At 59.8% G+C, this 103,975-nt stretch carries 106 protein-coding genes, 1 tRNA gene, 4 pseudogenes and 1 riboswitch; of the genes and pseudogenes, 74 read left to right on the plus strand and 37 right to left on the minus strand.

Annotated elements, in window-relative coordinates:
* The 31 genes from AC07XM_RS12060 to bfr all read left to right on the plus strand — a co-directional run.
* On the plus strand, positions 1-93 hold a 93-nt coding region (locus AC07XM_RS12060), incomplete at its 5' end, for an EF-Tu C-terminal domain-related protein (protein ID WP_449118062.1).
* A gap of 142 nt (positions 94-235) precedes the next feature.
* Positions 236-547 carry a 30S ribosomal protein S10 gene (gene rpsJ / locus AC07XM_RS12065; RefSeq protein ID WP_003186070.1) on the plus strand — a complete coding sequence of 104 codons (312 nt, stop codon included), beginning with the start codon at positions 236-238 and terminating at the stop codon, positions 545-547.
* Positions 548-627: 80 nt separating this feature from the next.
* Complete coding sequence (gene rplC / locus AC07XM_RS12070; protein ID WP_003257089.1) at positions 628-1,263, plus strand: 50S ribosomal protein L3; 636 nt, start codon at positions 628-630, stop codon at positions 1,261-1,263.
* 12 nt (positions 1,264-1,275) lie between these two features.
* The gene (gene rplD / locus AC07XM_RS12075) at positions 1,276-1,878 is read left to right on the plus strand and encodes a 50S ribosomal protein L4 (protein ID WP_003255485.1); all 603 of its coding nucleotides are present in this window, start codon (positions 1,276-1,278) and stop codon (positions 1,876-1,878) included.
* On the plus strand, positions 1,875-2,174 hold the full coding sequence (gene rplW, locus AC07XM_RS12080; protein WP_003255484.1) for a 50S ribosomal protein L23: 300 nt from the start codon (positions 1,875-1,877) through the stop codon (positions 2,172-2,174). The genes rplD and rplW overlap by 4 nt, the downstream gene beginning before the upstream one ends.
* 14 nt (positions 2,175-2,188) lie before the next feature.
* Positions 2,189-3,013 carry a 50S ribosomal protein L2 gene (rplB, locus tag AC07XM_RS12085; RefSeq protein WP_008089816.1) on the plus strand — a complete coding sequence of 275 codons (825 nt, stop codon included), beginning with the start codon at positions 2,189-2,191 and terminating at the stop codon, positions 3,011-3,013.
* 16 nt (positions 3,014-3,029) lie between these two features.
* Positions 3,030-3,305 carry a 30S ribosomal protein S19 gene (gene rpsS, locus AC07XM_RS12090; RefSeq protein ID WP_003255482.1) on the plus strand — a complete coding sequence of 92 codons (276 nt, stop codon included), beginning with the start codon at positions 3,030-3,032 and terminating at the stop codon, positions 3,303-3,305.
* 11 nt (positions 3,306-3,316) lie between these two features.
* On the plus strand, positions 3,317-3,649 hold the full coding sequence (rplV, locus tag AC07XM_RS12095) for a 50S ribosomal protein L22 (protein WP_003103908.1): 333 nt from the start codon (positions 3,317-3,319) through the stop codon (positions 3,647-3,649).
* Between the two features lie 13 nt (positions 3,650-3,662).
* On the plus strand, positions 3,663-4,349 hold the full coding sequence (gene rpsC, locus AC07XM_RS12100) for a 30S ribosomal protein S3 (RefSeq protein WP_003255481.1): 687 nt from the start codon (positions 3,663-3,665) through the stop codon (positions 4,347-4,349).
* A 12-nt stretch (positions 4,350-4,361) separates the two neighbouring features.
* Positions 4,362-4,775, plus strand: a complete 414-nt coding sequence (gene rplP, locus AC07XM_RS12105) for a 50S ribosomal protein L16 (protein ID WP_003255479.1) — start codon at positions 4,362-4,364, stop codon at positions 4,773-4,775.
* A complete protein-coding gene (gene rpmC, locus AC07XM_RS12110) occupies positions 4,775-4,966 on the plus strand; it encodes a 50S ribosomal protein L29 (RefSeq protein WP_002555481.1) in 192 nt (63 codons plus the stop codon). The genes rplP and rpmC overlap by 1 nt, the downstream gene beginning before the upstream one ends.
* Before the next feature lie 2 nt (positions 4,967-4,968).
* Complete coding sequence (rpsQ, locus tag AC07XM_RS12115) at positions 4,969-5,235, plus strand: 30S ribosomal protein S17 (RefSeq protein WP_023534981.1); 267 nt, start codon at positions 4,969-4,971, stop codon at positions 5,233-5,235.
* A 23-nt stretch (positions 5,236-5,258) separates the two neighbouring features.
* A complete protein-coding gene (gene rplN, locus AC07XM_RS12120) occupies positions 5,259-5,627 on the plus strand; it encodes a 50S ribosomal protein L14 (RefSeq protein ID WP_002555479.1) in 369 nt (122 codons plus the stop codon).
* Between the two features lie 11 nt (positions 5,628-5,638).
* Positions 5,639-5,953, plus strand: coding sequence for a 50S ribosomal protein L24 (rplX, locus tag AC07XM_RS12125; protein ID WP_003255476.1), 315 nt, complete (start codon positions 5,639-5,641; stop codon positions 5,951-5,953).
* Positions 5,954-5,973: 20 nt separating this feature from the next.
* On the plus strand, positions 5,974-6,513 hold the full coding sequence (rplE, locus tag AC07XM_RS12130) for a 50S ribosomal protein L5 (protein ID WP_003255474.1): 540 nt from the start codon (positions 5,974-5,976) through the stop codon (positions 6,511-6,513).
* Between the two features lie 13 nt (positions 6,514-6,526).
* On the plus strand, positions 6,527-6,832 hold the full coding sequence (gene rpsN / locus AC07XM_RS12135; RefSeq protein ID WP_009681970.1) for a 30S ribosomal protein S14: 306 nt from the start codon (positions 6,527-6,529) through the stop codon (positions 6,830-6,832).
* 209 nt (positions 6,833-7,041) lie between these two features.
* Positions 7,042-7,434, plus strand: a complete 393-nt coding sequence (gene rpsH, locus AC07XM_RS12140) for a 30S ribosomal protein S8 (protein ID WP_003255471.1) — start codon at positions 7,042-7,044, stop codon at positions 7,432-7,434.
* A 12-nt stretch (positions 7,435-7,446) separates the two neighbouring features.
* Positions 7,447-7,980, plus strand: a complete 534-nt coding sequence (gene rplF / locus AC07XM_RS12145; RefSeq protein WP_003255469.1) for a 50S ribosomal protein L6 — start codon at positions 7,447-7,449, stop codon at positions 7,978-7,980.
* Between the two features lie 10 nt (positions 7,981-7,990).
* Entirely contained in the window at positions 7,991-8,341 is a 351-nt protein-coding gene (gene rplR / locus AC07XM_RS12150) for a 50S ribosomal protein L18 (RefSeq protein ID WP_003255467.1), read from the plus strand.
* Positions 8,342-8,344: 3 nt separating this feature from the next.
* Complete coding sequence (rpsE, locus tag AC07XM_RS12155; protein ID WP_003255465.1) at positions 8,345-8,845, plus strand: 30S ribosomal protein S5; 501 nt, start codon at positions 8,345-8,347, stop codon at positions 8,843-8,845.
* Between the two features lie 2 nt (positions 8,846-8,847).
* Positions 8,848-9,024 (plus strand): 50S ribosomal protein L30, encoded by a 177-nt coding sequence (gene rpmD / locus AC07XM_RS12160; protein ID WP_016393393.1) that lies wholly within the window; start codon positions 8,848-8,850, stop codon positions 9,022-9,024.
* 3 nt (positions 9,025-9,027) lie between these two features.
* A complete protein-coding gene (gene rplO / locus AC07XM_RS12165) occupies positions 9,028-9,462 on the plus strand; it encodes a 50S ribosomal protein L15 (RefSeq protein WP_003255461.1) in 435 nt (144 codons plus the stop codon).
* On the plus strand, positions 9,463-10,794 hold the full coding sequence (gene secY / locus AC07XM_RS12170) for a preprotein translocase subunit SecY (protein ID WP_003257108.1): 1,332 nt from the start codon (positions 9,463-9,465) through the stop codon (positions 10,792-10,794). It begins immediately after the preceding gene.
* Between the two features lie 28 nt (positions 10,795-10,822).
* Positions 10,823-10,939: a 50S ribosomal protein L36 gene (rpmJ, locus tag AC07XM_RS12175; RefSeq protein WP_002555468.1), complete on the plus strand. Its 117-nt coding sequence runs from the start codon at positions 10,823-10,825 to the stop codon at positions 10,937-10,939.
* Between the two features lie 131 nt (positions 10,940-11,070).
* Positions 11,071-11,427, plus strand: coding sequence for a 30S ribosomal protein S13 (gene rpsM, locus AC07XM_RS12180; protein WP_003255457.1), 357 nt, complete (start codon positions 11,071-11,073; stop codon positions 11,425-11,427).
* Positions 11,428-11,445: 18 nt separating this feature from the next.
* Positions 11,446-11,835 carry a 30S ribosomal protein S11 gene (gene rpsK, locus AC07XM_RS12185; protein WP_003255454.1) on the plus strand — a complete coding sequence of 130 codons (390 nt, stop codon included), beginning with the start codon at positions 11,446-11,448 and terminating at the stop codon, positions 11,833-11,835.
* Between the two features lie 15 nt (positions 11,836-11,850).
* Positions 11,851-12,471, plus strand: coding sequence for a 30S ribosomal protein S4 (rpsD, locus tag AC07XM_RS12190; protein WP_012270238.1), 621 nt, complete (start codon positions 11,851-11,853; stop codon positions 12,469-12,471).
* 22 nt (positions 12,472-12,493) lie between these two features.
* Complete coding sequence (locus AC07XM_RS12195) at positions 12,494-13,495, plus strand: DNA-directed RNA polymerase subunit alpha (protein WP_003255452.1); 1,002 nt, start codon at positions 12,494-12,496, stop codon at positions 13,493-13,495.
* A gap of 42 nt (positions 13,496-13,537) precedes the next feature.
* Positions 13,538-13,924, plus strand: a complete 387-nt coding sequence (rplQ, locus tag AC07XM_RS12200; protein ID WP_003255451.1) for a 50S ribosomal protein L17 — start codon at positions 13,538-13,540, stop codon at positions 13,922-13,924.
* Between the two features lie 171 nt (positions 13,925-14,095).
* Positions 14,096-15,535, plus strand: a complete 1,440-nt coding sequence (locus tag AC07XM_RS12205; RefSeq protein WP_102689015.1) for a catalase — start codon at positions 14,096-14,098, stop codon at positions 15,533-15,535.
* Between the two features lie 163 nt (positions 15,536-15,698).
* Positions 15,699-16,163, plus strand: coding sequence for a bacterioferritin (bfr, locus tag AC07XM_RS12210; RefSeq protein WP_003255449.1), 465 nt, complete (start codon positions 15,699-15,701; stop codon positions 16,161-16,163).
* Positions 16,164-16,236: 73 nt separating this feature from the next.
* Here the strand turns inward: bfr and uvrA are convergent, their stop codons facing one another.
* Positions 16,237-19,071 carry an excinuclease ABC subunit UvrA gene (gene uvrA, locus AC07XM_RS12215; RefSeq protein ID WP_060519295.1) on the minus strand — a complete coding sequence of 945 codons (2,835 nt, stop codon included), beginning with the start codon at positions 19,069-19,071 and terminating at the stop codon, positions 16,237-16,239.
* A gap of 129 nt (positions 19,072-19,200) precedes the next feature.
* On the opposite strand from uvrA, the gene AC07XM_RS12220 reads away from it, so the two are divergent.
* Both AC07XM_RS12220 and AC07XM_RS12225 read left to right on the plus strand, forming a co-directional pair.
* Positions 19,201-20,595 carry an MFS transporter gene (locus tag AC07XM_RS12220; RefSeq protein WP_016484655.1) on the plus strand — a complete coding sequence of 465 codons (1,395 nt, stop codon included), beginning with the start codon at positions 19,201-19,203 and terminating at the stop codon, positions 20,593-20,595.
* A gap of 9 nt (positions 20,596-20,604) precedes the next feature.
* Positions 20,605-21,153 carry a single-stranded DNA-binding protein gene (locus AC07XM_RS12225; protein WP_016484656.1) on the plus strand — a complete coding sequence of 183 codons (549 nt, stop codon included), beginning with the start codon at positions 20,605-20,607 and terminating at the stop codon, positions 21,151-21,153.
* Positions 21,154-21,354: 201 nt separating this feature from the next.
* On the opposite strand, the gene AC07XM_RS12230 is transcribed toward AC07XM_RS12225, so the two are convergent.
* Positions 21,355-22,749 (minus strand): aminotransferase-like domain-containing protein, encoded by a 1,395-nt coding sequence (locus AC07XM_RS12230; RefSeq protein ID WP_023048325.1) that lies wholly within the window; start codon positions 22,747-22,749, stop codon positions 21,355-21,357.
* Between the two features lie 410 nt (positions 22,750-23,159).
* On the opposite strand from AC07XM_RS12230, the gene AC07XM_RS12235 reads away from it, so the two are divergent.
* From AC07XM_RS12235 to AC07XM_RS12280, 10 genes are all read left to right on the plus strand, one after another.
* Entirely contained in the window at positions 23,160-24,185 is a 1,026-nt protein-coding gene (locus AC07XM_RS12235) for a TauD/TfdA family dioxygenase (protein WP_060519291.1), read from the plus strand.
* A 31-nt stretch (positions 24,186-24,216) separates the two neighbouring features.
* Positions 24,217-25,002 carry a sulfite exporter TauE/SafE family protein gene (locus AC07XM_RS12240; RefSeq protein WP_016484669.1) on the plus strand — a complete coding sequence of 262 codons (786 nt, stop codon included), beginning with the start codon at positions 24,217-24,219 and terminating at the stop codon, positions 25,000-25,002.
* A gap of 24 nt (positions 25,003-25,026) precedes the next feature.
* Entirely contained in the window at positions 25,027-25,788 is a 762-nt protein-coding gene (locus AC07XM_RS12245) for an SDR family NAD(P)-dependent oxidoreductase (protein ID WP_016484670.1), read from the plus strand.
* Between the two features lie 128 nt (positions 25,789-25,916).
* On the plus strand, positions 25,917-28,985 hold the full coding sequence (gene fdnG, locus AC07XM_RS12250; protein WP_139138803.1) for a formate dehydrogenase-N subunit alpha: 3,069 nt from the start codon (positions 25,917-25,919) through the stop codon (positions 28,983-28,985).
* On the plus strand, positions 28,985-29,935 hold the full coding sequence (fdxH, locus tag AC07XM_RS12255) for a formate dehydrogenase subunit beta (protein WP_016484673.1): 951 nt from the start codon (positions 28,985-28,987) through the stop codon (positions 29,933-29,935). The genes fdnG and fdxH overlap by 1 nt, the downstream gene beginning before the upstream one ends.
* On the plus strand, positions 29,932-30,588 hold the full coding sequence (locus AC07XM_RS12260) for a formate dehydrogenase subunit gamma (protein WP_016484674.1): 657 nt from the start codon (positions 29,932-29,934) through the stop codon (positions 30,586-30,588). Before fdxH ends, AC07XM_RS12260 begins: the two co-directional genes overlap by 4 nt.
* A 4-nt stretch (positions 30,589-30,592) precedes the next feature.
* Positions 30,593-31,519, plus strand: a complete 927-nt coding sequence (fdhE, locus tag AC07XM_RS12265) for a formate dehydrogenase accessory protein FdhE (RefSeq protein WP_023048323.1) — start codon at positions 30,593-30,595, stop codon at positions 31,517-31,519.
* 154 nt (positions 31,520-31,673) lie between these two features.
* The gene (gene selA / locus AC07XM_RS12270) at positions 31,674-33,101 is read left to right on the plus strand and encodes an L-seryl-tRNA(Sec) selenium transferase (protein WP_060519289.1); all 1,428 of its coding nucleotides are present in this window, start codon (positions 31,674-31,676) and stop codon (positions 33,099-33,101) included.
* Positions 33,098-35,020: a selenocysteine-specific translation elongation factor gene (gene selB / locus AC07XM_RS12275; RefSeq protein ID WP_102689014.1), complete on the plus strand. Its 1,923-nt coding sequence runs from the start codon at positions 33,098-33,100 to the stop codon at positions 35,018-35,020. Before selA ends, selB begins: the two co-directional genes overlap by 4 nt.
* 6 nt (positions 35,021-35,026) lie before the next feature.
* Positions 35,027-35,122, plus strand: a tRNA-Sec gene (locus AC07XM_RS12280).
* 106 nt (positions 35,123-35,228) lie between these two features.
* On the opposite strand, the gene AC07XM_RS12285 is transcribed toward AC07XM_RS12280, so the two are convergent.
* The gene (locus tag AC07XM_RS12285; RefSeq protein WP_102689013.1) at positions 35,229-36,218 is read right to left on the minus strand and encodes an asparaginase; all 990 of its coding nucleotides are present in this window, start codon (positions 36,216-36,218) and stop codon (positions 35,229-35,231) included.
* A 72-nt stretch (positions 36,219-36,290) separates the two neighbouring features.
* Positions 36,291-37,733 (minus strand): alanine/glycine:cation symporter family protein, encoded by a 1,443-nt coding sequence (locus AC07XM_RS12290; protein ID WP_060519285.1) that lies wholly within the window; start codon positions 37,731-37,733, stop codon positions 36,291-36,293.
* A 178-nt stretch (positions 37,734-37,911) separates the two neighbouring features.
* Here AC07XM_RS12290 and AC07XM_RS12295 point away from each other — a divergent pair, with 178 nt between their 5' ends.
* Complete coding sequence (locus tag AC07XM_RS12295; RefSeq protein WP_016484680.1) at positions 37,912-38,721, plus strand: helix-turn-helix domain-containing protein; 810 nt, start codon at positions 37,912-37,914, stop codon at positions 38,719-38,721.
* A 76-nt stretch (positions 38,722-38,797) separates the two neighbouring features.
* On the opposite strand, the gene AC07XM_RS12300 is transcribed toward AC07XM_RS12295, so the two are convergent.
* Together AC07XM_RS12300 and AC07XM_RS12305 are read right to left on the minus strand one after the other, a co-directional pair.
* On the minus strand, positions 38,798-39,592 hold the full coding sequence (locus AC07XM_RS12300; protein WP_024717609.1) for a TSUP family transporter: 795 nt from the start codon (positions 39,590-39,592) through the stop codon (positions 38,798-38,800).
* Between the two features lie 16 nt (positions 39,593-39,608).
* Positions 39,609-40,670: a hypothetical protein gene (locus AC07XM_RS12305; RefSeq protein ID WP_102689012.1), complete on the minus strand. Its 1,062-nt coding sequence runs from the start codon at positions 40,668-40,670 to the stop codon at positions 39,609-39,611.
* Positions 40,671-40,908: 238 nt separating this feature from the next.
* On the opposite strand from AC07XM_RS12305, the gene AC07XM_RS12310 reads away from it, so the two are divergent.
* Both AC07XM_RS12310 and AC07XM_RS12315 read left to right on the plus strand, forming a co-directional pair.
* Positions 40,909-41,793 carry a sugar nucleotide-binding protein gene (locus AC07XM_RS12310; RefSeq protein ID WP_024717608.1) on the plus strand — a complete coding sequence of 295 codons (885 nt, stop codon included), beginning with the start codon at positions 40,909-40,911 and terminating at the stop codon, positions 41,791-41,793.
* Complete coding sequence (locus AC07XM_RS12315; RefSeq protein WP_060519281.1) at positions 41,786-42,718, plus strand: NAD-dependent epimerase/dehydratase family protein; 933 nt, start codon at positions 41,786-41,788, stop codon at positions 42,716-42,718. The genes AC07XM_RS12310 and AC07XM_RS12315 overlap by 8 nt, the downstream gene beginning before the upstream one ends.
* 131 nt (positions 42,719-42,849) lie before the next feature.
* Here AC07XM_RS12315 and AC07XM_RS12320 read toward each other — a convergent pair whose 3' ends face one another.
* Positions 42,850-43,293 carry a winged helix-turn-helix transcriptional regulator gene (locus tag AC07XM_RS12320; protein WP_102689011.1) on the minus strand — a complete coding sequence of 148 codons (444 nt, stop codon included), beginning with the start codon at positions 43,291-43,293 and terminating at the stop codon, positions 42,850-42,852.
* A 102-nt stretch (positions 43,294-43,395) separates the two neighbouring features.
* Between AC07XM_RS12320 and AC07XM_RS12325 the strand changes: the two genes are divergently transcribed.
* Positions 43,396-44,601, plus strand: a complete 1,206-nt coding sequence (locus tag AC07XM_RS12325; RefSeq protein ID WP_102689016.1) for an MFS transporter — start codon at positions 43,396-43,398, stop codon at positions 44,599-44,601.
* Here AC07XM_RS12325 and AC07XM_RS12330 read toward each other — a convergent pair.
* From AC07XM_RS12330 to AC07XM_RS12350, 5 genes are all read right to left on the minus strand, one after another.
* Complete coding sequence (locus AC07XM_RS12330) at positions 44,589-45,272, minus strand: OmpW/AlkL family protein (protein WP_014589498.1); 684 nt, start codon at positions 45,270-45,272, stop codon at positions 44,589-44,591. The genes AC07XM_RS12325 and AC07XM_RS12330 overlap by 13 nt on opposite strands.
* A gap of 109 nt (positions 45,273-45,381) precedes the next feature.
* On the minus strand, positions 45,382-45,894 hold the full coding sequence (locus tag AC07XM_RS12335; protein WP_095116981.1) for a DUF3299 domain-containing protein: 513 nt from the start codon (positions 45,892-45,894) through the stop codon (positions 45,382-45,384).
* A 126-nt stretch (positions 45,895-46,020) separates the two neighbouring features.
* Positions 46,021-47,286 carry an ABC transporter permease gene (locus AC07XM_RS12340; RefSeq protein WP_023047570.1) on the minus strand — a complete coding sequence of 422 codons (1,266 nt, stop codon included), beginning with the start codon at positions 47,284-47,286 and terminating at the stop codon, positions 46,021-46,023.
* Positions 47,286-47,996, minus strand: a complete 711-nt coding sequence (locus tag AC07XM_RS12345) for an ABC transporter ATP-binding protein (RefSeq protein ID WP_102689010.1) — start codon at positions 47,994-47,996, stop codon at positions 47,286-47,288. The genes AC07XM_RS12340 and AC07XM_RS12345 overlap by 1 nt, the downstream gene beginning before the upstream one ends.
* On the minus strand, positions 47,997-48,578 hold the full coding sequence (locus tag AC07XM_RS12350) for a DUF2796 domain-containing protein (RefSeq protein ID WP_016484690.1): 582 nt from the start codon (positions 48,576-48,578) through the stop codon (positions 47,997-47,999).
* A gap of 130 nt (positions 48,579-48,708) precedes the next feature.
* Here AC07XM_RS12350 and AC07XM_RS12355 point away from each other — a divergent pair, with 130 nt between their 5' ends.
* Complete coding sequence (locus AC07XM_RS12355; RefSeq protein ID WP_016484691.1) at positions 48,709-49,053, plus strand: hypothetical protein; 345 nt, start codon at positions 48,709-48,711, stop codon at positions 49,051-49,053.
* A gap of 135 nt (positions 49,054-49,188) precedes the next feature.
* Here the strand turns inward: AC07XM_RS12355 and trxA are convergent, their stop codons facing one another.
* The 3 genes from trxA to AC07XM_RS12370 are packed head-to-tail and all read right to left on the minus strand — an operon-like array spanning position 49,189 to position 51,205.
* Positions 49,189-50,061, minus strand: coding sequence for a thioredoxin (trxA, locus tag AC07XM_RS12360; RefSeq protein ID WP_016484692.1), 873 nt, complete (start codon positions 50,059-50,061; stop codon positions 49,189-49,191).
* A 31-nt stretch (positions 50,062-50,092) separates the two neighbouring features.
* Positions 50,093-50,752: a class I SAM-dependent methyltransferase gene (locus AC07XM_RS12365; protein ID WP_016484693.1), complete on the minus strand. Its 660-nt coding sequence runs from the start codon at positions 50,750-50,752 to the stop codon at positions 50,093-50,095.
* Positions 50,753-51,205 (minus strand): YbaY family lipoprotein, encoded by a 453-nt coding sequence (locus AC07XM_RS12370; protein WP_016484694.1) that lies wholly within the window; start codon positions 51,203-51,205, stop codon positions 50,753-50,755.
* A 106-nt stretch (positions 51,206-51,311) separates the two neighbouring features.
* Here AC07XM_RS12370 and nrdR point away from each other — a divergent pair, with 106 nt between their 5' ends.
* From nrdR to AC07XM_RS12430, 12 genes are all read left to right on the plus strand, one after another.
* Entirely contained in the window at positions 51,312-51,776 is a 465-nt protein-coding gene (gene nrdR / locus AC07XM_RS12375; RefSeq protein ID WP_003255402.1) for a transcriptional regulator NrdR, read from the plus strand.
* Positions 51,777-51,778: 2 nt separating this feature from the next.
* Positions 51,779-52,909: a bifunctional diaminohydroxyphosphoribosylaminopyrimidine deaminase/5-amino-6-(5-phosphoribosylamino)uracil reductase RibD gene (gene ribD, locus AC07XM_RS12380; protein ID WP_102689009.1), complete on the plus strand. Its 1,131-nt coding sequence runs from the start codon at positions 51,779-51,781 to the stop codon at positions 52,907-52,909.
* Between the two features lie 42 nt (positions 52,910-52,951).
* Positions 52,952-53,617 carry a riboflavin synthase gene (locus tag AC07XM_RS12385; protein ID WP_016484696.1) on the plus strand — a complete coding sequence of 222 codons (666 nt, stop codon included), beginning with the start codon at positions 52,952-52,954 and terminating at the stop codon, positions 53,615-53,617.
* Positions 53,618-53,635: 18 nt separating this feature from the next.
* Positions 53,636-54,727 (plus strand): bifunctional 3,4-dihydroxy-2-butanone-4-phosphate synthase/GTP cyclohydrolase II, encoded by a 1,092-nt coding sequence (gene ribBA / locus AC07XM_RS12390; protein ID WP_016484697.1) that lies wholly within the window; start codon positions 53,636-53,638, stop codon positions 54,725-54,727.
* A 91-nt stretch (positions 54,728-54,818) separates the two neighbouring features.
* The gene (ribH, locus tag AC07XM_RS12395) at positions 54,819-55,295 is read left to right on the plus strand and encodes a 6,7-dimethyl-8-ribityllumazine synthase (protein WP_003255395.1); all 477 of its coding nucleotides are present in this window, start codon (positions 54,819-54,821) and stop codon (positions 55,293-55,295) included.
* Positions 55,292-55,792 carry a transcription antitermination factor NusB gene (gene nusB, locus AC07XM_RS12400; RefSeq protein WP_023049296.1) on the plus strand — a complete coding sequence of 167 codons (501 nt, stop codon included), beginning with the start codon at positions 55,292-55,294 and terminating at the stop codon, positions 55,790-55,792. Before ribH ends, nusB begins: the two co-directional genes overlap by 4 nt.
* Before the next feature lie 18 nt (positions 55,793-55,810).
* Positions 55,811-56,779, plus strand: coding sequence for a thiamine-phosphate kinase (gene thiL / locus AC07XM_RS12405; protein ID WP_016484699.1), 969 nt, complete (start codon positions 55,811-55,813; stop codon positions 56,777-56,779).
* Positions 56,776-57,279: a phosphatidylglycerophosphatase A family protein gene (locus AC07XM_RS12410; RefSeq protein WP_003255391.1), complete on the plus strand. Its 504-nt coding sequence runs from the start codon at positions 56,776-56,778 to the stop codon at positions 57,277-57,279. Before thiL ends, AC07XM_RS12410 begins: the two co-directional genes overlap by 4 nt.
* A gap of 15 nt (positions 57,280-57,294) precedes the next feature.
* Positions 57,295-58,038: a substrate-binding periplasmic protein gene (locus tag AC07XM_RS12415; RefSeq protein ID WP_016484700.1), complete on the plus strand. Its 744-nt coding sequence runs from the start codon at positions 57,295-57,297 to the stop codon at positions 58,036-58,038.
* Between the two features lie 233 nt (positions 58,039-58,271).
* On the plus strand, positions 58,272-58,889 hold the full coding sequence (gene ribA / locus AC07XM_RS12420) for a GTP cyclohydrolase II (protein WP_016484701.1): 618 nt from the start codon (positions 58,272-58,274) through the stop codon (positions 58,887-58,889).
* The gene (locus AC07XM_RS12425) at positions 58,886-59,305 is read left to right on the plus strand and encodes a hypothetical protein (RefSeq protein WP_016484702.1); all 420 of its coding nucleotides are present in this window, start codon (positions 58,886-58,888) and stop codon (positions 59,303-59,305) included. Before ribA ends, AC07XM_RS12425 begins: the two co-directional genes overlap by 4 nt.
* Complete coding sequence (locus tag AC07XM_RS12430; protein ID WP_102689008.1) at positions 59,305-60,117, plus strand: cobalamin-binding protein; 813 nt, start codon at positions 59,305-59,307, stop codon at positions 60,115-60,117. The genes AC07XM_RS12425 and AC07XM_RS12430 overlap by 1 nt, the downstream gene beginning before the upstream one ends.
* On the opposite strand, the gene AC07XM_RS12435 is transcribed toward AC07XM_RS12430, so the two are convergent.
* From AC07XM_RS12435 to ribB, 5 genes are all read right to left on the minus strand, one after another.
* Positions 60,095-61,966 carry a TonB-dependent receptor domain-containing protein gene (locus AC07XM_RS12435; protein WP_102689007.1) on the minus strand — a complete coding sequence of 624 codons (1,872 nt, stop codon included), beginning with the start codon at positions 61,964-61,966 and terminating at the stop codon, positions 60,095-60,097. The two genes, AC07XM_RS12430 and AC07XM_RS12435, sit on opposite strands and share 23 nt — an antisense overlap.
* A 124-nt stretch (positions 61,967-62,090) precedes the next feature.
* Positions 62,091-63,986 (minus strand): 1-deoxy-D-xylulose-5-phosphate synthase, encoded by a 1,896-nt coding sequence (gene dxs, locus AC07XM_RS12440; RefSeq protein WP_016484705.1) that lies wholly within the window; start codon positions 63,984-63,986, stop codon positions 62,091-62,093.
* Positions 63,987-64,191: 205 nt separating this feature from the next.
* On the minus strand, positions 64,192-65,079 hold the full coding sequence (gene ispA, locus AC07XM_RS12445) for a (2E,6E)-farnesyl diphosphate synthase (RefSeq protein ID WP_016484706.1): 888 nt from the start codon (positions 65,077-65,079) through the stop codon (positions 64,192-64,194).
* The gene (locus AC07XM_RS12450) at positions 65,076-65,318 is read right to left on the minus strand and encodes an exodeoxyribonuclease VII small subunit (protein ID WP_003255380.1); all 243 of its coding nucleotides are present in this window, start codon (positions 65,316-65,318) and stop codon (positions 65,076-65,078) included. The genes ispA and AC07XM_RS12450 overlap by 4 nt, the downstream gene beginning before the upstream one ends.
* 193 nt (positions 65,319-65,511) lie before the next feature.
* Positions 65,512-66,162 (minus strand): 3,4-dihydroxy-2-butanone-4-phosphate synthase, encoded by a 651-nt coding sequence (ribB, locus tag AC07XM_RS12455; RefSeq protein ID WP_016484707.1) that lies wholly within the window; start codon positions 66,160-66,162, stop codon positions 65,512-65,514.
* 80 nt (positions 66,163-66,242) lie between these two features.
* A riboswitch (FMN riboswitch) is annotated at positions 66,243-66,384 on the minus strand.
* 139 nt (positions 66,385-66,523) lie between these two features.
* Between ribB and AC07XM_RS12460 the strand changes: the two genes are divergently transcribed.
* On the plus strand, positions 66,524-67,510 hold the full coding sequence (locus AC07XM_RS12460) for a zeta toxin family protein (RefSeq protein ID WP_102667880.1): 987 nt from the start codon (positions 66,524-66,526) through the stop codon (positions 67,508-67,510).
* A gap of 7 nt (positions 67,511-67,517) precedes the next feature.
* Here AC07XM_RS12460 and AC07XM_RS12465 read toward each other — a convergent pair whose 3' ends face one another.
* The 3 genes from AC07XM_RS12465 to AC07XM_RS12475 form a co-directional block, all read right to left on the minus strand.
* Positions 67,518-68,408 (minus strand): alpha/beta hydrolase, encoded by an 891-nt coding sequence (locus AC07XM_RS12465; protein ID WP_070086742.1) that lies wholly within the window; start codon positions 68,406-68,408, stop codon positions 67,518-67,520.
* 82 nt (positions 68,409-68,490) lie between these two features.
* A complete protein-coding gene (locus tag AC07XM_RS12470; RefSeq protein WP_095116987.1) occupies positions 68,491-69,837 on the minus strand; it encodes a HAMP domain-containing sensor histidine kinase in 1,347 nt (448 codons plus the stop codon).
* Positions 69,837-70,529 (minus strand): response regulator transcription factor, encoded by a 693-nt coding sequence (locus tag AC07XM_RS12475; RefSeq protein ID WP_060519257.1) that lies wholly within the window; start codon positions 70,527-70,529, stop codon positions 69,837-69,839. The genes AC07XM_RS12470 and AC07XM_RS12475 overlap by 1 nt, the downstream gene beginning before the upstream one ends.
* A 181-nt stretch (positions 70,530-70,710) precedes the next feature.
* On the opposite strand from AC07XM_RS12475, the gene AC07XM_RS12480 reads away from it, so the two are divergent.
* Both AC07XM_RS12480 and AC07XM_RS12485 read left to right on the plus strand, forming a co-directional pair.
* Positions 70,711-72,888 carry a TonB-dependent siderophore receptor gene (locus AC07XM_RS12480; protein ID WP_102667883.1) on the plus strand — a complete coding sequence of 726 codons (2,178 nt, stop codon included), beginning with the start codon at positions 70,711-70,713 and terminating at the stop codon, positions 72,886-72,888.
* Between the two features lie 263 nt (positions 72,889-73,151).
* Positions 73,152-74,363 (plus strand): glycosyltransferase family 4 protein, encoded by a 1,212-nt coding sequence (locus AC07XM_RS12485; RefSeq protein ID WP_102689006.1) that lies wholly within the window; start codon positions 73,152-73,154, stop codon positions 74,361-74,363.
* Between the two features lie 564 nt (positions 74,364-74,927).
* On the opposite strand, the pseudogene AC07XM_RS12490 reads toward AC07XM_RS12485, so the two are convergent.
* Positions 74,928-75,128: pseudogene (locus tag AC07XM_RS12490) on the minus strand (hypothetical protein); the annotation flags it as partial.
* A gap of 263 nt (positions 75,129-75,391) precedes the next feature.
* Here AC07XM_RS12490 and AC07XM_RS12495 point away from each other — a divergent pair.
* The 5 genes from AC07XM_RS12495 to AC07XM_RS12515 all read left to right on the plus strand — a co-directional run bounded on the left by AC07XM_RS12495 (position 75,392) and on the right by AC07XM_RS12515 (position 84,318).
* Positions 75,392-76,339 (plus strand): YagK/YfjJ domain-containing protein, encoded by a 948-nt coding sequence (locus AC07XM_RS12495; RefSeq protein WP_102667885.1) that lies wholly within the window; start codon positions 75,392-75,394, stop codon positions 76,337-76,339.
* A 161-nt stretch (positions 76,340-76,500) separates the two neighbouring features.
* On the plus strand, positions 76,501-78,426 hold the full coding sequence (locus AC07XM_RS12500) for a type I restriction-modification system subunit M (protein WP_102667886.1): 1,926 nt from the start codon (positions 76,501-76,503) through the stop codon (positions 78,424-78,426).
* Positions 78,423-79,739 carry a restriction endonuclease subunit S gene (locus AC07XM_RS12505; protein ID WP_172455923.1) on the plus strand — a complete coding sequence of 439 codons (1,317 nt, stop codon included), beginning with the start codon at positions 78,423-78,425 and terminating at the stop codon, positions 79,737-79,739. Before AC07XM_RS12500 ends, AC07XM_RS12505 begins: the two co-directional genes overlap by 4 nt.
* On the plus strand, positions 79,736-80,683 hold the full coding sequence (locus tag AC07XM_RS12510; RefSeq protein ID WP_102667887.1) for a GIY-YIG nuclease family protein: 948 nt from the start codon (positions 79,736-79,738) through the stop codon (positions 80,681-80,683). Before AC07XM_RS12505 ends, AC07XM_RS12510 begins: the two co-directional genes overlap by 4 nt.
* A gap of 452 nt (positions 80,684-81,135) precedes the next feature.
* The gene (locus AC07XM_RS12515) at positions 81,136-84,318 is read left to right on the plus strand and encodes a type I restriction endonuclease subunit R (protein WP_102667888.1); all 3,183 of its coding nucleotides are present in this window, start codon (positions 81,136-81,138) and stop codon (positions 84,316-84,318) included.
* Between the two features lie 196 nt (positions 84,319-84,514).
* Here the strand turns inward: AC07XM_RS12515 and AC07XM_RS12520 are convergent, their stop codons facing one another.
* On the minus strand, positions 84,515-85,432 hold the full coding sequence (locus AC07XM_RS12520) for a LysR family transcriptional regulator (protein WP_102667889.1): 918 nt from the start codon (positions 85,430-85,432) through the stop codon (positions 84,515-84,517).
* A gap of 143 nt (positions 85,433-85,575) precedes the next feature.
* Between AC07XM_RS12520 and AC07XM_RS12525 the strand changes: the two genes are divergently transcribed.
* From AC07XM_RS12525 to AC07XM_RS12550, 6 genes and pseudogenes are all read left to right on the plus strand, one after another.
* Positions 85,576-87,000 (plus strand): purine-cytosine permease family protein, encoded by a 1,425-nt coding sequence (locus tag AC07XM_RS12525; protein WP_102667890.1) that lies wholly within the window; start codon positions 85,576-85,578, stop codon positions 86,998-87,000.
* A 50-nt stretch (positions 87,001-87,050) separates the two neighbouring features.
* On the plus strand, positions 87,051-88,664 hold the full coding sequence (locus AC07XM_RS12530) for a class I adenylate-forming enzyme family protein (protein ID WP_102667891.1): 1,614 nt from the start codon (positions 87,051-87,053) through the stop codon (positions 88,662-88,664).
* Positions 88,661-89,653, plus strand: coding sequence for a thioesterase, FlK family (locus AC07XM_RS12535; protein WP_102667892.1), 993 nt, complete (start codon positions 88,661-88,663; stop codon positions 89,651-89,653). Before AC07XM_RS12530 ends, AC07XM_RS12535 begins: the two co-directional genes overlap by 4 nt.
* 181 nt (positions 89,654-89,834) lie before the next feature.
* Positions 89,835-90,934: pseudogene (locus tag AC07XM_RS12540) on the plus strand (transposase); the annotation flags it as partial.
* A gap of 63 nt (positions 90,935-90,997) precedes the next feature.
* Positions 90,998-92,160 (plus strand): IS3 family transposase gene (locus AC07XM_RS12545; protein WP_102668075.1). Its coding sequence is split into 2 segments (ribosomal slippage): positions 90,998-91,253 and positions 91,253-92,160, totalling 1,164 coding nucleotides; the frame shifts between segments, so codons are not numbered across the junction.
* A 6-nt stretch (positions 92,161-92,166) separates the two neighbouring features.
* Positions 92,167-92,451, plus strand: a pseudogene (locus AC07XM_RS12550) (transposase); the annotation flags it as partial.
* Positions 92,452-92,889: 438 nt separating this feature from the next.
* On the opposite strand, the pseudogene AC07XM_RS12555 reads toward AC07XM_RS12550, so the two are convergent.
* From AC07XM_RS12555 to AC07XM_RS12610, 12 genes and pseudogenes are all read right to left on the minus strand, one after another.
* Positions 92,890-93,039 (minus strand): annotated as a pseudogene (locus AC07XM_RS12555) (transcriptional regulator); the annotation flags it as partial.
* Between the two features lie 266 nt (positions 93,040-93,305).
* Positions 93,306-94,352 carry an ornithine cyclodeaminase gene (gene ocd, locus AC07XM_RS12560; protein WP_102689005.1) on the minus strand — a complete coding sequence of 349 codons (1,047 nt, stop codon included), beginning with the start codon at positions 94,350-94,352 and terminating at the stop codon, positions 93,306-93,308.
* A 143-nt stretch (positions 94,353-94,495) separates the two neighbouring features.
* Entirely contained in the window at positions 94,496-95,839 is a 1,344-nt protein-coding gene (locus AC07XM_RS12565) for an APC family permease (RefSeq protein ID WP_102668009.1), read from the minus strand.
* Positions 95,840-95,992: 153 nt separating this feature from the next.
* Positions 95,993-96,745: an N-formylglutamate amidohydrolase gene (locus AC07XM_RS12570; protein WP_102668010.1), complete on the minus strand. Its 753-nt coding sequence runs from the start codon at positions 96,743-96,745 to the stop codon at positions 95,993-95,995.
* Entirely contained in the window at positions 96,729-98,084 is a 1,356-nt protein-coding gene (locus AC07XM_RS12575; RefSeq protein WP_102668011.1) for a type I glutamate--ammonia ligase, read from the minus strand. The genes AC07XM_RS12570 and AC07XM_RS12575 overlap by 17 nt, the downstream gene beginning before the upstream one ends.
* The gene (locus AC07XM_RS12580; RefSeq protein ID WP_102668012.1) at positions 98,081-98,725 is read right to left on the minus strand and encodes a cysteine hydrolase family protein; all 645 of its coding nucleotides are present in this window, start codon (positions 98,723-98,725) and stop codon (positions 98,081-98,083) included. The genes AC07XM_RS12575 and AC07XM_RS12580 overlap by 4 nt, the downstream gene beginning before the upstream one ends.
* A gap of 2 nt (positions 98,726-98,727) precedes the next feature.
* On the minus strand, positions 98,728-99,582 hold the full coding sequence (locus AC07XM_RS12585; RefSeq protein WP_102668013.1) for a MurR/RpiR family transcriptional regulator: 855 nt from the start codon (positions 99,580-99,582) through the stop codon (positions 98,728-98,730).
* Positions 99,583-100,249: 667 nt separating this feature from the next.
* Complete coding sequence (locus AC07XM_RS12590; RefSeq protein WP_102668014.1) at positions 100,250-100,438, minus strand: hypothetical protein; 189 nt, start codon at positions 100,436-100,438, stop codon at positions 100,250-100,252.
* A 56-nt stretch (positions 100,439-100,494) separates the two neighbouring features.
* Positions 100,495-101,388, minus strand: coding sequence for a recombination directionality factor (locus AC07XM_RS12595; RefSeq protein ID WP_102668015.1), 894 nt, complete (start codon positions 101,386-101,388; stop codon positions 100,495-100,497).
* An 89-nt stretch (positions 101,389-101,477) separates the two neighbouring features.
* Positions 101,478-102,479, minus strand: coding sequence for a YqaJ viral recombinase family nuclease (locus AC07XM_RS12600; protein ID WP_102668016.1), 1,002 nt, complete (start codon positions 102,477-102,479; stop codon positions 101,478-101,480).
* An 81-nt stretch (positions 102,480-102,560) separates the two neighbouring features.
* The gene (locus AC07XM_RS12605; protein ID WP_102668017.1) at positions 102,561-103,529 is read right to left on the minus strand and encodes a DUF932 domain-containing protein; all 969 of its coding nucleotides are present in this window, start codon (positions 103,527-103,529) and stop codon (positions 102,561-102,563) included.
* A gap of 96 nt (positions 103,530-103,625) precedes the next feature.
* Positions 103,626-103,898, minus strand: coding sequence for a hypothetical protein (locus tag AC07XM_RS12610; RefSeq protein ID WP_225739969.1), 273 nt, complete (start codon positions 103,896-103,898; stop codon positions 103,626-103,628).
* Positions 103,899-103,975: the final 77 nt, after the last annotated feature.

The following is a 103,975-nucleotide window of genomic DNA, read 5'->3' on the forward strand; positions in this document are numbered from 1 at the left end:
AAGACCATCGCAATGGAAGACGGTCTGCGCTTCGCTATCCGTGAAGGCGGTCGTACCGTCGGCGCCGGCGTCGTAGCCAAAATCATCGAGTAATCACTCGACCGATTGAAAAAGGCCTCCGCTCAGCGGGGGCTTTTTTTATTGGGTTGACACTAAATTGGGGCGTCTATAGAATCACGCCTCCTTTTAGCGGGCGTAGTGCGTCCGTTGGGAACAGCCTGGAGTCTGAAATCCAATGCAAAATCAGCAAATCCGTATCAGGTTGAAGGCTTTCGACCATCGCCTGATCGACCAATCCACCCAGGAAATCGTGGAAACCGCGAAACGTACTGGTGCACAAGTGCGTGGTCCGATTCCACTGCCTACCCGCAAAGAGCGTTTCACCGTTCTGGTCTCCCCGCACGTCAACAAAGACGCGCGTGACCAGTACGAGATTCGCACTCATAAGCGTGTTCTGGACATCGTCCAGCCAACGGATAAAACCGTTGACGCGCTGATGAAGCTTGATCTGGCGGCAGGTGTGGAAGTTCAGATCAGCCTCGGCTAAGACTTCGGTCTAGTCGTGTAACGCTCTGAAATGGGCGGCCATAGCGGGTGAAAGCCCCGTACACTCATGAGGTTTACAACATGACTATTGGTGTAATCGGTCGCAAATGCGGTATGACCCGCATTTTCACCGAAGAAGGTGTCTCCATTCCGGTCACGGTCATTGAGATCGAGCCGAATCGCGTCACCCAGTTCAAAACTGAGGAAACCGATGGCTACCGTGCAGTGCAAGTCACTGTCGGCGAGCGTCGTGCTTCGCGTGTGACTGCCGCTCAGGCAGGCCACTTCGCCAAAGCTAACGTTGCCGCTGGTCGCGGTGTTTGGGAGTTCCGTCTTGAAGAAGGCGATTTCCAGGCTGGCGATCTGATCAAAGCTGAACTCTTCACTGCAGGCCAGCTGGTAGACGTTACTGGTCAGTCCAAAGGTAAAGGCTTCGCCGGTACCATCAAGCGCTGGAACTTCCGTGGTCAGGACAACACCCACGGTAACTCCGTGTCGCACCGTGTGCCTGGTTCCATCGGCCAGTGCCAGACTCCTGGTCGTGTGTTCAAGGGCAAGAAAATGTCCGGTCACATGGGCGCCGAGCGCGTGACTGTTCAGTCCCTGGAAGTAGTTCGCGTAGACGCTGAACGCAACCTGCTGCTCGTCAAGGGTGCCGTTCCTGGCGCTACTGGCGGCGACGTGGTTGTACGTCCAGCTGTCAAGGCTCGCGGTTAAGGGGAAACTGACATGCAACTCAATGTAAATGACGCTCAGGCGATCGAAGTTTCCGAACTGACTTTCGGTGGCGAATTCAACGAGACGCTGGTACACCAAGCAGTCGTGGCCTACATGGCCGGCGGCCGTCAGGGCACCAAGCAGCAAAAGACCCGTTCCGACGTGGCTGGTGGCGGTAAGCGCCCATGGCGTCAGAAGGGTACTGGCCGTGCTCGTGCTGGTACCACTCGTGGTCCGATCTGGCGTGGCGGTGGTGTAACCTTCGCAGCTCGCCCTCAAGATCACTCGCAAAAGCTCAACAAGAAGATGTATCGCGCAGCTCTGCGCTCCATCCTCGCTGAGCTGGTGCGTAGCGACCGTCTGGTCGTGGTTCAGGACTTCGCTGTTGAAGCACCGAAAACCAAAGATCTGCTGAACAAGCTGAACGGCATGGGTCTGAGCGACGTACTGATCGTTTCCGACGCTGTTGATCAGAACCTGTACCTGGCTGCTCGCAACCTGCCGCACGTCGACGTACGTGACGTACAAGGTTCCGACCCGGTCAGTCTGATCGCATACGAGAAAGTGTTGATCACTGTCTCGGCCGTGAAGAAATTCGAGGAGCTGCTGGGATGAACCAGGAACGCGTATTTAAAGTCCTCCTTGGCCCGCACGTTTCCGAGAAGGCTACCGTTCTGGCTGAGAAAAAAGGCCAGTTCGTATTCAAGGTTGCTACCGATGCAACCAAGCTGGAAATCAAGAAAGCTGTCGAAGGCCTGTTCAACGTAAAAGTTGAAAACGTGTCGACTGTTAACGTTCTGGGTAAAACCAAGCGTACCGCACGTGGTCTGGGCAAGCGTAATGACTGGAAGAAGGCGATCGTCTCCCTTCAGCCAGGCCAAGATCTCGATTTCAGCAGCAGTGCTGAGTAAGGAAGGGGTGCATCATGGCAATCGTTAAATGCAAACCGACTTCCCCTGGCCGCCGTTTCGTGGTCAAGGTGGTCAACAAGGAGCTGCACAAAGGCGCTCCTCACGCACCGCTGCTCGAGAAGAAATCGAAGTCTGGTGGTCGTAACAACAATGGCCGCATTACCACTCGTCACGTTGGTGGTGGTCATAAGCAGCATTACCGTCTGGTTGACTTCCGTCGCAACGACAAAGATGGCATTCCAGCCACTGTCGAGCGTATCGAATACGACCCGAACCGTACTGCTCACATCGCCCTGCTGTGCTACGCAGACGGTGAGCGTCGCTACATCATCGCCCCTAAAGGCGTGAGCGCTGGCGACCAGCTGATCGCAGGTGCCCTGGCCCCAATCAAGGCCGGTAACTCCCTGCAGCTGCGCAACATCCCAGTAGGTAGCACCATTCACGGCGTCGAACTGAAGCCGGGTAAAGGTGCTCAGATCGCTCGTTCCGCTGGTGCTTCGGCTCAGCTGATCGCTCGTGACGGCGTATACGTGACTCTGCGTCTGCGTTCCGGTGAAATGCGTAAAGTACTGGCTGAGTGCCGTGCGACCCTGGGCGAAGTCTCGAACTCCGAGCACAGCCTGCGTTCGCTGGGTAAAGCGGGTGCCAAACGCTGGCGCGGCGTTCGCCCAACCGTTCGTGGTGTTGCCATGAACCCGGTTGACCACCCACATGGTGGTGGTGAAGGTCGTACCTCCGGTGGTCGTCATCCGGTATCGCCATGGGGCTTCCCAACCAAGGGTGCTAAAACCCGTGGTAATAAGCGTACCGACAACATGATCGTCCGTCGTCGCAAGTAACTAGAGGGATACGACAGTGCCACGTTCTCTGAAAAAAGGTCCTTTTATCGATCTTCACCTGTTGAAGAAGGTCGAAGTGGCGGTGGAGAAGAACGATCGCAAGCCAGTTAAAACCTGGTCGCGTCGCTCGATGATCCTGCCACAAATGGTCGGTCTGACCATCGCGGTTCACAACGGTCGCCAGCATGTTCCAGTTCTCGTGAACGAAGACATGGTCGGCCACAAACTGGGCGAGTTCGCCGGTACCCGCACCTATCGCGGGCACGTGGCTGACAAGAAAGCCAAGCGTTAAGGGGTAAGGAAATGGAAGTAGCCGCTAAGTTGTCGGGCGCTCGCATCTCCGCCCAGAAAGCCCGCTTGGTCGCCGACCAGATCCGCGGGAAGAAGGTGGGCGAAGCGCTCAACCTGTTGGCCTTCAGCAGCAAAAAAGCCGCTGAAATCATGAAGAAAGTCCTCGAGTCGGCCGTAGCCAACGCCGAACACAACGAAGGCGCAGACGTTGATGACCTGAAGGTCTCCACCGTCTTCGTCAACGAAGGGCGTTCGCTGAAGCGTATCATGCCACGTGCCAAAGGCCGTGCTGATCGCATCGTCAAGCGGTCTTGCCATATCACTGTCAAGGTTGCGGACAAGTAACGGAGTCGATCAGATGGGTCAGAAAGTACATCCCACTGGCATTCGCCTGGGAATCGTCAAGGAGCACACCTCCGTCTGGTACGCAGACGGTGCTACTTACGCAGATTACCTGTTGAAGGATCTGAAAACGCGTGAGTACCTCCAAGACAAACTAAAAAGCGCGTCCGTAAGCCGTATCGATATTCATCGTCCGGCTCAAACTGCACGCATCACCATCCACACCGCTCGTCCCGGTATCGTTATCGGTAAGAAAGGTGAAGATGTTGAGAAGCTGCGTCAGGACCTGACCAAGCAGATGGGTGTGCCTGTGCACATCAACATCGAAGAGATCCGCAAGCCGGAACTCGACGCTATGCTGGTTGCGCAGAGCGTAGCTCAGCAGCTGGAACGCCGCGTAATGTTCCGTCGCGCCATGAAGCGCGCCGTACAGAACGCCATGCGTATTGGTGCCAAGGGCATCAAGATCCAGGTGAGCGGTCGTCTCGGCGGTGCCGAGATTGCTCGTACCGAGTGGTATCGCGAAGGTCGTGTGCCTCTGCACACCCTGCGTGCCGATATCGACTACAACACCTACGAAGCTCACACCACTTACGGTGTGATCGGTGTGAAGGTTTGGATCTTCAAAGGCGAAGTTATTGGTGGTCGCCAAGAAGAACTGAAACCACAAGCACCAGCGCCTCGTAAAAAAGCTGCTAAGTAAGGGGTACGCCAAATGTTGCAACCAAAGCGTACAAAATTCCGCAAGCAGATGACCGGCCACAACCGTGGTCTGGCACTGCGCGGTAGCAAGGTCAGCTTCGGCGAATTCGCCCTGAAAGCTGTTGCTCGCGGTCGCCTCACCGCTCGCCAGATCGAGTCCGCACGTCGTGCGCTGACCCGTCACGTTAAACGTGGCGGCAAGATCTGGATCCGTGTGTTCCCGGACAAGCCGATCTCCAAGAAGCCTCTCGAGGTTCGTATGGGTAAAGGTAAGGGCTCCGTGGAATACTGGGTTGCCCAGATCCAGCCAGGCAAAGTCCTGTACGAGATCGAGGGTGTTTCTGAAGAGCTGGCGCGCGAAGCTTTCGCCCTGGCTGCTGCAAAGCTGCCTCTCGCCACCTCCTTTGTTAAGCGGACGGTGATGTGATGAAAGCGAATGAACTTCGTGAAAAATCGGCACAGCAGCTGAACGAGCAACTGCTCGGCTTGCTGCGTGACCAGTTCAATCTGCGTATGCAGAAAGCAACTGGCCAGTTGGGGCAGTCGCACCTGCTCTCGCAAGTTAAGCGTGACATCGCTCGCGTGAAAACTGTGCTCAACCAGCAGGCAGGTAAGTGATCATGGCTGAAGCTGAAAAAACCGTCCGTACGCTGACTGGCCGTGTCGTCAGCGACAAAATGGACAAGACCATCACCGTTCTGATCGAGCGTCGCGTAAAGCACCCGATCTACGGTAAATACGTTAAGCGTTCGACTAAGCTGCACGCGCACGACGAAACCAACCAGTGCAAGATCGGCGACAAGGTTTCGATTACCGAAACCCGTCCGCTGGCCAAGACCAAGTCCTGGGCACTGGTTGAAGTCCTCGAACGCGCTGTTGAAGTCTAAGGGCTAGGGGTCGGAGAAATTTTATGATTCAGACTCAATCCATGCTCGATGTGGCCGATAACAGCGGCGCTCGTCGCGTCATGTGCATCAAGGTGCTCGGCGGCTCGCACCGTCGTTACGCCGGCATCGGTGACATCATCAAGGTTACTGTCAAGGAAGCAATTCCGCGCGGTAAGGTCAAAAAAGGCCAAGTGATGACCGCTGTTGTCGTGCGCACCCGTCACGGTGTTCGTCGCGCTGACGGTTCCATCATTCGTTTCGACGGCAACGCTGCTGTTCTGCTGAACAACAAGCAAGAGCCGATCGGCACTCGCATCTTCGGGCCAGTGACCCGTGAACTTCGTACTGAGAAGTTCATGAAGATCGTCTCGCTCGCCCCTGAAGTGCTGTAAGGAGATCCGACATGCAAAAGATTCGTCGTGACGACGAGATCATCGTGATCGCCGGCAAAGACAAAGGTAAGCGCGGTAAGGTGCTGAAGGTTCTGGCTGATGACCGTCTGGTCATCGGTGGCGTGAACCTGGTCAAGCGTCATACCAAGCCTAACCCGATGGCGGGCGTTCAGGGCGGTATCGTCGAGAAAGAAGCGCCTCTGCACGCTTCCAACGTTGCCATCTTCAACGGCGAAACCAACAAGGCTGACCGCGTTGGTTTCAAAGTAGAAGACGGTAAGAAAATTCGTGTCTTCAAGTCGACCCAAAAAGCGGTTGATGCTTGAACACTGCTAGGTAGAAGACCATGGCACGACTGAAAGAGATTTACCGGAACGAAATCGCTCCTAAGCTTAAGGAAGAACTTAAGCTGTCGAACGTGATGGAAGTTCCGCGCGTTACCAAAATCACCCTGAACATGGGTCTGGGCGAAGCGATCGGCGACAAGAAAGTCATCGAGCACGCAGTAGCTGACCTGGAAAAGATCACCGGTCAAAAGCCGGTCGTGACTTTCGCTCGTAAATCCATCGCTGGCTTCAAAGTCCGCGAAGGATGGCCGATCGGTGTCAAGGTGACCCTGCGTAGCGACAAGATGTACGAATTCCTGGACCGCCTGCTGGCGATCTCCCTGCCTCGGGTTCGCGACTTCCGCGGCCTGAATGCCAAGTCCTTCGATGGCCGTGGCAACTACAGCATGGGCGTGAAAGAGCAGATCATCTTCCCGGAAATCGATTACGACAAGATCGATGCTCTGCGCGGTTTGGACATCACCCTGACCACCACTGCTCGTTCGGACGACGAAGGCCGCGCTCTGCTGCGTGCTTTCAAGTTCCCGTTCCGCAACTGATTGGAGTAGGAAAATGGCCAAGAAGAGCATGAAAAACCGTGAGCTGAAGCGTCAGCTGACGGTAGCCAAGTTCGCTAAGAAGCGTGCTGAGCTGAAAGCGACCATCGTCAACGTTAACGCCTCTCCAGAAGAGCGTTTCGCTGCCGTTGTCGCTCTGCAGAAGCAGCCACGCGACGCTAGCGCCTCGCGCCTGCGCAACCGTTGCCGCCTGACCGGTCGTCCTCACGGTGTATACCGTAAGTTCGGCCTGGGCCGTAACATGCTGCGTCAAGCTGCAATGCGCGGCGACGTACCAGGTCTGGTCAAGGCCTCCTGGTAATCGCTGTCGGTGTGATGCCGGCGCAAGGGGAGCAATCTTCCGACCGCCGGTGATCTCGCCAAGAAACAAGCCCCTATATGGGGCTTGTTTCGTTTCTGCCTTGTGTCTAGAATGACCGGCTCACCCGAGCCTGGGTTTTTTACCCAATCCGCTCAGGTGGTTGTCATAGCCGCAAGGCTAATAATTCTTGTATCAGGAGCATCTAGCCCATGAGTATGCAGGACCCGTTAGCGGACATGCTAACTCGCATCCGTAATGCCCAGATGGCTGAAAAGTCCGTCGTAAGCATGCCTTCTTCTACCCTGAAGGTCGCGGTTGCCAAAGTTCTGAAGGACGAAGGTTACATCGCTGGCTACCAGGTAACTGGTGAAGCCAAGCCTTCCCTGTCGATCGAACTGAAGTACTTCGAAGGCCGTCCGGTCATCGAGGAACTGAAGCGCTCCAGCCGTCCAGGCCTGCGCCAGTACAAGGCCGTCACCGATCTGCCGAAAGTACGTGGCGGTCTGGGCGTGTCTATTGTCTCCACCAACAAAGGTGTGATGACTGATCGCGCTGCGCGCGCTGCCGGTGTCGGCGGCGAAGTTCTGTGCACAGTGTTCTAAGGGGGGATAGACATGTCTCGCGTCGCTAAGAACCCCGTTAAGCTGCCGTCCGGTGTCGAAGTCAAATTCGCAGGTCAGCAGCTTTCGGTGAAGGGTGCCAAGGGCACTCTCGAACTGAACGTTCACTCGTCTGTTGAAGTTACCGAAGAGTCTGGTGAGCTGCGTTTCGTTGCTCGCAATGGTGACCAGCAAGCTCGTGCCATGGCCGGTACCACCCGCGCTCTGGTGAACAACATGGTCCAGGGCGTAAGCCAAGGCTTCGAGCGTAAGCTCCAGCTGGTCGGTGTTGGTTACAAGGCACAGGCTAAAGGCACCGTCCTGAACCTGGCCCTGGGCTTCTCGCACCCAGTGGACTACGAACTGCCAGCCGGTATCACCGCTGAAACGCCTAGCCAGACCGACATCCTGATCAAGGGTATCGACAAGCAGCTGGTAGGTCAGGTGGCCGCTGAAATCCGCGACTTCCGTCCGCCAGAGCCTTACAAAGGCAAAGGTGTGCGTTACGCGGACGAAGTAGTCCGTCGTAAAGAAGCCAAGAAGAAGTAGGGCCTAGTAAATGACCGACAAAAAAGTTATTCGACTGCGTCGCGCTCGCAAAGCACGTCTCAAGATGCACGAACTCGAAGTCGTGCGCCTGTGCGTGTTCCGCTCCTCGCAGCACATCTACGCCCAGGTCATTTCGGCCGACGGCAGCAAGGTTCTGGCAAGCGCCTCGACCTTGGACAAAGACCTGCGTGATGGCGCCACTGGCAACATCGACGCGGCCACTAAGGTTGGCAAGCTGGTAGCTGAGCGTGCGAAAGCCGCCGGTGTATCTCAAGTTGCCTTTGACCGTTCCGGCTTCAAGTACCATGGCCGCGTCAAAGCGCTGGCTGATGCTGCTCGTGAAGGCGGGCTGGAGTTCTAAGTTATGGCAAATAACGATCAAAAGCGCGACGAAGGCTACATCGAGAAGCTGGTTCAGGTTAACCGCGTTGCCAAGACCGTAAAAGGCGGCCGTATCTTCACCTTCACCGCGTTGACCGTGGTAGGTGATGGTAAAGGTCGTGTCGGCTTCGGCCGTGGCAAATCGCGCGAAGTACCTGCTGCGATTCAGAAAGCCATGGAAGCTGCTCGCCGCAACATGATCCAGGTTGACCTGAAGGGCACCACCCTGCAGTACGCCACCAAGGCTGCCCACGGCGCCTCGAAGGTTTACATGCAGCCTGCCTCGGAAGGTACCGGTATCATCGCCGGTGGCGCAATGCGTGCTGTCCTGGAAGTTGCTGGCGTTCAGAACGTTCTGGCCAAGTGCTACGGTTCGACCAACCCAGTGAACGTGGTTTACGCCACTTTCAAGGGTCTGAAAGCCATGCAATCTCCTGAATCCATTGCTGCCAAGCGCGGCAAGAGCGTCGAGGAGATCTTCTAATCATGGCAACCGTAAAAGTAACGCTGATCAAGAGCGTCTCGGGCCGTCTGCCTAACCACAAACTGTGTGTTAAGGGCCTGGGTCTGCGTCGCATCGGTCACACTGTAGAAGTCCAGGATACTCCCGAGAATCGCGGGATGATCAACAAGGCTTACTACATGCTGCGCGTCGAGGGTTAATCGATGAAACTCAATGATCTGAGTCCAGCGCCGGGTTCCCGTCGCGAGAAGCATCGTCCGGGTCGTGGTATCGGTAGCGGTCTGGGTAAAACCGGCGGCCGTGGCCACAAAGGTCAGACCTCCCGTTCGGGTGGTTCGATCGCTCCGGGCTTCGAAGGCGGTCAACAGCCGCTGCACCGTCGTCTGCCGAAATTCGGCTTCGTTTCCCTGAAAGCCATGGATCGCGCCGAAGTGCGTCTGTCCGAGCTGGCCAAAGTGGAAGGCGACGTGATCTCCGTGCAATCCTTGAAGGATGCCAACGTGATCAACCAGCACATTCAGCGTGTGAAAATCATGCTGTCTGGCGAAGTTACTCGCGCAGTCACCATCAAGGGCATCGCAGCCACCAAGGGTGCGCGTGCGGCTATCGAAGCAGCTGGCGGCAAATTCGAGGAATAAATGGCTAAGCAAGGTGCTCTCTCTTCGCTCGGTAAGGGCGGGATGTCGGAACTCTGGGCTCGTCTGCGCTTTCTGTTCATGGCGATTATCGTCTATCGGATAGGTGCACATATCCCGGTTCCAGGCATCAATCCGGACCGTCTGGCGGATCTGTTTCGGCAGAATGAGGGGACCATTCTTAGCTTGTTCAACATGTTTTCCGGTGGCGCGCTTGAGCGCATGAGCATCTTTGCACTGGGGATCATGCCGTACATTTCGGCATCGATCATCATGCAGCTGATGACGGCGGTCAGCCCGCAACTGGAGCAGTTGAAGAAGGAAGGTGAAGCTGGCCGTCGCAAGATCAGCCAGTACACCCGCTACGGCACCGTTATCCTGGCACTGGTTCAAGCCATTGGCATGTCCATTGGCCTGGCCAACCAGGGCGTGGCGTTTTCTGTGGGCCTGGGCTTCCATGTCGTTGCCGTCTCCACGTTCGTGGCAGGCGCGATGTTCATGATGTGGCTGGGCGAGCAGATCACCGAGCGCGGTGTGGGCAACGGTATCTCGATGTTGATCTTCGCAGGTATCGTTGCCGGTCTTCCGAGAGCAATCGGGCAGTCTTTCGAGTCTGCACGCACAGGCGATATCAACATTTTCGCCCTGGTCGCTATCGGTTTGCTGGCAGTAGCGATTATCGGTTTTGTGGTGTTCATTGAGCGTGGTCAGCGTCGTATCGCTGTTCACTACGCCAAGCGTCAGCAGGGCCGCAAGGTCTTTGCTGCGCAGACCAGCCACTTGCCGTTGAAGGTGAACATGGCGGGGGTTATCCCGGCCATTTTCGCCAGCAGCATTTTGCTGTTCCCGGCTTCGCTGGGTGCCTGGTTCGGTCAGTCCGAAGGTATGGGCTGGCTGCAGGACATCTCGCAGTCGATCGCTCCTGGTCAGCCGTTGAACATTTTGCTGTTTAGTGCAGGGATCATTTTCTTCTGCTTCTTCTACACAGCGTTGATGTTCAACCCGAAAGACGTAGCGGAAAACCTGAAGAAGTCCGGTGCCTTTATTCCGGGTATCCGTCCTGGTGAGCAGTCTGCGCGCTACATTGATGGCGTTCTGACCCGTTTGACCATGTTCGGTGCTCTTTACATGATGGCCGTCTGCCTTCTGCCCCAGTTCCTGGTGGTGGCAGCAAATGTGCCGTTCTACCTTGGCGGGACCTCGTTGCTGATTGTGGTAGTGGTTGTGATGGACTTCATGTCCCAAGTACAATCGCACCTCGTTTCGCACCAGTACGAATCCCTGATGAAGAAAGCCAACCTGAAAGGCTACGGTGGCAGCGGTCTGCTGCGCTGATACGCCCCTAAGGTTCGAGGAGTCGGTAATGAAAGTTCGTGCATCGGTGAAAAAGCTGTGCCGCAACTGCAAGATCATCCGTCGCGAAGGCGTCGTTCGAGTGATCTGCAGCGCGGAACCGCGTCACAAACAGCGCCAAGGCTGAGTGTGATCTGCGCTTCAAACCCAGCAGCTAGTGTGCTGCTGGGTTGATTATTCGTTTCTACAGCGATATTATCTCGCGCCCTATTTCTTGGCTTCCGGGGCGTAGGTAGCTGTCAATTGGAGTCCCACTGAATGGCCCGTATTGCAGGCGTCAACATTCCAGATAACAAGCATACTGTTATCTCGCTGACCTACATCTATGGTGTCGGTCGCACAACTGCACAGAAGATCTGTGCAGACGCTGGTGTAAACCCAGCCGCTAAGATCAAGGATCTGAGCGACGAGCAAATCGAAACCCTGCGTGGCGAAGTTGCGAAGTTCACCACCGAAGGTGACCTGCGTCGTGACATCAACATGAAGATCAAGCGCTTGATGGACCTGGGTTGCTACCGCGGCCTGCGTCATCGTAAAGGTCTGCCGGTTCGCGGTCAGCGCACCAAGACCAACGCACGCACCCGTAAGGGCCCGCGTAAGCCGATCCGCAAGTAATCGCCCAGGAATATAGACATGGCAAAACCTGCTGCTCGTCCTCGTAAGAAAGTCAAAAAGACAGTGGTTGATGGCATCGCCCACATCCACGCTTCTTTCAACAACACCATCGTGACCATCACCGACCGTCAGGGCAATGCTTTGTCCTGGGCGACCTCCGGTGGTTCGGGTTTCCGTGGTTCGCGCAAATCCACCCCGTTCGCAGCCCAGATTGCTGCTGAACGTGCTGGTCAAGCTGCGCTGGAATACGGCCTGAAGAACCTCGACGTAAACGTCAAGGGTCCAGGTCCGGGTCGTGAATCCGCCGTTCGTGCACTGAACAGCTGCGGCTACAAGATCGCCAGCATCACCGACGTGACGCCAATCCCGCATAACGGGTGCCGTCCGCCGAAGAAGCGTCGCGTGTAATCAGGAGACAGAAGAATGGCACGTTACATTGGTCCAAAATGCAAACTGTCTCGTCGTGAAGGCACCGATCTGTTCCTGAAGAGCGGCGTTCGCGCTCTGGAATCGAAGTGCAACATCGAAGCAGCCCCAGGTATCCACGGCCAGCGCCGTGGCCGTCAGTCCGACTACGGTACCCAGCTGCGCGAGAAACAAAAAGTTCGTCGTATCTACGGTGTTCTGGAGCGTCAGTTCCGCGGTTACTACCAAGCTGCTGCCTCGAAAAAAGGCGCAACCGGTGAGAACCTGCTGCAACTGCTCGAGTGCCGTCTGGATAACGTCGTCTACCGTATGGGCTTCGGTTCGACTCGTTCCGAATCCCGTCAGCTGGTTTCGCACAAAGCGATCAGCGTCAACGGTAAGACTGTAAACATTCCATCCTACCAAGTTCGTCCGGGTGACGTGGTCGCGGTCCGCGAGAAGTCGCTGGCCCAGCTGCGCATTGTTCAAGCCCTTGAACTCTGCGCCCAGCGTGGCCGCGTTGAGTGGGTTGACGTGGATGCTGCTAAAAAGTCGGGCGTTTTCAAGAACGTTCCTGCTCGCAGCGACCTGTCTGCCGACATCAACGAAAACCTGATTGTCGAGCTCTACTCCAAGTAAGGGCTAGAAAATAGGTGCATCCATGCAGATTTCGGTAAATGAGTTCCTGACTCCCCGCCACATTGATGTGCAGGTAGTCAGTCCGACCCGCGCCAAGATTACGCTCGAGCCTCTCGAGCGTGGTTTCGGCCATACCCTGGGCAACGCGCTGCGCCGCATCCTGTTGTCCTCCATGCCTGGCTGTGCAGTAGTCGAGGCCGAGATCGATGGCGTACTCCACGAGTACTCCGCGATCGAAGGTGTACAGGAAGACGTAATTGAAATCCTGTTGAACCTGAAAGGCCTGGCTATCAAACTGCACGGTCGTGACGAAGTTACGCTGACCTTGTCGAAAAAGGGTTCGGGGGTGGTTACCGCTGCCGATATTCAGCTGGATCACGATGTCGAGATCGTCAACCCCGATCACGTAATCGCGAACCTGGCGTCGAACGGCGCCCTGAACATGAAGCTCACTGTAGCTCGTGGTCGCGGTTACGAGCCGGCCGACTCCCGTCAAACCGACGAAGACGAAAGCCGTAGCATTGGCCGTCTGCAGTTGGACGCTTCGTTCAGCCCGGTGCGTCGTATCGCCTATGTGGTCGAAAACGCCCGTGTTGAACAGCGTACCAACCTGGACAAGCTGGTCATTGATCTGGAAACCAACGGCACCCTGGATCCTGAAGAGGCTATCCGCCGCGCTGCGACCATCCTGCAACAGCAGCTGGCCGCGTTCGTCGACCTCAAAGGTGACAGTGAGCCTGTCGTAGTCGAGCAGGAAGACGAGATCGATCCGATCCTGCTGCGTCCGGTTGACGACCTGGAACTGACTGTACGTTCGGCCAACTGCCTCAAGGCGGAGAACATCTACTACATCGGCGACCTGATTCAGCGTACCGAAGTAGAGCTGTTGAAGACTCCTAACCTGGGCAAGAAGTCCCTGACTGAAATCAAGGACGTCCTGGCCTCTCGTGGTCTGTCTCTCGGCATGCGCCTCGACAACTGGCCGCCTGCAAGTCTTAAGAAAGACGACAAGGCGACCGCCTGATCGTCGTAATCACCGAACGTTGTGTTTGGTAAGGAATGAATCATGCGTCATCGTAAAAGTGGACGTCACCTGAGCCGTACCAGCTCTCACCGCAAGGCTATGTTCCAGAACATGGCAGTGTCGTTGATCGAGCACGAGCTGATCAAAACCACCCTGCCGAAAGCCAAGGAACTGCGCCGCGTTGCCGAGCCGCTGATCACCCTGGCCAAGGAAGACAGCGTTGCTAACCGCCGTCTGGCCTTCGACCGTACCCGTTCGAAGTCCGCTGTTGGCAAACTGTTCAACGACCTGGGCAAGCGTTACGCCACCCGTCAGGGCGGCTACCTGCGCATCCTGAAGTGCGGTTTCCGCGCTGGCGACAACGCGCCTATGGCGTACGTCGAGCTGGTTGATCGTCCGGTCGGCGGTGCTGTAGAAGCTGCTGAGTAAGACGTTCTGTCTGCTACAAAGAACCGGGCCTAGTGCCCGGTTTTTTGTGTCTGTTTGTATTGTTAATTTCTATTGATACAAGTCATGTAATGAATTTGTCCCTGTAACCTTGCTCGTCGATACTCTCTCCAAGCCGATTAGCCGGCGCTTGAAGACCGATAAGGAGAGCCCATGAGCAAGATTCTTACCACCGCCAGCGGTGCACCCGTAGCCGACAACCAGAACTCCCGTTCCGCCGGCCCGCGTGGCCCGTTGTTGCTCGACGACTTTCACCTGATCGAGAAGCTCGCCCATTTCAACCGCGAGAACATTCCTGAGCGCCGTGTGCACGCCAAAGGCTCGGGCGCCTACGGCACCTTTACCGTCAATCGCGACATCACCCGCTACACCTGCGCCAAGCTGTTTGAGCAGGTCGGCAAGCAAACAGAAACCTTTCTGCGCTTCTCCACTGTCGGTGGCGAACGTGGCTCTGCAGACACCGAACGCGACCCTCGTGGCTTTGCCGTCAAGTTCTACACCGAAGAAGGCAACTGGGACATTGTGGGTAATAACACGCCAGTGTTCTTTATTCGCGATCCGCTGAAATTCCCCGACTTTATCCACACCCAGAAGCGCCATCCGCAGTCCAACCTGAAGAACGCCCAGATGATGTGGGATTTTTGGTCGCACTCGCCCGAGGCGCTGCACCAGGTCACCATCCTGTTCTCGGACCGTGGTATTCCGGACGGCTATCGGCATATGCACGGCTTCGGCAGCCACACGTACAGTTTGATCAACGCCAATGGCGAGCGTACCTGGGTCAAATGGCATTTCAAGACCCAGCAAGGCATCAAGAACCTCGCGCCGGCAGATGCTGCACGCCTGGCGGGTACTGACCCGGACTACGCCCAGCGCGACCTGTTCGAAGCCATTGAACGTGGCGACTACCCGCGTTGGACCGTATGCATTCAGGTGATGAGCGAAGCCGAGGCTGCCAGCCGAGACGAGAACCCCTTCGACGTCACCAAGACCTGGTCGCAGAAGGATTATCCGTTGATAGAGGTGGGCGTGCTGGAGCTCAACCGTAACCCGCTCAACTACTTCGCCGAAGTCGAGCAGGCGGCGTTCGGGCCGAGCAACATGGTGCCAGGGGTTGGCCTGTCGCCGGACCGCATGCTGCAGGGCCGTGTATTCGCCTACGCAGACGCGCACCGCTACCGTGTGGGCACCAACCACCAGCACTTGCCTGTGAATGCGCCACGCTGCGCAGTCAACAGCTACCAGCGCGATGGCTCCATGGCCACGGGCAGCTATGGGAGTGCCCCTAACTACGAGCCCAACAGCTACGCTGAGGCGCCGAAGCAGTCACCACGCCATGCCGAGCCACCCCTGGCTCTGAACGGTTCGGCAGCCCGTTTCGATCACCGTGAGGACACCGACTACTTCAGCCATGCCGGCGCGCTGTTCCGCCTGATGAGCGAAGGGCAGAAGGCGTTGCTGATCAGCAATATCGCCGGGACCATGGCAGGTGTCAGCGAAGACGTGATCCAGCGCCAGTTGCAGTACTTCTTCAAGGCTGACCCGGCCTATGGCGAAGGCATTGCCAAGGCGTTGGGCATCAACCTGGCCTGACTCTAAGTGATAAGCAGAACCGCCCTCATTTGGGCGGTTTTTCAATGAATATCACTACTGTTTAACCGATTTTTTGCGTCGGATTGCGCCTTTTTCAGTGACCGCAGGCAAAAGCTGGTTCACACTATGTGGCATAGACGTTTTCACATGGAGAACCATGGCGATGCAAGGCCACCCAGACGTAATCAACTACCTCGTCACGCTGCTGAAGGGCGAACTGGCGGCACGCGACCAGTATTTCATCCATTCGCGCATGTACGAAGACTGGGGCCTTTCCAAGCTCTACGAGCGCATCAATCACGAGATGGAAGAAGAGACGCAGCACGCCGATGCCCTGATGCGTCGCATCCTCATGCTCGAAGGCACCCCTGACATGCGCGCGGACGACCTGGAAGTCGGCAGCACCGTGCCGGAAATGATCGAGGCTGACCTCAAACTTGAATACAAGGTGCGTGGCGCCCTGTGCAAAGGCATTGAGCTGTGCGAGCTGCACAAGGACTACGTCAGCCGTGACATTCTTCGAGCGCAGTTGGCTGACACCGAGGAAGATCACACCTATTGGCTGGAAAAGCAGCAAGGGCTGATCAAGGCCATTGGTCTGGAGAACTACCTGCAATCGCAGATGTAATTAATCCACAGTTTCAACAAAAAAAGCCCCTGGCACCGACGGTACCAGGGGCTTTTCATTGCATCGGAAACATTCAGCCCCGATCACGTGCCAGCAGCGGCTTCAGGTAATGCCCGGTATACGACTGTTTCATCTCACACAGCTCTTCGGGTGTACCGCAGGCAATGATCTGGCCTCCTTTGGAACCACCCTCAGGCCCCAGGTCCACCAGCCAGTCGGCGGTCTTGATCACATCCAGGTTGTGCTCGATCACCACCACGGTGTTGCCGTGGTCGCGCAGGCGATGCAGTACGTCCAGCAACTGCTGGATATCAGCAAAGTGCAGGCCTGTGGTAGGTTCGTCGAGGATGTACAGGGTCTTGCCGGTATCGCGCTTGGACAGCTCGCGTGACAACTTCACCCGCTGCGCTTCACCGCCAGACAGCGTGGTGGCCGACTGGCCCAGTTTGATGTACGACAGGCCCACATCCATCAACGTTTGCAGCTTGCGCGCCAGCGCGGGTACTGCGTCGAAGAACTCGCGGGCATCCTCGATGGTCATTTCCAGCACCTCGTGGATGTTCTTGCCCTTGTACTTGATCTCCAGGGTTTCGCGGTTGTAGCGCTTGCTCTTGCACACGTCGCATGGCACGTAGATGTCCGGCAGGAAGTGCATCTCTACCTTGATCAGGCCGTCGCCCTGGCAAGCCTCGCAGCGGCCGCCCTTGACGTTGAACGAGAAGCGCCCCGGCCCGTAGCCGCGTGAGCGCGATTCCGGCACGCCGGAGAAAAGCTCGCGGATCGGCGTGAAGATGCCGGTGTAGGTCGCCGGGTTCGAGCGCGGGGTGCGGCCGATCGGGCTCTGGTCGATATCCACCACCTTGTCCAGGTGCTGCAAGCCGTCCATGCTGCCGTGCGGGGCCGCTTCCAGGGTGCTTGCACCATTGAGGGCAGTGGCTGCCAGCGGGAACAGGGTGTTGTTGATCAGCGTCGACTTGCCCGAGCCGGATACCCCGGTCACACAGGTCAGCAGGCCGATCGGGATTTCCAGATCGACGTTCTGCAGATTGTTGCCGCGCGCGCCCTTGAGCTTGAGCTGCAGTTTTTTGTTGCGGGGCGTGCGCTTGCCGGGTACGACGATCTTCTTGCGGCCGGACAGGTATTTACCGGTCAATGAGTCGGGGTGGTCCATGACCTGCTGCGGCGTGCCTTCGGCGACGATCTGCCCACCGTGCACACCGGCTCCAGGGCCAATGTCGACCACGTAGTCGGCCAGGCGAATGGCGTCCTCGTCATGCTCCACCACGATCACTGTATTACCCAGGTCTCGCAGATGGTTTAGGGTAGCCAACAGGCGGTCGTTATCGCGCTGATGGAGGCCGATAGACGGTTCATCGAGGATGTACATCACCCCGACCAGGCCGGCGCCGATCTGGCTGGCCAGGCGGATACGCTGCGCTTCGCCCCCGGAGAGGGTATCGGCGCTGCGGTCGAGGGTCAGGTAGTCGAGGCCGACGTTGACCAGGAACTGCAGGCGTTCGCAGATTTCCTTGAGAATCTTCGAAGCAATCTCACCGCGGCGCCCGGTCAGGGTCAGTTCGCCAAAGTAGCTACTGGCCTCACCGATGGGCAGGTTGGTCACTGCCGGCAGGGTTTTTTCGCCTACCCAGACATGGCGTGCCTCACGGCGCAGGCGGGTGCCCCGGCAATCCGGGCAAGGCTGGGTGCCGAGGAATTTGGCCAGTTCCTCGCGCACGGTGGCCGACTCGGTCTCGCGGTAGCGGCGCTCCAGGTTCGGCACGATGCCTTCGAACGGGTGCGAGCGCTTGACGATATCGCCACGGTCGTTGAGGTACTTGAAGTCGACAGTCTGTTTCCCACTGCCTTGCAGGATGACCTTCTGGTGCTCGGCCGACAGCTCGCCGAACGGTTCCTCCAGGCTGAAGCCGTAGTGCGCGGCCAGCGAACCCAGCATCTGGAAGTAGTACACGTTGCGCCGGTCCCAGCCGCGTATGGCGCCTTCGGCCAAGGTGAGTTCGGCATTGACCAGGCGCTTGGTGTCGAAGAACTGCTTGACCCCCAGGCCATCACACGTCGGGCAGGCGCCAGCCGGGTTGTTGAAGGAGAACAGTTTCGGTTCCAGCTCACTGATGGCATGTCCGCAGACCGGGCAGGCGAAGCGGGCGGAGAAAATCATCTCTTCACCTTGCTCGTCGTCCATTGGCGCCACCAGGGCGATGCCGTCGGCCAGTTTGAGTGCGGTCTCGAACGATTCGGCCAGGCGCTGCTGCAGGTCGGCACGGACTTTGAAGCGGTCCACTACCACATCGATGCTGTGCTTCTTCTGCTTGTCCAGCTTGGGCAGTTCATCAAGTTCGTAGAGCTTGCCGTTTACCCGGGCCCGCACAAAGCCCTGGGCGCGCAGTTCGTCGAACACCGCCAGATGCTCACCTTTGCGCTCGCGCACGACCGGTGCCAGCAGCATCAGCTTGGTGCCTTCCGGGCGCTCCAGCACCAGGTCGACCATCTGGCTGATCGTTTGCGCCTCCAGCGGAATATCGTGATCTGGGCAACGTGGCGTGCCGACGCGGGCATATAGCAGGCGCAGGTAGTCGTAGATTTCGGTGATGGTGCCAACCGTGGAGCGAGGGTTGTGCGAGGTCGACTTCTGCTCGATGGAAATGGCCGGCGACAGGCCTTCGATGGTGTCGACGTCTGGCTTTTCCATCATCGACAGGAACTGCCGGGCATAGGCCGACAACGATTCCACGTAGCGGCGCTGGCCTTCGGCGTACAAGGTGTCGAACGCCAGGGACGACTTGCCGGAACCGGACAGGCCGGTGATCACGATCAGCTTGTCCCGGGGCAGGGTCAGGTCGATGTTCTTCAGGTTGTGGGTACGTGCCCCACGAATCAGGATCTTGTCCACTGCGGCCTCGCTCGGCGGGCATAAACAAAGAAGTATACGGCGCCCTGCCAGTACGCGGCAAAGCGTCGCGTAGATGCCGTCAAGCTGTCGGACTGATAGAATCGCCGCCGGTTCACATGAGGTTAATCCATGCACGACACCCACAACGAGCGCATGAGTGGCGGCGAAACCCGCGCCGCTGGCGGCCTTGCCCTGGTCTTTGCCTTTCGTATGCTGGGCATGTTCATGGTCTTGCCGGTACTGGCCACCTACGGCATGGACCTGGCCGGCGCCACGCCAGCGCTGATCGGCCTGGCCATCGGTGCCTATGGCTTGACCCAGGCGGTACTGCAGATCCCGTTCGGCATGATTTCCGACCGCATCGGCCGGCGGCCGGTGATTTACCTGGGGCTGGTGATCTTTGCCCTGGGCAGCGTGCTGGCGGCACAGGCCGACTCCATCTGGGGGGTGATCGCCGGGCGTATCCTGCAGGGCGCCGGGGCGATTTCTGCCGCAGTCATGGCGCTGCTGTCCGACCTCACCCGCGAGCAACACCGGACCAAGGCCATGGCCATGATCGGCATGAGCATCGGCCTGTCGTTCGCTGTCGCCATGGTCGTCGGCCCATTGCTGACAAGTGCCTTCGGTTTGTCAGGATTGTTCCTGGCCACGGCCGGGCTTGCCCTGGTCGGCATCCTGCTGGTCGCTTTTGTCGTGCCCAACACGCACAGCATTTTGCAGCACCGTGAGTCGGGTGTGGCACGCCAGGCCATCGGCCCGACCCTGCGCCATCCGGACCTTCTGCGCCTGGACCTGGGCATCTTCGTGCTGCACGCCATCCTCATGGCCAGCTTCGTCGCATTGCCCCTGGCCTTCGTCGAGCGCGGGGGGCTGCCCAAGGAGGAGCACTGGTGGGTATACCTGACCGCGCTGTTCATCTCATTTTTTGCAATGGTCCCGTTCATCATCTACGGCGAAAAAAAGCGCAAGATGAAACGCGTGTTGGCTGGCGCGGTCAGTGTCCTGCTGCTGACAGAGATATACTTCTGGGAGTGGGCTGACGGTTTGCGCGGACTGGTGATTGGCACCGTGGTATTCTTTACCGCATTCAACCTGCTGGAGGCTTCGCTGCCTTCGCTGGTCAGCAAGGTGTCGCCTGCCGGTGGCAAGGGGACGGCAATGGGGGTTTATTCCACCAGCCAGTTCCTCGGCGCTGCCTTGGGAGGAATCCTCGGTGGCTGGTTATTCCAGCACGGCGGGCTGAACATGGTGTTCCTCGGTTGCGCGGTACTGTGTGCCATCTGGCTGGTCGTCGCGTTGCGCATGAACGAGCCGCCCTATGTGACCAGCCTGCGCATGCCGCTGACGCCAGAGGCAGTCCGGGAAGCCGGCCTGACCGAGCGCCTGATGGCCGTGCCGGGTGTAACCGACGCCGTTGTGGTGGAAGACGAAGCCGCCATCTATATCAAACTGGATACGAAAATTTTGGACCGTACGACCCTCGAGCGCCTGGTTAACCCGGCCTCTTCGGCGTGCGAAGCCTAGGAGAACGTTATGGCCCGTGGGGTTAACAAAGTCATTCTGGTCGGCACCTGTGGCCAGGATCCCGAAGTCCGCTACCTGCCCAACGGTAACGCCGTGACCAACCTGAGCCTGGCCACCAGCGAGCAGTGGACCGACAAGCAGTCGGGCCAGAAGGTCGAGCGTACCGAATGGCACCGTGTGTCGCTGTTCGGCAAGGTTGCCGAAATCGCCGGCGAGTACCTGCGCAAAGGTTCGCAGTGCTACATCGAAGGCAAGCTGCAGACCCGCGAGTGGGAAAAAGACGGCATCAAGCGCTACACCACCGAGATCATCGTCGACATCAACGGCACCATGCAGCTGCTTGGCGGCCGTCCACAGGGTCAGCAGCAGGGCGGCGACCCGTACAACCAGGGTGGCGGCAACTACAACCAGGGTGGCCAGCCCCAGCAATACAACCAGGCACCGCCTCGCCAACAGGCTCAGCGCCCGCAACAGGCCCCTCAGCGCCCGGCGCCGCAACAGCCCGCGCCTCAGCCGGCTGCGGACTTTGACAGCTTTGATGACGATATTCCGTTCTGACACGACCGGTAACGCGTCCGCTACATCGAAAACCCAGGGCATTTCCCTGGGTTTTTTTATGCGCGCCCCCTCCGATACTGAGGGAGCGCCGCGCCCCGCCGCGTAGCCAAGCTGCATGTTGAGGACTCGGCGTTGCGCCACTGATGCCAATGCCGCCGGCGTGTCAGCGGATTCGTGAGCACCCTTCACCCTCGCTCATTGCTAGTAGAAAAGCCGTGGTTCGGATGAATCCAGCAAGCTGGCGAGTTTGGTCAAGGCAAAGCTGAGTTCGGCACGGCTTGGCGTCATCAGGGCGATACGCACGCCACAGCTGGCGGGTGTGCGCTCAGGCAGAAACTGGCTGCCGCTGACCACGGTGACGCCATTGTTGCGCGCCAGGTTGGCGAATTCATCGCTGGTCCATGGTTCAGGGAGTTCCAGCCAGATATGGAAACTGTTGGGCTGGCTGCGAATCTTGTACCTGCCCAGGATTTCCTGTGCCATGAGCTGCCGTGCGGCGGCTTCTTCCTGCTGCTCCCGCACCAGCTGATCGGCCATACCGCTGTTGATCAGGTTGCTGGCCAACTGGGCCATCAGCGGGGAGGGCATCCAGACGCTGCTGCGCACCATGGACGACAACCGTGAAAGCGTTTGTGGCGGCGCGTAGAGGTAGCCGATACGCAGGGCCGGCAGCACGCTTTTGGACAGGCTGGTCAGGTACACCGAGCGCTCAGGTGCATAGGCGGCCAAGGGTTTGTAGTCAGGCGCCGGTTCGAGGAAACCGTAGATATCGTCATCCACGATGAACAGGTCGAACTCGCGGGCAATCTGCGCGATAGCCTCGCGGCGCGCGTGCGGCATTACCGAATTGGTCGGGTTCTGGTGAGTGGTCACACATACCAGCAGCGACGGCCGGTGCTCCTGGCAGGCGGCCCGCAAGGCCTCCGGAATAAGGCCGTGCTCGTCCATGGCTACCCCGCGCAAACGGCGGCCCATGCTGTGGGCAAGGGAGATGATGCCGGGGTAGCAGAGCGACTCGCAGAGGATCACATCATCGCTTTTCGACAAGCTGCTGATGGCCACCAGCAGCCCATGTTGAGCGCCGGAGGTCAGCACCACCTGTTGCGCGCGAGCGTCGGGCAGCCAGCGCTGAATCCAGCTGGCGCCAGCCTGCTTGTGCGTCGCATGGCCACCGTCAGTAACGTAGTCGAGCACTTGGTCAAGGTCGGGGGATGAGGCCAGCTCGGTAATTGCTCTGCGCAGCCAGTCGGCCATGTGCGCGTCGTTGGGCTTGATGATCGAAAGGTCAATCTGGCCGCTTTCATGTTTGGGCGGTGCTGGCCGCAAAGATGCGGTGGGGGCAGGGGCACGCGCCGGCCGTTGCTGCAGGACGAAAGTCCCCCGACCAACCTCGCCAACCACCAAACCCCTTTTGGCGGCCTCGTCATAGGCGCGTCCGATAGTGCCAGGCGTCACCTGTAATGACTCGGCGAGATCCTTGAGTGTTGGCAGGCGGTCGCCTGGCGCCAGACGGCCATTGCCAATGTCCTGTTCAAGAGCATCGGCAATCATCAGGTAGACCGGCTGCGCCAGGTCGCTGTAGTGAGGAACCCACATGGAAATGGCACCAGAATCTGCAAGAACGCGGAAGCCTAGCACGAAAGCTCTTATCGGGGTAATCGCGTTTCCGATGTGTGAATTAACTCTATTGGTGCGAATCGGCGCGCATCACTGCGGGCTCGCCTTGGCCCGGTGTGCACGCGCGTGATCACGCGTTAAAAGCGCTGCTAAAAGAAATCTTTTGAAATCAATAAGTTGATTGAGTCGATTCAATGATGGTGGCAATCGGCCAATCAAAGTAATTGAATCGAGTTTATTTTTGTAATTACAATGATTGAGTCGATGCAATGTGGTGGTGCCTGGAGCGGCACCTCTCGCTCGTATCGCTCAAGTGTGAACGGTTTCAAAAACTGCCGCGTCTGCCCGGCATAGCAAGACACCGAATGGCCAATGGAATAGCACCTGAAATGGAAAGCGCACACCTGCAACAAGCAGCCGAGCCTCAAACCTCACTGGAAATCCGCCTGCCCTGGGTAGTCTCCAGCGCCTGGCAAACCTTGCTGAGCAATACGCCGCTCGATTTCGAAACCAGCAAAGAGCTTTACCCGCAACTCAAGGAGCAGGCGCAAGAGGTCCTGGGCAAAGCACTGTGCCAGCAAATCCGGGGTTTCGTTGAGGATCCGCAACTGACCAGCATGATTGTGCGTAATTGCCCACGCGATCGCGATGTGCCTCCGACCCCTTACTCTGGTGTGCTCAGCCCGCGCAGCACGCCGATTGCCTGTCTTGTCAGCCTGACCATGCAGCATCTGATGGGCATCAACCCGGTTGTCTACGAGGGTGAAAATGACGGGCGTCTGTTTCGCCATGTAATCCCTGCCCGTACTTCATCCAGCCAAAAGAGTTCACATGGCTCGCGGCTGCGCTTCTCCTATCACGTCGACAATCCGGACCTGCCATTGTCCTCCGAGCCGCTGGGTAGTGTTTCCTGCTGCCCGGAATACCTGTCGTTCTTCGGTATGCGCTGTGACCCGCGTATCAGTACCACCTTGGTCAACCTTGACGCAGTGATCGCGTCGCTGCCCTTGGCCACCGTGCGTGAACTGTGCGAAGCGCAGTTCGAAATCCGCCGCCCTGATTCGTTCACCGGTAACCGCCGTTGCACCGCTGAGTTGCCGGTACTGGTGCGCGGCCATTCAGGCGAGTGGCTGTGCCGCTTCGACAGCGAGAACACCCACGGGCTGAACCTGCGAGCCGAGCAGGCCCTGGCCACCCTGCGCGGTCTGTTGGAAACCCGGCGTTTCGATGAGCCTCACCTGCTGCTGCCAGGCGATTTCATGATCTTCAAGAACCAGCGCGTGCTGCATGCCCGTGATGGTTTCGAGCCGCAGAACGACGGTGCTGACCGTTGGCTGCTACGGGTGTTCGCGGTCAACGACCTGAACCGGGTGCGCTTTGCCCGGGCCGATCACCTTTACGAAGTGCTCTCCTGATTTCTCTTCATTTTTCGACGGAATTACTGCTATGGAACTGTTAGGCGCTTACTGGGCGGAACACTGGCTGCTGGCGATCCTGCTGCTGGGCGCCATTGCCTTTGTCGCGGGCTTTGTGGACAGCATTGCCGGGGGCGGCGGGTTGTTTCTGGTGCCAGGGTTTTTGCTGGTGGGCATGCCGCCTCAGGTAGCGCTGGGGCAGGAAAAACTGGTCAGTACGCTGGGTACGCTGGCCGCGATCCGCAACTTCCTGGCCAACAGCAAGATGGTCTGGCAGGTGGCACTGGTTGGCGTACCTTTCTCACTGCTCGGCGCCTACCTGGGAGCGCACCTGATTGTCTCGATCTCTCAGGAAACCGTGGGCAAGATCATCCTTGCATTGATCCCTTTCGGCATTCTGATTTTCCTCACCCCCAAGGACCGCCCGATAGAGGAGCGAGTGCTGTCGGCGCGGATGCTCTACACCGTCGTGCCGTTGACCTGTCTGGCCATCGGCTTTTACGACGGCTTCTTCGGCCCAGGTACCGGCAGCATGTTCATCATCGCGTTTCACTACCTGCTGCGCATGGACCTGGTTTCCAGCTCGGCCAACTCCAAGACCTTCAACTTCGCCTCCAATATCGGTGCGCTGGTCGCCTTCATCATGGCCGGCAAGGTTGTCTATCTGCTGGCGTTGCCGCTGGTGGCATGCAACATCCTCGGCAATCACATGGGCAGTGCATTAGCACTGCGCAAAGGGAATGACGTGGTACGCAAGGTGTTGGTGTTTTCCATGCTGTGCCTGTTCACCAGCCTGGGCGTGAAGTACCTGGTCTGACAATACCTCTGGGAGACAAACCTGATGAAAACTGCATTCGTGACTGGCGCCTCCTCAGGCTTTGGCCGAGCCATATGCCGCACCTTGGTTGCCAAGGGCTACCGTGTGATCGGTGGTGCCCGCCGTATGGACAAGCTGCAGGCACTGGAGCATGAGCTTGGCGACAACTTCATTCCACTGGCGCTGGATGTGACTGATGGGCAGTCGATCAGCGCAGCAGTGGCGCAGATCAACGAAGCTGCGTCGAGCATCAATGTGCTGGTCAACAACGCAGGCCTGGCGCTGGGTATCGAGCGGGCTCAGGCCTGCAGCGCCGAGAACTGGCAGCGCATGATCGACACAAACATAACCGGCCTGGCCATGGTCACCCATGCGGTGTTGCCACAGATGGTCGAAGCCGACAGTGGGATGATCATCAACATGGGTTCGATTGCTGGCACTTACCCCTACCCGGGTGGCAATGTTTATGGCGCAAGCAAGGCATTCGTGCGTCAGTTCAGCCTGAACCTGCGCGCCGATCTGGCAGGCACCCGCGTGCGGGTCAGCAACATCGAGCCTGGGCTGTGTTCCGGGACCGATTTCTCGGTGGTACGCCTGAACGGCGACCTGAATGCGGTGGATGCGTTGTACCGTGATGTGCAGGCAATCCTGCCCGAGGACATTGCCGCCATGGTTGCCTGGATCGCCGAACAGCCGCCACACGTAAACATCAATACGCTCGAAATCATGCCGGTGGCGCAGAGCAGTGCGGCCTTGAACGTGGCGCGCAATCTGCCGCGGTGCTGACCGGGATCAATCGCACTTTTGCCATTCTTGACTAGTCTTAACGGTTGGCGGCATCACTTTGCCGCCACCGTGATGACCCGAGGTGCCGGCAATGCCACGAGCGCCCGAAACCTGATCAGGAGTGCACGATGGACCTCAACCGTCGGCAATTCTTCAAGGTCGCCGCAGTCGGCCTTGGAGGCTCGAGCCTGGCAGCGTTGGGCATGGCCCCGACGCCGGCCTTCGCCGAGCAGGTGCGCCACTTCAAACTGGCGCATACCAAAGAAGCCCGTAACACTTGTCCTTACTGCTCGGTCGGCTGCGGCTTGATCCTGTACAGCCAGGGCGATGCGGGCAAAAACGTTAAACAGAGCATCATCCACATCGAAGGTGACGCCGACCATCCCGTCAACCGTGGCACGCTCTGCCCGAAAGGTGCCGGCCTGCTGGACTTTATCCACAGCCCAAGCCGCCTGCAGTACCCCGAGGTGCGCAAGCCTGGCAGCAAGGAGTGGGTGCGGGTGAGCTGGGATGAGGCGCTCGACCGCGTCGCCGGCCTGATGAAGCAGGACCGCGACGCCAACTTCATCGAGAAGAACGCCCAGGGGCAAACTGTCAACCGCTGGCTTACCACCGGTTTTCTTGCTGCCTCCGCCGCCTCTAGCGAGGCTGGCTACCTGACCCACAAGGTCGTCCGCGCAACAGGCATGCTGGGGTTCGATAACCAGGCACGTGTCTGACATGGCCCGACGGTGGCAAGTCTTGCCCCGACGTACGGCCGTGGCGCCATGACCAACCACTGGTCCGATATCGCCAACGCGAATCTGGTCCTGGTGATGGGTGGCAACGCAGCAGAAGCGCATCCGTGCGGCTTCAAATGGGTGACCGAGGCCAAGGCGCACAACAAGGCGCGGCTGATCGTGGTCGACCCACGCTTTACCCGTACCGCTTCGGTCGCGGATTACTACGCGCCGATCCGTACCGGTACCGACATCGCCTTCATGGGCGGGCTGATCAATTACCTGCTGAGTACTGACAAGATCCAGCACGAGTACGTGCGCAACTACACCGACGTGTCGTTCATCGTCAAAGAGAGCTATGGCTTCGAGGATGGGCTGTTCAGCGGCTACGACGAGACCAAGCGTGTGTATGCCGACAAGTCCGGCTGGGGTTACGAGCTGGGTGAGGACGGTTTTGCCAAAGTCGACCCGACCCTGCAGCACCCTCGCTGTGTGTTCCAGCTGATGAAGCAGCATTACAGCCGCTACACCCCGGAACTGGCCAGCATGATCTGTGGCATGCCGCAGGATGCCATGATGAAGGTCTGGGAAGAGATCGCCACATGCTCGGTACCGGGCAAGACCATGACGATTCTCTATGCGCTGGGCTGGACGCAACACTCGATCGGTGCGCAGATCATTCGCAGCGCGGCCATGGTCCAGCTTCTGTTGGGTAACGTCGGCATGCCGGGTGGCGGGGTCAACGCCTTGCGCGGGCACTCCAACATCCAGGGGCTGACCGACCTCGGCCTGCTGTCCAACTCGCTGCCGGGTTACCTGACCCTGGCTGGCGATGCCGAGCAGGACTACGCCAGCTACATCGACAAGCGCGCTTCCAAGCCATTGCGCCCTGGGCAGCTGTCGTACTGGCAGAACTATGGCAAGTTCCACGTCAGCCTGATGAAGGCCTGGTACGGCGCCAACGCCACGGCAGACAACAACTGGGGTTACGACTGGCTGCCCAAGCTCGACGTGCCTGCCTATGACGTGCTGCGCATGTTCGAGATGATGAGCCAAGGCAAGGTTAACGGCTACGTATGCCAGGGCTTCAACCCGATTGCTGCGCTGCCGGACAAGAACCGCGTGACTGCGGCGTTGGGCAAGCTCAAGTGGCTGGTGATCATGGACCCGCTGGCTACCGAGACCTCGGAGTTCTGGCGCAATGCCGGGCCGTTCAACGACGTCGACACGGCCAGTATCCAGACCGAAGTGATCCGCCTGCCCACCACCTGCTTCGCCGAGGAAGACGGCTCGCTGGTCAACAGCAGCCGTTGGCTGCAGTGGCACTGGAAGGGCGCCGACGGCCCTGGCGAGACCCGCACCGACGTGCAGATCATGAGCGAGCTGTTCCTGCGCCTGCGTCAACGCTACCAGACCGAGGGCGGCGCCTACCCCGACCCGCTGATGAACATCAGCTGGCCGTACAAGATCCCTGAAGAGCCCTCCCCGGAGGAGCTGGCCAAGGAGATGAACGGCTGGGCAGTCACCGACGTTACCGACGCCACCGGCGCCATGCTCAAAGCTGGCCAGCAGCTGTCGGGCTTCGGGCAACTGAAGGACGATGGCAGCACCGCGTCTGGCTGCTGGATCTTCGCCGGCAGCTGGACCGAGCAGGGCAACCAGATGGCCCGTCGCGACAACAGCGACCCCTACGGCATGCATCAGGTGCAGAACTGGGCCTGGGCCTGGCCGGCCAACCGCCGCATCCTCTACAACCGTGCCTCCAGCGACCCGCAAGGCAAGCCGTGGGACCCGGAGAAAAAGCGCCTGGTGTGGTGGAACGGCAAGGCCTGGACCGGCACCGACGTGCCGGACTTCAAGGTCGACTCGCCACCGGAAGCGGGGATGAACCCGTTCATCATGAACCCCGAGGGCGTGGCGCGTTTCTTCGCCATCGACAAAATGGCCGAAGGCCCGTTCCCCGAGCACTACGAGCCATTCGAAACACCGATTGGCATCAACCCGCTGCACCCGCAGAACAAGAAGGTGGTCAGCAACCCGGCCGGGCGCATTTTCGACTCGGTGTGGGACACCCTCGGCACGCACGACGAGTTCCCCTATGCGGCGACCACGTACCGGCTGACCGAGCACTTCCACTTCTGGAGCAAGCATTGCCGGCTCAACGCCATTGCCCAGCCCGAGCAGTTCGTCGAGATAGGCGAGGTGCTGGCCAATGAGAAAGGCATCAAGGCCGGCGACCGGGTGCGGGTGTCGAGCAAACGCGGGCATATCGATGCGGTGGCGGTAGTGACCAAGCGGATTCGCCCGCTGCAGGTCAACAACCAGACCGTGCACCAGATCGGCATCCCGTTGCATTGGGGCTTCACCGGCGCAACGCGGCATGGCTACCTGACCAATACCCTGGTGCCATTCCTTGGTGACGGCAACACGCAGACGCCGGAGTCCAAGTCGTTCCTCGTCAAAGTGGAGAAACTCTGATGGCCAGCCAAGACATCATCGCCCGCTCGGCCACCACCACCGTACCGTCTTCGGTACGTCAGCAGCAGGAAGTCGCCAAGCTGATCGACACCACCAAGTGCATCGGCTGCAAGGCCTGCCAGGTGGCGTGCTCGGAGTGGAACGAACTGCGTGACGAGGTCGGCCACAACCACGGTACCTACGACAACCCCCAGGACCTCACCGCCGAGACCTGGACCCTGATGCGCTTCACCGAGCACGAGCGCGACGACGGCAACCTGGAGTGGCTCATCCGCAAGGATGGTTGCATGCACTGCGCCGACCCCGGTTGCCTGAAGGCCTGCCCCAGCCCGGGGGCGATCATCAAGCACGCCAACGGTATCGTCGACTTCAACCAGGACCACTGCATTGGTTGCGGTTACTGCATCACCGGCTGCCCGTTCAACATCCCGCGCATCTCGCAAAAGGACCACAAGGCGTACAAGTGCACCCTGTGTTCCGACCGCGTCAGCGTGGGCCTGGAGCCGGCCTGTGTGAAAACCTGCCCGACCGGTGCGATCGTGTTCGGCAGCAAGGACGAGATGAAGGTGCACGCTGCCGAGCGCATCGTCGACCTGAAGTCAAGGGGCTACGACAAGGCGGGGTTGTACGACCCGGACGGCGTCGGTGGCACCCACGTGATGTACGTGCTGCATCATGCCGACACGCCGAGGCTGTACGCCGGCCTGCCGGACCAGCCGGTGATCAGCCCGCTGGTGGGGCTGTGGAAAGGCTTCACCAAGCCGCTGGCGCTGCTGGCCATGGGCGCAGCGGTGCTGGCGGGGTTCTTCCACTACGTGCGGGTTGGCCCGCAGCGGGTAGAGGAAGACGAACACCCGACGCCGCCCGATGACAGCGTGCACCAAGTGGACCCCGCGGTGCATGTCTACGATCCGAAGCAGCCCGGTGGGCAAGGGGAGCAGCGGCCATGAACGATAACAAACCCATCCTGCGCTACACCGCCAACGAGCGGACCAACCACTGGATCGTCGCCATTCTGTTCTTCATGGCCGGGCTTTCCGGGCTGGCGCTGTTTCACCCGGCGCTGTTCTGGTTAAGCCATCTGTTCGGCGGCGGGCCGTGGACACGCATCCTGCACCCGTTCATGGGCGTGGCGATGTTCGTGTTTTTCCTCGGGTTGGTGGTGCGCTTCTGGCGCGCCAACTTCATCACCGCCAACGACCGCCTGTGGTTACGCCGCATTGATCGGGTGATGGTCAACCGCGAGGACGGCGTACCCCCCATCGGCAAGTACAACGCAGGGCAGAAGCTGCTGTTCTGGACCCTGTTGTTGTGCATGCTGGTGTTGTTGGTTAGCGGCGTGGTGATCTGGCGGGCGTATTTCAGCCATTTCTTCGACATCGGCGCGATTCGCCTGGCGTCGCTGGCTCACGCGCTGGCGGGCTTCGTGCTGATTCTCAGCATCATCGTGCACATTTACGCCGGCATCTGGATCAAGGGCTCGATCGGCGCCATGCTGCACGGCTGGGTCAGCCGTGCCTGGGCGCGCAAGCACCATGCGTTGTGGTACCGCGAAGTCACCGGTGACAAGACACCGGGCAATCACGGACGAAAAGAAGGATAAGCGCTTGAGCACGATACTCGAACCCGGGCAGATTGAAGCGTCGGCAGTAGCGCCGCCTTTTTTGCACCTGCCCCCCGCCAATCTGTTCGAGCTGCGTGCTGCACGCCTTGAGCAACTGGCCGAAGGCAATGCCCTTGGTGACTACCTGCAGTTGATTGCACGGTTATGCCGCATCCAGCAGCAGCTTGTGGATAACCCCCCCGCCGGCATGCCGGTGGCCGAGGAGCGCCAGCGCCTGTGCATAAGCCATGGTTTGCCGCCGCTGGCGGCCGACAGCCTGGTGCGTGAAGGGCCGTGGCTTGTCTGGTTGCAAGCCCTGCTAGAGCACTTCAGCGGCGCAACAACCGGCCCGATGGGGGAGGCGTTGCAGGCGCTGCGCGGCAGTGATGACCACCAGCGCAAAGGCTGGGGCATTGCCTTGCTGGCTGGCCAGTACGATGCGGTGCCTGCAGCACTGGTGCCGTTCCTGGGGGCTGCGCTGCAGGCAGCCTGGTCCAGTTGGTTGCTGGCGCTGCCGGCGCCTGAACTCAAGCCCGCCGGTAGCCTGGCCCAGTGCCCGGCGTGCGGTTCGCCGGCTATGGCCGGGGTGGTGCGCAACCGTGGCAAGCACAATGGTTTGCGTTATCTGGCCTGTTCGCTGTGCGCCTGTGAGTGGCATGTGGTGCGGGTCAAATGCGTGTACTGCGAGTCGAGCAAGGACTTGCGCTACACCAGCCTGGAGGATGACCGCCACGCGCCGGGCAAGGCGCCGCTGCGCGCCGAATGCTGCCCGGGGTGCAACAGCTACCTGAAGCAGAACTACCTGGAGAACGACGCGGCGGCCGAACCGCTGGCCGATGACCTGGCCAGCCTGGCGCTGGATATGCGCCTGGACGAGGAGGGCTTTCATCGCCTGGCGCCCAACCTGATGCTCGCCCCGGGTGGTGGGTGAGTGTCTACACTGAAACACCGAGTTGCCTTCTTCGCGGGTAAACCCGCTCCCACAGGTACAGTACCTGCTTTGACATCGGTGCAATACCTGTGGGAGCGGGCTTGCCCCGCGAAGAGGCCAGAACAGACAACGGACCAGCTCAAGGTAGTACCTGATGTCTTCAAGCCTCGCCGATAACACCCCACGCCTGCCTTCCATCGACACCCTCCTGCGCCACCCGGCCTGCCTCCCGTTGATCGATCGCCACGGCCGCGAGGGCGTGCTGAATACGCTGCGCCAACTGCTAGACGACCTGCGCGAACCCGCCCGGCAAGGCCAACTCACCCCCGCCGAACTGGCCCCCGAAATCCTCTTGGGTCGCACCGGCGAGCGCCTGGCCACCCAGCAACGAAGCCAGGTCCGCCGCGTGTTCAACCTCACCGGCACCGTGCTGCACACCAACCTGGGCCGCGCCTTGCTACCGGAAGAAGCCATTGAGGCCATGCAAACCGCCGCCCGCTATCCGCTCAACCTGGAGTTCGACCTGGCCACCGGCAAACGTGGCGACCGCGATGACTTGATCGAAGGCCTGATCCGCGAGCTGACCGGTGCCGAAGCCGTCACCGTGGTCAACAACAATGCTGCCGCTGTGTTGCTGGCGCTCAATAGCTTGGGTGCACGCAAAGAAGGCATCATTTCGCGGGGAGAACTGATCGAGATTGGCGGCGCATTCCGTATCCCCGACATCATGGCCCGTGCTGGCGTAAAGTTGCACGAGATCGGCACCACCAACCGCACCCACGCCCGCGACTACGAGGCTGCCATCGGCCCGCGCACCGGCTTGCTGATGCGCGTGCATTGCAGCAACTACAGCATCCAGGGCTTCACCACCCATGTACCCACGGCCGAGCTGGCGCGCATCGCCCACCAGCATGAACTGCCGCTGCTCGAAGACTTGGGCAGTGGCAGCCTGTTGGACCTCACCCGCTGGGGCTTGCCCGCCGAGCCCACGGTGCGTCAGGCGTTGGCCGACGGTGCCGACATCGTCACCTTCAGCGGCGACAAACTGCTGGGCGGGCCGCAAGCCGGGATTATCGTCGGTCGCAAGGACTTGATTGCCAGGATCAAGAAAAACCCACTCAAGCGTGCGCTGCGCGTCGACAAGATCACCCTCGCTGCACTCGAAGCGGTGCTGGCGCTGTACCGCAACCCTGACCGCCTGGCCGAGCGCCTGCCCAGCCTGCGTCTGTTGACCCGTAGCCAGGCCGACATACAGGCCCAGGCCGAACGCCTGGCCCCTGAGCTCAAGGCTCGCCTCGGTGAGCAATGGGCTGTCAGCGTGGAGCCGGCGCTGGGCATGATCGGCAGTGGCAGCCAGCCGGTGGCGCGCCTGCCCAGTGCAGCCCTGTGCCTGCGCCCGCAGGTATCGAAGAAGTTGCGAGGGCGCAGCCTGCATGTGCTGGAGCGGGCGCTGCGCGGCCTGCCGGTACCGGTGCTCGGCCGTATCGATGACGACGCTCTGTGGCTGGACCTGCGCCAACTGGATGACGAAGCCGAGTGGCTGGCGCAGTTACCCACCCTGCAACTGGGGCCGGTGCAGTGATCGTCGGCACCGCCGGCCATATCGACCATGGCAAGACCGCACTGCTGCAGGCGCTGACCGGGCAGGCCGGCGACCAGCGTCAGGAGGAGCGTGCACGCGGCATGACCATTGACCTGGGCTATCGCTACGCGGCGCTGGTTGAAGGTGCACCGCTGACCGGCTTCATCGATGTGCCGGGTCACGAGCGTTTTATCCACAACATGCTGGCTGGTGCCCAGGGTATCGACTTGGTGTTGCTGGTGGTGGCTGCCGACGACGGGGTCATGCCGCAGACCCGCGAGCATCTGGCGATCATCGAGCTGTTGGGCATTCCCCAGGCTTTGGTGGCGATCAGCAAATGCGACCGCGTCGAGCCCTTGCGCGTGGCCGAAGTTAAGCTGCAAGTCGAAGAGCTGCTGGCGCGCGGGCCCTATGCCGGGGCGCAGCAGTTTCCATTGTCGAGCATCAGTGGGGAAGGCGTAGCTGCGCTGCGTCAGGCCTTGCTGGAGGCCGAAGCCACGGTGCGGCAGCGCAGCGATAGCGGCGGTTTTCGTCTTGCTGTGGACCGTGCTTTCGCGGTTACCGGTGCCGGCGTGGTGGTAACCGGCACGGCGCTGGCGGGGCGCGTCAGTGCCGGTGACACCTTGTTGCTGGGCAAGGCCGGCAAACCGGTGCGGGTACGAGGCCTGCATGCGCAGAACCAGGCCGCGCTGGTGGCTGAGGCGGGCCAACGGGTGGCGTTGAATATCACGGCCGAACGCCTGGCGCTGGACCACGTGCATCGGGGTGACTGGCTGGTGCCTGAGTGGCTGCATGCGCCCAGCGTGCGGGTGGATATCGAGCTGAACCTGCTGCCGGGCGAGCCCCGCACGTTTGAGCATTTCAGCGCTGTACACGTGCACCTCGGCACCCAGGATGTAACCGCCCGCGTGGCCTTGCTCGAAGGCGAGTCCTTGGTGGCGGGCCAGCGCATGTTCGCCCAGCTGCTGCTCAACGCGCCGTTGCAGGCCGTGCACGGCGATCGCCTGGTGCTGCGTGACCAGCGTGCCCAGCGTACTTTGGGGGGCGGCAAAGTACTGGACCCGTTCGCGCCAAGCCGGCAGCGCCGCAGCGATGAGCGCCTGCGCCAGTTGCAGGTACTACGAGATACCGAGGACCTGGAGCAGGCCTTGCCAGCACTGCTCGCTACCGCGCCCGGTGGTATTGACCCCCAGCGGCTCGAGCGGCAGTTCAATCGCCCGCGTGCAACATGGCAGCTGCCGGAGGATGTAGGGGTGGTGGCCACGCGGCAGGGGCAACTGCTGTTTGCCAACCGCCAGTGGCTGGCGCTGAAGCAACAGGTGGTGGAGCAGTTGGCGCGGTTCCATGAGCAGGAGCCTGACCAGCTCGGGCCGGACCGAGACCGCCTGCGCCGCTTTGCGGCCTTGCCCCTTGAGCGGCCGGCATTCGTCAGCCTGCTGGATGAACTGCTCGATGACGGCGCCATCGCCAGCAGCGGGCCCTGGATGCACTTGCCCGATCACAAGGTGCAATTGAGCGAAGCCGACAGTGCTTTGTGGGCGCGTTTGCAGCCGAAGTTGCTGGCGGGGCAGTACGATCCGCCTTGGGTCAGGACCCTGGCAAATGAGGAGAACTGCGCCGAAGCCGAAGTGCGCCTGCTGCTGCGCAAGCTGGCTCGGCTCGGTGTGGTGCATCAGGTGGTGCGTGACCTGTTCTACCCTGAGGCAACATTACAGCGCATGGCAGAGCTGTTGCTGGGGCAGGCCAACGAAACTCCGATAGTGCAGGTGGCCGCGTTTCGCGATATGTTGGGCATCGGTCGCAAGCGCAGTGTGCAGATTCTGGAATATTTCGACCGCATCGGCCTGACCCGCAGGGTGGCCGACCAGCGTCACATCCGCGCCGACAGCGCCCTGGCCCAGCAACAGGCCAGGCACTGAGTTCAAGGAAGGCAATCGCGCCCGGTGGCGCGGCCGGGCTTCAAACCCGGTTGGGGACGGCAGCCGTTCCCGGGCAGGTTCGACTCCCGCTGCCTTCCGCCATTTTCATTCGCCTGTCGGGGCTCTACGGGGCGCTTCACAGCTCTTGGGACTTGCACGGTACCTGTGGGAGCGGGTTCACCCGCGAAGAGGCCCTGAAGGGTGAAGCCTAAGCCCGCTCCCCACACAGATCCAGGGCAAACCACTGTTCTGCAGTATCCACATCCAACCCCGCCCCCAGCAGCGCAACCATCTTGCCCAGCGCCGCCTCACGGGTCATGCCACCGCCACTGACCAGCCCGGCCCCACGCAAGCGGTTACCCGCCGCATAGGTATCGAACACCACCGAACCCTCAGGGCACTGGCTGATAGCCGCCAGCATCACGCCGCGCTGGCGTGCTGCGCTCAGCACACTCAGCAGCGCCTGGTCATCTGACGGCCCGGTACCGCTGCCGTAGCACTCCAGCAGCAAGCCCTGCACACCACTGTCGATCAAGGCTTGCAGGTGCGCGGCCTGCAGCCCGGGGAACACCGGCACGATCGCCAGGTTGACCGGCTGACGCGGATGCTTGTAGCCAAGTTCGGCAGGGATAACATGGGCCCGCTCGCCGTCACGATGGCGCGGCAGCGCAGCAAAGGCATCGAACGCCTCGCTGCGCAACTTTGATGCCCGGCAGCCATGCAGCAACTGGCCATGGAAGTACAGCTGCACGCCATCCTCCAGGCCGGATTCGAACTGGTGCAACGCGCCGCACAGGTTGGCCCAGGCATCGCTGTCTGTGGCACCTGCCGGCAGCATCGAGCCGGTCAGCAGCACCGGCACTGGCAAACCCAGCAGCAAGAACGATAACGCCGCAGCGCTGTAAGCCATGCTGTCGGTACCGTGCAGCACCAGCACGCCATCATGGCCTGTCACCTCCACGGCTTCGACGATGGCATCGCGCATCGCCAGCCAGTTGTGCTGCTGCATGTTGGCGCTGTCGAGCAGCGGGTTCAGTTCCTGCAAGGTCCATTGCAGCCGGGGCGCATCGGCCATGTGGGCGAAGTGTTCGCGCATCCGCGCTTCGAAGCCACCGGCCGGCGCCAAGCCTTCCGGGGTTTCGAGCATGCCGATGGTGCCACCGGTGTAGAGAACGAGAAGATTCTTGACTGCACGCATGGAAAACATCCGTAGCGGTGAGCGGAGAAAGAAAAGCCGCCCGCAGAAGGGGCGGCTGGGCAGGGGAGGATATCAGCGCTGCGGCTGAGCCTGGACGGCTGCTTTGTCAGCGGCTGTTTCCACCTGCGGATTGGCAGGCCAGGCATTGCGGTCCAGGTCCAGGTCGGCGAACTTGGACGAATCGAACACAGGCTGGCCGATGCCGGCTTTGCGCTGGTCGTCGTAGTCACGCATGACGCGCAGGCCGACCTTGAACAGCAGGGCCAGGGCCACCAGGTTGACGAAAGCCAGGCAGGTCATGGTGATGTCGGCGAAGGCGAACACGGTCGACAGGTCCTGCATCGAGCCCCACACCACCAGTGCCAGCACCAGGCCACGGAACACCATCAGCACCACACGGTTGCGGGTGAGGAACTGCAGGCTGTTTTCGCCCAGATAGTAGTTGTAGAGAATGCAGGTGAACACGAACAGCGACAGCGCCACGCTGACGAACACACGGCCCCAGTCACCGACCACGGCAGCCAGCGAGTTCTGGGTCAGGACAATGCCGTCACCCTCGAAGCCTGGGGTGTAGAAGCCCGACAGCAGGATCAGCAGCGCAGTGCAGGTGCAGATCACGAAGGTATCGAGGAACACACTGAAGGCCTGGACCACGCCCTGGGCGCCCGGGTGTTTGACGGCGGCCACGGCGGCCACGTTCGGTGCGCTGCCCAGGCCCGCTTCGTTGGCAAACACGCCACGCTTCACGCCCATGACGATGGCGCTGCCGAGCAGGCCGCCGAACGCCGGGTCGAGGCCGAAGGCGCTCTTGAAGATGGTTTCGAGCATGGCCGGCACGTGTTCGATCTGGGTGCCGATCACGTACAGGGTCACGCCGATGTAGGCCAGGGTCTTGATCGGGACCAGCAGGTCCGACACGGCGGCGATGCGCTTGATGCCGCCGATGAAGGTGATGGCCAGCAGCACTGCCAGGACGATGCCGGTCTGGCTTGGGGCAAAGTTGAAGGCGTTCTGCAGCGAATGGGTCACGGTGTACGACTGCAGGCCGATGAAGGCGAAGCCGTAGGTGACCAGCAGCAGGATCGAGAACACGATGGCCATGCTTTTGCGCTTCAGGCCGTGCTGGATGTAGTACGCCGGGCCGCCACGGTACAGGCCGTCGCCGTCTGCACGCTTGTAGACCTGTGCCAGGGTGCACTCGAAGAAGCTGCTGGACATGCCCACCAGTGCGGTGACCCACATCCAGAACACGGCGCCCGGGCCACCCAGGGTCACGGCAATACCGACACCGGCAATGTTACCGGCACCTACGCGGCCGGCCAGGCTGAGCATCAGAGCCTGGAAGGAGCTCAGCTGGCCTGCCTGGCCACGCAGCGATTCCTTGAAAACGGTGAACATGTGGCCGAAATGGCGGAACTGCACGAAACGCGAACGGATAGTGAAGTAGCTACCCAGCCCTACGATCAGCACGATGAGGAGTTTCCCCGAAAGGAAATCGTTGAGTACTTCGAGCATTGGAAAATGACCTCGATTCTTATTCTTCGTGTGGAAAGACCAGCGGACGGCAGGCGCACCGCTTTGCGTTGGGGGGAATGGTTGGCCATGACAAGAGTGGTTACAATTTCGCGGGTTGCTCTGAGTTGATGCTAGTTGATGCTACAATGGCGCCATTCGCGTCACCTGGGTTCCGCACATGAGTGAGCATTTCGCCACCAACCTCAAACTGGCCTGCAGCCACTACCGCTCTATCTCCGAAGTTTGCCGGCAGCTCTCGATCAACCGCGCTCAGTTCAACAAGTACCTGAGCGGGCAGAGCCGTCCGACGGCTTTCAACCTCAAGCGCATTGGCGATTTCTTCGGGGTCGAGGATTACGAGTTGAACCTGCCGGCCGAGCAGTTCGCCCGGCTGATCGGTGCGCGGGTGTCGACCCCTGCCGAGCAGCCCAGCGACCCGATCAGCGAACTGTTCCGCCCGCTGCATGACCATGCGGGCAACCTGTCGCGCTATTGCGGTTATTACTTCGAGTATTCCAACTGCATGTCGGTGCCGGGCACGATCCTGGTCTCGCTGGTGCACCTGTGGGAGGAGCGCGGCCGTTTCTTGTTCGAGCGCCAGGAGCGCCAGGAGCGTTCCAGTGCCACGGACCAGCATGCCGAGGTGCGCTGCCGCTACCTGGGCGCGGCGTTCCAGCTGCAGGACCGGGTGTTCCTCATCGACTACGAGTCGCTCACCTTCAACGAAATGAGCCAGACCATTCTCATCCCCAGCTTCAAAAGCCGCATCACCCGCCTGAACGGCCTCAAGGCCGGGGTTTCCAGCGGCGACCGGCGCAACCCGGCCTGCACCCGGGTGGTGTGGGAGTACCTGGGCGAGGAGATCAATCGCATCAATGCATATCGGCAGGTGAAACTGTACCGCCCGGATGATCCGCGAATAGATGATGATGTGCGTGAGCGGTTGAGTGTGGGGCCGTTGCGCAACAGCTTGTTTGAGATTGAATAGATTGAGTGCCTGTACGGGTCTTGTTGCCGGGGCCTCACCTGTTGGAAAGGGGCGGTGCTCCCGGCTCAATGACTGTTCAGAAAAGACTAAGTTGCCGCAACCACTCCCCAGCCGGACGCCCCTCATCGAGTAAAAGCTTCAAGGACATCAAGCAGCAAACAGTGATCAGCAGTGGCTTGATTAGCCGTGGTCCGAAGTAGATAGCGCAACGTGCGCCGAGTTGGGCGCCAACAATGGCACAAAGCGCCATTGCCAGGGCTAAAGGCCAGATGATTGCGCCGCTAAAGGCAAAGACTGAAAGGGCGCCTAGGTTGCAGGATGCATTGAGCAATTTGCTGTTGCAGATCGCCTGCATAAGATGCTGACCCAAGAGTAAGGTGAAAGCGACCATGAAAAACGAACCCGTGCCTGGTCCAAAGATCCCGTCGTAGAAACCAATGACTGGCGCAACTGCCAGCGTGAAGCCCAGATACGACATCCTCTGCCGACGATCCTTGGTACCAAGCTTGGGGCTGAACGTAAAATAGCCGGCTACTGTAATTAGCAAGATGGGGACAATTGACTCGAGGAGCGCTTTATCGAGCATGCTGATCGACAACGCGCCTGTAACGCCCCCCGCGAACGACAAAGCGGCCATCGGCCAGCCAGTCCGCCACTGGATCATTCTCTTTCGGGCGAACGCCCACACTGCTGAAACACTTGCTGAAGAGGCCTGAAATTTATTGGTAGCCATTGCAGCCAATGGGTCGACACCTGCAATGAAAAAAGCTGGTAACGTGAGTAATCCTCCGCCTCCTGCTATCGCATCAAAAAAACCGGCGAGCAAGGCGACAGAGGCCAGCGCCAAGAGTATTGAAACTTCAATCTCCACTTTTCTTTTCCCCGCCTTAGCCGCGTACGATCAATGGGTCTTGTTGTAAAATCACAGACCGGGCATCAGGTGAGTACCCAAATAGTCGAACCAGCAGTCTGCAGTTGTCCTTGATGACGTCGCGGGCGTGAAGTGCCTGGCAATTATTGATCAATAGTGCAGAGTCGGGGCTTGGCAGGAAATCGTAGGGTTGCTCTTTGTCCAGCAAGTCTCGCAATGTTTGATAAGCCTGTCGTGTCGAATGGTTAGCTTCATCATGCAGTGAGTGCCTATAGCTGCTATATCGGAGGGTGAAATCGCCTCTAACATCGAACTGAAGAATCGAATTTGCGATCGTCGCCTGACTCTCATCCTTCACGAAGCAGTCGCTGCGGGTAAAGCAGAATGACTTGGAAGATAGCGCCAGTGCCTCAAGGCCGTTGAGATTTGAGATCGCATTGCGCACGGGTATGAGTTTGGTCGGTTCCTGTAATGGATTCCATCTTGCACTCAGGATCAATGCGCTTGGAGCAGGGGAATGCTCACCCTCGAACTGAACTGAGCAGTTGTAAGGAGGTTCAGTGTGTGGGCCCAGTTGAACGCCTGCATGGGAGCTCAGTTCGGCTTGATGCAGGTTGAGTTCATTCGGTAGCAATCGCACTCCGCCACCTTTGAAATTTCCAACAAGCCGTACTTGCATACCGCCATTGTCGATATCAAAAGCGAATGAGCGGTAGTCGACAAGGCTCAAAAGAATCTGGTTTCGTGAGGCCATATAGACGGTAACCGGATCGATCTTCAAAATATCAATGTCTGCCAGCTCGCTCGGTACAGGGCCCACGTTAGGAACTTTCATTGCAGCGAATTCAAGTGCTGCTGCTTTTCCGGAGGCAAATATTTCTAGCAAAGCAAGCTGTGCGTCATCCAGTGAATTCTTCAAGATTTTTGCCTGACAGGCAGATAGGGCAGCAGCTCCCGCGACATCTGGGTCGCCGACAGCGGCAGTTTGTCGTGAGCCGTGATCAAGTATGCTGGCTTGCATTTTACTAAATGTGAGATGAAGGATCTCGGTTCCGGCCTTAGCGTTTACCCCTTCCATTTTTATTCTCCTTGTATGTAGGTAAAGGTGACTCTTCTTGTTAGGGCGGAGACTATTTAGCCAGAGACCTTTTACCGATGATGTAAGGTGGAGCCCTTGCGAGCTGTAGGGAATGTCTATGGGTGTGGTAGGAATCGTCTTGGGTGGGTAGTGCTGTCAGCCTCAGGGTTGGACTTCCCCGCCCGGAAACCGCAAAATGACCCCTTTCCTTCATCAACCTCTCGGATCTGCTGACTCTATGCGTATGCGCCTAATGCTGTTGGGTGGTGGCAATGCCCTCGGGCAAGCGCTGATTCGTCTTGGGGCCGAGGAGGACATTGCTTTCCTGGCGCCGCGCCCTCCCGAGAATGGCTGGACGCCGGCCAACCTCACTCAGTTGCTCGACGATCACCGCCCCGACGCCCTGGTCAACCTGGCCTATTACTTCGACTGGTTCCAGGCCGAGTCGGTCAGCGAGCAACGCCTGGCTCAACAGGAGCGGGCGGTGGAGCGGCTGGCAGAGCTGTGCCAGCACCACCAGATCACTCTGGTGCAACCTTCCAGCTACCGGGTCTTCGATGGTTCGCGGGCAACGGCCTACAGCGAAAAGGACGAGCCGGTGCCGCTGGGCCTGCGTGGCCAGGCCTTGTGGCGCATCGAGCAGAGTGTGCGCGCGACCTGTCCGCAGCACGTACTGCTGCGCTTCGGCTGGTTGCTCGACGAGAGCATCGACGGCTCGCTGGGCCGCTTCCTGACCCGTGCCGAGCAACCGCAGGAGCTGCTGCTGGCCGATGACCGGCGTGGCAACCCGACACCGGTCGACGATGCCGCACGGGTGATTCTGTCGGTGCTCAAGCAACTCGATTGCAGTGCGCCGCTGTGGGGCACTTACCATTACGCCGGCAACGAGGCGACCACGCCGCTGGCGCTGGGCCAGGCGATTCTTACCGAAGCAGGCCAACACCGCCAGCTGGCGGTGCAGGCGCCGACACCGCAGGCCCATGCCGCACGGCCGGATGCCAGCGAAGAGCCGCAGAACGCTGTACTGGCCTGCAAGAAAATCCTTCATACCTTCGGCATCAAGCCGCGCGCCTGGCGCGCCGGCCTGCCGCCTCTACTGGACCGGTTCTACCGCCATGGCTGACGCCCCCATCCTGATCACCGGCGGTGCCGGCTTCATTGGCTCCCACCTGTGCGATGCGTTGTTGGACAAAGGCTACGCCGTACGCATTCTCGACGACTTCTCCACCGGCCGGCGCAGCAACCTGCAGGTTGGCCACCCGCGTCTGGAACTGATCGAAGGCGATGTCGCCGACGCCGGGCTGGTCATGCAGGCCGCGGCAGGCTGCAGTGCCGTGGTGCACCTGGCGGCGGTGGCCTCGGTACAGGCCTCGGTCGAAGACCCGGTGCGTACCCACCAGAGCAACTTCATTGGCACCCTGAACGTGTGCGAAGCCATGCGCGTGCAGGGTCTGCGCCGGGTGTTGTTCGCCTCCAGTGCGGCGGTGTACGGCAACAATGGCGAAGGCGAGTCGATTGCCGAAGACACGCCCAAGGCGCCGCTGACCCCCTATGCCGTGGACAAGCTGGCCAGTGAGCAGTACCTGGACTTCTACCGCCGTCAGCATGGGCTGGAGCCGGTGGTGTTCCGCTTCTTCAACATTTTCGGGCCACGCCAGGACCCGTCCTCACCGTATTCCGGGGTAATCAGCATCTTCTGCGAGCGCGCAGTGCAGGGCTTGCCGATCACCATCTTCGGCGATGGCGAGCAGACCCGCGACTTCCTCTACGTGGGCGACCTGGTGCAGGTGATGGTGCAGGCGCTGGAGCAGCCGCAGGTCGAGGAGGGGGCGGTGAACATCGGCCTCAACCAGGCTACCTCGCTGAACCAGTTGCTGGTGGCGCTTGAGAAGGTGGTGGGCAGCTTGCCGGCGATTACGCATGTGGCGGCGCGTCCCGGTGACATTCGCCATTCGCGGGCGGATAACCAGCGGTTGCTGGCGCGGTTCGAGTTTCCGCAGGCGACGCCGATGGTCGAGGGCCTGGCCAAGCTTCTCGGTAAACACTGAGCCCCTGGGGGCGCTTTGCGCCCCTTTCGCGACGCAAGGCCGCTCCCACAGGGACAGCGTGCAGCCAATTGACTTGCGCTCAGTGTGGGAGCGGCCTTGTGTCGCGATGGGCTGCGCAGCAGCCCCAAAAATCACCCATGCCGCACAACCCTGCGCAGGCAATCCTCGGCCCCGAGTACTCGCCCATCCAAAGCCCGCACCTGCAAAGTCTCAAGCGCCCGCCCCGTAACACCCTCCACCAATTCAGAACGCGCTTCCCCCGCTTCAAATAGGTATCGCTCCCCCCACTGCCTCAAGCCAACCACCACCGGAAACACCGACAGCCCTTTTTCGGTCAGCACATATTCCTTGTAGGCAGAGCCATCCGATGCCGGCTGCAGCGCCAGTAATCCGCTCTCCACCAGCAGCTTGAGCCGCGAGGCGAGGATGTTCTTCGCCAGCCCCAGGTTCTTCTGAAATTCGCTGAACCGCCGCAGGCCGTCAAAGGCATCGCGCAGGATCATCAGTGCCCAGCGATCACCAAGCACCTCCAGAGCACGGGCTACGGGGCACTGCGCATTGTTTTCATCGAGCATGGGTAAAACCTGTGTTGATTATCTGGTTGCAGATTAAAACCACATTTGCTAAATAGCCAGCATGTGGTTTCAAATCGAAACCAGATGGACGAGGCCGGCCTTATGACACCTTCGCTGACACGCTGGATATTCCTGTTGCTTGCCACCACCAGCGCCATGGCGGTGGCGACGGTTTACTTCGCCCAGCCTCTGCTCGAGTCGATGGCTGCCGACCTGGGGGTGGCGCAGCAGCAGATTGGCTGGGCGGTCGGCGCCACCCAGGCAGGCTACGCCCTGGGGCTACTGCTGATCGTGCCTCTGGGGGACTTGGTCGATCGCAAGCGCCTGTTGCTCGGGCAGTTGTTGTTCTCGGCGCTGGCGCTGGTCGGCGTGGGCATGGCGCCGAACTGGGCGATGTTACTGCTGGCCTTGGCCATTACCGGGCTGATGGCCGTCATGGTCCAGGTAATGGTGGCGCATGCGGCCAGCCTCGCCTCGCCTGGCGAGCAAGGGCAGGCCGTGGGCACCGTCACCAGTGGCATTGTGCTGGGGATTCTGTTGGCACGGCTGGTGGCGGGCGGGCTAGCCGACCTGGCCGGTTGGCGAAGTGTTTATCTGGTTGCCGCAGGGCTGCTGATGTTACTGGCCGTGGTGCTGTGGCGCAGCCTGCCCAGCAGGCAGCCGTTGATGCACCGGCCTGGCTACCGGGCGATGCTCGTGTCCCAGTTCCGTTTGTATCGGGAAGACACGCTGCTGCGCCAGCGCGGGGTGTTTGGGGTATTGATCTTTGCCGCGTTCAGCGTGCTGTGGAGCGCCATGGTCATGCCCCTCAGTGCTGCGCCATTGGCTATGAGCCATACCGAAATTGGCCTGTTCGGCCTGGCAGGTGTTGCAGGTACTCTGGCGGCAGCGCGCGCCGGTCGCTTGGCCGACAGGGGGCTGGGAGAGCGCACCACCGGGTTGGCGCTGGCGCTGCTGACGCTGTCGTGGTTGCCCACCGCTTTTGTCGGGCAGTCCCTGATAGCCTTTGTGCTAGGCGTGCTGATGCTGGACTTTGCCGTGCAGGCGGTGCATGTCACCAACCAGAGCCTGTTACTGGCAGGGCGCGGCGCGATGGCCAGCCGCTTGATCGGTGCCTACATGTGCTGCTATTCGCTTGGCAGCGGGCTGGGGGCGGTGCTTGCGAGTTGGGTGCATGCCCATTGGGGGTGGGCTGCGGTGTGTGGGCTTGGCATGGCCTTCAGTGCGGCAGCGCTGGGCTACTGGCTCTGGTTGCAACGCGCGAGGGCGGCCGAAGCCGCCCTGCAGTGTTCAGGTCAGAACTTGTAGCCAAGGCCGACCATGTACACCCACGGGTCGACGTCGACGTCGACCTTGGTCTTGCTGTAACCCAGCGCGGTCGGGCCGTTGACGCTGGCCTTGGTGTCGATGTCGACATACCAGACCGAGGCGTTGACCAGCAGGTTGTCGGTCAGCATGTAATCCATACCCAGTTGGCCGGCGATACCTACCGAATCCTGCAGCTTGAGGTTGCTGAAGCCTTGTTGCTTGCGTGCGCTGCTCAGGTCTTCGTCAAAGAACAGGGTGTAGTTGATACCCACGCCGGCGTACGGCTGGAAGCGCGAATTCGGCTCCATTGGGTAGTACTGCAGCGACAGGGTCGGTGGCAGTTGCTTGATGTCGGCCAGTTTGCCGTCCAGCCCGCCGCCCAGGCCTTTTACGCCGACGGTGTGCTTGAACGGGGTGGCTGCCAGCAGTTCCAGGCCGATGTGGTCGGTGAGCATGTAGGCAAAGGTCAGGCCCAGCTGGGTGTCGCTGTCCAGGGTCGCTTTAGTGCCCGACACTTTGTTGCCGTCGAACTTCAGGTCGCCGCTGCTCTCGTTCGGGGCAGTGGTGATTGCGCCTGCGCGCAAGATCATGTCCCCCGCCTGATAGGCGTGGGCGGCAGGGGCGGCGAGCGCAAGGGCCACAAGCGAGGCGCCGAGCAAGGACTTGTTCATGGAAGCTCCCAAAGGACGTTATTAATCGAGTAGTCCAATGGTACGGAGGTGGTTAAACAGAAAGTTTGACCCAGCTCAAAGAAGCGTCTTCACGAATTCGAAACAGTTCTCATCTCAGCTCATAAACATAGATTTTCTCGGCTTCCATCTGATAGCCGGCGTCGGCCAGTTCGCTGCTGGAGGCTCTAACCTGGAGCTTTCCCTCGATCCAGTAGGGCTGGTAGAGGTCTTCGACACGCACGCCCATCTCGCTGAAAATGTGCACGATCTGATTCGACGGTGGCGGCGGCACATGGATGCACGCACCGTAATAAGGGACTAGCAGGAATTCGGTGGTGCGGCCTTCTTCGCTGACCTCCAGTGGCACGATGTAGCCAGGCAGCTTGACCTGTTGGCCGTCGAGGCTTTTCACCACCGGGGCGTCGGGGGCCTGCTGACGCGCGGGCGGGGCAGATTCGGCAGCCAGGGCGTTGCTGAGCTGTGACATGTCGTGCAGCGGCGCCAGTTGTGGCGGGATGACTGGGGCGCCTTCGGGGATCAGGGCGGGCCAGTCCAGCTCCTTGGGTTCGGCGGCCCAAAGAGGCATCGCCACCAGCAACAGCAGGGCCAGCAGCATGCGCATGGCCGGCCTCTTCGCGGGCATGCCTGCTCCCACAGGTCCTCTACAAGGCCTGAGGCTAGTGGAGAACCCTGTGGGAGCGGGCGTGCCCGCGAAGCAGGCGGTGAGGTGTCTGATCATTACGCGCACTCAGAGGTGTATGGACAGGCCATCGGCCAGCGACTGCCGATAAGCCCGCCACGCCGGCACGCTGCCCATCAGCAACGCCGCCCCCAGGATGATAGCCAGCAAGGTCCATTCATGTGCGCTCGGCAAGGCCAGTGGCAGATACAAACCATAGTTGGCCTGCACGTACCCCTGCGCCAGGGCAATCCCCGCATACAGCAAGCCAAGACCGGCCACGATCCCGACCGCTGCCAGTGACAGCGCTTCCAGTACCAGCAGCCCCGCGATATGCCACGGCCTGGCCCCGACCGACCGCAAGATCGCCATCTCCCGGCGGCGCTCGTTGAGGCTGGTGAGAATTGCCGTGAGCATGCCGATCAAGCCGGTCAGCACCACGAACAGCGAGACCACGAACAACGCTTGTTCCGCCGTGCCCATCAGGCTCCATAGCTCCTGTAGGGCCACGCCCGGGAGGATTGCCAGCAACGGCTCGCTGCGGTACTCGTTGATCTCGCGCTGCAGGCTGAAAGTCGCGATCTTGTTGTTAAGGCCCAGCATGAACGCGGTAATGGCTGCGGGTTGCAGGTCCATCGTGCGTGCCTGCTCGGCGCTGATGCGCCCAGCGCCACGGGCGGGTACGCCGTTGTGCCAGTCGATATGGATGGCCTGCATACCGCCCAGGCTGATATGCAGGGTGCGGTCGACCGGTGTGCCGGTGCGCTTGAGCACACCGACCACGGTGAATGGCTTGTCATCATGCTTGACCAGGCTGATGGCGGCCACGCCGTGGGCCAGCACCAGCTTGTCACCCAGCTTGTAGTGCAACGCCTCGGCCACTTCAGCGCCGAGCACCACCTCGAACGGGTCGCTGGCGAACTCACGCCCCTGGCTCAGTTCCAGATGCTGGCGGCGGCCGTACTGGTAATGGCTGAAGTAATCCGTCGTGGTGCCCATCACTCGGTAGCCGCGGTGCGAATCGCCCAGCGAGATCGGGATCGCCCATTTCACTCGCGGGTCCTGCGCATAGTGCTGGAAGCTTTCCCAGCGGATGTTGTTGGTCGCGTTGCCAATGCGAAACACCGAATACAGCAGCAGGTTCACCGAACCGGAACGGGCGCCGACGATCAGGTCGGTGCCGCTGATGGTGCTGGCGAAGCTGGCGCGAGCTTCGGTGCGAACGCGCTCCACGGCCAACAGCAGGCACACCGAAAGGGCGATGGCAAAGGCGGTGAGAAAGGCGGTGAAGCGGCGGTTGGCCAGGCTGGCCAGGGCAAGGCGGAGCAGGTACATCAGGCCTCCCGGGGCTTGGCGGCGCGGTTGAGGTCGGCCAGGGAAAGGTGACGGTCGAACAGGGGCGCCAGGCTCTGGTCGTGGCTGACGAACAGCAAGCTGGTGCCGGCAGCGCGACACTCATCGAACAGCAGGCGGATGAACGCTTCGCGTGTGTCAGCATCCAGCGCCGAGGTCGGTTCGTCGGCAATCACCAGCTCCGGCTGACCGATCAGGGCGCGGGCAGCGGCGACGCGCTGCTGCTGGCCGATCGACAGGCTGTCGGCGCGGCGGGCGAGCAGGGCCGGGTCGTCCAGGCCCAGGTGGGCGAGCAGCGTGCTTGCGGCCTGGTCGACACTGCCGTGGCGCTGCTCGGCGCGTGCCTTGCGGCTGCGCGAGAAGCGGCAGGGCAGCTCGACGTTCTCACGTACCGAGAGGAATGGCAGCAAGTTGAACTGCTGGAAAATGTAGCCCGTGTGATCGACCCGAAAGCGGTCACGGGCACCCTGGCCCAGCTTGCCGATGTCCTGCCCGAGCAACTGGATGCTGCCCTGCGCCGGCACGTTCACCCCGCCCAACAGGCCCAGCAAAGTGGTTTTGCCACTGCCGCTGGGGCCCTTGAGAAACAGGGCTTCACCCGCGTCCAGGTGGAATGCCGGAATAGCCAGCAGCGGCGGCTGACCTGGCCAGGCGAACACCAGGTCATGCAGTTCGATCAGCGGCTGGTTCATTCAGAAGGCGACCACTGCCTTGGCAGGCGTGGTTTCCACGCCTTTCTGGCCGTTGGGGCCGATCAGTTGCACGTTGATTTTCTGGGTGGCCGGGAAGGCCTTGAACAGGGGCGTCAGGTCGAACTGTGTGAGTTTTTCGGGGTTGGCGCAGGTCAGTTGGTAATGGGCGCCGATGTCGCTGTGCGGGTGGCCATGCGCGTGTTCATCGTCATCGTCGTCAGCTTTCGCGGCGTCACCGAACAACGGGCTTTCCAGTTCCTGCTGTTCTTCCTTGCAGTGTGCTGCTGCAGAAAGGCCGAACAGCTTGAGGGGTTGTTCGAGTTGCTGGTGCACGGCAGCGACCTTGGCCTTGTCGGCATCACTGCTTGCGGCATGCTCGAAGCCCACCAGGTTCATCGCCGGGCTGTCCAGCTCCAGCTCAAGGGTGTTGCCATCGAGCACGACGTTGAGCTTGGCCACGCCATGCTCGTGGGCGCCGAGCGTACCATGGGCGTGATCATGATCATGATCATGGTCATCGTGGGCATGGGCCACGGCCAGTGGCAGCAAGGCGAAGGGCAGGGCGAGCAGCAGGCGACGCATGGACGACTCCGGAGCGGGCTGGAAGATTGAGTTATGTTATAACAACTTTTCTGCGCGCCGCCAGCCTGCGTGGCTAAGGTTTCATGTTGCGGTAGCATGGCTGCATTGACTTGGGCTCAAGGAACGCATCATGAGAATTCGTGGACAGATTGGTGACTGGCCGGTGGACCTGACCATCGAGCTGGCGCCTGAAGAGTGGGCGCAACTGGGTAAGCAAATCGAGGTGCCTGCAGTGGTTCAAGGTGCTGCGACGCCTACAGTGGCGGCACCGCGCCAGGATGACGGGCAATGGACCGCCGCGCGTGATGTGTTGCGCCTTGCCGGGCAGATGAGCGGGCCGGAGTTGCTGGACCGGCTGGAAGGGCTGGCGGGAAGCACGGCGGCAGGCAAACGGCTGCTGGTGCGCTTGCGGCACAGCAGTGAGGTGAAGGTGGAAAGTGGCGTGGATGCGCCGGTCTATCACTGGGTTGGGTGAATTGGTATTGCCTGTTCTGGCCTCTTCGCGGGCGCGCCCGCCCCCACAGGATTTCACCGCACTTGGGAGCTGTGCACACCTGTGGGAGCGGGCATGCCCGCGAACGAGGGCGAAGCCCTCGCAAATGCCATCAGGTCAGAACATCGCCGCCGACAGCTTGCGGCGATAAACGCCAACCAGCGGATGATCCCCCCCCAGCAGCTCGAACACCTGCAGCAACGCCTTCTGCGGCAGCCCGTTCTCGTAGCCACGGTTACGCTGGAACAGCTTCAGCAGCCCATCCAGCGCCGCTTCGTACTGCTGGCGCGCCAGCTGCTGAATGCTCAGCTGATAGGCCGCCTCGTCATCCTGCGGATTCTGCGCCAGGCGGCTTTTCAGGTCTGCCACTTCTGGCAGGCTGGCGGCCTGGCGCAGGAAGGTCAGCTGGGCCTTGGCCCCGGCCAGTGCAGCCTTGTGCTCGTCGGTCTTGACCGCATCCAGCACCACCTGGGCCTCGCCCAGCTCGCCACGTTCGGCCAGGCAGCGCGCGTACAGGATCAGCGCCTCGGCGTTGCTGTTGTCCTCACCCAGCAGTGCCTGCAGCAACGCTTCGGCTTCGGCAAAGCGGCTTTCGGCAAACAGCGCCTTGGCCTGCTCCAGTGGCGAAGCGACGGGTGCAGCGGGCATCTGCACGTGCGGCTCGAGCATGGCGCGAATCGCCGATTCCGGCTGAGCCCCGGCAAAACCGTCCACCGGCTGGCCGTCCTTGAACAGCACGACGGTCGGCAGGCTGCGAATGCCGAACTGGGCAACCACCTGTTGCTCCACGTCGCAGTTGATCTTGGCCAGCAGCAGCTCGCCCTGGTAACCCTCGGCGATCTTGGCCAGCAACGGCATCAGTGCCTTGCAGGGCGCGCACCACTCGGCCCAGAAGTCCACCAGCACCGGCTTGTGGAAGGAGTTCTCGATTACCAGTTGCTGGAAGGTGGCATCGGTAGCGTCGAAAATGTAAGGCGTGTCTTGGGTCATCGCGACTCTCGCAAACTCGTGAATGGCACCACTATAAGGCGTCGCGGCTGGCGTGGTACAGGCTGACCCTGCGGAATTCGTGTGGCTCGGCCAGGTCCGGCAGGGTCAGCGCTTCGAGCACGCCCAGCTGTTGGTACAGCGGGTGGCAGAAGTTGCGTACGCGCGAGTCGGCCACCAGCGCTTGGCGGCCGCGGCCGAGGAAGGCGTCCAGCAGCGGCAGGTTGGCGCGGTCGTACAGCACATCGGCGACCAGGATCAGGTCGAAGCGGTCGTCCTCGGCAAAAAAGTCACTGCTGTAATTAAGCTCGACCCCATTCAGCGCGGCATTGGCGCGGCAGGCATCGAGGGCCAGCGGGTCGAGGTCGCAGGCCACCACTTCCAATGCACCGGCGCGCGCGGCGGCAATACCGGCGATACCTGAGCCGGCACCAAAGTCCAGCACGCGCTTGCCGGCCACCCACTCCGGGCGCTCGGCCAGGTAGCGGGCCATGGCCAGGCCACTGGCCCAGCAAAAACTCCAGTAGGGCGGCTCTTCAAGGATGCGCCGGGTTTCTTCGCTGCTGAAGGCGCGGTCCATGTTCTGGTCGTCGATCAACCACAGCTTCAGGTCACAGCCGGGCAGCTCGCTGACGATCAGGCGCGCTTCGCCGATCAGGCCGCTGAGGGCCTGTTGCAGGGCCACGGGTGCCACTTACGGCGCCTTCTCGAAACGCAGCGGGCCGGTGGCTTGGGTTTGGGCCTGGCTGATACGCACCGGTGGCAGGTGCATGATCAACTGGCCGGAGCTGCTGGCGCGGCCACGCAGCTCGACCCGCGCGCCGGCCGGGAACGCTTCGGGGTTGAAGCGCAGGTGGTAGGGCAGGGCCTGGCCGGTGCCGGTCAGGTTGCTGCTGGCCAGCAGGCGTTGCGGGCGGTCGCGTTCGTCGATGACCAGCAAGGCCAGTTCCACGTCGGCACCTGCCGGGATTTCCAGCAAGGTGCCGCTCAGTTCGCGCTGGTAGGCCGGCAGCGGTCCCAGTACTTCGGCCGGTTTGGCCGAGCGGGTTGGCGTGGGCGCCGGGGGCGTATCGGTTTTCGGCCTGTCGCTGCCGCAGGCAGCGAGCAGGGCGGCGCAGCACAGCACAACGAGCGCTCGGTAGTGCATGGGGTCGTCCTTCACGGGCAGATTTCCCATGGATGTTAACCCCTTTGGCTTGTCTTGCCAGTGCAATGCGCTACCATGGCCCTCCCTTTTTTTGTTGCCTGCCACCATGCACTGTCCCTTTTGCGGTGCCAACGACACCAAGGTCATTGACTCTCGCCTCGTTGCCGAGGGCGAGCAGGTGCGCCGCCGCCGCGAATGCGTGGCCTGTGGCGAGCGCTTCACCACCTTCGAAACCGCCGAACTGGTGCTGCCCCGGCTGATCAAGCAGGACGGCACGCGCCAGCCTTTCGACGAAGAAAAGCTGCGCGCCGGCATGCAGCGGGCGCTGGAAAAGCGCCCGGTCAGCGTCGAGCGCCTGGAAGCGGCGCTGGCGCACATCAAAAGCCGCTTGCGTGCCACTGGCGAGCGCGAAGTCAAATCGCTGGTGGTGGGAGAAATGGTCATGGCCGAGTTGCGCAAGCTCGACGAGGTGGCCTATATCCGCTTTGCCTCGGTGTACCGACGCTTCCAGGACCTCGACGAGTTCCGCGAAGAAATCGACCGCCTGGCCCGTGAGCCGGCTAAAGAGTGAACATGCCCAGCCAAGCCGCCATCCTTGACGCCCACTACATGGCCCGCGCGCTGGAGCTGGCGCGTAAGGGCGTGTACACCACCCACCCCAACCCGCGCGTAGGTTGCGTGATCGTACGCGATGGCGAAGTGGTGGGCGAAGGCTGGCATGTGCGTGCTGGCGAGCCACATGCCGAGGTGCATGCCCTGCGCCAGGCCGGTGAGCGTGCCCGTGGCGCCTGTGCATACGTTACCCTCGAGCCGTGCAGCCACCATGGCCGCACGCCGCCGTGCGCCGAAGCACTGGTGAAGGCTGGCGTAGCGCGGGTGGTGGCAGCCATGCAGGACCCTAACCCGCAAGTGGCGGGGCAGGGCCTGCGGCGCCTGGCCGAGGCTGGCATCGAAGTGGCCAGTGGCGTGCTCGAAGCCGAGGCCCGCGCGCTCAACCCAGGCTTTCTCAAGCGCATGGAACACGGCCTGCCGTTCGTGCGCGCCAAGCTGGCCATGAGCCTGGATGGCCGCACCGCGATGGCCAGCGGCGAAAGCCAGTGGATCACCGGCCCCGCTGCCCGTTCGGCGGTGCAGCGCCTGCGTGCCCGTGCCAGCGTGGTGCTGACCAGCGCTGCCAGTGTGCTGGCCGACAATGCGCGCATGACCGTACGTGGCGCCGAGCTGGGCCTGGACGCCGAAACCACCGCCTTGGCACTCAGCCGCACCCCGCTGCGAGTGCTGGTCGATGGCCGCCTGCGCCTGCCACTGGCTGCGCCGTTCTTCCTGGCCGGCCCGGCACTGGTGGTGACCGCTGTCGCAGATGACCCGCGCTATGCCGCTGCCGGCCACGAACTGCTCAGCTTGCCGGGCGACAATGGCCAGGTCGACCTTGCGGCGCTGTTGCAGGCCCTGGCCGCCCGCGGCGTCAACGAAATCCTGCTGGAAGCCGGTGCCGGCCTGGTCGGCGCCTTTGCCCGCCAAGGCCTGATCGACGAGTATCAGCTGTTCGTCGCTGGCACCTTCCTCGGCTCCGACGCCCGCCCATTGCTGGAGTGGCCGCTGGACAAGATGAGCGAAGCGCCGCGATTGAAAATTACCGAAATGCGCGCAGTGGGCGATGACTGGCGGGTCACGGCCATCCCCCTGCCGGCGCCCGGCGTATAATGCCGGGCTTGCCCCGTGCAAACCGTTTTTGAGGAAGACCCCATGTTCACCGGCATCATCGAATCCATCGGCACCATCCGCAGCCTCACCCCCAAGGGGGGGGATGTGCGCGTCCACGTCGACACCGGCAAGCTTGACCTGGGCGACGTCAAGCTCGGCGACAGCATCGCCGTCAACGGTGTGTGCCTGACCGCCGTCGAACTGCCGGGCAATGGCTTCTGGGCCGATGTCAGCGTCGAAACCCTCAAACGCACCGCATTCATCGACCTCAAGAGCGGCAGCAAGGTCAACCTGGAAAAGGCCCTGACCCCCACCACCCGTCTGGGCGGGCACCTGGTCAGCGGCCATGTCGACGGCGTCGGCGAAATCATCTCGCGCAGCGATAACGCCCGCGCCATCCAGTTCCGTGTGCGTGCACCCAAGGAGCTGGCCAAGTACATCGCCCACAAGGGTTCGATCACCGTCGACGGCACCAGCCTGACGGTCAATGAGGTCAATGGCGCCGAGTTCGAGCTGACCATTGTCCCGCACACCCTGTCCGAAACCATCATGGCCGACTACCGCGCAGGGCGTCGGGTAAACCTTGAGGTCGACCTGCTGGCCCGTTACCTGGAGCGCTTGCTGCTGGGTGACAAGGCTGCCGAACCGAGCAAGGGCAGTGGCATTACCGAAAGCTTCCTGGCCGCCAACGGCTTCTTGAAATCCTGATTGAGAAGGGGGTGCCGCGTGGCGCTCAACAGCATCGAAGAACTGGTCGAAGACATCCGCCAGGGCAAAATGGTCATCCTCATGGATGACGAAGACCGCGAGAACGAAGGCGATATCATCATGGCGGCCGAATGCTGCCTGCCCGAACATATCAACTTCATGGCCAAGCACGCCCGTGGCCTGATCTGCATGCCGATGACCCGCGAGCGTTGCGAAACGCTGAAGCTGCCGCTGATGGCGCCGCGCAACGGCTCGGGCTTCGGCACCAAGTTCACCGTATCGATCGAAGCCGCCGAAGGCGTAACCACCGGCATCTCCGCCGCCGACCGAGCACGCACCGTGCAGGCCGCCGCTGCCAAGGACGCCAAGGCCGAAGACATCGTCAGCCCTGGCCACATCTTCCCGCTGATGGCCCAGCCCGGCGGTACCCTGGCCCGTGCCGGCCACACCGAAGCCGCCTGCGACCTCGCACGCATGGCCGGTTTCGAGCCAAGCGGCGTGATCTGCGAAGTGATGAACGACGACGGCACCATGTCGCGTCGCGCCGAGCTGGAAGTGTTCGCCGCCGAGCACGGCTTGAAGATCGGCACCATCGCCGACCTGATCCACTACCGCATGATCCACGAGCGCACCGTGCAGCGTGTTTCCGAGCAGCCGGTGGAGAGCGAGCTGGGCGAGTTCAACCTGGTCACCTACCGCGACGCGGTCGAAGGCGACGTGCACATGGCCCTGACCCTGGGCAAGATCTGCGCCGAAGAGCCTACCCTGGTGCGTGTGCACAACATGGACCCGCTGCGCGACCTGTTGCTGGTCAAGCAGCCAGGCCGCTGGAGCCTGCGTGCTGCCATGGCTGCCGTGGCCGAGGCTGGCAGTGGCGTGGTGCTGCTGCTGGGTCACCCGCTGGACGGCGACGTGTTGCTGGCCCACATCCGCGAAAGCGCGGGCGATGCACCCGCCAAGGCACCGACTACCTACAGCACCGTGGGTGCCGGTTCGCAGATCCTGCGCGACCTCGGTGTGCGCAAGATGCGCCTGATGAGTTCGCCGATGAAGTTCAACGCGATATCCGGATTCGATCTGGAAGTTGTAGAATACGTGCCCTCCGAGTGACTTGAGGCGGCATTGACGCCCTCTGCTCGAGTCCAGACCCCTGTCGAGGCCGCTTGTATGCGGCCTCGCTCTTGAAGATGAGAATATCGGAATGACCCTGAAGACCATCGAAGGTACCTTCATCGCCCCCAAAGGTCGCTATGCTTTGGTGGTTGGCCGCTTCAACAGCTTCGTCGTTGAAAGCCTGGTAAGCGGTGCCGTTGATGCCCTGGTACGCCACGGTGTCAGCGAAAGCGACATCACCATCATCCGTGCCCCGGGCGCATTTGAAATCCCGCTGGTAGCACAGAAGGTCGCCCAGCAAGGCGCCTACGACGCGATCATCGCCCTGGGCGCCGTGATCCGTGGCGGTACCCCGCACTTTGAATACGTGGCGGGCGAATGCACCAAGGGCCTGGCCCAGGTGTCCATGGAGTTCGGTGTTCCAGTGGCCTTCGGCGTACTGACCGTCGACTCCATCGAGCAAGCCATCGAGCGTTCCGGCACCAAGGCCGGCAACAAAGGTGCTGAAGCTGCCCTGTCCGCACTGGAAATGGTCAGCCTGCTGGCGCAGTTGGAGGCCAAGTGATTAGCGACGAAAGCGATCGTTTCAACCCGCGCGATCCAAAACCTGCGGATGCCGGCAAGCCCTCGAAGAGCGCCAAGCGCCGCGAAGCCCGCAAGCTCGCGACCCAGGCACTGTACCAGTGGCACATGGCGCAGCATTCGCTGAACGAGATCGAAGCGCAGTTCCGGGTGGATAACGATTTCACCGATGTCGACGGTGCCTATTTCCGTGAAATCCTGCATGGGGTTCCGGCAATCAAGGGCGAAATCGACAAGGCCCTGGCGCCTTGCATGACCATGACGCTGGAAGAGCTCGACCCGGTCGAGCTGGCCGTGCTGCGTCTGTCCACCTGGGAGTTCATCAAGCGCGTCGACGTACCGTACCGCGTAGTGATCAACGAAGGTGTCGAGCTGGCCAAGGTCTTTGGTGCCACCGACGGCCACAAGTTCGTCAACGGCGTGCTGGACAAGCTGGCACCGTCGCTGCGTGAAGCCGAAGTCAAGGCGAACAAGCGCTGATTCTGGCGCTGCCGAGCCATGGGTGAGTTCGAGCTGATCAACCATTACTTCGCCGCCGCGCCTTGTGCGCAGGGCGGCGAAGGCGTGGCCCTGGGTATCGGCGACGATTGCGCCCTGCTGGCCCTTCCCCCCGGTGAGCAACTGGCGGTGTCGACCGACACCCTGGTCGCCGGGGTGCATTTTCCCGCTGTTTGCGATCCGCTGCTGCTTGGCCAGCGTTCGCTGGCCGTGGCCGCCAGTGACCTGGCCGCCATGGGTGCAACTGCGATCGGCTTCACCCTCGCCCTGACCTTGCCTGATGTTGGCCCTGACTGGCTGGCAGCCTATGCTGACGGCCTCAGCCGCATGGCCCACCGTTGCCGCATGAGCCTGATCGGGGGTGACACTACCCGAGGCCCGCTGAGCATAACCGTTACCGTGTTTGGCCGTGTACCGACAGGCCAGGCGTTGCGCCGTAGCGGTGCACGGCCAGGCGACCTGCTGTGCGTTGGCGGGGTGCTGGGCAAGGCGGCCGGCGCGCTGCCGCTGGTGCTGGGCGAGCGCGAGGCGCCTGCTGAACAGGCCGAGCCGCTGCTGGCCCATTACTGGTCGCCAATGCCGCAGCTCACCCTCGGAACGCTGCTGCGTGGTCGGGCCACGGCGGCGCTGGACATCTCTGACGGCCTGCTCGCTGATTGCGGGCACATCGCCAAGGCGTCCGGCGTTGCGCTGGAGGTGAACCTGGCCCAGGTGCCAGTGTCTCCTGCTGTAGAGGCTTTCCTCGGCCGCGAAGCAGCAGTGCAGGCAGCCCTCGCCGGTGGCGATGATTACGTGCTGGCTTTTACGCTGCCGCCTGAGGCGCTGGCGCCCTTGGCTGATCTTGGCGTGGTCGAGGTGCATACCATTGGTCGTGTGCTCGAAGGGCAGGGCGTCACCTTGCGCGACGTGCAGGGCCGGGACATCACCCCCGTTCAGCGGGGCTATCAACACTTTAGGGAGACACCGTGACCGATCACCCCAATCAGGTGCCTGCGGAGTTTGTTCCGCCTTCGGTCTGGCGCAACCCGTGGCACTTCATCGCTTTTGGCTTCGGTTCGGGTACCTTGCCCAAGGCCCCGGGTACCTGGGGTTCGCTGGTGGCCATACCGTTCATCCCGTTGTGGCAGATGCTGCCTGACTGGGGCTATTGGCTGTTGCTGGGCGTAAGCATGCTGTTTGGCTTCTGGTTGTGCGGCAAAGTCGCCAATGACTTGCGCGTACACGACCATGAAGGCATTGTCTGGGATGAGATTGTCGGCATGTGGATCACCCTCTGGCTGGTGCCGGAGGGCTGGCAGTGGTTGCTGGCAGGGTTCCTGATGTTCCGCTTCTTCGACATCCTCAAGCCATGGCCGATCCGCTGGATCGACCGCCATGTGCACGGGGGTGTCGGCATCATGCTCGACGATATCCTGGCCGGCGTGTTTGCCTGGCTGGGCATGCAGGTTCTGGTGTGGGCGGTTGCCTGAACAGGGAGCGCGTGAATGGCCATAAGGACGTTGCTGTTGGCAGTGCTGCTGAGCGTTGCCCCATGGGTGGCAGCTGCTGAAGGCGTGCCCAAGCAGATCCACCTGGTCAGTGAAGAATGGCTCGATTACACCAACGCTGACGGTACCGGGGTGGCCTGGGACGTACTGCGCAAGGTGTTCGAGCCGGCAGGGGTCCAGGTGGTGACCCAGAGCGCGCCCTACAGCCGTGCAGTCGGGCTGGTCAAACGCGGCGAAGCCGATGCCTGGGTGGGCTCGTACAAGCAAGAGAACGACGACAACCTGTACCCACGCTGGCACTTCGACGTCGACCACATCTACGCCTTGGGGCTTGCCAGCAAACCTGTGCCCACTGCGCAGGACGTGGGCAAGTATCGCCTGGCCTGGGTGCGTGGCTACGATTACGGCAGCTACCTGCCAGATGTGCATGAATTCCGTGAAATTCAGCGCCGCGAAGGCATTCTGCCGATGCTCGAGCATGACCGGGTGGACTTCTACATTGATGCGCTGACCGAAGTCAATTACGTCCTCAGCCAGTCATCCCACCCCGAGCGCTTCCGCCTTAACCATGTGGCCGAATTACCGCTGTACCTGGCGTTTGCCCACAATGGCCAGGCCAAGGCCCTGAGTGACCTGTTCGACAAGCGCATGGACGAACTGGTGCGCAGCGGCGAGCTGAAGCCGATTTTCGAGCACTGGAAACAGCCGTACCCGTTCACTGCAGACAGCAAACCCCATTGAAGCAGGGGCGCTTCGCACTCCATCGCCGGCAAGCCAGCGCCCACAGGATCACCGCGGCTTCGGATCCTGTGAAGTACCTGTGGGAGCCGGCTTGCCGGCGATAAGGCCGGGCCTGGTGAACCTAAGCATCGAACTTTTCGATCTTAACCCGCGGTATTCAGCCCGCCCACAGCCTGCAACCGGCTGATACAATCGGCCCACGAGAAATTTCCAACTTATTCCAGGAGCACAACGTGCCCGTCGTCTTTGTTGCCGCCTCTAAACTCCCGACGCCATTCGCGACCTTCACCATGCACGGCTTCCTCGACGAAGCCACTGGCCGCGAGCACGTAGTGCTCAGCCTGGGTGACATTGCGGATGGCCAGCCGGTGCTGGGGCGCCTGCACTCCGAGTGCCTGACCGGCGACGCCCTGTTCAGCCAGCGCTGTGACTGCGGTTCGCAGCTGGAAGCCGCGCTGCAGGCGATCGCCCGAGAAGGCCGTGGGGTACTGCTGTACCTGCGTCAGGAAGGCCGTGGCATCGGCCTGTTGAACAAGATTCGCGCCTACGAGCTGCAGGATGGTGGCGCCGATACCGTCGAAGCCAATGAACGCCTGGGCTTTGCCGCCGACCAGCGCGACTACGCCATCTGCTTGCCGATGCTGGAGCACTTGGGCGTGAAAGCCCTGCGCCTGATGACCAATAACCCGCGCAAGGTCAAAGCCCTGACCGACATGAATATCGTGGTTGCCGAACGTGTGCCGCTGCACACCGGCCACAACCCGCACAACCGTTACTACTTGGCGACCAAGGCCGGTAAACTCGGCCACATGCTGGGCAATGAACACCAGGGCGAGGTGCCCCAGGCGTGACCCGCGCCGAGGTCAAGCGGCGCCTGGCACTGGCCTGGTGGCAGTACCTGGCTGTGGGCCTGGTGCCGCTGCCGGTCATGGCCTGGGCTTTTGGTGGTGGTGACGCGCTGATCCCGGTGCTGGCCATGCCACTGTTCATCGCCGGCGCGGCGACCATGTTCCTCAGCCTGCCGCGCTTCGGCGCTTACAAGCGCGCACTGATCGCCACCTCCAAGGTGCTCGGCACGGGCGAAGAGCCCGCTGCCTGGATCGAACTGGCGCGGGTGCGGCGCATGGCCATGCTGTACGCCTGCTTGCCGGCCTGGGTCGCCGCACTGTCTGTACTGGTCGGCCTGGAGGCGGTGCCGCAGATCCTGCTGGCGTTGTCCACCGTGGTGGTGCTGTACCTCTATCGCATTCCGCGCCAACTGGGCTGATGCGCTTTCTACCTGGCCTGCTGGCGCTGTTCGCCTGTACCGCGCTGGCCGCTGACCCCTTGCGGGTGGTCAGCCTGGCGCCTTCGATGACTGAAATCATGCTTGAACTGCAGGCCGACGACCTGCTGGTCGGCGTGCTCGACGGTGGCGAACGGCCGGCAGCCCTGCGCGACCTGCCCTCGGTAGGGCGCCAAGGTCAACTGGACATGGAGCGCCTGCTCAGCCTGCGCCCTGACTTGCTGCTGCTCTGGCCGGGCAGCGTGCCACCTGCCCAGCTCGACCAGCTCAAGCGCCTGGGCATTGCCACCTTCAGTGCAGAGCCCCGTGACATCGACCAGTTGATCGCGCAGATCGAAGCCATCGCCGAGCGTATCGGCCGTGCCGGGCAAGGCCATCAATATGCCCAGGCCCTGCGGGAACGGCTGCGGCAGCTGCGCCAGCAGTACCGGCGTGACGAGCCCTTGCAGGTGTTCTACCAGGTGTGGGACCAGCCGTTGTACACCCTGGGTGGCCGGCAGGTGGTGAGCGATGCCCTGGCCGTGTGCGGGGCGCGCAATGTGTTCGCCGACCTCAGCCAACCAGCGCCGCAGGTGAATGTGGAGTCTGTGCTGCTGCGAAATCCACAGGTCATCCTGGCGGGTGATCAAGCGCAACTGGCAAGCTGGAAGGCCTGGCCGCAACTGCGTGCGGTTGCCGATGGCGGTTTGCTGGTGATACCCGACAAAGGCATTGAGCGGCCCAGTGGGCAGATGATCGAAGCCACCGCCCGTTTGTGCGCAGTGCTCGCGGCTAAAGCGCCGGCGTCCAGGTAACGCTGAACAGCAGCGTACGGCCTTCTTCACGGTAGGGGTGATAGGCCCCCTCATAACTGTACAGGGCGCGGCTGTAAGAGCGGTCCAGCAGGTTATCCAGCTTCGCTTCCAGTTTCAGTTCATCAGTGGCGGCCCAGCTACCGCGCAGACCGAGCACACCATAGCCGCCGATGCGGTTGCGGTTGGCCTCATCGTCGTAGCTGCCGCTGACCGCTTGCCAGCTTGCCCCCGCGGTGAAACGCCCGAGCTCACGGTCCAGATCCAGGCTTAACGTGCGGCGTGCACGGCGGGCGAGAGTGTGGCCGCTGTCACGGTCACGCGGGTCGATCAGTGCCAGGCCCAGCTGGCTGTGCCAGGCGCCCCACTGTTGCGCCAATGCCATTTCGAAACCGTTGATCTGTGCCGAGGCCACGTTGCGGGGTACCGAGTCCTGGCCAAACACGATCGCATCGCGCAGATCGGTGCGGTATAGCGAGGCTTCCAGGCGGCTGTGCGTCGTCAGTTGGCTGCGCCATTGCAGCTCGTAGCTTCTGGAGTGCTCGGGGTCCAGGTCCGGGTTGCTGAACTGGGGGTAATAGAGGTCGTTGAAGGTTGGCGCCCGAAAGCCCTCGCTGTAGGACAGCAGCACATCATTCTGCGCATTCAACGGTACGCTCAGGCTGCCGCTCCAGGTGGTCTGGCCGCCGAACTGCTGGTTACGGTCATGGCGCACGCCCACCTCGGTTGAGAACTGCTCGCCCTGGTAGCGGTGCTGGACGAAGACGGCGCGGTTCCAGCGGCTGTCCTCGGTAAAGTCGGTGCTGGCGTGCACGCGGTCTTCGTACCAGTCGCCACCCAGCAACACGCTGTGTCGCTCGCCCAGGGCCAGGTCGTTCTGCCAGGTGACCTGATCACGGTAGGTATTGAACACGAAGCGTTCGGCGCTGAGCTTGTCGCGCTTGTCGTCGCGGTTCTCGCTGTGGGCCAGTTCCAGCCGCGAATGCCAGGTATCGGTGAGTTGGGCATCGAAGTAGCTGCCCAGGCTGCTGACGCTGAAATCGGTGTACGGCTGTTGGCCGTAGCTTTCGAAGGTGACCGGGTTGAAGCCGCCGAACGGGTTGTCGTATTCGCTGCGGCCACGGCTGTCGAGCAGGTTCAGGCCGGCCTCGAAGCGTTCACCAAAGGTGTGGCTCAGGTTCAGGTTGAATGCCTTGTTGCGGTAGGCGTCGTGGTCGCCATCGCTGGCGAAGGACGGCCCGGTCGAGTCGATGCCGGCCGTTTCATCCAGGCTGGCGCCAAGGTTGAAGCGGGTCGCGTCGCTGCCGCCAGAAAGCCCCAGGCTGCGCTGGAATGTCTGGTTGCTGCCGGCGGCCATGCGCAGGCGCGGCTGCAGGCCGGGGCCATTGCTGCGACGGGTGAAGATCTGGATTACCCCGCCAATGGCGTCGCTGCCGTACACCGCCGAGCGCGAGCCGCGCAGCACTTCCACCCGCTCGATCTGGTCGACGTTCAGAAACTGCAGGCCGCTGTCGCCAGAGGTAGCGTTGGCAATGCGCACCCCATCGACCAGCACCAGGCTTTGTGCCGCCTTGGTGCCGCGGATGAAGATGCCAGGCAGGCTGCCCCGGCCACCGGTTGGCGCCACTTGCACGCCGGGCACGCGGCTGAGCAGGTCGGTGACGCTGGCGGGTTGCAGGCGATCGATGTCAGTACGGGTGAAGACGGTGTTGGCAGCGCTGGTGGCGGTGCGCGACTCGACCTGGCGGCTGGCGCTGATCAGCACGTCGGGGAGCTTGAGGGCGTCGTCGCGCTCGGCGGCTAGCAGGAATGTGGGGGCACAGAGTAGTGCGGCACAGGCGGATGGTTTCATGGGCAGCCCCAAAGTATTCGCGGGACAAGCCCGCTCCCACAGGATTGTCAATGTTCTCGAAAAGCGTGATGGACCTGTGGGAGCGGGCTTGCCCCGCGAATGGGCCGCAAAGCGGCCCCAGGGATTACAGGCCGAGCCTGGCCATGCGGGCTTTTACCGAAGCTTCGATCCCGGCCGCATCCAGCCCGCACTCAGCCAGCATCTGCGCAGGCTTGGCATGCTCGACGTAGATGTCGGGCAAGCCCAGGTGCAGCAGCGGCTTGAGCACTGCCTGGCTGGCAAGGAACTCGCCCACCGCTGCACCCGCGCCACCCATGATGGCGTTCTCTTCAATGGTTACCAGCAGCCCGTGGCTGCCAGCCAGTTCAAGCACCAAGGCTTCGTCCAGCGGCTTGACGAAGCGCATGTCGACCACCGTGGCGTTGATCTGCTCGGCCACCTGCATGGCCTCGGTCAGCTGCACGCCGAACACCAGCAGGGCGACTTTCTCGCCTTGGCGGCGAACCACGCCTTTGCCGATTTCCAGTGGGTCCAGATCGCCACTGATCGGCGCATTCGGGCCGGTACCGCGCGGATAGCGCACGGCTGCCGGGCCGTTGTACAGGTGTCCGGTGCTGAGCATCTTGCGCAGCTCGTTTTCGTCGCTCGGGGTCATCACCAGCATGCCCGGGATGCAGCGCAGGTAAGACAGGTCGTAGCTGCCTGCGTGGGTCGGGCCGTCTTCGCCAACCAGGCCGGCGCGGTCGATGGCGAACAGCACGTCGAGGTTCTGCACCGCTACATCGTGGATCAGCTGGTCGTAGGCACGCTGCAGGAAGGTGGAGTAGATCGCCACCACCGGCTTGCTCCCTTCGCAGGCCATGCCGGCTGCCAAGGTCACGGCGTGTTGCTCGGCGATCGCCACGTCGAAGTAGCGCTCCGGGTAACGCTCGCTGAAGTCGACCAGGTCCGAGCCTTCCTTCATCGCCGGGGTAATACCCACAAGGCGGTTGTCGGCAGCGGCCATGTCGCACAGCCACTGGCCGAACACGGCGGAGTATTTCGGGCCGCTGACGGTCTTCGGCGCGGCAGGCTTGTCGGCCGGCTCCAGCTTGGTGATGGCGTGGTAGCCGATCGGATCGACCTCGGCCGGGGCGAAGCCCTTGCCCTTTTTGGTCACCACATGCAGGAACTGCGGGCCCTTCAGGTCACGCATGTTGCGCAGGGTGGCGATCATGGTCGGCAGGTCATGGCCGTCGATCGGGCCGATGTAGTTCCAGCCCAGCTCTTCGAACAGCGTACCCGGCACCAGCATGCCTTTGGCGTATTCCTCGGTGCGGCGGGCGATTTCCCAGGCGCCCGGCAGGCGCGACAGCACTTTCTTGCTGCCTTCGCGCATGCTCGCGTAGGTGCGGCTGGAGAGAATCTTGGCCAGGTAGTTGGACAGGCCGCCGACATTGCGCGAAATCGACATGTCGTTGTCGTTGAGGATCACCAGCATGTCGGCGTTGACTTCCTGGGCGTGGTTCAACGCCTCGAAGGCCATGCCGGCAGTCAGCGCACCGTCGCCGATCACCGCGATCGACTTGCGTGCGCTGTTCTGCAGACGGGCGGCAATGGCCATGCCCAATGCGGCGCTGATCGAGGTGCTGGAGTGGCCGACGCCAAAGGTGTCGTACTCGCTTTCGCTGCGGCGCGGGAAGGCGGCGATGCCGTCCTTCTGGCGCAGGCTGAGCATGCGGTTACGGCGCCCGGTGAGGATTTTGTGCGGGTAGGCCTGGTGGCCCACGTCCCACACCAGCCGGTCGTCCGGGGTGTCGAACACGTAGTGCAGGGCGATGGTCAGCTCGATCACGCCCAGACCGGCACCAAAATGCCCACCGGTCTGACCCACGGTGTAGAGCAGTTCCTGGCGCAGTTCGTCGGCCAGGGTCTCCAGGTCGGCTTCGGCCAACCGGCGCAGGCCGACAGGCGTGTCAGCGCGGTCGAGCAACGGCGTGACCGGGCGTTCGCGGGGGATCTCTTGAAACGTCGTGGGCATCAGGCGAGTCGTTATAGGTGTGTGAAGACGCGGCAGTTTACCCCATTGTAGGAAATACTGCCCATTCAGACGGGTGTCGCACGGGGCTGCTGTGCAGCCCATCGCCGGCAAGCCAGCTCCCACAGGAGCTTCACATATCACAGGCCGCTGAGGTACCTGTGGGAGCTGGCTTGCCGGCGATGGGGCGCGCAGCGGCCCCAATCAATCAGTTACGGCGTTCGACGATGTAGCGGGCCAAGGCCCGCAGCGGCTCGGCCGTTTCCCCGAACCCTTGTAGTGCGACCAGCGCCTGGTCGCGCAGTTCGGTTGCGTAGGCCTTGGCCGCTTCCAGGCCCAGCAGGGCCGGGTAGGTCGGTTTGTCACGTGCTATGTCGGCACCCTGGCGTTTGCCCAGGGTGGCGGTGTCGCTTTCCACATCGAGGATGTCGTCCTGCACCTGGAATGCCAGGCCAATGGCCTGTGCATACACCTGCAAGGCATCCAGCTGCGCCTGTTCGGCACGGGCACTGGCCAGGGCGCCGAGGCGTACGCTGGCCTCGATCAGTGCGCCGGTCTTGTGCCGGTGCATGAACTCCAGTGCCTGCTGGTCCAGCTTCAGGCCTACCGAACCGAGGTCGATGGCCTGGCCGCCGACCATGCCTGCCGGGCCGGCGGCCTTGGCCAGGGCCTGGACCATGGTCAGGCGTACGCTGTCGGCCTGCGGGCTGAGGCCCGGGTCGAGCAGGGCACTGAACGCCAGGCTCTGCAAACCGTCGCCCGCCAGGATGGCGCAGGCTTCGTCGAACGCTTTGTGGGTAGTGGGTTGGCCGCGACGCAGGTCGTCATCGTCCATGGCTGGCAGGTCGTCATGCACCAGCGAGTAGGCGTGGATCAGTTCGACCGCGCAGGCCGCGCCGTTGGCCTGTTCGGCCGGGGCGCCCAAGGCTTCGCAGGCCGCGTAGGCCAGCAGCGGGCGTACGCGCTTGCCGCCGTTCATCACGCTGTAGCGCATGGCGGCGTAAAGGCGTTCCAGCTCTTTGGACGGGGCAACGAACAGCCGTTCGAGGGCAGCGTCGACCCGCGCCTGGCAGCTGGCCTGGTAGGTGCCGATCATGCTTCCGGCTCCGCGTCGAAGGGCTGCGCGGCCAGTTCGCCGTCGCGTTCCAGCAGGATCTGCACCTTCTGTTCGGCCTGGGCCAGTGCACCCTGGCAATCACGGGTCAGGGCGATGCCTTGCTCGAAGGCGGCCAGCGACTCTTCCAGCGACAACTCGCCGTTCTCCAGGCGCTCGACCAGTGCTTGCAGGTCTGCGAGGGATTGCTCGAAATCGAGGGAGGCTTTTTTGCGGGCCATGGCGACTTTCTCGGTGGCATTCAGAACGGCGCGACACTAGCAGAGCGGGGCGGGGGGAGCAAACTTCCCGGGCAATGCGGTTGGATTTGCCGGCCTCTTCGCGGGTAAACCTCCACAGGTATTACACCGGTTCTAAACCCGGCGCGGACCCTGTGGGAGCGGGCAAACCCGCGAATAGCCTCAAGGCGGCCTATCAGGCCGGCTCTGCTTCCCGTTCCAGCATCGCCTCGCGGTACCGCGCCAGCTCCTCGATGGTCAGCACCGGCAAGTTGTACTGCCGCGCATAAACCGCCACCTGCTCGCCACGCGCCATGCTGCCATCGGGGTTCATCAGCTCGCACAGCACCGCCGCCGGGCGCAGGCCGGCCAGGCGCGCCAGGTCCACCGAGCCTTCGGTGTGCCCACGGCGGGTCAGCACCCCGCCATTGCGGGCGCGCAGCGGGAACACATGCCCCGGGCTGACGATATGGCGCTGTTCGGCGCTGGAGCGCAGTGCCGCGCCAATGGTGGTGATGCGGTCCTGGGCAGAAACCCCGGTGGTGATGCCTTCTGCCGCCTCGATGGTAACGGTGAAGCCGGTGCCGTGGCGGGCCTGGTTGTTCTGCACCATTGGCGCCAGTTGCAGTGCGTCGACGGTGGCTTCGTCCAGGCACAGGCAGACGATGCCGCTGCAGTCGCGAATCATCATGGCCATGGTCTGCAGCGTAATGTTTTCGGCAGCGGCAATGATGTCCGCTTCGTCCTCGCGGTCGTCATCGTCGAGCAACAATACAGGGCGCCCGGCCTGGAAGGCGGCGATGGCGGCGGAAACATTGGGGAACTTCGAGTGGTGCTGGGTGGACATGAAACGCTCCTCGTGAGTGATCGATGAACGTCTCGGGGCGAACAAAATGCGCGCGCAGGGGCGCCCGGATGGCCCCTGCCTGACGCCTTCTTTCATCCGGACTATGACCGTCGGCTCTGGAGTTGCACCAGATCTGCTGACCCCCGGCATGGCCGGGGCGCTCGCGGGCTCATCTTTCGATTTACCGCCGGTGGGGACTTGCACCCCGCCCTGAAGACCCGCCAAGCATACAGCACTGTGACGCCTGGCTGGCAACCCGGTGCACCTCGACTTTTGGCGCATGCATGTAGCCATTTACCACATCGTGCCAGTTTCCAGCCCATAGAGTGCAGGCTCTGTCTTACCTCACCCAGGAGCACCCATGACCACACTCTACCCCTACACTGCCGCCGATCTTGACAAGGTATTTGCTTCGCTTGAGCCGCTCTGGTTCGATAAAAAACGCTACGCCTCGGGCCTGGACAGCAACCCCAACCCCAGCATCTTGATCGTGGCCGGGGCCCAAGGCTCCGGCAAGACTTACCTGCTGGACAACCACTTGCTGCCAAGCGGGCGCTATGATGACTTTGTGCGACTGTACTTGCCCTCGTTTCGCGAACTGCATCCGCATTACGCGGCCATGCAGGAAAAGGGCGTGCTGCATGTCTACGAACACACCGAGCCATTCATCTGGGCCTTGTGTGAAAAGGTTTTCAACCATGCCTTTGATAATCGATACAACATCATCATGGAATGCGCGCTCGATGATCTTCGTTTCGCCGATTTCCCCGCGCAAGCCGTACAGGCTGGTTATCGATTCGAAGTGCACCTGATTGCGTGCCAAAAGGAGTTCAGCCATTGGGCGACCCTCGACCGGGGCATCAAAAGCATCGGCGCAAACGAGCCCGAACGGTTCATGCCACTGTCGGTGATTGAGGGTTCGCAAGCCAATGCCCGGGCTATCCTGGACGCCTTCGAAAATGCCTGCATAAAAGTGCAAGACTCTGAAATCACGTTGTATCAACGCGGAATCGAGACGGGCATGGACAGCCAGGTGCTATGCTCCAGCCGCTGCGAAGCCGTTGATAACCTGACGCCTCAGCCAGATTTCAAGGGGAAGCCGTTCTTTACCGCTGCGCAGTTGAACCCGTCATTCGAAATTCGCCGAACCCCTGCGGCCAACGCGCCATGTTCCTATCCGCAATATTCCCAGGTTGTGCATACCGGCATGCTTGAGGAGGACACGCGACAGCAGATGGTCCGCTTGTGTTGCAAGACGCTCGATCGGGCACAGACGGAAATGCCGCGCGTGCCCGCAGACGTGTTCCACCAGTTGAGTATGTATGTGCTCAAGTACATCTACCCTTGAGCGGGGCCTAATGCGTCATCTGCTCCAAGACCAGGCGCAGTGAGGCTGGCAGCATGGCGCCATGCCCCAGTCCATTGAACCGTTCAAAGTGCACCTCCATCCCTGGCACTTCGGCCAGGGATGCCGCCAGCTCCCGCGCCGGCCGTTCCACATCGCCTTTCATCGGCCCCCGAGGGCTCGACGGCTCTTCATCGCCGCGCATCAGCAGCAACTGTCGTCGCTTGTTACCCAATCGCTGCTGTAGCCCCTGCGCCTCGCGAACGATCGCGCCGTCATGCCACCACAATGAAGGGCTGGCCGCCGCGTAATCACTGAAGGCTTCAGGCCGAGTGAACAGCGCATGCAACACTGCCAGCCCCCCATATGAATGCCCCCATAGCGTCTGGCGCTGCAGGTTGATAGGTGCCACCTTGGCCACCATCGGCCGCATGTGGCGGGTCAACAGATCGAAAAACACATCCACGCCACCGCTGGGCTGGCCGGTCAGCGGATCGCGCTGTTCTGTCAGCCCAGCAATCGCCGGGGTGTAGTCGTAGGTGCGGCTGGCCCGCTCGATGCGCTGCTCGGATTGGTACCCCACCGCCACCAACAGCGGCGCCTGGCCCTTGGCGAGCTTATTCAGCAGGTCGCTGTCCAAGGCGCCCAGGGCGGCATTGCCGTCGAGCATCCACAGCACCGGGTAGCCTGCGGCAGGTGCCGGGCGGTTCGGCGTGCCGATCCACAAACGGTAATGACGCTGGCCATCGGCCGAGTCAAGGTCGAGCTGGCTGAAGCGGTAGGCCAGGTCCTGACGTTGCAGCAGCGAGGTGTCCATCTTCTGGTTTCGCTCGGGCTGCGCCAGGGCCACGGGGGTTGCAAGGGCCAGTGCCAAAGCCAGCGTCAGGATCATCTTGCTCATCAGGCTTCTCGTCAGGGCGTTGCGAGGACCGCAAGGCTGAAACGCCAAGATGATAATCAGTCCTGATTGAGCGTAAAGCGCATTAACTTTCTAAACAGTCCCGTGCCCTCGGCAACGTCATGTGAAGGCACAGGCCAGGGTGGCCATTGCGGGCCCACAAGCGGCCACCCTGCAGTTCGATGGCGCGGCGAGCGATGGCCAGGCCAAGGCCGAACCCGGCGCCGCTGTCGGCCAGGCGCTGGTAGGGCTTGAAGATACGCTCAAGGTCGGCGTCAGGTACGCCGGGGCCCTGGTCGCTCAGGCGCAAGTGCCAGCAATCACCCTCACGCCAGCCATCCAGGCATACCCGGCCTTGGGCTGGCGAGTGGCGAATGGCATTGCGCATCAGGTTTTCAAGGGCTTGAGCCAGGCTGTCCAGATGGGCGTGCACCACACACTCGGTACCGAGCGAACACGACAGGCGCGCACGGTCCCAGCCACTTTCGAAGCAGACGTCCTGGCACAGTGCTTCCCATACCGAAGCTATCAATACCGGCTCGGTTGGCAAGCTGGGTTGTTCGGTATCCATCCAGGCCAGGTCCAGCGTGTCCTCCAGCAGTTTCTGCATGTCGTTGACTTCGCGGTCCAGGCGCTCGCGCAACTGCGGCGGCGGCAAGTCGCTGTCGTGGGCGATGCGCAACCGCGCCAGGGGCGTGCGCAATTCGTGAGACAGTGTGCGCAACAGCAGGCGCTGTTGCTCAAGGCTCTGGCGCAGGCGCCCGGCCATATGCTCAAAGGCCTGTGCCAGTTCACCCAGCTCGTCGCGGCGTTCCAGCAGGGGCAAGGCGGGGTGGTCAAGGTCGTCGGCACGCAGGGCGTCGGCGCGGTCGCGCAGGCGGTTCAGCGGTACTACCAGATGCCGATACAACGCCAGCCCCAGCAGCAGGGCGAGCAGTGCTGGGGCAACGCCGTGGGTGATCGCATGGGTCCATGGCGTCAGGCCGGTGGGCAACATACGTTCGGGCAGTTGCAGCACCAAGCGGCCGTGCTCGGGGTGTTGCGGGAACTCAATGCTGACGTAGGGCAGTTCATCCTGCAGGCGCCGGCTCATTGGCCAGTCCAGTTTGCGCATGAAGGTCAGGTGGCTGGCTTCCTTGGCGCTCAGCGGCGTGGTGCCGAGGCTTTGCAGGTGCGGCCCGATCACCGCCACCCACGTATCCTCGGCCTGCTCCAGTTGCCTGCGCCAGGCCTCGGCGCCGATTGCGCCGCCTTGGTTCCAGGCGTCTTCAGCTTGTTGCGCATAGCGCGCCAGGTAATCCTGGTCGGCCCGGGACAGAAAATAGGTGCTGCGTTCCACGGACAGGCCCCAGGTCCAGATCAGCCAGGTCAGCAGCAGGCAGAAGCTGACCTGCAGTACGGCCAGTTTCCACAGCAACGGGTGGCGCCGCATCAGGGCTGTTCCGTGTCGACCAGGATGTACCCCTGCCCGCGCACAGCCTGGATCTGCAGGTGCTGGGCACTGATATCGGCCAGTTTGCGGCGCAGGTTGCACACATGTACATCCAGGCCCCGGTCCAGGCGGGTATAGGCCCGATGCAGCACGGTCTGGTACAGGAACGGTTTGCTCAAGGCTTCATTGGGGTGCGCCCGCAGCGTGACCAGCAAGCGGAATTCGGAAGCGGTGAGGCCAGCGGCGTTGCCGTTGTGGATAACGTCCTGGCGGTCGTGGTCCAGCAGCACTTCGCCGACATCGGTACGCAGCACCATGCCGCGATCGAATGCCACGCGCCGCAGCAAGGCATCCACCCGTGCGTCCAGCTCCGCCAGGCTGAAGGGCTTGGGCAGGTAGTCGTCGGCACCACGGGTAAAGCCACTGATGCGGTCCTGCTCGGCCCCCAGCGCCGACATCAGCATGACCGGCACCGCCTGTTGTCGGCGCAGCTCACCGAGCAGGCTGAGGCCATCGATACCCGGCAGCATGATGTCCAGCAACACCAGGTCGAACGAAGATTGCCGGATTGCGTCCAGGGCCTGCGTGCCCGTGGTGCAGGCGTGCACCCGAAAACCGCGTTTGAGGAAATGGCATTCCAGGTCCTGACGCAGGCTTGCGTCGTCTTCGGCGAGGAGAAGTGAGGTGGGCACGGCGAGCCTTGAATGAGAACCTGTATCAGTTACGAATCATCCCATTGCCAGCAGGAGAGGGCAACGCCTGGGTGTGTTAAGAAGGTTAATCCTGCTGCGCCCCCGTTTACCCTCCGGTATCGTTCGCAAAAAGCAACTTGTTTCGTTTGCGAATTAATATCATTTGGGCGAAGGGTGTGTCATGAACGGTTTCAAAAGTGTGGGGGGCTCGCCATGGGCTCGGGGCTGGCTTGTACTGGGTTTGCTGGCGCCGTTTTCGCTGTCGGCACTGGCGGAAACGGTAGCGACCCAGGCAGCAGCCGAGGATAGCTCGCTCGACCTGCCGGCACTCACCATTGAAGGCAACCGCCTTTATGACATGCTGCCCTCCGAAGCGACCGGTGGCTACAGCGTCGATGCAGCGACCGTGGGCACCAAGACGCCAGCAGCGCTGAAGGACATCCCCCAGTCGATCACCGTGTACACCCAGGACTACGTCAAAGACCGCCAGTTCGTGCACCTGGATGACCTGGCCAAGTACACCGCCGGTCTGCGTACCTTGACCAACGACAGTGGCCGGTCGTCGATATACGCCCGTGGCTACGAGTACAGCGAGTTCAACATTGACGGCCTGCCGGCACCAATGGCCAGCATCTTTGGTACCGTGCCATCGCTGGCGGCGTTCGACCGTGTCGAAATCATGCGTGGCCCGGCCGGGCTGTTCAGCAGCACCAGTGAACTGGGTGGCATCGTCAACATGGTGCGCAAGCGCCCGACCGCCGAATTCCAGGGCCACGTCGAAGGCAGCTATGGCACGTGGGACACCAACCACGAAGAAATCGACCTGAGTGGGCCGCTGGATGACGCTGGCCGCGTGCGCGGGCGTTTCATCGCGTCCCGTGACGACACCAATGGTGAGGTCGACTACAACGCCAACACCAGCAACAGCTACTACGGTGCGCTGGATGTCGACCTTGACGACGCCACCACGCTATCGTTTGGCCTGATGCACGAAGTGAAAAACATCACGCCGCACAATGGCTACCCAGCAACGTTGTCCGGCGAGGTGCCCGACTTCAGCCATTCCCGTTTCCTGGGGGCTGACTGGAACTACTTCGATGGCAAGACCACCGACCTGGTGGCCGAGCTGACCCACCGCTTCGACAACGGCGGCTATGGCCGTGTCGCGGCGCGCGGCTCGCACCGTGACACCAACTACCTTTATGCCTTCACCGCGACCAATGCCAACACTGGTGCCAACTCCGAGCGCGCCAGCGCCCGCGACTTTACCCAGGACACCTACTCGCTGGACGCCAGCTACAGCCAGCCGTTCGAAACCCTCGGCCAGGTCAGCGAGTTTGTGGTCGGCACCGACTACAAGAACTACGACACCGAGTACCTCAACGGCACCACCAACCTGGGCGCCATCAACGTCAACACCTACTCGCCCAAGCAGTTCGCCAAACCGTCGCCCAACTACAGCACCGAGACCGGCATGCAGGAAGAGGAATACGGCCTGTATTCCAAGGTTACCTTCCGCCCGATCGAGCGCCTGGCGCTGATTGCCGGTGGCCGCTTCAGCTGGTACCGCGGTGATTTCTACACCACTACCCTGAGCAGCGGTGCCAGCACCAACGACAGCAAGCGCGTGGACGGCCACTTCACCCCGTATGGCGGCCTGGTCTACGACCTGACCGAGAACCATGCGCTGTACGCCAGTTACTCGCAGGTGTTCAAGCCGCAATCAGACACCGACAGCAACGGCCGGGTGTTGAAGCCACGTGAAGGCGAGCAGTACGAGCTCGGCCTCAAGAGCAGCTATTTTGGCGGCGACCTGAATACCCGTTTCTCGGTATTCCGGCTGACTGACAAGAACCGCGCCACCACCGAATATGACGAGGATGGTGTAGACACCAATTTCTCGATTGCCTCCGGCAAGACCCGCGTCAAAGGCGCGGAAGTGGAAGTGAGCGGCAAGCTGACGCCAAACTGGGAGTTGCTGGCCGGCTACACCTGGATGGAAACCGAAACCCTCAAGGGTGATGCCGAAACCACGTTCTTCATCATGCCGCGCAACCAGGCTTCGCTGTGGAGCAAGTACACCATCAGCCAAGGCCCGCTAACCGGCCTGGCCATTGGCGGCGGTGTATCGGCAATGAGCAGTTTCTACGCCGAGAATGGTGGCGTGCGTATCGATGCACCCGGCTATGCCACGGTGGACGCGATGCTGTCGTACCCGGTTACCTCGAAGCTGACGGCCACTTTCAACGTCAACAACCTGTTTGACCGGGACTACCTGTCGCGGGTGGGATCGACGTCGACGTTCAACTTCTATGGGCCCTCGCGCAGCATGATGGTTGGGGCGCGATACGATTTCTGATCGGCGTGTTTCAGCACGTCTGCGGTCCCTGTTGGAGCGGCCTTGTGCCGCGATGGGGCCAGCAAATGATGAGAAATTGTTGCTACACCACGTGTGCAATTTGTGAAGGCGCACTAGAGTGAACCCCAAGCGGAGCGCTTGCTGCGTAAGCAGAAGGTCTGCAAGGACGCTGGAACGTTGTTGAGATGGACGGCTGGTATTGAGGAGTAAGCCCCATGTAGACAATTCAATCGTTGGCGTCCTGGTATCCCTGTGAGGGGAATATGATTGAAGACCCATATATTCTGTTTACCCGCATTCCTGTTGTAGTAAATGAGCAAGGTGATTTATTTACGGACCCGTTGTGGGTCAAAGATATAGAACTTCATTTGAGCTACATAGAGAATTTCGGAATGTGCTGCCCTGTTGAGAGAGGCCGTGATGTTGACGGGCTGCAGAGCATCGCTCATCTGGATATAAAGTGGCTTTATGAGTTGCGCAAGGATCATGGGTTCAGGTCGGTATTAAAGAACTTTATTCCGAACTTCCTAACTGTCATCAACGCCTGCAAGAAGGCCCAAATTGTTCATTCTGACGGGGCGGGCTGGGCGTTCCCTTTATCTTTCTACGTGTTGCCGCTCAAGCCGTTCTTCCGCTTTCAGTGGGTGGTTGTCATAGAATCTTCTTTCTGGATGCTGGCCCAAGGACAGCCGCGAACCCTCAGAGCAATTATCGAACACCATGTGCACACCCTTTTGCTGAAGCGCTGCGTAAAGCTGGCAAATGCCAGAATATTTACCCAGTCTTTTTACAAGGAATATTTCCTTGGGCGTGATAACAGCCGCACGTTGATCAACCCTGCCAGCTGGCTCGACAAAAAATTCATGGCAAGCCCCGAGGCAGTCAGAAAACGGTTCGAAGGCAGGCGCAACCGTACACTCAACGTGCTTTACCCCTCACGGCTTGTTCTTGATAAAGGTGTTCTGGTAGTCCTTGAAGCCATTAAGCAACTGCAAGTCGAGCACGTTGATCTCACCGTCACCATCATGGGTGAGGGTGATTTGAAAGCGCACTGTTTACGCGTTGCAGCTGAAAACCGTGGCAGCGTCGAGGTGCGGTTCCAGAGCGCCGTTGATTATGGCAGAGACTTTTTCAGCATCATTGCCCAGCATGACTGGCTTTTGGTGCCGACCTTGAAGCAGGAACAGCCCCGCATCATTTTTGACGCGTTCAGCCAGGGCGTTCCCGTCATCGGTTCTGACACAGCCGGGGTACTGGACATCACGAGCAAGCAAAACGCGCTGACGTTTGAAACCGGTAACCCGTCCAGCCTCGCAGCCTGTATTCGTCATGCTGCCCGGCATCCCGAACTGGCATTGGAAATGGGGCTTGCGGGGCTGGAGTATGCGACCGGGAAAACACACTTGCAGATGCACCAGGTGCGCGAGGCATTCCTGAAGAGCAGTTTGACGCCCTCTGCAAGGCCGCGCGCCTGACATGGCCAATGATGGGCTATTCGTTCGGGCATTAAAAAGCCGGCTTGTGGGCGGCGTTATTTATGAATTCTAGCCTTATTTTACTGGGGTTTCTAAAAAATTGTAAGCCTGGCCCCCCATTTGTCCCCCCATGTCGCTGAGGCGTGCTTTCTGTTGACGAAAACGACCCAAATCTCAATCCGCTACTTAGGTAGCAACGATTGAGGAGGGTGTTGTGAGGATTTGCAGTGAAGCAACGCTATATCTTCTTTTTTGTAGATGTGTGCACGGAAGACCTCCAATTGAGCGCGGAAGGCATCAAGGATTTCATTCCAGGGGCGAGACCTGTCTTCAGGTTATGCTTATTATGAAAGAAACCTGAGGCTTGCCTTTGCTCGTTACCTGATCTTGGCGCTTCCTCTATCATGTCATTCGATACTGCTAGAAACCAGTGAGTGTTGTGCGAATCGGATCGCTCATCGGCGGCGACCGCTATAGCCGCGTCGGTTTCAGTAGTTATGGCCTCAAGCCTGAAGCAATTTAGCTTTGGATCGGCCTATTGATTGGCCTCCAAGCCAAGCAAGCGATCTTGAGACCTGGCAGTAGCTGACTGGTCTTGTGGATCAGCGCTTGGGCGGTATCCTGTACCGCCGCATCCAGCAGCGTGATCTTCAGTCTGAACTCGGTCAGGATCGCATCGGGCAGTTCGTTGTCTTTGGCTGGCCTGGCGATGGGGGGGGGCAACTGCTTATCCAGCAGATGCAAGCGTTCTTCCAGGTACTGATCTCAGCTAACTTCCACAGACAGCAGAAGGGAAAATTTCCTAATTAGCAAGGTGATATGCATTCCATTGCCTTGTCTGGGCGGGAAGGCGCACTCGATCAGATGCTGCTTCTAGTTATATAGCTATTAACTATCAATTAATAATAATCCAATAGATTATCTAACTCAGCTACACACCACCTACCGCTCAAGCTAGCGATACATCATCGGTTAAAAAGTACACATCACGTACCTGATATGCGAAACAACCAATCAGGTACCTCACCATGACCAAACGTAACACCTACACCTACCTTTCCCAGTCCGACATCGCCATTCAGATTGAACGACTCGTCCAGGCCATTGCGCAGCATGACAGCCTAGCCTTTCGGTTCAGGCAAACCCGTACAGGTTATGAGCGAGTTGAGGAGACCAGGCTCTCCAGATACTTCACTCACATACGGCAGATGATGGACTTGTTCGATGACCGAGTTGAATACCGCTACAGCGAGTACCTGCAAGCGTTCAGGGAGGCATACCAGGGCATCGGATTGGAGCATCGTCCTACCGGTCCTGTCTGCCTGAATGAAGAGGGTACGACCTACCTTGACCATCATCGCAGCATGAACGTCCTGGTCGCCCGGATCCGTCAGTTGACACGTGAACTATGGTATCGCCGTAAGAAGGATGACCGTCGTTATCTGGCTAGGCGGCAGGCGGGCAGCGTCACCGACTACGTTGATGCCGTGCTTGATCGTTACTCTCGCACCACAATAGTCAGGGTCAATCTGTACTACCTCTCAGAAGCGCAGGTAAGGTTACGTGTCGAGCACGTATTCGACGACCTGGATCGGCTGATTGCTGAGCGTGAGCGCAATCCGATCTTCGACCTTGAGACTGGTTACATCTGCAGTGTTGAACAGGGTGAAGACAGGGGATACCACGTCCATGCAGTTTTCTTCTTCAACGGTAATGAAGTGCGCGGAGACATCTATAAAGCTCAGCAGATTGGCGAGTTGTGGGAGCGTATTACGCGGGGGCAGGGCTACTTCAATAGCTGCAATCACAACAAAGAAAAATACGGGAATAGGCGAGGTATTGGCATCATCTTGCGCAGTGATCGAAATATTCGTCCCCATGTCCACGACGCGGTGCGATACCTGGTCAAGGATGATCAGCAGTTGCGGGTGAAGCCGCTCCGGGGCAAATGCCTGCGCAAAGGATTGCTACGGTAGCTATCTACCTGAAATCTTTACAAGTCGCAGTCCGCGTGCTGGTTCTCAGCTCCCTGACCGGTTAAGGTTCTGCCATCAGCAACACAACCAACGCAAGGAGGAACCTGGGCGATCTTCGCACGACAATCCTCCCTGCGTTCACCCGTTTAAAGGATTCCTGCGTGAACCAGCAACAGCAAAATCTCGCCGACTTCATCTGGAGCGTGGCCGACGTACTACGTGGCGATTTCAAACAGTCAGAGTTCGGGCGCATCATCCTGCCGTTCACCGTGCTGCGTCGTCTGGAGTGTGTGCTGGAGCCAACTCGTGACAAGGTGCGCAGCCAGTTCCTGGCGATGCAGGCCAGTGGCGTGGATATGGATTTGATTCTGCCGACCACGGCAGGTGCCACCTTCTACAACGTCTCGCAGTTCGCCCTGGACAGTGTTGGCTCCACCAGCACCCGCGCCAACCTGGAAGACTACATCGCCAAGTTCTCCGCGAACTCTCGTCAGGTGTTCGAGCACTTTGCCTTCGATGGTTGGTTGAGCAAGCTGGAAAACGCCAACCTGCTTTACCTAGTGACGCAGAAGTTCGCCAGTATTGACCTGCACCCCAACGTCATCAGCAATCACGAAATGGGTCTGGTGTTTGAACACCTGATCCGCAAGTTCGCTGAATCCGCCAACGACACTGCCGGGGAGTTTTTTACCCCGCGTGACGTAGTACGCCTGGCCACCACGCTGATCTTCGCTCCGGACCATCAAGCCCTGAATGGCGATGGCGTGGTGCGTACCGTGTACGACTGCGCAGCCGGTACGGGCGGTTTCCTATCATCAGCCATCGAACAGGTGGCTGAGTGGAACCCCAATGCCCGTCTGGTGCCCTACGCCCAGGAATTGAACCCGGAAACCTACGCCATCTCGGTGGCGGACAAGTTGATTCAGGGTTATGACACCAAGAACATTAAGCTCGGCAACACCCTCTCCAACGATCTGCTGCCCCATGAGCAGTTCGACTACTGCCTGGCCAACCCGCCGTTTGGCGTGAAGTGGGAGAAGGTGCAAAAGCACGTGCAGGATGAACAAACCAGCCTCGGTTTTTCTGGCCGATTTGGTGCAGGCCTGCCACGGGTGGGCGACGGCTCGCTGTTGTTTCTCATGCACCTGCTGTCCAAACGCAAGCCGGTGGAACTGGGTGGTAGCCGCATCGGCATCGTGTTGTCCGGTTCACCACTGTTCAACGGTGGCGCAGGCTCGGGCGAGTCGGAAATCCGCCGCTGGATACTGGAGAACGACTGGTTGGAGGCGATTATTGCCCTGCCCAACGACCTGTTCTACAACACCGGCATAGGCACCTATATCTGGGTACTGTCGAACCACAAAGACGCCGCGCGTAAAGGTCAGGTGCAACTGATTGATGCCACTGCCATGCACGCGCCCATGCGCAAAAGCCTGGGCAGCAAACGCAAGTTCCTGTCTGAAGAACAAATCGCCGAGATTGCCAAGCTCCACGAGGCCGGCGAGAGCGGCGTGAACAGCAAGGTATTTGCCACAACCGACTTCGGCTACCGCCGCATCACCGTCGAGCGTCCGCTGCGTCTGCGCTTCTCGGTTACTCCTGACAAGCTCGTCGCCTATCAGGACACCAAGGGCGCCGATCAGGCCGAAGCCTTCGCCAAGGTATCCGGCAGCTTCGACAACCTGGCGGACTTCCTCAAGGCCGCCAGCATCAAGAAGCTCGGCAAGGGTGCGCAGAAGGCCATGGTGTCCTGCTTTGGCGAGCGCGACGCCGAGGCCCAGCCGGTAATGGACGACAAGGGCAAGGTGCAGGCCGATAGCGACCTGCGCGAATTCGAGAACGTGCCGCTGAACCAATCCATCGATGATTACTTCGCCCGCGAAGTGCTGCCCCATGTTCCGGATGCCTGGATCGACACTGGCAAGGCCGATGCGAAGGACGGCCTGACCGGTATCGTCGGCTACGAGATCAATTTCAACCGCTACTTCTACGTTTACCAACCGCCGCGCCAGCTGACCGAGATCGACGCTGATCTAAAGGCCGTGGAGGCCGAGATCGCAGTGTTGTTGGGTGAGGTGACGGCGTGAGTCATTACAAGCCCTATCATGCGTATAAGGATTCCGGGGTGGAGTGGTTAGGGCAGGTGCCGGAGCATTGGGCTGTCTGCAAGCTGAGCTTCCGATACTCGATTGAGCTCGGAAAAATGCTTGATGAGAAGAAGCTTACAAAGACAAATCTGGTTTCCTATCTGCGCAATCAGGATGTGCAATGGGGCAGCATTAACACCCAGGACTTGCCTGAAATGGATATTCATTCTGGTGAGCTAGAGCGTTACACCATACGAAATGGAGACCTCTTGGTTTGTGAGGGAGGAGATGTGGGGCGTGCAGCCATATGGCGAGGTGAAAACTCAGTTTTTGGCTATCAGAAAGCTTTGCACCGTCTTCGCCATCGCTCAGTAGGTGCTGATACAGCGGAATTTTTCTACTTTTCGCTCCTGACTGCGAAGCAACGGGGCGTTTTCGAGGAGTCTGACTCGAAGGCAACTATTGCCCACTTGCCTGCTGAGAAGTTCCGTCAGTACCGTTTTGCATTTCCACCACTGGCTGAGCAGCAGACCATCGCATCTCACCTCGACCGCGAAACCGCCCGTATCGACGCACTGGTGGAGAAGAAAACCCGCTTTATCGAACTGCTGCGCGAAAAGCGCCAGGCGCTGATCACCCATGCCGTCACCAAGGGCCTCGACCCGGATGTAAAGATGAAAGGCTCCGGCGTGGAGTGGCTGGGGGAAGTGCCTGAGCATTGGGAAACAAAGAGAGTTGCTGCCATGTTCAGGGAGGTTATCCGGCCCGGCCAAACGGATCTGCCTGTGCTCAGTATCTCTATCCACTCCGGGATCTCGGATGATGAGCTGTCGGCAGAGGAGCGAGATCGCAAGGTTTCATTGATAGAGGACCGAGAAAAATATAAGCGTGTTTGTCCCGGCGATCTCGCTTACAACATGATGCGCGCTTGGCAAGGGGGCTTTGGCGCTGTGGCGGTCGATGGATTGGTTAGCCCTGCCTATGTGGTTGCCGAGCCCAGAACAGAGTTTTGTACTGAATATGTGGAGTTGTTGCTGCGCACGCCTATGGCAATTGAGGAAATGCGCCGTTTCTCTCGCGGAATTGCCGACTTCCGCATGAGACTGTATTGGGAGGCTTTTCGTGATGTTGTGCTTCTGTTTCCCCCGGTCGACGAGCAGCAAGCAATTATCAAGACGATAAAACGAGAGGGGATGCGCATTGATGCTTTGGTCAGCAAGACTGAGTGCAGCATCTCGCTGCTTAAAGAACGGCGCTCCGCTCTAATCACCGCCGCCGTTACTGGCCAGATCGACCTGAGGGAGGCGGTATGAATCAAGGCCGCAGCATCCGACTGTTTCTGGTGGATGGCACGCCCAATGGCCTGCTCACTGCCGAGATCATGAACTGGACCGGCCATGTGCTGACCGGCCCGCGCAGCAAGCTGGCTGAGCTGGTGCAGCGCCCCGAGTGCGGGCGTACTGGTGTGTACTTTCTGGTGGGCCCCGACCCGGAGAACAACTTGCGCTCCAAGGTGTATATCGGCGAGTCGGATGACGTGGCCAAGCGCCTCAAACAGCACAACCGCCCGGAGGCCTCCGAGGGTACGGCGGGTGGCAAGGACTTCTGGGAAAAGGTCTGCCTGGTCACCAGCAAGGATCAGAATCTGACCAAGACCCATGTGAAGTACCTAGAAAGCCTGCTGATCGGTATTGCTAATAATGTTGGGCGCTGTGAGTTGATCAATGGCACAGCGCACGACTATGGCAGCCTGCCGGAGTCCGACCGCGCAGACATGGCCTTCTTCCTGGAGCAGATCCGCACCGTGCTGCCGGTGCTGGGCTTCGACTTTCTGCGCGAGCTGAGCAAGCCTTCCGCCGCCGTCAGTACCAGCTCGGTCACTCCGGTCAGCCACTCGCCGCGCTTCAATCTGGAAGTGCCGCGCTACGGCATCAGCGCCCAGGGGCAGGAAATCGACGGCGAATTCTTCGTGCTCAAAGGCTCCAAGGCCCGCGCCGAGTGGGTGGGCACCGAACGTGGCTATCAGGGGTTGTTCAAGCAGCTGGTCGGCGAAGGCGTCATGGTCGCGCAAGGTAGCGATAACCTGGTGTTTAGCGACGACTATGCCTTCAGCAGCCCCAGCGCCGCTGCCGCCGTGGTGTGTGGCCGCTCCGCCAATGGCCGCACCTCTTGGGTGGTTGAGGGCACGGGGCAAACCTACGCGGCCTGGCAGGATCAGCAGTTAAACAGCGTTACCTCCGGACCGGGGGCAGAATGAGCAAGTCAAGAAACGGTTCTGTGCAGCTCAGCAAATCAGTTGCCTGCGTTATGTGCTGCGTGACTTGATGACTAAAACGACGCTGCGTGAACGCTTTGGAATTGATGCCAAAAACAGTGCGATGGCATCGCGGATCATTCGGGATGCAAAAGAGGTACAGGTTATCAAACCGTACGAAGAGGGGTAGTCCAACAAAAACTCACGCTAACCGCCCTACTGGGTCTGAGTGGCGTTGTATTTGACGGGTATTTGATTCGTCGCCTGTTGGGCGGCATATTTTCAAGGCTGAAGCCTCTAAATCAGTACGCTTGCGGCCGTAGCCTGATGTTTTTGTATTTGATGGGTATTTGACTGGTGGCTCAGCTTTTCGGCACCGAGCACTAGGCGGACTCAAAACCAACTTTAGACAAACTGCCTCTCTCTGATAGGACAGGCCAGACGAAGGATCGCCCATGAGCCACATCCACCACGAATGCGAACTCGAACGCCATATTGTCGAGCAGCTGGCTGCTACTGGTTGGTTGGTCGGCAAGTCCGCCGATTATGACGCTGCGCGGGCGCTGTTCCCTGATGATGTGCTCGGCTGGCTGGAGAAAAGCCAGCCGCAGGCCATGGCCAAGCTGCAGGCCATGAACGGTGCTGGCGTTCGCCATGTGGTGTTGGATCGGCTGGTTAGACAACTGGAAAACAAGGTTGATGGCGGAGCGGTAAATGTGCTGCGTTACGGCTTCGCCGTGGCTGGTGGCGGCACCTTAGCCATGAGTCAGGGCTTACCTGAAGATGATCGTAACGAGACGGTAATTCAGCGCTACGCGGCCAACCGCCTACGAGTTGTACCGCAGTTGCGTTACTCGTTGGACAAGACCGACGAGATCGACCTTGCCTTCTTTATCAATGGCATTCCAGTGGCCACGGTGGAGCTGAAGACCGACTTCACCCAGTCGGTGCAGGCTGCCATGCAGCAGTACCGGATGGACCGCAAGCCGGAGCGCAAGAGTGGCGGGCTTGAACCGCTGCTGACCTTCAAGCGTGGTGCAGTGGTGCACTTCGCCATGAGCGACAGCGACATCCGTATGACCACCAAACTGGCCGGGGATTCGACTTTCTTTCTGCCGTTCAACCGGGGAAACGATGGCGCGGCGGGTAATCCACCCGGCGACGATGACAGCTACCCGGTGAGCTACCTTTGGAAGCGGGTGCTGCAGAAGGATAATTGGCTACACATCTTCCATCGATTTGTACTTCAGGAGCGCAAGGAAACCCAGGATTTGAACGGCAAGACCTTCTTCAAGGAAGGTTTGATTTTTCCGCGCTTCCATCAGTGGGAAGGCGTAACCAAGATGATCGACGCGGTGCGCATCGAGGGTGCCGGGCAGCCTTATCTGATCCAACACAGCGCTGGCTCGGGCAAGACCAATACCATTGCCTGGACGGCGCATTCGTTGATCCGTGTGCGTCGCCCGGATGGCGAGCCGTATTTCCATAGCGTGATCGTGGTCACTGACCGCCAGGTGCTGGATCAGCAGTTGCAGGATGCCATCCAGCAGATCGAGCACCAGGCAGGGGTGGTGTGCGCCATCGACCGTCAGCAGTCCAGCCTCCCCAAGAGCCAGCAGTTGGCCAAGGCAATGCTAGACGGCGTGCCGATCATCGTCTGTACCCTGCAGACTTTTCCCTATGCACAGAAGGCCATTCTGGGTGAAACCAGCCTGCGTGACCGTCGTTTCGCCATCATTATTGACGAGGCGCACAGCTCCACTGGCGGCAGTACCGCCGATGACCTGCGCTATGTGCTGACCGGGCAGAGTGAGGACGAGTGGGACAAACTGAGCAAAGAGGAGCGTTTATCGGTATGGCAGTCATCGCGTAGCCGACCGGGCAATGCCAGCTACTTTGCCTTTACCGCCACGCCCAAGCATTCGACCCTAAGTTTGTTTGGCCGCCCGCGAAATGCGGCGCAGCCGGTGAACCAGGAAAATCCTCCGGCACCGTTTCACCTTTACACCATGCAGCAGGCCATCGAGGAAGGCTTTATCCTCGATGTGCTGAAGAACTACACCGGCTATAACGTGGCGTTCAAAATCGGCAGCGAGTTTGTCGACGACAAGCGTGTGGACGAGAAGAGTGCCCGGCGCAAGCTGGCTAAGTGGCTGTCACTGAATCCGGTGAACGTAGGGCAGAAGGTCGAGCTGATCGTCGAGCACTTCCGCAAGAACGTTGCACACTTGCTCGGTGGCCAGGCCAAGGCCATGGTGGTGACCAGCTCGCGTGCTGCTGCGGTGAAGTACCACATGGCGCTGCTGGACTACTGCCAGCGCAATGGCTACGACAACGTGCAGGCGATGGTGGCGTTCTCCGGTGAGGTGCCCAATAGCGATGTGCAGGAAACCGGCCTGCCTGCGGATCACCAATTCAGCGAGACCAACTTGAACCCCGGCCTCAATGGCCGCGATATGCGAAAGGTGTTCGACACCCCGGATTATCGGGTGATGATCGTTGCCAACAAGTACCAGACCGGCTTCGACCAACCCAAGCTGGTGGCAATGTACCTGGACAAAAAAATCTCGGGTGTGGAGGCAGTGCAGACGCTGTCGCGGTTGAATCGAACCTTCCCCGGCAAGGACAAGACCTACGTCATCGACTTTGCTAACGAGGCAGAAGAGATCCTGGCAGCGTTCAAGACCTTCTATCGTGATGCTCAACTGGCTGATATTCAGGACCCGAACATTGTCTACGACATCAAGCAGCGCTTGGATGGCATGTTCATCTATGAGGCCTCTGAGGTCGAAGCGTTTGGCGAAGCCATCGTGAATCGCAATGTCACTCATCAGAAGCTTTATTCGCTGACTCAATCAGCCACCGACCGTTTCAACGGCAAGCTAAAGACCCTCAACGATGCCATCGACCTGTGGGAAAAGGCCTGGGAGGCCGCTCACGACAATGGTGACGAAAAGGGGATGGAGTACTCCGACGTACAACGGGCGGAGTACTGCATGGGTCGTGATGAATTGATGATCTTCAGCGAGAGCCTGACCAAGTTCGTCCGCACCTATGAGTACATTGCTCAACTGGTGGAATTCGGCGACCCTGCGCTGGAAGCTTTCGCCAGCTACGCTCGGCTGCTGCGTAAACGCTTGAAGGGCGTCAGCCCCGAACAGGTGGATCTGGATGACCTCAAACTCAGCCACTACAAGATTAAAAAAGGAGAGGGGCTGGCAGGGCTTTCAGTCGTGGGTGAGACCCCCGAGCTGTATGGCATCACCGACAACGGCTTGCGCGACGCCCGCGACCGGGAGAAAAAATACCTCACCGAGCTGATCGAAAAGCTCAATAACGCTTTCGGCAAAGACATCACCGATACAGATCAAGTGGCTTTTGCAGTGCATGTGTCCGAAAAGCTGCGTGGCGATACCATTGTCATGGCTCAGGTGCAGAACAACACCATGGACCAGGCGATGAAGGCTGACCTGCCGAGCAAAGCCATCCAGGCCATTGCCAGTGCTATGAGCAGCCACACCAGCATGGCGACCAAGCTGTTGAGCGACGAATCCACGCGGGATGTGTTCCTGACGGTGGTGTATGAGTTGCTGAAGAAAGATGCGGGGGCTGATCTGTTCGGTTCGGCGCGGACTTAAGCGGCAGCATCCAAAAGAAAAAAGAAAAACGAGATTGAGGTAGGCAGGAGGCTCAGTAGCCCCCTGTTCGCTTCATGCCGTTTATTCGATTTTGGTTGACTGACCTCCTCAAGACGTGAAGCTGCAGTTCACCAGCGGGAAAATGCTCCGCAACGGACTGTTGAAAATAGCTCAGCGGAGAAATCAACAGACTTCATCAGATCGTCGAGGTTTCAAGCGTATCGGTTTCATTGAACAGTTCGCGCATCACTAACACAAAAGCGTCAGCCGGACGGGACGGCTTCTGGGCTTGCGACGAGGCGATCACGACTCTTTGTGGTGGGATGCTAGCGTCAAATGGGCGACACACGATGGGTCGCCCATCGTAGCTTAAGTCTCCAGCTGGTCGAGTGACGAGAATCGACACTCCGTGCCCATGTGCCACGAGTGAGCGCACCATTTCCACCGAGCGCAACTCCATAATGACATTGGGCTCTACACCGCCCGAGCGGAACAGTGACAGGAAATAGTCGCGACTGTGAGGCAGGTCTAGAAGGATGAAGGGCTCGGTTTGCAAATCCTGAATACACAAGTTGGCTTTTGCTGCCAGATGATGCGCTTCGGGCAGCAGCACATAAGGTGATTGCAGTCCCACCGCCTGTAGCTTGACCTTACGAGCCAGGTTCATGTCATAGATCAGCGCTAAATCAAGGGTGCCGCGCTCCACCCGTTCGATCAGTTCCTCGGTGTCACCTTCGACAATGGCGACTCGTACCTCAGGAAATCGCTGCTTGAAGCGCTCGACCATGGTGGGGATATGTCGCGCGCCCAACGTTGCAAAGCAGCCAACCGAAAGGTCCCCCACCACGCTATCAGTCTCCTTGGCAGAGAGCTGCGCGGCACTTTGCAGTAGCTGCCGAGCTTGCTGATAGCGGCGGGTTCCGGCGGAGCTGAGTTCGATTCCTTTGCCTGGAATCCTCACGAACAAGCGCTCATCCCATAGGGCTTCCAACTCCGCAATCGCGTTTGATATCGATGGTTGGGACACACTCAGCGACTTCGCCGCATTGACGGTACTTCGACACTGGGCCGCTGCTACAAAATATTCGATTTGCCGAAGGCTGAAGTGAATCATTATTTTTAATTCGCTGTATTAAAAGTGCATATTTTTAATTATATACCCAGCCGCTTAACCTCAGTCCATCCACAGCCTGTGTCCTTCCAAAAAACGCGCTGATCTGGCGCAGATGCTGCACTAACAATATCGAGGATTCGCCCATGGCTCGTTCAACTGCGCCTGTTGCACCGAGGTCGGTGATTGAAACCCGTTCCATCGATTACATACCGGAAAACGAGCGTCATGGCAGCGCATTCGGTCAATTCACACTATGGCTGGGTGTGAACCTGAACATCACTGCCATCGTAACCGGGGCTTTGGCGGTGGTACTTGGAGGCGATGTATTCTGGTCATTGATCGGGCTTCTTATAGGTCAAGTGCTTGGCAGCATCGTCATGGGCCTGCAAGCCGCCCAAGGGCCGGCGATTGGCCTGCCGCAGATGATCCGCAGTCGCGTGCAGTTCGGTGTATATGGTGCGGTAATTCCGCTTGTACTGGTGAGCTTGTTGTACGTGGGGTTCTCGGCGGGCGGCACGTTGCTGGCCGGTCAATCCGTGGCAAAAGTGCTATCGATCGCGGACTGGCAAGGTATCGTTCTGTTCGGCCTGGTAACCCTGTTGTTGGCTACCCTTGGATATCGCACCATCCACTCCATTGCCAAAGTGGCCAGTGTGGTGGGCGTCATTGCCTTCATCTACATGTTCGGTGCGTTGCTGGCCCGGCACGATATCCATGCGCTGCTCGACAATCGTCACTTCGTCGCTGCCAATTTCGTGTTTTCAATCTCTTTGGCTGCGGCTTGGCAGATTTCGTATGGGCCATACGTGGCGGACTACTCCCGATACTTGCCTAGTCAGACTTCCAAGTTGAAGATCTTTCTGGCTGCATCGCTGGGCACGGTACTGGGATCACAGGCAGCCATGACCTTCGGCGTGTTTGCCGCGGCCCTCGCCGGATCAGCCTTCTCGGGCCATGAGGTAGAGTTTGTTGTCGGCCTGGGCTCGACGGGTGTGTTGGCAATGATTCTGTATCTGGTGGTCGGCTTCGGCAAAATCACCATGATGACCCTCAACGCTTACAGCAGCTACATGTCCAGTGCCACCATTGTCAGCGCGTTCGGCGGCGTCAGCAAAGTGTCTCTGACCCATCGCTTCATCTATGTGCTGGGAATGGTGTCCGTTGCAGTGCTGATTGCCCTGGCCGGTTCTCACAGCTTTATCAGTGCGTTTTCTTCCTTCCTCATTTTTCTACTGGCGTTCATCACACCCTGGAGCGCTATCAGCCTGGCTGACGTGTTCTTCGTCAACGGTACGCGTTATGACCTGGCGGCCCTCAACGATCCCGCTGGCCGCTATGGCCGTTGGAACTGGCCTGTTATTGCCACCTACTGCTGCGGGGTGCTGATGGAGTTGCCGTTCATTTCCAGCGGTTTCTACACCGGACCGATTGCCCGTGCGCTGAACTATGCAGACGTTTCCTGGGTGGTCGGCCTGCTGGGTACCGGAGCGCTTTACTGCCTGGTAAGCCGGCGAATGGTCGCCAGTGTGCCAACGTCGCTTGCGCCTGTTGTCGACAGCAAAGTTTAACTGGAATGCCAATCCAATCAGCCTTTACTCCTCTCTCAGGTAGTCTTTTCATGACATCGGATGAATCCCGCTTCGCACGCGAAAACTTGCCCGGCGACCCTTATGCAATGCTGTTGCACTGCGCGAACCGCTGGCCGGACAAGGAGGCGCTCGTATTTGACTCTACACCTCAGCGGCTGACCTTTAGCGAATGGTTGCTTGCTTCCCAGACACTGGCTTGTGCCTTGCGGCGGTGCGGGATTCAACCCGGCAGCTCGGTGGCATTGTGGGCGGAAAATAGAATCGAATGGCCAATCGCGCAGGTCGCCGTTGCTGCCATTGGTGCGGTGCTGGTGCCGGTTAATACGCACTTTCGCGAGGACGACCTCCTGCATGTGCTGGACCACAGTCAGTCGGTGGCGATCTTACTTTCCGCGCGCTTTCGGTCCAGTGACTATCTGACCATGACACTGGGCACTCGCAACCGGTTACCCATTCTGCGCGACGTGATTTGCTTCGACGAACCTGAGCTTCACGCTGAGAATTGCTGGAGTTACGCGGCACTGATGAGCGAAGCGCCGGAGTTGCCATTTCAGGCTTGGCCCTGGTCGCCTCGCGAGTTGGCCAGCATCCAGTACACCTCCGGTACCACAGGGCGGCCAAAGGGCGCTGAATTGTGCTTCGAAGGAATGTTGATGAATGCACGAGGCACCGTCGCGCGGCTGGCGGTTACTGCCGAGGATCGCTGGACTTCCATCATTCCGCTATTCCACTGCGCGGGCTGCATTATGAATGTGCTCTCAACGCTGGCCGCAGGGGCCACGTATGTGGGGGTCAGTGCCTTCGATGCCGAGCGAATGTTGCGCCTCGTGGAGGCCGAGCGCTGTACGCTGCTGACGGGCGTTCCTACCTCTTATCTGGCCATGCTGGAGCACCCGCGACGAACACAATACGACCTTTCTTCGTTGCGGGCGGGCACTTGCGGTGGCGCCGATTGCGACCCGGCCTTACTCGAACGCTGCGCTTCTGCGTTCCCGATTCCAGGCCTGGTGCAGGTGTACGGCCAGACCGAAGCCAGCACCCTTATCGCTTTGGACAGTTGCGAGAGTGCCCACCGATTCACCACTGCGGGCATGCCATTGCCAGGTATGCAGGTGCGCGTGTGTGATCCGGACAACGGCCAGGTGCTGGCCTGCGGTGAGACCGGGCAGGTTCAGGTGCGCGGCCCCATGGTGATGCTCGGCTATCATCGTGACCCGCTGGAGACTGCTCGCTGTATCGACCTCGATGGCTGGATGCAGACGGGGGATCTCGGACGCGTTATCGCCGACGGCCGAGTGGAGCTTGTGGGTGGACGGTTACGCGACATGATCATCCGCGGTGGCGAGAACATCTACCCGGTGGAGGTGGAGAACCTGCTACGCGCCCACCCGGCTATCACCGAAATCGCTGTATTTGCCATGCCGGATCCTTTCTACGGCGAAGTGGTCGCCGCGGCGGTCGAGCTGGGTGGGGCGCTCACCGCTGCGCAGGTGAAGCAGGCGTGTGCCGGAAAAATCGCTGGGTTCAAGCATCCGTCCAGGGTGTTCAAGGTCAGCCAATGGCCCATGACGTCCAGTGGGAAAATACTCAAGCGCGAGCTGAAAGCCCAAGCCATGGCGATGCAGTTGGAGGAGTTGCCATGAGCACACCGATCCTCGGCCATCAGCATCACTGCGCATTCGTACCAGGGCTTCAACAAACGGCTGCCGCCATCGGCAATGCCGGGGTGCAGGTGGTATCTACGCCGGCACTTATAGCTCTGCTGGAGGAAACGGCGGGCAGTGGCGTTCAGGCTTTCTGCGTTCCTGGATGGGGCACGGTTGGCACTAAAGTGGATATTGCGCATTTGAGCCCGGCCTGGCCGGGCATAGAGGTGCAGTGCGAAGCCGTGCTGGAGTCGACTAAGGGCCGCACGTTGAGTTTCGCGGTGAGCGCGAGTCAACAAGGACGGTTAGTGATGCGCGGCCATCACGAACGAGTGATGGTCGACCTTAGCCGCTTCTCCATGCCGCAACCGATCAGCGCGGGCGAGCCCATTGAGTTTTTTTTTGATTTTCACAGTCCATGGTGCTACCTGGCTATGCCGCGCTTACGAGAAATCGCCGCTGCCCATGGTCGAGCGATTCATTGGCGGCCCATGCACTTGGCCAACCTGATCGATCACATCGGGGGGCGGCGACCACTGGAAGCATCGCCAGCATTTGTTCGGTGGTTTCAGCAGGATTTGCAGGATTGGGCTCGACTGAGACGCTTGACGCTACGCTACCACCCTCAGTTCCCATTGCGACCTTCCCGTGCTTTGCGTTGCAGCCTGTATGCAATAGAGAAGGGAAAGGGGGCGGAGTTCATCTTCAACGTGATGCGAGCTTACTGGAGCGAAAGCCGGGATATCAGCGATCTGGAGATCCTCGGCGATCTGGCGGTTGCAGCAGGCCTGGACCGAAGAGCAACTATACAGGCTGCTACCGATGAGCGATTCAAGTTGGCGCTGGAGGCTAACAACGATCAAGCGGTGCAGCTAGGTGTGTTTGGTGCGCCGACCGTAATCGCCGATTCGAAGCTGTTCTGGGGCAATGATCGGCTGGAAATGATGGGGGATTATCTAGCGGAGAGTAGCGGTCAGAGCATTTAGTCTCTGGCGATGTGGAGCGTTGAATCAGCCTTCAAGTGTGCGAAAGTGTTTGAATTGCGTCACTTGACGAACCGCTCCTTGGTTCATATTGAGAGCGCATGTCGACTGACTGCTATTGGCAGTAGCTCCCCTGTCTGGCCTGCGGCAAAATCTCTGCGTCGGCCGGCGGGGATCACACTGCATGATGGGAGAGTTCTCGAGTGTGCAGGAGCAACTGTTTTACTCGTTCAACCTTGAAGATCACATCCCCGCCAATCACCTTCTGCGCAGCATTGATCAATGTCTCGATCTGAGCGACCTGCGCCATTACTTCGCCGATTTCTACAGCCTGATTGGGCGTCCGTCGATTGATCCTGAACTGATGATTCGCATGCTGATCGTGGGCTATTGCTACGGCGTTCGCTCCGAGCGGCGGCTTTGCGAAGAGCCCCATCTGAACCTGGCGTATTGCTGGTTCTGCGGGTTAAGCCTTGAAGATGAAGCCCCCAATCACTCTACCTTTTCCAAAAATCGACACGGCCGTTTTCGCGACAGAGATCTCTTTCACTGGTTGTTCAATGAAGTACTGCGTCGTTGCATGGACGCAGGGTTGGTCAAGGGCGAAGGCTTTGCCGTGGACGCCAGCATCATCAAGGCGGATGCCAGTCGGCAGCGCGGTGTACCGGGTGATGAACCGGTCAACTGGAGCGATCCGGCTCTGAGCACCCGCGCCGTGCGTGAGTATCTTGAGGCACTCGATGAAGAGGCTCTGGCCGAAACGCTACCGAAGCGGCTGTCGCTGACGGATCCTCAGGCCCGCTGGGCCGCTGCTTCAGGCGGCCCAACTTTCTACGCTTACTCCACGAATTATCTGATCGATACCGAGCAGGGCGTGATCATGGATGTGGCACCCACACCGGCTCATCGAACCGCAGAAGTCGAGAGCACCAAGACGATGATCGATCGGGTCGAAGCGCAGTTCGACATTAAGCCGGAACGCCTCATTGGCGACACCGCTTACGGTGCAGCGCCGATGCTGGCCTGGATGGTGGAGGAAAAAAACATCGAACCGCATGTGCCGGTGTGGGACAAAACCGAGCGCAAGAACGACAGTTTTTCGAGCAACGATTTCCGCTGGAATGAAGAGACTGAGGAATACTGCTGCCCGGCCGGCAATGCAATGCATTGCGTAGCGAATGGCGAGCCTTCAAGAACGAGCGTTCGCACGTCACCAAAGCCAACACCATCATCTTTCGATCCAGGCCGACCGACTGCGCGACGTGTCCGATGAAAGCCAGGTGTGTAGTGGTCTAATGAAACCGGACACCCATTTAGGCGAGAATGCTCGCCAGATCGAGGTGTCAGATGACCAAACAACGCCGTTCCTTTTCTGTTGAATTCAAACGCGAGGCTGCCGACCTCGTGCTCAAGCAAAACTACAGCTACATCGAAGCCAGCCGTTCACTCGGCATTGGTGAGTCGGCACTGCGTCGCTGGGTTGACCAGGTTCAGAAAGAGCGCCAAGGCGTCACCCCTCAGAGCAAGGCGCTGACGCCGGAACAACAAAAGATTCAGGAGCTGGAAGCCCGGATCGCTCGACTTGAGCGAGAAAAATCCATACTAAAAAAGGCTACCGCGCTCTTGATGTCGGAAGATCACGAGCGTACGCGCTGATCAATCAGTTGAGCGTCCATGAGCCAGTCGATTGGCTGTGCAAGGTATTTGAAGTCACTCGTTCGTGCTACTACGCCCAGCGCCTTAGGCGCCGCACGCCTGATGTTGAACGGCTTCGGTTGCGCAGCCGGGTGAGCGAGTTGTTCACGCAAAGTCGCAGTGCTGCGGGCAGTCGCAGCATCCTGTCGCTGATGCGTGAAGACGGTGAGCAGCTCGGTCGATTCAAAGTACGCAGCTTGATGCGCGAGCTTGATTTAATCAGTAAACAACCCGGCTCCCATGCCTACAAACGAGCGACAGTAGAAAGACTCGATATCCCGAATACCTTGAACCGTGAGTTTGATGTGCCAGCCCCGAATCAAGTCTGGTGCGGCGACATCACCTACATTTGGGCCCAGGGGAAATGGCATTACTTGGCGGTCGTGCTGGATCTTTGCACGCGCCGGGTGGTGGGCTGGGCGTTGTCGGAAAAGCCGGACGCTGAACTGGTGATCAAGGCCCTGGATATGGCCTACGAGCAGCGTGTCAGGCCTTCGGGTCTGCTGTTTCACTCCGATCAGGGGTCGCAATACGCAAGCCGGCTATTTCGTCAGCGATTGTGGCGTTATCGCATGCGCCAGAGCATGAGTCGCCGAGGAAATTGCTGGGACAACGCGCCAATGGAGCGCGTGTTCCGCAGCTTGAAAACGGAATGGATACCGACCACGGGCTACAGAACGGCTCAAGAAGCCCAGCGCGATATCAGCCACTTCTTGATGCATTGGTACAACTGGGTTCGACCCCATCAATTCAACGGTGGGCTGGCGCCAGCTCGGGCCGAAGAAAAACTCAACGTCGTGTCCGGGATTAGTTGACCACTACAGTGCTGCCCGAACACGGCGTTTCGCAAAATCGCCCGCAGCGTCCATGAAGCTACTCGTGATGTGGCTCGTCCCATTGCATCGACACCTGCGTAAGTGCGCTCTCGCCACGAACGTAAGAAGGTCGAAATGTTGTTTGCCCACCTCAAGCGCATCCTGAAATTGGATCGTTTGCGATCACGTGGCATGTGTGGCGCGACCGATGAGTTCACGCTGGCGGCTGCGGTACAGAACCTCTGGCGTCTGGCTAAACTTGCATCTCAAGGGCCACCTTCTACGGGATAGGTGCGCCTGCACAAAGAAAAAATCTCAAACTAACCCAGTAACAGAATAGCAAAGGTCAACGAAGGACCGAAAAACCACTCAATGTGGTGAGTAGGTTCTCCGGTGGTGGTCATGCCTGAGTTCCGGCGATCTGAAAATCCGACTTATTCAACAGAATCGGCATGAAGGAGGAAAAATGACTGAACGGAGTTTGCAGAGATTGAAGGAGGAAAAGTATTGAACGCCATGGCGTATCTTTCGCCTTGTGAGCGCGTGTGTCCAAATGTCACTGGCCTGCGTCGATTGATGTTCTCGATTAAGTTGATTCTACCGATAAAAAACAAGTGATAGGGCAGTTTTCTCAAGAGTAGGGGTTTAGAAACTTTCCCGATGATTACGTATTGCAACGCTATGCCTCAATGTGTCATCAGATAGAAGTTCCTCATCAATAAAGGATTCAATTTTGCTGCCCGACTCTACTTTTTTAATAAGCTCCCTAATCGCTACCTTCATGAACCAGTGGGGCGTTCGGTCTAGACTATGCGCTGCGGTTTTAAGGCGATTATGTGTTCGGGAGTCCAATTTTACGCCGAGTGTTGTGGTAGCCATTTCAGCCTCGTCTGTTTTTAAATAGAAAAAATCGTGAGTCGTTTTAAGTTTGGTGCTAGAAGATGGTGAGTCGAGTTTTTTGAAAATTTATCACGACTTAAGTTGAACGGTTTTCGTGACTGGCTTTTTAGAGGCTATCAAAAGCCACATCCACACTCAAATTGCTCGAGGTCAGATAAGGCCTTCGATAGCTGTCTAAAGTGCACCTACCGTTGATTTATTGAAATACAGTTATAAGATGTTCTTTTTTGTTGACCGGTGCATGATCAGGCACGTTTTTTCTGTGCGAGTCCGGATTCTGGAGTCAGCTTGGCAAACAAGTCTTTGGGATCGGACAGTTCCGGTACTAACTCAATTGTGCGGCCGATATCAAACGTTTGTGCGACCTTCAGTACATAACGCAGGGCCGAGTAGTCTTCCAGCGCAAAGCCGACCGAATCGAACAGTGTTACTTCTTTGACGTTTTCGCGACCGCCGACATCGCCGCTCACGACACGCCAGAATTCGGTAACTGGCGAGTCGGCCGACATTTGCTGAATTTCACCTTCGATGCGACTCTGCGGCTCGTACTCAACGAAAACCCGTGACATTTCGACAATCGAACGGTGCAGCTCAGTCTTTCCGGGGCAGTCACCGCCGACTGCATTCAGGTGCATGCCAGGCTCAATCATTTCCGGAGTCAAAATGGTTGCGTAGGCTTTGTCTGCGGTCACCGTGGTCACGATATCGGCGCCCTGTACGGCTTCGGCGACAGAGGAGGTGACGACAACCTCGATGCCAGGAAATCCTTTTAGGTTGGCGGCCAGCTTTCGGGTGGCATGGGGGTCGATATCGAACAATCGTATTTCGTCGATGCCCAGCATTGTGTGAAAGGCAATGGCCTGGAACTCGCTTTGTGACCCATTGCCGATCAGCGCCATGGTGCGCGAGTCAGGGCGGGCCATGTACCGCGCAGCCAGCGCTGAGGTGGCTGCGGTACGGATAGCTGTCGTCAGGGTCATTTCGCTGAGCAATACGGGCTCACCGGTTTCAACATCGCCAATGGCACCGAACGCCATGACCGTCAGCATGCCGCTCAGGGTGTTTTTGGGATGGCCATTTACATATTTGAAGGCGTACAGCGACGCATCCGAAACGGGCATCAACTCGATGACCCCCTCGGCCGAGTGATTGGCTAAACGTGCGCATTTTTCGAAGTCATGCCAACGCAGATAGTCTTCGCGAATGTACTCCGCCATTTCGGAAATAAAGGCACAGATGCCTTTGCGTGATACCAGTTGGCTCAGGTCATTTACATCAATATATCGAGTCATATCGTTGTCCTCGGCGGCAGGTGGAGAGCAGTTAATCAACAGTTTTAGCGTTACTCTTCGAGCAGCAGTCGGCGCTGCGCCTGTTTAAAGGGCAGTCATTCAGGTACACGGCAAGTAATGAATCAGGTAGCAGCTTTGAAAACCTAGATGTCCTTGGATAACTCCAGATTTAAACCTTTGCGATTAAGTGCCCAAAGATAACAAAGCCCCGCCACTATCCAGATGCACCCCAGCTTCTGTGCCTCGAGTCCCATGTTGTACATGATCGCGCACGTGATCGTGAAACCCAGTACAGGGGTTATCAGGTGAGGCCAAATGGCACGGGACTTCATGCGGCGCCAGTAATAGTTGATAACGGTAATGTGCAGGATAATGAAGCCACTGAGTGCGCCGAAGTTAACTAACGATGTCAGCGTGTCTACGGTGTCGATGAAAAAATAGCAAATGACCATCGACAGTACGGCGACCATATAGATACTCACATAGGGCGTACTGTATTTCGGATGTACTTTGGCCAAAATCCTGGGAAGTTTCCCATCCCGAGCCATCCCGAACAGCAATCGCGAAACCGCGGCTTGAGAGGTAATGGAGACAGCAACTCCCCAGGCCAGCGCGGTGGCGATTGCAGTCAGTGAGGCCAGCCAGCTTCCTCCTGCAATCTCTGCTATTTCATAGAACGCGGAATCTGCGGAAGTAAAGCCCATACCCGCCGCCAGATCGGTGGCCAGCCAGGTCTGTGCGACAAAGATGCCGCCCATGACCAGCAAGCTGATCAATGCAGCTCTTCCCACGCTGCGTCCGGCATCGCCCTTAGTTTCTTCTGCCAGGGTGGAGATGGCATCGAAGCCCAGGAATGAAAGTACTGCGATGGAAACGGCCTGCATCATCAAGGGAAAGCTGAATGCCGCAGGGTTGTACAGAGGCGAGAGCGTCAAGTGCCCGTTACCGGCCCCTGTGTGCAAAGCGTTCCAGCCACAGGCCAGGAAAATGCCAAGGACAATGAGTTGTGCCAGCAAAAAGAGGATGTTCATTCGAGCGGTGAAGGTCATGCCGCGCAGGTTAACGAGCGTGGCACTTATAAGAAACGCAAGAATGAAACCTGTTTTCGGAATGGCGGGGTAGAGGTGATTCAGCGCGATAGCCGCATAGATATACAGCAATGGCGGGATCAGCAGGTAGTCGAGCAACAGTAGCCACCCGGCGATGAATCCGGCATTGGGATGCAACCCGCGTTGCGCGTATGAATACACAGATCCGGCGATGGGGAAGGCGCGAGCCATGCTCCCATAACTCAGTGCAGTGAACAGCATGGCAACCATGCCAATGATGTAGGCCAGCGGTACCATCCCGGGGGCTTCGCTGTTCACGTACCCGTAGACTCCGAATGGAGCTATCGGGATCATGAAAATCATTCCATAAATGACCAAGTCGGTAAGCGACAAGCTGCGTTTGAGTTCTTGTTTATAACCAAAATCTTCAATAGCCATGATTTGGTACTTCCGTATGCAAGTAAGGCGGCTACTTCAGCCCGTCAGCTGGAAACGGCATAACGGCTGAAGCAGGTTTTTTAAACCCGGCAGGTTAAAAGACGCCTAGGCGGTTTTTTATAGTTGTATGACCGATTTAACAAGCAACAGCATTTACAACAGTGGAGCCAAGTAGTTTGACCATGACCGAACAGCTTCCGGTTTTTGCAATAAGTCGTTTCTCACTTCAATGAGTACAGCGTTGATACCCCGTTGATCGCCATGAAAGGGCACCGTCATATCCTCAAGAGGATTGATCTCGTAAGGTTCGTTGGCCGCTACCTTGAGGTCGTGAGCCGCCAGGCCTTGAATCAGCGTGTGCGCGTAAGTGTGAGCACGGTCAAACAGAATGCCGACTTCAACCGCACGCGGCTTGCCGTGATAGACCGGTGTGAAACTGTGGACCCCAATGACCCGGACTTCTCGGCCCAGGGCCAGTCGAGCGTCGATCAGTTCGCTCAGCTTTTGATGAAAGGGCTTGAACAAACGTTCTTGCCGATACTGCCGTGTCGCTCCATCCAGGCGTTGATTGCCCAGCACATCGTAAACTTCACTGCGAATAGGGATGCTGTCCGGCGCTTCGAGCGGCCGATTCAGGTCAATCAACAATCTGGAGTAGTTCGCGGATATCAATGTCGCGCCGAGTGCCTCCGACAGGTTTTCGGCGAGCGCCAACGCGCCGATGTCCCAAGCGATGTGCTCCTTGGCCGCTTCGTCGGTCAGGCCCAGACCACGCAGTTCAGGCGGGATAAAGGCGCTGGCGTGTTCGCAGACCAGAATGACCGCATGCTCGGCGTTTTCCCGGCTCACGGTGTAAACCGGCTTGTCGTACAAGCCGTATTCCAGTGTTTCAGTAGAGTCGAGCATAGTGATCACACAGTTCGGCAGGGGTCATGGTCTGCGTCGATTTCAGCTCTTGGGCTTTCACGGCAAAGTACGCATCGAGGAGCAGCTTCGGCATTTGCTCAAACAGCTCCTTGCTGTCGCGCAAACTGGCCAATGCCTCGCTGAGAGAACCAGGCAGGGCTACGAGGTTTCGTGCCTGACGTTGTTCCTCACTCAGCATGTCCGGCGCCTCATCGGCCGAAGCGTCCAGAACCAGTTTGTGTTCGATGCCTATTCTGCCGGCCATCAGCACTGTGGCCATGGTCAGGTGCGGCGATGACGTCGCATCGAGCGGGCGAAACTCCAGGTTGTATTGTTTGGCGGGTGACTTGCCCCCGATCGTGATAGTCGGGCATATGCGCAGCGAAGCCTCTCTGTTGCGCTGCCCCAGATTGGCGTATGAAGCACTCCAGTGATGGGGTTTCAGGCGCAGATACGAAATGGGCGTCGGTGCGCTGAACGCGCACAGGGCCGGCAGATACTTCAGTACCCCTGCGGCCCAGTGCTGGCCCAGTGCCGAGAGTCCATTGTCTTGCTCGGGGTTGTACATGACGGGGTGTCCAGTCTGATCCTGCAAGCTGATATGCAGATGCACACCATTACTCACCCCATCGGGTTGCAGCTTGGGAGAAAAACTGATGTCCAGGCCCATCTGCCGGGCGATTTCGCGGGTGATCTCCCGTACGTTCACGGCTCTGTCGGCGGCGGCGACTCCCTGAATGGGGCGGCAGGTGATTTCATATTGAGCCTTGCCGTATTCCGGCAAAAACATTTCCGGCTCTACGCCGGCAGCTTTCAGGGCACTCAGCAACCAGCCACCGAAGGACGCGGCGTGATGTTGGGCGGCGAGGGAAAATGCGTGGTGCGAGTTAGCCGGGTCCAAATAGCCCAGGTTGAATTCATGCTCGAACGCTGCCGTCACCTCAAGACCCAGTTCGTCGCGATAGCGCTGGATTTCATTGCGCAACAATGTGCGTGGGCAGGCCGACCAGGGCTGTCCATCGGTTTCGCAGATATCGGCGTGGATGAAGTCCAAACCCGGTGCATTGGCGTCGGGGCCATTGGGCACGCGGACGCGGCTTCCCATGTCCGGAATCAGGCGCAGATCGCCACAGGATCCCCACGGGTTATCGGAGGCCACCACGTCCTGTGGCGTCAAGGCACTGTTGGCAGGTACCCAACCACAGCCCGCAACCTGGTAACTCTCAAGCTCGTCGCTGGGAAATGAACGCCCGCGCGTCACACCAATCAAGTCTGTGGTGACAATGGTGGTCATGGCCGTGGGTGCGACAGGTTTTGTCTCTGCATTGGACAGACTCATGCTCCCATCTCCTGCAAACGGTTGATGACGGTTTGAGTGTCGGTGATCCAGCAATACCCTTTGATGGCGTCCAGGCAGGCTTGATGCCTTGGTGCCGTGTAGGTCGCGCAGGCATCCTCGACCAGTGTGACCAGATAGCCCCTATCCGCCGCATCGCGAACGGCCATGTCCACGCATTGATCGGTGACAATCCCTGCGATGATCAGATGCCGGGTTTCAAGATTGCGCAGCACGTAGTCGATGTTCGTCGAGTTGAATACACCCGACGAGGTCTTGGGCAGCACGATTTCGTTCTCGATGACGGCAAGCTCATCAATAATGCCCGCCTGGAAGCTGCCCCGGGGCAGGTGCATATCCGACAACTTGTGGTCCAGCGAGCGGTCACGACCATCTGCCGTCAAGCTCTCGATAATGGTGTGCAGCACATTTTGTCGAGCGCCGCGCACCGCCTTCAGCAGTTTTACCTGGTTCGGTATCACCGTGGTTTGAGCGCGAGTCAGGAAGTATTCCGCCTCTGGCCCTCGCAAGTGAGGATCAAACTGCGGATCCAGCCAGGCACGCTGCATATCGACCAGTAAAAGAGCCGTGTGGCCGTCACTGAAGGGCAAATCACGCGGAGAGTGATGGGGAAGGGTGAGCATTATTATTTTTCCTCTAGGAGGTGGGCGGCGAATCCAGCGCGCAGCGAATCAATACCTTCCAGGCGATCATTCAGGTTGGTGCTGCGTTGAGTCAGGGTGGCAATCAGGGCTTCAACTTGGGCGAGTGCGGGAACCAACGTGTCGAACGCAGAGACCGATTCGACGGGGGCGCTGATGATCAGATCGGCCAGTTCGCGCAAGGGGGAGACATAAATGTCGGTGAACAGGACGATGCGGGCATTGCGTGCCTTGGCCGCCGTGGCGACACGCAGTGCTTGGGTCTGATAACGGCGGTAGTCGAAAAGCAGGATGACGTCCTGGCGCTGAATGTCATACATGCGATCGGGAAGCTGGGCATTGTCTTCCAGCGTGTGGCACCCCGAACGCAACAAGCGCAAGTGATTGACCAGATAGCCGGCGAGGAAACTGCTGAGTCGACCGCCGAAGCAAAAAATCTGGTGTCGGTTGTCCAGGATCCAGTCGACGAGAACACGCACATCTTCGGGCTGAGTCAGTGCCTGGGTTTCTTGAAGGGTGCGGCTGCTGTCTTGCAAATAAAGTGTCCAGGCATCGTCCTGGGACAAGTGAGCGCGGGGCTGAAGCAAGGTGATCGGGGAGCGTAAGCGTTGATCCATCTCGCTGAGCAGGGCTTCCTGGAAATCAGCGTAGCCACCAAATCCCAGCTTCTTCACCAACCGCATGATGGTCGGGTCGCTGACACCTGCCTGCTCCGCCAAGCGGGCCATTGAGCCAAGTCCGCTTCTTGGATAGTGGTCAAGCAAAACACGGATTACCTTGCGCTCCGATGGGGTCGGCTTCAGAGCGGCATCGGTGATTTTTTCACGTAAATTTGTCATTGGATCGCCTTTCAAAGCGCTGTTGCTTTTATTACAGAACCAGCTGAAACAAGTGTATGTGTAGTGAATCGAACATGTCTAGCGTTTTCTGTGTCTCCTGTTTTTTTCACTACAGTGAGGAAGGAATGGCTTTCGGCCGTCGATTTTTGAACATAGGCCCGTCAGATGACTGATTGCAACTCAATGCGGCCCCATCTGCCTTTTTGTTGGTGACGCGCTGATTCATTAACTCGTCCCACCCACAAGAGCCGCCGATAGGCTTGATCGGGACTGATTGGCTCAGTCACGGCGGTTGCTTTGTTGTTTCAGAGGATTCTTGTTCCCCTGGCTCGTCGAACAGAGCACCACAGCGCAGGCACAAGCAGTTGAACCCCGCGAAGTGATACTTGGCCGACATCTTCGGCTACCCGCAATGCTGATGGATAGACGGGAGTGATAGCGGCCAACCCATTGATGAATAGATGGCTGCCTGGCGCTTGGGTATTCTCATTCGCTTTCTGCGCTTCTCGCAACGCGCTGTCAGCTAGGCCGACCAGTAGTGCGATTCTCTTAGCTGCTTCCCGGGTCAGGACGGCCTTGGAGTCGCATATCAAGCAATGTCGAAGCACGATTCATTCTCCTGGAAAAGCGGCCATGGAAACGGCCGCGCACGTTGATTTTGAGTATTTCAGCTAGGATTTCTCTGGTCGGGGGACAGTAGCCTGAGTAAGCGACTCAGGATCCAGCAGGCCAGCACCACGGTCAGTAACAGCGGTGGGAAACGCAGCATGAGCAGAATGCTTAGCACCAGCGCTCCTGCGGCGGCGAGCGCACCGACGAAAATGAATAAACAGAGCAAAAATCGCAGTAGAGGCATGGCGGATCTCCAAAAAGCTTTTGCCTGGCAGATTACTCAGCACAGACAGGTTTGATTCAGTGGACCTGCGAGGTGAGGGCTTCTAGTTTTCCCGCGAGTGAGTTGGGAGCTGGCTGCGATTCACCCTGGCTAGAGGTGCTGGCGGGCTCCGAGTTTACGAAGAACTCCTCAATCACGACGTGACTGTCCTCCTCGCTGTCCTCGAAGGCGCCGTTGCCAAAGCCTCGGCGAGCTGCGTCATCTAGAGCCCTCTGATCGAAACCTGCTGTTTGCCGCTGTGTATCCAGCTCGCTCGCCTTCTGCAGCGCTTCGCTTATATCCATGCCAGCGCGTATCGTGAGGTCGACATAGAAGATCGGCGTGCCATGGCTTTGCCGGGTGGATTTACCGCGTAGACGCAGCTCCAGCGGCAGGCAAGCCAGTCGATTACCTGAGATGGCCTGGAAGTAATGCAGTCGAGCAGCCAGGGTGCGAATGCTGTTGAATCCGGTGGTGCGGAACACAAAACTACCCAACGAATCCTCATCACCGATAATCACATTCAGTCGGCCGTAAGGCTTGCAGGCACCGCCTTTGGCCAGTGGGCAGGCATCCGGCGAGGGGCAGGTCAGAGAGTGTATGCCGTCCTGAGTAATGCGCTTGCAGGTTTCACCATTACCGACGCACAGTGGTCGCCCGGATTGCCGGTCGAACAGGGTGTAATCGACCCGGAAATTCAGCTCCGGTTCGTTGAACAATAGGCGTATAGGAATATTGCGCAGCTTGTCTTCCTTACTATGGCGCAGTTCGTTGTTGAGTGGATGTAGCAGCCAGCCATCCCTGCTTTGCACTTGGGATGTGATGGTGAACTGATCATCTTTCTCCGGCAGGCGTTTACCGTTTTTCTCAACGACTTTGCCGATGGATATGCGTCCGAGCACGGGCGGCGTCAGGGCTAAGCCTTTCAACATGATGGTTCTCCTAGAAATGAAAAAAAGGCCAGCCACGTAGCGCGAACTGCGTGGACTGGCCAAGGGGAGGGAAGTGAGGAATAACGAAGTCAGTTGATCAGGAAGCGGCGACTGCCTTCCTTGGTTTTGGCGTAGCGAACCTGCAGGTAAGGTTTCTCTTTCAGTAGGCGTTCGACATCTAGCACGGTGCTGCCCTTGGATTTCTTCCAGCTGATATATCCGTTGGAGAACTCCGCTCGGGTGGCCTCGCCGATGGCTTGCTGCAGCATCTGCTTAAGTTGGGCCTCGCGCGTTTCTTTCTCGCCGATGGATCGGCGCACGGCCTTGAGCTCTAAGTAGGCCTCCGCCAATCCTGCATGGCCGCTGAAGTCGACGGTCTGACCGTTGTCCTCCGGGTACAAGCAGCGCAATGCCGCCTCGGCCGATGCACTGCCGTCGGCTGGCGGCGGGGTATCGGTTTCCACGTAGTTCCAAAACTTTCGCTCCAGTTCGATCAGGCGGGCGATCATCTGCTCATCTCGCTCGATGCGTTGGATCTCCAGGTGCTGACCGCCGAGTAGCACCGCTACATCTGCCGCCTGCTTGCCGGTGACTGCGAGTTGGTGCATCACTTGCAGTTCTACATACTCGGGTACACCTTCCCTCCAGAGACGTGCCCCGTTTATGCCGGCGGTCTTACATTCGAGGATCTGCACGTCGTCCGCGCCGATCACCTCACGGTCAATGTTGGCTAGCATCCAGGACATATCCGGATTCGGATGCTGCAGTACGGCGTTGATACGTCGCACCTTATTCTTAGTACGCTTGCTGTAGTGCCAGGCCACGATTGGTTCCAGCACGTTGCCCCAGTACATCGGACTTTCTTCATCATGTGGGTCGGCTTTTGGCAGTGTGGTGTCTCGACCAGTTTTCTCCAGCCACAGCTCCAACTGCGATTTGTAGGGATTTAGGCCCACCGCAGCGCCGGCATCCGAGCTGCCGATGCCTTGCTTGCGCACCGCCAGCCAATCTTCACGAGGCAGTTCCTTGGTGCTGATCAGGCGCAGCGCTGGACGAGCCTTGCTAGTGCTGCGCAACGGAGTAGCGTTCATAGCGTTCACCTTGCAGAAATAGAAACGCCCGATCAGCAACGAGGCTGATCGGGTGTTTTGGGGGGGGGAGGAAGTAACCGGTTAGGCGACAAGTTGCAGGGCGGTGTCCAGAGCACGTTGCTTGATCTGCGCCCCTTGGCCGAACCAGGCCGAGTCCATGCGGTATTCGTTGCTACGGGCACGACGTTCGTGGTCGACGTACTCGGTTACGGCGTTAAGCAGGCCCCAGGCGGTACCGCGAGCCGAGTCCAGCTGACTGCCTCGGCCGCGACCTTCGTACAGCTCCTGAACCTTTCGCAGGGCGCGTTCGTTGGGCAGTACCTCCGGCAGTGCGCCGGTCGGATTGGTCTCGCACAGCACGCTCATGAAGAAGCCCAGCGCTTCATGCCACTGCACTTTGCGTTCGGCCAGCGCACGCATGCGGTACATAAAGTCGTCCCATTGCGAGACTGCAATGCCGAGCTGCTTCTTCACCGCTTTTGGATCGAAACGCGTGTTGTGCGGCACTTTGATCGCACGGTTGGTGCCATTCAGGGCGATGGTCAAGGTGTTGTTGCAGACTACGCGCACGGTGGTGGGTGTTGCCGTGGTGGCCAAGGTGCCGTCGCAGGACGTGGCTAACAGCAAGTAGCCGTTGACCTGATCGTTACCCTTGAGCGCAGCACCTTGACCTGTACGCGCCAGCGCCCAGAACTTGCGCCCACCCTTGAGCACTCCGGCCGTTTCCAGCTCGTAGCCGGATACCTCGGTGAGGTCACGATAAAACTCCAAGACTTCCCGAGGCTGCACGGTGTGATAGCGCTGGGAGACCACCGACAGCGGTGCCTTGGTGTCCGAACGGAAAAGTACCTTCTGCTCGGGGAAGGAATGGATTGCGCCCAGGTGGCCGACGGTCTCTGATTTGAAGAGTACGGGGCTTTCCTGGATCGCCCAGTCCATGCCGGCTTCGCGTTGCCAGACTTCGATGGGCTGTTTCTGAGTGAGTTGATTACCTAGGCCATGCCACGGTGCAGCGCCAGCGTAGGCCATAGTTTCGACGAGATGAGCCATGGTTGAGATTCCTTTGGGTGCAGGCCGGCATAAAGCGCCGCGCCCAGCGCAGCGCCGTCCGGACGATATGGATATAAAAGGTGTGGTACTGCTAGATCAGGCCGGCAGGTTAAAGCGGTGACCGCAGAGCAAGCAGAGATTGTGGGCTAGGACGTGGCGATCAAGCGACTCACCCAGTTGGGCGCCGAGAGCGCATCCGCCTACACCGCCGGCCAGTCCGCCGAGGATGGCACCTGACACTGAGCCGAGAGTTATGCCGACGGGCCCGGCAATAGCGCCGATTAGCGCACCAGCCTGACCACCTGCTAGAGCTGCGCTGACGCCACGCGCGGCACCGCCTACTGTGCCGATGGCCGCGCCGACTTTCATAGCATGATGGAAAGAAGCAACTTTTGGGGAGTGACAGCGAGGACACTGCAATGACATGGGATGAACCTCGTTGGGGG

The sequence above is a fragment of the Pseudomonas sp. GW460-LB5 genome (genome assembly GCF_059423245.1).

What these genes read in the sequence shown, in the direction of transcription:
- rpsJ (WP_003186070.1), top strand. Translation starts at nt 236, where the DNA reads ATGCAAAATCAGCAAATCCGTATCAGGTTGAAGGCTTTCGACCATCGC.
- rplC (WP_003257089.1), top strand. Translation starts at nt 628, where the DNA reads ATGACTATTGGTGTAATCGGTCGCAAATGCGGTATGACCCGCATTTTC.
- rplD (WP_003255485.1), top strand. Translation starts at nt 1,276, where the DNA reads ATGCAACTCAATGTAAATGACGCTCAGGCGATCGAAGTTTCCGAACTG.
- rplW (WP_003255484.1), top strand. Translation starts at nt 1,875, where the DNA reads ATGAACCAGGAACGCGTATTTAAAGTCCTCCTTGGCCCGCACGTTTCC.
- rplB (WP_008089816.1), top strand. Translation starts at nt 2,189, where the DNA reads ATGGCAATCGTTAAATGCAAACCGACTTCCCCTGGCCGCCGTTTCGTG.
- rplV (WP_003103908.1), top strand. Translation starts at nt 3,317, where the DNA reads ATGGAAGTAGCCGCTAAGTTGTCGGGCGCTCGCATCTCCGCCCAGAAA.
- rpsC (WP_003255481.1), top strand. Translation starts at nt 3,663, where the DNA reads ATGGGTCAGAAAGTACATCCCACTGGCATTCGCCTGGGAATCGTCAAG.
- rplP (WP_003255479.1), top strand. Translation starts at nt 4,362, where the DNA reads ATGTTGCAACCAAAGCGTACAAAATTCCGCAAGCAGATGACCGGCCAC.
- rpmC (WP_002555481.1), top strand. Translation starts at nt 4,775, where the DNA reads ATGAAAGCGAATGAACTTCGTGAAAAATCGGCACAGCAGCTGAACGAG.
- rpsQ (WP_023534981.1), top strand. Translation starts at nt 4,969, where the DNA reads ATGGCTGAAGCTGAAAAAACCGTCCGTACGCTGACTGGCCGTGTCGTC.
- rplN (WP_002555479.1), top strand. Translation starts at nt 5,259, where the DNA reads ATGATTCAGACTCAATCCATGCTCGATGTGGCCGATAACAGCGGCGCT.
- rplX (WP_003255476.1), top strand. Translation starts at nt 5,639, where the DNA reads ATGCAAAAGATTCGTCGTGACGACGAGATCATCGTGATCGCCGGCAAA.
- rplE (WP_003255474.1), top strand. Translation starts at nt 5,974, where the DNA reads ATGGCACGACTGAAAGAGATTTACCGGAACGAAATCGCTCCTAAGCTT.
- rpsN (WP_009681970.1), top strand. Translation starts at nt 6,527, where the DNA reads ATGGCCAAGAAGAGCATGAAAAACCGTGAGCTGAAGCGTCAGCTGACG.
- rpsH (WP_003255471.1), top strand. Translation starts at nt 7,042, where the DNA reads ATGAGTATGCAGGACCCGTTAGCGGACATGCTAACTCGCATCCGTAAT.
- rplF (WP_003255469.1), top strand. Translation starts at nt 7,447, where the DNA reads ATGTCTCGCGTCGCTAAGAACCCCGTTAAGCTGCCGTCCGGTGTCGAA.
- rplR (WP_003255467.1), top strand. Translation starts at nt 7,991, where the DNA reads ATGACCGACAAAAAAGTTATTCGACTGCGTCGCGCTCGCAAAGCACGT.
- rpsE (WP_003255465.1), top strand. Translation starts at nt 8,345, where the DNA reads ATGGCAAATAACGATCAAAAGCGCGACGAAGGCTACATCGAGAAGCTG.
- rpmD (WP_016393393.1), top strand. Translation starts at nt 8,848, where the DNA reads ATGGCAACCGTAAAAGTAACGCTGATCAAGAGCGTCTCGGGCCGTCTG.
- rplO (WP_003255461.1), top strand. Translation starts at nt 9,028, where the DNA reads ATGAAACTCAATGATCTGAGTCCAGCGCCGGGTTCCCGTCGCGAGAAG.
- secY (WP_003257108.1), top strand. Translation starts at nt 9,463, where the DNA reads ATGGCTAAGCAAGGTGCTCTCTCTTCGCTCGGTAAGGGCGGGATGTCG.
- rpmJ (WP_002555468.1), top strand. Translation starts at nt 10,823, where the DNA reads ATGAAAGTTCGTGCATCGGTGAAAAAGCTGTGCCGCAACTGCAAGATC.
- rpsM (WP_003255457.1), top strand. Translation starts at nt 11,071, where the DNA reads ATGGCCCGTATTGCAGGCGTCAACATTCCAGATAACAAGCATACTGTT.
- rpsK (WP_003255454.1), top strand. Translation starts at nt 11,446, where the DNA reads ATGGCAAAACCTGCTGCTCGTCCTCGTAAGAAAGTCAAAAAGACAGTG.
- rpsD (WP_012270238.1), top strand. Translation starts at nt 11,851, where the DNA reads ATGGCACGTTACATTGGTCCAAAATGCAAACTGTCTCGTCGTGAAGGC.
- AC07XM_RS12195 (WP_003255452.1), top strand. Translation starts at nt 12,494, where the DNA reads ATGCAGATTTCGGTAAATGAGTTCCTGACTCCCCGCCACATTGATGTG.
- rplQ (WP_003255451.1), top strand. Translation starts at nt 13,538, where the DNA reads ATGCGTCATCGTAAAAGTGGACGTCACCTGAGCCGTACCAGCTCTCAC.
- AC07XM_RS12205 (WP_102689015.1), top strand. Translation starts at nt 14,096, where the DNA reads ATGAGCAAGATTCTTACCACCGCCAGCGGTGCACCCGTAGCCGACAAC.
- bfr (WP_003255449.1), top strand. Translation starts at nt 15,699, where the DNA reads ATGCAAGGCCACCCAGACGTAATCAACTACCTCGTCACGCTGCTGAAG.
- AC07XM_RS12220 (WP_016484655.1), top strand. Translation starts at nt 19,201, where the DNA reads ATGCACGACACCCACAACGAGCGCATGAGTGGCGGCGAAACCCGCGCC.
- AC07XM_RS12225 (WP_016484656.1), top strand. Translation starts at nt 20,605, where the DNA reads ATGGCCCGTGGGGTTAACAAAGTCATTCTGGTCGGCACCTGTGGCCAG.
- AC07XM_RS12230 (WP_023048325.1), bottom strand. Translation starts at nt 22,749, where the DNA reads ATGTGGGTTCCTCACTACAGCGACCTGGCGCAGCCGGTCTACCTGATG.
- AC07XM_RS12235 (WP_060519291.1), top strand. Translation starts at nt 23,160, where the DNA reads ATGGAAAGCGCACACCTGCAACAAGCAGCCGAGCCTCAAACCTCACTG.
- AC07XM_RS12240 (WP_016484669.1), top strand. Translation starts at nt 24,217, where the DNA reads ATGGAACTGTTAGGCGCTTACTGGGCGGAACACTGGCTGCTGGCGATC.
- AC07XM_RS12245 (WP_016484670.1), top strand. Translation starts at nt 25,027, where the DNA reads ATGAAAACTGCATTCGTGACTGGCGCCTCCTCAGGCTTTGGCCGAGCC.
- fdxH (WP_016484673.1), top strand. Translation starts at nt 28,985, where the DNA reads ATGGCCAGCCAAGACATCATCGCCCGCTCGGCCACCACCACCGTACCG.
- AC07XM_RS12260 (WP_016484674.1), top strand. Translation starts at nt 29,932, where the DNA reads ATGAACGATAACAAACCCATCCTGCGCTACACCGCCAACGAGCGGACC.
- selA (WP_060519289.1), top strand. Translation starts at nt 31,674, where the DNA reads ATGTCTTCAAGCCTCGCCGATAACACCCCACGCCTGCCTTCCATCGAC.
- AC07XM_RS12285 (WP_102689013.1), bottom strand. Translation starts at nt 36,218, where the DNA reads ATGCGTGCAGTCAAGAATCTTCTCGTTCTCTACACCGGTGGCACCATC.
- AC07XM_RS12290 (WP_060519285.1), bottom strand. Translation starts at nt 37,733, where the DNA reads ATGCTCGAAGTACTCAACGATTTCCTTTCGGGGAAACTCCTCATCGTG.
- AC07XM_RS12295 (WP_016484680.1), top strand. Translation starts at nt 37,912, where the DNA reads ATGAGTGAGCATTTCGCCACCAACCTCAAACTGGCCTGCAGCCACTAC.
- AC07XM_RS12305 (WP_102689012.1), bottom strand. Translation starts at nt 40,670, where the DNA reads ATGGAAGGGGTAAACGCTAAGGCCGGAACCGAGATCCTTCATCTCACA.
- AC07XM_RS12310 (WP_024717608.1), top strand. Translation starts at nt 40,909, where the DNA reads ATGCGTATGCGCCTAATGCTGTTGGGTGGTGGCAATGCCCTCGGGCAA.
- AC07XM_RS12315 (WP_060519281.1), top strand. Translation starts at nt 41,786, where the DNA reads ATGGCTGACGCCCCCATCCTGATCACCGGCGGTGCCGGCTTCATTGGC.
- AC07XM_RS12320 (WP_102689011.1), bottom strand. Translation starts at nt 43,293, where the DNA reads ATGCTCGATGAAAACAATGCGCAGTGCCCCGTAGCCCGTGCTCTGGAG.
- AC07XM_RS12325 (WP_102689016.1), top strand. Translation starts at nt 43,396, where the DNA reads ATGACACCTTCGCTGACACGCTGGATATTCCTGTTGCTTGCCACCACC.
- AC07XM_RS12330 (WP_014589498.1), bottom strand. Translation starts at nt 45,272, where the DNA reads ATGAACAAGTCCTTGCTCGGCGCCTCGCTTGTGGCCCTTGCGCTCGCC.
- AC07XM_RS12335 (WP_095116981.1), bottom strand. Translation starts at nt 45,894, where the DNA reads ATGCGCATGCTGCTGGCCCTGCTGTTGCTGGTGGCGATGCCTCTTTGG.
- AC07XM_RS12340 (WP_023047570.1), bottom strand. Translation starts at nt 47,286, where the DNA reads ATGTACCTGCTCCGCCTTGCCCTGGCCAGCCTGGCCAACCGCCGCTTC.
- AC07XM_RS12345 (WP_102689010.1), bottom strand. Translation starts at nt 47,996, where the DNA reads ATGAACCAGCCGCTGATCGAACTGCATGACCTGGTGTTCGCCTGGCCA.
- AC07XM_RS12350 (WP_016484690.1), bottom strand. Translation starts at nt 48,578, where the DNA reads ATGCGTCGCCTGCTGCTCGCCCTGCCCTTCGCCTTGCTGCCACTGGCC.
- AC07XM_RS12355 (WP_016484691.1), top strand. Translation starts at nt 48,709, where the DNA reads ATGAGAATTCGTGGACAGATTGGTGACTGGCCGGTGGACCTGACCATC.
- trxA (WP_016484692.1), bottom strand. Translation starts at nt 50,061, where the DNA reads ATGACCCAAGACACGCCTTACATTTTCGACGCTACCGATGCCACCTTC.
- AC07XM_RS12370 (WP_016484694.1), bottom strand. Translation starts at nt 51,205, where the DNA reads ATGCACTACCGAGCGCTCGTTGTGCTGTGCTGCGCCGCCCTGCTCGCT.
- nrdR (WP_003255402.1), top strand. Translation starts at nt 51,312, where the DNA reads ATGCACTGTCCCTTTTGCGGTGCCAACGACACCAAGGTCATTGACTCT.
- ribD (WP_102689009.1), top strand. Translation starts at nt 51,779, where the DNA reads ATGCCCAGCCAAGCCGCCATCCTTGACGCCCACTACATGGCCCGCGCG.
- AC07XM_RS12385 (WP_016484696.1), top strand. Translation starts at nt 52,952, where the DNA reads ATGTTCACCGGCATCATCGAATCCATCGGCACCATCCGCAGCCTCACC.
- ribH (WP_003255395.1), top strand. Translation starts at nt 54,819, where the DNA reads ATGACCCTGAAGACCATCGAAGGTACCTTCATCGCCCCCAAAGGTCGC.
- thiL (WP_016484699.1), top strand. Translation starts at nt 55,811, where the DNA reads ATGGGTGAGTTCGAGCTGATCAACCATTACTTCGCCGCCGCGCCTTGT.
- AC07XM_RS12415 (WP_016484700.1), top strand. Translation starts at nt 57,295, where the DNA reads ATGGCCATAAGGACGTTGCTGTTGGCAGTGCTGCTGAGCGTTGCCCCA.
- AC07XM_RS12430 (WP_102689008.1), top strand. Translation starts at nt 59,305, where the DNA reads ATGCGCTTTCTACCTGGCCTGCTGGCGCTGTTCGCCTGTACCGCGCTG.
- AC07XM_RS12435 (WP_102689007.1), bottom strand. Translation starts at nt 61,966, where the DNA reads ATGAAACCATCCGCCTGTGCCGCACTACTCTGTGCCCCCACATTCCTG.
- dxs (WP_016484705.1), bottom strand. Translation starts at nt 63,986, where the DNA reads ATGCCCACGACGTTTCAAGAGATCCCCCGCGAACGCCCGGTCACGCCG.
- ispA (WP_016484706.1), bottom strand. Translation starts at nt 65,079, where the DNA reads ATGATCGGCACCTACCAGGCCAGCTGCCAGGCGCGGGTCGACGCTGCC.
- AC07XM_RS12450 (WP_003255380.1), bottom strand. Translation starts at nt 65,318, where the DNA reads ATGGCCCGCAAAAAAGCCTCCCTCGATTTCGAGCAATCCCTCGCAGAC.
- ribB (WP_016484707.1), bottom strand. Translation starts at nt 66,162, where the DNA reads ATGTCCACCCAGCACCACTCGAAGTTCCCCAATGTTTCCGCCGCCATC.
- AC07XM_RS12460 (WP_102667880.1), top strand. Translation starts at nt 66,524, where the DNA reads ATGACCACACTCTACCCCTACACTGCCGCCGATCTTGACAAGGTATTT.
- AC07XM_RS12465 (WP_070086742.1), bottom strand. Translation starts at nt 68,408, where the DNA reads ATGAGCAAGATGATCCTGACGCTGGCTTTGGCACTGGCCCTTGCAACC.
- AC07XM_RS12470 (WP_095116987.1), bottom strand. Translation starts at nt 69,837, where the DNA reads ATGCGGCGCCACCCGTTGCTGTGGAAACTGGCCGTACTGCAGGTCAGC.
- AC07XM_RS12480 (WP_102667883.1), top strand. Translation starts at nt 70,711, where the DNA reads ATGAACGGTTTCAAAAGTGTGGGGGGCTCGCCATGGGCTCGGGGCTGG.
- AC07XM_RS12485 (WP_102689006.1), top strand. Translation starts at nt 73,152, where the DNA reads ATGATTGAAGACCCATATATTCTGTTTACCCGCATTCCTGTTGTAGTA.
- AC07XM_RS12495 (WP_102667885.1), top strand. Translation starts at nt 75,392, where the DNA reads ATGACCAAACGTAACACCTACACCTACCTTTCCCAGTCCGACATCGCC.
- AC07XM_RS12510 (WP_102667887.1), top strand. Translation starts at nt 79,736, where the DNA reads ATGAATCAAGGCCGCAGCATCCGACTGTTTCTGGTGGATGGCACGCCC.
- AC07XM_RS12515 (WP_102667888.1), top strand. Translation starts at nt 81,136, where the DNA reads ATGAGCCACATCCACCACGAATGCGAACTCGAACGCCATATTGTCGAG.
- AC07XM_RS12520 (WP_102667889.1), bottom strand. Translation starts at nt 85,432, where the DNA reads ATGATTCACTTCAGCCTTCGGCAAATCGAATATTTTGTAGCAGCGGCC.
- AC07XM_RS12525 (WP_102667890.1), top strand. Translation starts at nt 85,576, where the DNA reads ATGGCTCGTTCAACTGCGCCTGTTGCACCGAGGTCGGTGATTGAAACC.
- AC07XM_RS12530 (WP_102667891.1), top strand. Translation starts at nt 87,051, where the DNA reads ATGACATCGGATGAATCCCGCTTCGCACGCGAAAACTTGCCCGGCGAC.
- AC07XM_RS12535 (WP_102667892.1), top strand. Translation starts at nt 88,661, where the DNA reads ATGAGCACACCGATCCTCGGCCATCAGCATCACTGCGCATTCGTACCA.
- ocd (WP_102689005.1), bottom strand. Translation starts at nt 94,352, where the DNA reads ATGACTCGATATATTGATGTAAATGACCTGAGCCAACTGGTATCACGC.
- AC07XM_RS12565 (WP_102668009.1), bottom strand. Translation starts at nt 95,839, where the DNA reads ATGGCTATTGAAGATTTTGGTTATAAACAAGAACTCAAACGCAGCTTG.
- AC07XM_RS12570 (WP_102668010.1), bottom strand. Translation starts at nt 96,745, where the DNA reads ATGCTCGACTCTACTGAAACACTGGAATACGGCTTGTACGACAAGCCG.
- AC07XM_RS12575 (WP_102668011.1), bottom strand. Translation starts at nt 98,084, where the DNA reads ATGAGTCTGTCCAATGCAGAGACAAAACCTGTCGCACCCACGGCCATG.
- AC07XM_RS12580 (WP_102668012.1), bottom strand. Translation starts at nt 98,725, where the DNA reads ATGCTCACCCTTCCCCATCACTCTCCGCGTGATTTGCCCTTCAGTGAC.
- AC07XM_RS12585 (WP_102668013.1), bottom strand. Translation starts at nt 99,582, where the DNA reads ATGACAAATTTACGTGAAAAAATCACCGATGCCGCTCTGAAGCCGACC.
- AC07XM_RS12590 (WP_102668014.1), bottom strand. Translation starts at nt 100,438, where the DNA reads ATGCCTCTACTGCGATTTTTGCTCTGTTTATTCATTTTCGTCGGTGCG.
- AC07XM_RS12595 (WP_102668015.1), bottom strand. Translation starts at nt 101,388, where the DNA reads ATGTTGAAAGGCTTAGCCCTGACGCCGCCCGTGCTCGGACGCATATCC.
- AC07XM_RS12600 (WP_102668016.1), bottom strand. Translation starts at nt 102,479, where the DNA reads ATGAACGCTACTCCGTTGCGCAGCACTAGCAAGGCTCGTCCAGCGCTG.
- AC07XM_RS12605 (WP_102668017.1), bottom strand. Translation starts at nt 103,529, where the DNA reads ATGGCTCATCTCGTCGAAACTATGGCCTACGCTGGCGCTGCACCGTGG.
- AC07XM_RS12610 (WP_225739969.1), bottom strand. Translation starts at nt 103,898, where the DNA reads ATGAAAGTCGGCGCGGCCATCGGCACAGTAGGCGGTGCCGCGCGTGGC.